This is a genomic window from Synechococcus sp. WH 8016, from assembly GCF_000230675.1.
Taxonomy (GTDB): Bacteria; Cyanobacteriota; Cyanobacteriia; order PCC-6307; family Cyanobiaceae; genus Synechococcus_C.
This window is the reverse complement of sequence record NZ_AGIK01000001.1, coordinates 1144879-1250523: the sequence shown is the minus strand read 5'-3', so window position 1 is coordinate 1250523 and position 105645 is coordinate 1144879. Positions and strand designations below refer to the sequence as shown.

The 105645-nt window shown below is 55.9% G+C and carries 125 protein-coding genes and 4 tRNA genes (2 of these 129 cut by a window edge); 71 read left to right on the top strand and 58 right to left on the bottom strand.

Translation table 11 applies throughout. The features are described 5' to 3' along the window. Positions 1 to 196, bottom strand: the beginning of a protein-coding gene (locus SYN8016DRAFT_RS06810; RefSeq protein ID WP_006853602.1) for a YebC/PmpR family DNA-binding transcriptional regulator. 545 nt of this gene lie to the left of the window's left edge; the window shows 196 of its 741 coding nt (coding positions 1-196); its start codon is at positions 194 to 196; its stop codon lies beyond the left edge, outside the window. 17 nt (positions 197 to 213) lie between these two features. Continuing rightward, the gene (gene truB, locus SYN8016DRAFT_RS06805; protein ID WP_038013509.1) at positions 214 to 1107 is read right to left on the bottom strand and encodes a tRNA pseudouridine(55) synthase TruB; all 894 of its coding nucleotides are present in this window, start codon (positions 1105 to 1107) and stop codon (positions 214 to 216) included. A 74-nt stretch (positions 1108 to 1181) separates the two neighbouring features. On the opposite strand from truB, the gene SYN8016DRAFT_RS06800 reads away from it, so the two are divergent. Further along, positions 1182 to 1946 carry a bifunctional 2-polyprenyl-6-hydroxyphenol methylase/3-demethylubiquinol 3-O-methyltransferase UbiG gene (locus SYN8016DRAFT_RS06800; RefSeq protein ID WP_006853600.1) on the top strand — a complete coding sequence of 255 codons (765 nt, stop codon included), beginning with the start codon at positions 1182 to 1184 and terminating at the stop codon, positions 1944 to 1946. 341 nt (positions 1947 to 2287) lie between these two features. On the opposite strand, the gene SYN8016DRAFT_RS14485 is transcribed toward SYN8016DRAFT_RS06800, so the two are convergent. Next, positions 2288 to 2611, bottom strand: a complete 324-nt coding sequence (locus tag SYN8016DRAFT_RS14485; protein WP_071778024.1) for a Nif11-like leader peptide family RiPP precursor — start codon at positions 2609 to 2611, stop codon at positions 2288 to 2290. 315 nt (positions 2612 to 2926) lie between these two features. Here SYN8016DRAFT_RS14485 and SYN8016DRAFT_RS15750 point away from each other — a divergent pair, with 315 nt between their 5' ends. The 4 genes from SYN8016DRAFT_RS15750 (at position 2927) to SYN8016DRAFT_RS14475 (ending at position 5315) form a co-directional block, all read left to right on the top strand. After that, positions 2927 to 3292, top strand: a complete 366-nt coding sequence (locus SYN8016DRAFT_RS15750; RefSeq protein WP_006853597.1) for a hypothetical protein — start codon at positions 2927 to 2929, stop codon at positions 3290 to 3292. Between the two features lie 33 nt (positions 3293 to 3325). Next, positions 3326 to 3961 carry a helix-turn-helix domain-containing protein gene (locus SYN8016DRAFT_RS15745; protein ID WP_253909796.1) on the top strand — a complete coding sequence of 212 codons (636 nt, stop codon included), beginning with the start codon at positions 3326 to 3328 and terminating at the stop codon, positions 3959 to 3961. Beyond that, positions 3958 to 4908 carry a helix-turn-helix domain-containing protein gene (locus SYN8016DRAFT_RS14480; RefSeq protein ID WP_006853595.1) on the top strand — a complete coding sequence of 317 codons (951 nt, stop codon included), beginning with the start codon at positions 3958 to 3960 and terminating at the stop codon, positions 4906 to 4908. The genes SYN8016DRAFT_RS15745 and SYN8016DRAFT_RS14480 overlap by 4 nt, the downstream gene beginning before the upstream one ends. A 203-nt stretch (positions 4909 to 5111) precedes the next feature. Beyond that, entirely contained in the window at positions 5112 to 5315 is a 204-nt protein-coding gene (locus SYN8016DRAFT_RS14475) for a hypothetical protein (RefSeq protein ID WP_006853594.1), read from the top strand. Between the two features lie 645 nt (positions 5316 to 5960). Here SYN8016DRAFT_RS14475 and rpmA read toward each other — a convergent pair. Next, a complete protein-coding gene (gene rpmA / locus SYN8016DRAFT_RS06785) occupies positions 5961 to 6230 on the bottom strand; it encodes a 50S ribosomal protein L27 (protein ID WP_006853593.1) in 270 nt (89 codons plus the stop codon). Positions 6231 to 6273: 43 nt separating this feature from the next. Next, a complete protein-coding gene (gene rplU / locus SYN8016DRAFT_RS06780; protein ID WP_006853592.1) occupies positions 6274 to 6651 on the bottom strand; it encodes a 50S ribosomal protein L21 in 378 nt (125 codons plus the stop codon). A gap of 135 nt (positions 6652 to 6786) precedes the next feature. Between rplU and SYN8016DRAFT_RS06775 the strand changes: the two genes are divergently transcribed. The 3 genes from SYN8016DRAFT_RS06775 (at position 6787) to kaiC (ending at position 9641) form a co-directional block, all read left to right on the top strand. After that, positions 6787 to 7683 carry a circadian clock protein KaiA gene (locus SYN8016DRAFT_RS06775; protein ID WP_006853591.1) on the top strand — a complete coding sequence of 299 codons (897 nt, stop codon included), beginning with the start codon at positions 6787 to 6789 and terminating at the stop codon, positions 7681 to 7683. After that, complete coding sequence (gene kaiB, locus SYN8016DRAFT_RS06770; protein WP_038013503.1) at positions 7680 to 8039, top strand: circadian clock protein KaiB; 360 nt, start codon at positions 7680 to 7682, stop codon at positions 8037 to 8039. The genes SYN8016DRAFT_RS06775 and kaiB overlap by 4 nt, the downstream gene beginning before the upstream one ends. 66 nt (positions 8040 to 8105) lie before the next feature. Beyond that, positions 8106 to 9641, top strand: coding sequence for a circadian clock protein KaiC (gene kaiC / locus SYN8016DRAFT_RS06765; RefSeq protein ID WP_038013502.1), 1536 nt, complete (start codon positions 8106 to 8108; stop codon positions 9639 to 9641). Positions 9642 to 9699: 58 nt separating this feature from the next. Here the strand turns inward: kaiC and SYN8016DRAFT_RS06760 are convergent, their stop codons facing one another. Together SYN8016DRAFT_RS06760 and purD are read right to left on the bottom strand one after the other, a co-directional pair. After that, on the bottom strand, positions 9700 to 11781 hold the full coding sequence (locus SYN8016DRAFT_RS06760; RefSeq protein ID WP_006853588.1) for an ATP-binding protein: 2082 nt from the start codon (positions 11779 to 11781) through the stop codon (positions 9700 to 9702). 13 nt (positions 11782 to 11794) lie between these two features. Beyond that, a complete protein-coding gene (gene purD, locus SYN8016DRAFT_RS06755) occupies positions 11795 to 13132 on the bottom strand; it encodes a phosphoribosylamine--glycine ligase (protein ID WP_006853587.1) in 1338 nt (445 codons plus the stop codon). A 102-nt stretch (positions 13133 to 13234) separates the two neighbouring features. On the opposite strand from purD, the gene SYN8016DRAFT_RS06750 reads away from it, so the two are divergent. From SYN8016DRAFT_RS06750 to msrA, 8 genes are read left to right on the top strand one after another with little or no spacing between them, the layout of a single operon-like run. After that, positions 13235 to 14221, top strand: a complete 987-nt coding sequence (locus SYN8016DRAFT_RS06750) for a hypothetical protein (protein ID WP_006853586.1) — start codon at positions 13235 to 13237, stop codon at positions 14219 to 14221. Next, positions 14218 to 14970, top strand: coding sequence for a phosphoribosylaminoimidazolesuccinocarboxamide synthase (gene purC, locus SYN8016DRAFT_RS06745; RefSeq protein WP_006853585.1), 753 nt, complete (start codon positions 14218 to 14220; stop codon positions 14968 to 14970). The genes SYN8016DRAFT_RS06750 and purC overlap by 4 nt, the downstream gene beginning before the upstream one ends. A 47-nt stretch (positions 14971 to 15017) precedes the next feature. Beyond that, positions 15018 to 17300 (top strand): BamA/TamA family outer membrane protein, encoded by a 2283-nt coding sequence (locus SYN8016DRAFT_RS06740; RefSeq protein ID WP_006853584.1) that lies wholly within the window; start codon positions 15018 to 15020, stop codon positions 17298 to 17300. Further along, entirely contained in the window at positions 17300 to 18154 is an 855-nt protein-coding gene (lpxC, locus tag SYN8016DRAFT_RS06735) for a UDP-3-O-acyl-N-acetylglucosamine deacetylase (RefSeq protein WP_038013499.1), read from the top strand. Before SYN8016DRAFT_RS06740 ends, lpxC begins: the two co-directional genes overlap by 1 nt. 5 nt (positions 18155 to 18159) lie before the next feature. Beyond that, positions 18160 to 18624 (top strand): 3-hydroxyacyl-ACP dehydratase FabZ, encoded by a 465-nt coding sequence (gene fabZ / locus SYN8016DRAFT_RS06730; protein WP_038013497.1) that lies wholly within the window; start codon positions 18160 to 18162, stop codon positions 18622 to 18624. Between the two features lie 5 nt (positions 18625 to 18629). After that, positions 18630 to 19481, top strand: a complete 852-nt coding sequence (lpxA, locus tag SYN8016DRAFT_RS06725; protein WP_006853581.1) for an acyl-ACP--UDP-N-acetylglucosamine O-acyltransferase — start codon at positions 18630 to 18632, stop codon at positions 19479 to 19481. Further along, on the top strand, positions 19481 to 20656 hold the full coding sequence (gene lpxB, locus SYN8016DRAFT_RS06720) for a lipid-A-disaccharide synthase (protein ID WP_006853580.1): 1176 nt from the start codon (positions 19481 to 19483) through the stop codon (positions 20654 to 20656). The genes lpxA and lpxB overlap by 1 nt, the downstream gene beginning before the upstream one ends. Before the next feature lie 13 nt (positions 20657 to 20669). Further along, positions 20670 to 21302, top strand: a complete 633-nt coding sequence (msrA, locus tag SYN8016DRAFT_RS06715) for a peptide-methionine (S)-S-oxide reductase MsrA (protein WP_006853579.1) — start codon at positions 20670 to 20672, stop codon at positions 21300 to 21302. A gap of 311 nt (positions 21303 to 21613) precedes the next feature. On the opposite strand, the gene SYN8016DRAFT_RS06710 is transcribed toward msrA, so the two are convergent. Genes SYN8016DRAFT_RS06710 through SYN8016DRAFT_RS06690 form a run of 5 tightly spaced genes read right to left on the bottom strand, consistent with a single transcriptional unit; the run spans position 21614 to position 25400 of the window. Then, entirely contained in the window at positions 21614 to 21850 is a 237-nt protein-coding gene (locus SYN8016DRAFT_RS06710) for a hypothetical protein (RefSeq protein WP_006853577.1), read from the bottom strand. Between the two features lie 32 nt (positions 21851 to 21882). Further along, positions 21883 to 23373 carry a leucyl aminopeptidase gene (locus SYN8016DRAFT_RS06705; protein WP_006853576.1) on the bottom strand — a complete coding sequence of 497 codons (1491 nt, stop codon included), beginning with the start codon at positions 23371 to 23373 and terminating at the stop codon, positions 21883 to 21885. A gap of 37 nt (positions 23374 to 23410) precedes the next feature. After that, positions 23411 to 24025: a hypothetical protein gene (locus SYN8016DRAFT_RS06700; RefSeq protein ID WP_006853575.1), complete on the bottom strand. Its 615-nt coding sequence runs from the start codon at positions 24023 to 24025 to the stop codon at positions 23411 to 23413. A gap of 4 nt (positions 24026 to 24029) precedes the next feature. Next, positions 24030 to 24617, bottom strand: a complete 588-nt coding sequence (locus SYN8016DRAFT_RS06695) for a hypothetical protein (protein WP_006853574.1) — start codon at positions 24615 to 24617, stop codon at positions 24030 to 24032. 54 nt (positions 24618 to 24671) lie between these two features. After that, positions 24672 to 25400: a response regulator transcription factor gene (locus tag SYN8016DRAFT_RS06690; protein ID WP_038013899.1), complete on the bottom strand. Its 729-nt coding sequence runs from the start codon at positions 25398 to 25400 to the stop codon at positions 24672 to 24674. Between the two features lie 106 nt (positions 25401 to 25506). Here SYN8016DRAFT_RS06690 and SYN8016DRAFT_RS06685 point away from each other — a divergent pair, with 106 nt between their 5' ends. Genes SYN8016DRAFT_RS06685 through pyrF form a run of 5 tightly spaced genes read left to right on the top strand, consistent with a single transcriptional unit; the run spans position 25507 to position 29221 of the window. Continuing rightward, positions 25507 to 25836, top strand: a complete 330-nt coding sequence (locus SYN8016DRAFT_RS06685; protein ID WP_006853572.1) for a DUF1825 family protein — start codon at positions 25507 to 25509, stop codon at positions 25834 to 25836. 36 nt (positions 25837 to 25872) lie between these two features. Then, positions 25873 to 27120, top strand: a complete 1248-nt coding sequence (tyrS, locus tag SYN8016DRAFT_RS06680) for a tyrosine--tRNA ligase (protein ID WP_006853571.1) — start codon at positions 25873 to 25875, stop codon at positions 27118 to 27120. Between the two features lie 49 nt (positions 27121 to 27169). Continuing rightward, positions 27170 to 27556, top strand: a complete 387-nt coding sequence (locus SYN8016DRAFT_RS06675; RefSeq protein ID WP_071778035.1) for a hypothetical protein — start codon at positions 27170 to 27172, stop codon at positions 27554 to 27556. Beyond that, positions 27556 to 28437, top strand: a complete 882-nt coding sequence (locus tag SYN8016DRAFT_RS06670) for an SMP-30/gluconolactonase/LRE family protein (protein ID WP_006853569.1) — start codon at positions 27556 to 27558, stop codon at positions 28435 to 28437. The genes SYN8016DRAFT_RS06675 and SYN8016DRAFT_RS06670 overlap by 1 nt, the downstream gene beginning before the upstream one ends. 28 nt (positions 28438 to 28465) lie before the next feature. Beyond that, complete coding sequence (gene pyrF, locus SYN8016DRAFT_RS06665) at positions 28466 to 29221, top strand: orotidine-5'-phosphate decarboxylase (protein WP_006853568.1); 756 nt, start codon at positions 28466 to 28468, stop codon at positions 29219 to 29221. A gap of 50 nt (positions 29222 to 29271) precedes the next feature. Here the strand turns inward: pyrF and plsY are convergent, their stop codons facing one another. The 5 genes from plsY to SYN8016DRAFT_RS06640 form a co-directional block, all read right to left on the bottom strand. Continuing rightward, positions 29272 to 29859 carry a glycerol-3-phosphate 1-O-acyltransferase PlsY gene (plsY, locus tag SYN8016DRAFT_RS06660; RefSeq protein WP_006853567.1) on the bottom strand — a complete coding sequence of 196 codons (588 nt, stop codon included), beginning with the start codon at positions 29857 to 29859 and terminating at the stop codon, positions 29272 to 29274. After that, entirely contained in the window at positions 29859 to 30893 is a 1035-nt protein-coding gene (locus SYN8016DRAFT_RS06655) for a DUF3086 domain-containing protein (protein ID WP_006853566.1), read from the bottom strand. Before SYN8016DRAFT_RS06655 ends, plsY begins: the two co-directional genes overlap by 1 nt. A gap of 126 nt (positions 30894 to 31019) precedes the next feature. Next, positions 31020 to 31418, bottom strand: a complete 399-nt coding sequence (locus SYN8016DRAFT_RS06650) for a DUF3119 family protein (RefSeq protein ID WP_006853565.1) — start codon at positions 31416 to 31418, stop codon at positions 31020 to 31022. A gap of 12 nt (positions 31419 to 31430) precedes the next feature. Next, positions 31431 to 32177 (bottom strand): ABC transporter permease, encoded by a 747-nt coding sequence (locus tag SYN8016DRAFT_RS06645; RefSeq protein WP_006853564.1) that lies wholly within the window; start codon positions 32175 to 32177, stop codon positions 31431 to 31433. Positions 32178 to 32200: 23 nt separating this feature from the next. Continuing rightward, positions 32201 to 33517, bottom strand: a complete 1317-nt coding sequence (locus tag SYN8016DRAFT_RS06640; protein WP_006853563.1) for an MFS transporter — start codon at positions 33515 to 33517, stop codon at positions 32201 to 32203. Positions 33518 to 33651: 134 nt separating this feature from the next. On the opposite strand from SYN8016DRAFT_RS06640, the gene SYN8016DRAFT_RS06635 reads away from it, so the two are divergent. Beyond that, a tRNA-Gly gene (locus SYN8016DRAFT_RS06635) sits at positions 33652 to 33722 on the top strand. A 4-nt stretch (positions 33723 to 33726) separates the two neighbouring features. On the opposite strand, the gene SYN8016DRAFT_RS06630 is transcribed toward SYN8016DRAFT_RS06635, so the two are convergent. Then, entirely contained in the window at positions 33727 to 35802 is a 2076-nt protein-coding gene (locus SYN8016DRAFT_RS06630; RefSeq protein WP_038013491.1) for a glycogen-debranching protein, read from the bottom strand. A gap of 66 nt (positions 35803 to 35868) precedes the next feature. On the opposite strand from SYN8016DRAFT_RS06630, the gene SYN8016DRAFT_RS06625 reads away from it, so the two are divergent. From SYN8016DRAFT_RS06625 to SYN8016DRAFT_RS15325, 6 genes are all read left to right on the top strand, one after another. Then, entirely contained in the window at positions 35869 to 36540 is a 672-nt protein-coding gene (locus SYN8016DRAFT_RS06625) for a hypothetical protein (RefSeq protein WP_038013488.1), read from the top strand. A 142-nt stretch (positions 36541 to 36682) separates the two neighbouring features. Next, the gene (locus SYN8016DRAFT_RS06620; protein WP_011620102.1) at positions 36683 to 36958 is read left to right on the top strand and encodes an HU family DNA-binding protein; all 276 of its coding nucleotides are present in this window, start codon (positions 36683 to 36685) and stop codon (positions 36956 to 36958) included. 80 nt (positions 36959 to 37038) lie between these two features. Beyond that, on the top strand, positions 37039 to 37959 hold the full coding sequence (gene gluQRS, locus SYN8016DRAFT_RS06615) for a tRNA glutamyl-Q(34) synthetase GluQRS (protein WP_050802717.1): 921 nt from the start codon (positions 37039 to 37041) through the stop codon (positions 37957 to 37959). Between the two features lie 179 nt (positions 37960 to 38138). After that, positions 38139 to 38639 carry a hypothetical protein gene (locus tag SYN8016DRAFT_RS15740; RefSeq protein WP_006853558.1) on the top strand — a complete coding sequence of 167 codons (501 nt, stop codon included), beginning with the start codon at positions 38139 to 38141 and terminating at the stop codon, positions 38637 to 38639. Positions 38640 to 38680: 41 nt separating this feature from the next. Then, positions 38681 to 38962, top strand: coding sequence for a hypothetical protein (locus SYN8016DRAFT_RS06605; protein WP_006853557.1), 282 nt, complete (start codon positions 38681 to 38683; stop codon positions 38960 to 38962). 427 nt (positions 38963 to 39389) lie between these two features. After that, entirely contained in the window at positions 39390 to 39560 is a 171-nt protein-coding gene (locus SYN8016DRAFT_RS15325) for a hypothetical protein (RefSeq protein WP_159098308.1), read from the top strand. A 30-nt stretch (positions 39561 to 39590) separates the two neighbouring features. Here the strand turns inward: SYN8016DRAFT_RS15325 and SYN8016DRAFT_RS06600 are convergent, their stop codons facing one another. Further along, complete coding sequence (locus SYN8016DRAFT_RS06600) at positions 39591 to 40040, bottom strand: GNAT family N-acetyltransferase (protein WP_006853556.1); 450 nt, start codon at positions 40038 to 40040, stop codon at positions 39591 to 39593. Positions 40041 to 40098: 58 nt separating this feature from the next. On the opposite strand from SYN8016DRAFT_RS06600, the gene SYN8016DRAFT_RS06595 reads away from it, so the two are divergent. Then, complete coding sequence (locus SYN8016DRAFT_RS06595; protein WP_038013485.1) at positions 40099 to 40299, top strand: chlorophyll a/b-binding protein; 201 nt, start codon at positions 40099 to 40101, stop codon at positions 40297 to 40299. Between the two features lie 358 nt (positions 40300 to 40657). Here the strand turns inward: SYN8016DRAFT_RS06595 and SYN8016DRAFT_RS06590 are convergent, their stop codons facing one another. Further along, positions 40658 to 40918, bottom strand: coding sequence for a hypothetical protein (locus tag SYN8016DRAFT_RS06590; protein WP_006853553.1), 261 nt, complete (start codon positions 40916 to 40918; stop codon positions 40658 to 40660). A gap of 403 nt (positions 40919 to 41321) precedes the next feature. Then, on the bottom strand, positions 41322 to 41483 hold the full coding sequence (locus tag SYN8016DRAFT_RS15535; RefSeq protein WP_006853551.1) for a hypothetical protein: 162 nt from the start codon (positions 41481 to 41483) through the stop codon (positions 41322 to 41324). A gap of 419 nt (positions 41484 to 41902) precedes the next feature. On the opposite strand from SYN8016DRAFT_RS15535, the gene SYN8016DRAFT_RS06585 reads away from it, so the two are divergent. Continuing rightward, the gene (locus tag SYN8016DRAFT_RS06585) at positions 41903 to 42220 is read left to right on the top strand and encodes a DUF3288 family protein (protein WP_006853549.1); all 318 of its coding nucleotides are present in this window, start codon (positions 41903 to 41905) and stop codon (positions 42218 to 42220) included. Positions 42221 to 42412: 192 nt separating this feature from the next. Beyond that, positions 42413 to 42868 (top strand): MAPEG family protein, encoded by a 456-nt coding sequence (locus SYN8016DRAFT_RS06580; RefSeq protein ID WP_006853548.1) that lies wholly within the window; start codon positions 42413 to 42415, stop codon positions 42866 to 42868. A 37-nt stretch (positions 42869 to 42905) separates the two neighbouring features. On the opposite strand, the gene SYN8016DRAFT_RS06575 is transcribed toward SYN8016DRAFT_RS06580, so the two are convergent. Both SYN8016DRAFT_RS06575 and SYN8016DRAFT_RS06570 read right to left on the bottom strand, forming a co-directional pair. Continuing rightward, positions 42906 to 43424 (bottom strand): hypothetical protein, encoded by a 519-nt coding sequence (locus SYN8016DRAFT_RS06575; protein ID WP_006853547.1) that lies wholly within the window; start codon positions 43422 to 43424, stop codon positions 42906 to 42908. Between the two features lie 73 nt (positions 43425 to 43497). Next, positions 43498 to 44580, bottom strand: a complete 1083-nt coding sequence (locus tag SYN8016DRAFT_RS06570; RefSeq protein ID WP_006853546.1) for a phosphotransacetylase family protein — start codon at positions 44578 to 44580, stop codon at positions 43498 to 43500. Between the two features lie 125 nt (positions 44581 to 44705). Here SYN8016DRAFT_RS06570 and SYN8016DRAFT_RS06565 point away from each other — a divergent pair, with 125 nt between their 5' ends. Next, complete coding sequence (locus tag SYN8016DRAFT_RS06565; protein ID WP_006853545.1) at positions 44706 to 45473, top strand: SDR family oxidoreductase; 768 nt, start codon at positions 44706 to 44708, stop codon at positions 45471 to 45473. Here the strand turns inward: SYN8016DRAFT_RS06565 and map are convergent. Beyond that, the gene (map, locus tag SYN8016DRAFT_RS06560) at positions 45454 to 46293 is read right to left on the bottom strand and encodes a type I methionyl aminopeptidase (protein WP_038013482.1); all 840 of its coding nucleotides are present in this window, start codon (positions 46291 to 46293) and stop codon (positions 45454 to 45456) included. The genes SYN8016DRAFT_RS06565 and map overlap by 20 nt on opposite strands. Before the next feature lie 91 nt (positions 46294 to 46384). Here map and SYN8016DRAFT_RS06555 point away from each other — a divergent pair, with 91 nt between their 5' ends. From SYN8016DRAFT_RS06555 to gltX, 6 genes are all read left to right on the top strand, one after another. Continuing rightward, positions 46385 to 46711 carry a hypothetical protein gene (locus tag SYN8016DRAFT_RS06555; RefSeq protein ID WP_038013893.1) on the top strand — a complete coding sequence of 109 codons (327 nt, stop codon included), beginning with the start codon at positions 46385 to 46387 and terminating at the stop codon, positions 46709 to 46711. A 32-nt stretch (positions 46712 to 46743) separates the two neighbouring features. After that, positions 46744 to 47202, top strand: coding sequence for a 50S ribosomal protein L19 (gene rplS, locus SYN8016DRAFT_RS06550; protein WP_006853542.1), 459 nt, complete (start codon positions 46744 to 46746; stop codon positions 47200 to 47202). A gap of 60 nt (positions 47203 to 47262) precedes the next feature. After that, positions 47263 to 47335 (top strand) — tRNA-Trp (locus SYN8016DRAFT_RS06545). Positions 47336 to 47374: 39 nt separating this feature from the next. Further along, the gene (locus tag SYN8016DRAFT_RS06540) at positions 47375 to 47563 is read left to right on the top strand and encodes a hyperconserved protein Hcp (protein ID WP_006043540.1); all 189 of its coding nucleotides are present in this window, start codon (positions 47375 to 47377) and stop codon (positions 47561 to 47563) included. A gap of 354 nt (positions 47564 to 47917) precedes the next feature. Beyond that, a tRNA-Asp gene (locus tag SYN8016DRAFT_RS06530) sits at positions 47918 to 47991 on the top strand. 19 nt (positions 47992 to 48010) lie between these two features. Further along, positions 48011 to 49441, top strand: a complete 1431-nt coding sequence (gene gltX / locus SYN8016DRAFT_RS06525) for a glutamate--tRNA ligase (protein ID WP_006853541.1) — start codon at positions 48011 to 48013, stop codon at positions 49439 to 49441. Here the strand turns inward: gltX and SYN8016DRAFT_RS06520 are convergent. The 5 genes from SYN8016DRAFT_RS06520 to SYN8016DRAFT_RS15735 all read right to left on the bottom strand — a co-directional run bounded on the left by SYN8016DRAFT_RS06520 (position 49391) and on the right by SYN8016DRAFT_RS15735 (position 52820). Continuing rightward, entirely contained in the window at positions 49391 to 50668 is a 1278-nt protein-coding gene (locus tag SYN8016DRAFT_RS06520) for a sodium:proton antiporter (RefSeq protein ID WP_006853540.1), read from the bottom strand. The genes gltX and SYN8016DRAFT_RS06520 overlap by 51 nt on opposite strands. Further along, on the bottom strand, positions 50658 to 50903 hold the full coding sequence (locus SYN8016DRAFT_RS06515) for a hypothetical protein (protein ID WP_038013478.1): 246 nt from the start codon (positions 50901 to 50903) through the stop codon (positions 50658 to 50660). Before SYN8016DRAFT_RS06515 ends, SYN8016DRAFT_RS06520 begins: the two co-directional genes overlap by 11 nt. Beyond that, entirely contained in the window at positions 50821 to 51450 is a 630-nt protein-coding gene (locus tag SYN8016DRAFT_RS06510) for a DUF1643 domain-containing protein (RefSeq protein ID WP_253909795.1), read from the bottom strand. Before SYN8016DRAFT_RS06510 ends, SYN8016DRAFT_RS06515 begins: the two co-directional genes overlap by 83 nt. Further along, positions 51431 to 52543 carry a non-hydrolyzing UDP-N-acetylglucosamine 2-epimerase gene (gene wecB, locus SYN8016DRAFT_RS06505; protein ID WP_038013475.1) on the bottom strand — a complete coding sequence of 371 codons (1113 nt, stop codon included), beginning with the start codon at positions 52541 to 52543 and terminating at the stop codon, positions 51431 to 51433. Before wecB ends, SYN8016DRAFT_RS06510 begins: the two co-directional genes overlap by 20 nt. A gap of 115 nt (positions 52544 to 52658) precedes the next feature. Further along, positions 52659 to 52820 (bottom strand): hypothetical protein, encoded by a 162-nt coding sequence (locus SYN8016DRAFT_RS15735; protein WP_253909794.1) that lies wholly within the window; start codon positions 52818 to 52820, stop codon positions 52659 to 52661. Here SYN8016DRAFT_RS15735 and SYN8016DRAFT_RS06500 point away from each other — a divergent pair. Further along, the gene (locus SYN8016DRAFT_RS06500; RefSeq protein WP_253909793.1) at positions 52801 to 53850 is read left to right on the top strand and encodes a type IV pilus twitching motility protein PilT; all 1050 of its coding nucleotides are present in this window, start codon (positions 52801 to 52803) and stop codon (positions 53848 to 53850) included. The genes SYN8016DRAFT_RS15735 and SYN8016DRAFT_RS06500 overlap by 20 nt on opposite strands. A gap of 6 nt (positions 53851 to 53856) precedes the next feature. Here SYN8016DRAFT_RS06500 and SYN8016DRAFT_RS06495 read toward each other — a convergent pair whose 3' ends face one another. Both SYN8016DRAFT_RS06495 and tsaD read right to left on the bottom strand, forming a co-directional pair. Further along, a complete protein-coding gene (locus tag SYN8016DRAFT_RS06495; RefSeq protein ID WP_006853535.1) occupies positions 53857 to 54042 on the bottom strand; it encodes a chlorophyll a/b-binding protein in 186 nt (61 codons plus the stop codon). 39 nt (positions 54043 to 54081) lie between these two features. Further along, complete coding sequence (tsaD, locus tag SYN8016DRAFT_RS06490) at positions 54082 to 55152, bottom strand: tRNA (adenosine(37)-N6)-threonylcarbamoyltransferase complex transferase subunit TsaD (protein WP_006853534.1); 1071 nt, start codon at positions 55150 to 55152, stop codon at positions 54082 to 54084. 77 nt (positions 55153 to 55229) lie between these two features. Between tsaD and SYN8016DRAFT_RS06485 the strand changes: the two genes are divergently transcribed. Both SYN8016DRAFT_RS06485 and psaJ read left to right on the top strand, forming a co-directional pair. Further along, positions 55230 to 55709, top strand: coding sequence for a photosystem I reaction center protein PsaF subunit III (locus SYN8016DRAFT_RS06485; RefSeq protein ID WP_006853533.1), 480 nt, complete (start codon positions 55230 to 55232; stop codon positions 55707 to 55709). A 32-nt stretch (positions 55710 to 55741) separates the two neighbouring features. Further along, a complete protein-coding gene (psaJ, locus tag SYN8016DRAFT_RS06480) occupies positions 55742 to 55861 on the top strand; it encodes a photosystem I reaction center subunit IX (RefSeq protein WP_011620067.1) in 120 nt (39 codons plus the stop codon). Positions 55862 to 55958: 97 nt separating this feature from the next. Here the strand turns inward: psaJ and gmk are convergent, their stop codons facing one another. Further along, on the bottom strand, positions 55959 to 56534 hold the full coding sequence (gmk, locus tag SYN8016DRAFT_RS06475; RefSeq protein WP_006853531.1) for a guanylate kinase: 576 nt from the start codon (positions 56532 to 56534) through the stop codon (positions 55959 to 55961). 65 nt (positions 56535 to 56599) lie between these two features. Between gmk and SYN8016DRAFT_RS06470 the strand changes: the two genes are divergently transcribed. Continuing rightward, positions 56600 to 58345, top strand: a complete 1746-nt coding sequence (locus SYN8016DRAFT_RS06470; protein ID WP_006853530.1) for an NFACT family protein — start codon at positions 56600 to 56602, stop codon at positions 58343 to 58345. A 120-nt stretch (positions 58346 to 58465) separates the two neighbouring features. After that, positions 58466 to 59200, top strand: a complete 735-nt coding sequence (gene tatC / locus SYN8016DRAFT_RS06465; RefSeq protein WP_038013892.1) for a twin-arginine translocase subunit TatC — start codon at positions 58466 to 58468, stop codon at positions 59198 to 59200. Here tatC and SYN8016DRAFT_RS06460 read toward each other — a convergent pair. Then, positions 59151 to 59519, bottom strand: coding sequence for a DUF3067 family protein (locus tag SYN8016DRAFT_RS06460; RefSeq protein WP_006853528.1), 369 nt, complete (start codon positions 59517 to 59519; stop codon positions 59151 to 59153). The genes tatC and SYN8016DRAFT_RS06460 overlap by 50 nt on opposite strands. Before the next feature lie 82 nt (positions 59520 to 59601). On the opposite strand from SYN8016DRAFT_RS06460, the gene petC reads away from it, so the two are divergent. The 6 genes from petC to SYN8016DRAFT_RS06430 all read left to right on the top strand — a co-directional run bounded on the left by petC (position 59602) and on the right by SYN8016DRAFT_RS06430 (position 63769). Beyond that, entirely contained in the window at positions 59602 to 60138 is a 537-nt protein-coding gene (petC, locus tag SYN8016DRAFT_RS06455) for a cytochrome b6-f complex iron-sulfur subunit (protein ID WP_006853527.1), read from the top strand. Between the two features lie 43 nt (positions 60139 to 60181). After that, a complete protein-coding gene (gene petA, locus SYN8016DRAFT_RS06450; protein WP_006853526.1) occupies positions 60182 to 61114 on the top strand; it encodes a cytochrome f in 933 nt (310 codons plus the stop codon). 5 nt (positions 61115 to 61119) lie between these two features. Further along, positions 61120 to 61986 (top strand): prolipoprotein diacylglyceryl transferase, encoded by an 867-nt coding sequence (gene lgt / locus SYN8016DRAFT_RS06445; RefSeq protein ID WP_006853525.1) that lies wholly within the window; start codon positions 61120 to 61122, stop codon positions 61984 to 61986. Next, positions 61983 to 62738 carry a precorrin-4 C(11)-methyltransferase gene (cobM, locus tag SYN8016DRAFT_RS06440; protein WP_006853524.1) on the top strand — a complete coding sequence of 252 codons (756 nt, stop codon included), beginning with the start codon at positions 61983 to 61985 and terminating at the stop codon, positions 62736 to 62738. Before lgt ends, cobM begins: the two co-directional genes overlap by 4 nt. Before the next feature lie 39 nt (positions 62739 to 62777). After that, positions 62778 to 62849, top strand: a tRNA-Val gene (locus SYN8016DRAFT_RS06435). Positions 62850 to 62959: 110 nt separating this feature from the next. Then, positions 62960 to 63769, top strand: a complete 810-nt coding sequence (locus SYN8016DRAFT_RS06430) for a helix-turn-helix domain-containing protein (RefSeq protein WP_006853523.1) — start codon at positions 62960 to 62962, stop codon at positions 63767 to 63769. Here the strand turns inward: SYN8016DRAFT_RS06430 and SYN8016DRAFT_RS06425 are convergent. Then, a complete protein-coding gene (locus SYN8016DRAFT_RS06425) occupies positions 63753 to 65363 on the bottom strand; it encodes a Ppx/GppA phosphatase family protein (RefSeq protein ID WP_006853522.1) in 1611 nt (536 codons plus the stop codon). The two genes, SYN8016DRAFT_RS06430 and SYN8016DRAFT_RS06425, sit on opposite strands and share 17 nt — an antisense overlap. A 101-nt stretch (positions 65364 to 65464) precedes the next feature. Between SYN8016DRAFT_RS06425 and SYN8016DRAFT_RS06420 the strand changes: the two genes are divergently transcribed. Then, complete coding sequence (locus tag SYN8016DRAFT_RS06420) at positions 65465 to 66352, top strand: 4-hydroxybenzoate polyprenyltransferase (protein ID WP_006853521.1); 888 nt, start codon at positions 65465 to 65467, stop codon at positions 66350 to 66352. Beyond that, positions 66352 to 67284 (top strand): LD-carboxypeptidase, encoded by a 933-nt coding sequence (locus tag SYN8016DRAFT_RS06415; RefSeq protein WP_006853520.1) that lies wholly within the window; start codon positions 66352 to 66354, stop codon positions 67282 to 67284. The genes SYN8016DRAFT_RS06420 and SYN8016DRAFT_RS06415 overlap by 1 nt, the downstream gene beginning before the upstream one ends. On the opposite strand, the gene ispD is transcribed toward SYN8016DRAFT_RS06415, so the two are convergent. Beyond that, positions 67244 to 67921: a 2-C-methyl-D-erythritol 4-phosphate cytidylyltransferase gene (ispD, locus tag SYN8016DRAFT_RS06410; RefSeq protein WP_038013884.1), complete on the bottom strand. Its 678-nt coding sequence runs from the start codon at positions 67919 to 67921 to the stop codon at positions 67244 to 67246. The two genes, SYN8016DRAFT_RS06415 and ispD, sit on opposite strands and share 41 nt — an antisense overlap. A 72-nt stretch (positions 67922 to 67993) precedes the next feature. Here ispD and SYN8016DRAFT_RS06405 point away from each other — a divergent pair, with 72 nt between their 5' ends. The 3 genes from SYN8016DRAFT_RS06405 (at position 67994) to fabG (ending at position 70746) form a co-directional block, all read left to right on the top strand. Then, positions 67994 to 68827, top strand: a complete 834-nt coding sequence (locus SYN8016DRAFT_RS06405; RefSeq protein WP_006853518.1) for an ADP-heptose--LPS heptosyltransferase — start codon at positions 67994 to 67996, stop codon at positions 68825 to 68827. Beyond that, positions 68824 to 69930, top strand: coding sequence for a TrkA family potassium uptake protein (locus SYN8016DRAFT_RS06400; protein WP_006853517.1), 1107 nt, complete (start codon positions 68824 to 68826; stop codon positions 69928 to 69930). The genes SYN8016DRAFT_RS06405 and SYN8016DRAFT_RS06400 overlap by 4 nt, the downstream gene beginning before the upstream one ends. A gap of 63 nt (positions 69931 to 69993) precedes the next feature. Beyond that, the gene (gene fabG / locus SYN8016DRAFT_RS06395) at positions 69994 to 70746 is read left to right on the top strand and encodes a 3-oxoacyl-[acyl-carrier-protein] reductase (protein ID WP_038013882.1); all 753 of its coding nucleotides are present in this window, start codon (positions 69994 to 69996) and stop codon (positions 70744 to 70746) included. Positions 70747 to 70749: 3 nt separating this feature from the next. On the opposite strand, the gene SYN8016DRAFT_RS15530 is transcribed toward fabG, so the two are convergent. Further along, the gene (locus SYN8016DRAFT_RS15530) at positions 70750 to 70926 is read right to left on the bottom strand and encodes a hypothetical protein (RefSeq protein ID WP_006853515.1); all 177 of its coding nucleotides are present in this window, start codon (positions 70924 to 70926) and stop codon (positions 70750 to 70752) included. A 118-nt stretch (positions 70927 to 71044) separates the two neighbouring features. On the opposite strand from SYN8016DRAFT_RS15530, the gene groL reads away from it, so the two are divergent. Then, complete coding sequence (gene groL, locus SYN8016DRAFT_RS06385; RefSeq protein WP_006853514.1) at positions 71045 to 72706, top strand: chaperonin GroEL; 1662 nt, start codon at positions 71045 to 71047, stop codon at positions 72704 to 72706. Between the two features lie 33 nt (positions 72707 to 72739). Here groL and SYN8016DRAFT_RS14465 read toward each other — a convergent pair whose 3' ends face one another. The 7 genes from SYN8016DRAFT_RS14465 to SYN8016DRAFT_RS06355 are packed head-to-tail and all read right to left on the bottom strand — an operon-like array spanning position 72740 to position 77989. Next, entirely contained in the window at positions 72740 to 72922 is a 183-nt protein-coding gene (locus SYN8016DRAFT_RS14465) for a hypothetical protein (RefSeq protein WP_006853513.1), read from the bottom strand. 18 nt (positions 72923 to 72940) lie between these two features. Beyond that, positions 72941 to 73642, bottom strand: coding sequence for an N-acetylmannosamine-6-phosphate 2-epimerase (locus tag SYN8016DRAFT_RS06380; protein ID WP_006853512.1), 702 nt, complete (start codon positions 73640 to 73642; stop codon positions 72941 to 72943). Between the two features lie 5 nt (positions 73643 to 73647). Continuing rightward, complete coding sequence (locus SYN8016DRAFT_RS06375) at positions 73648 to 74109, bottom strand: hypothetical protein (protein WP_006853511.1); 462 nt, start codon at positions 74107 to 74109, stop codon at positions 73648 to 73650. A gap of 4 nt (positions 74110 to 74113) precedes the next feature. Continuing rightward, the gene (locus tag SYN8016DRAFT_RS06370) at positions 74114 to 74971 is read right to left on the bottom strand and encodes an ABC transporter permease (protein ID WP_006853510.1); all 858 of its coding nucleotides are present in this window, start codon (positions 74969 to 74971) and stop codon (positions 74114 to 74116) included. A 39-nt stretch (positions 74972 to 75010) separates the two neighbouring features. After that, positions 75011 to 76024: a daunorubicin resistance protein DrrA family ABC transporter ATP-binding protein gene (locus SYN8016DRAFT_RS06365; protein ID WP_006853509.1), complete on the bottom strand. Its 1014-nt coding sequence runs from the start codon at positions 76022 to 76024 to the stop codon at positions 75011 to 75013. Between the two features lie 29 nt (positions 76025 to 76053). Beyond that, entirely contained in the window at positions 76054 to 77037 is a 984-nt protein-coding gene (locus tag SYN8016DRAFT_RS06360; protein ID WP_371212440.1) for a heme o synthase, read from the bottom strand. 19 nt (positions 77038 to 77056) lie between these two features. Beyond that, positions 77057 to 77989 (bottom strand): heme A synthase, encoded by a 933-nt coding sequence (locus tag SYN8016DRAFT_RS06355; protein WP_006853507.1) that lies wholly within the window; start codon positions 77987 to 77989, stop codon positions 77057 to 77059. A gap of 229 nt (positions 77990 to 78218) precedes the next feature. Here SYN8016DRAFT_RS06355 and SYN8016DRAFT_RS06350 point away from each other — a divergent pair, with 229 nt between their 5' ends. The 4 genes from SYN8016DRAFT_RS06350 to SYN8016DRAFT_RS06335 all read left to right on the top strand — a co-directional run bounded on the left by SYN8016DRAFT_RS06350 (position 78219) and on the right by SYN8016DRAFT_RS06335 (position 81807). Continuing rightward, positions 78219 to 79043 (top strand): cytochrome c oxidase subunit II, encoded by an 825-nt coding sequence (locus SYN8016DRAFT_RS06350; RefSeq protein ID WP_006853506.1) that lies wholly within the window; start codon positions 78219 to 78221, stop codon positions 79041 to 79043. Beyond that, entirely contained in the window at positions 79040 to 80704 is a 1665-nt protein-coding gene (ctaD, locus tag SYN8016DRAFT_RS06345) for a cytochrome c oxidase subunit I (protein ID WP_006853505.1), read from the top strand. Before SYN8016DRAFT_RS06350 ends, ctaD begins: the two co-directional genes overlap by 4 nt. After that, a complete protein-coding gene (locus SYN8016DRAFT_RS06340; protein ID WP_006853504.1) occupies positions 80701 to 81303 on the top strand; it encodes a cytochrome c oxidase subunit 3 in 603 nt (200 codons plus the stop codon). Before ctaD ends, SYN8016DRAFT_RS06340 begins: the two co-directional genes overlap by 4 nt. Positions 81304 to 81399: 96 nt before the next feature. Beyond that, positions 81400 to 81807: an AbrB family transcriptional regulator gene (locus tag SYN8016DRAFT_RS06335; RefSeq protein ID WP_006853503.1), complete on the top strand. Its 408-nt coding sequence runs from the start codon at positions 81400 to 81402 to the stop codon at positions 81805 to 81807. A 52-nt stretch (positions 81808 to 81859) separates the two neighbouring features. On the opposite strand, the gene SYN8016DRAFT_RS06330 is transcribed toward SYN8016DRAFT_RS06335, so the two are convergent. Together SYN8016DRAFT_RS06330 and SYN8016DRAFT_RS06325 are read right to left on the bottom strand one after the other, a co-directional pair. Continuing rightward, positions 81860 to 82450, bottom strand: a complete 591-nt coding sequence (locus SYN8016DRAFT_RS06330; RefSeq protein WP_006853502.1) for an HdeD family acid-resistance protein — start codon at positions 82448 to 82450, stop codon at positions 81860 to 81862. Between the two features lie 92 nt (positions 82451 to 82542). Beyond that, positions 82543 to 83205: a riboflavin synthase gene (locus tag SYN8016DRAFT_RS06325; RefSeq protein ID WP_006853501.1), complete on the bottom strand. Its 663-nt coding sequence runs from the start codon at positions 83203 to 83205 to the stop codon at positions 82543 to 82545. 58 nt (positions 83206 to 83263) lie between these two features. Between SYN8016DRAFT_RS06325 and SYN8016DRAFT_RS06320 the strand changes: the two genes are divergently transcribed. Beyond that, complete coding sequence (locus SYN8016DRAFT_RS06320; protein WP_006853500.1) at positions 83264 to 83872, top strand: bifunctional nuclease family protein; 609 nt, start codon at positions 83264 to 83266, stop codon at positions 83870 to 83872. Next, entirely contained in the window at positions 83869 to 85026 is a 1158-nt protein-coding gene (locus tag SYN8016DRAFT_RS06315; protein WP_006853499.1) for an aldo/keto reductase, read from the top strand. Before SYN8016DRAFT_RS06320 ends, SYN8016DRAFT_RS06315 begins: the two co-directional genes overlap by 4 nt. Here the strand turns inward: SYN8016DRAFT_RS06315 and SYN8016DRAFT_RS06310 are convergent. Genes SYN8016DRAFT_RS06310 through topA form a run of 5 tightly spaced genes read right to left on the bottom strand, consistent with a single transcriptional unit; the run spans position 85015 to position 91112 of the window. After that, complete coding sequence (locus tag SYN8016DRAFT_RS06310) at positions 85015 to 86025, bottom strand: ABC transporter substrate-binding protein (RefSeq protein WP_006853498.1); 1011 nt, start codon at positions 86023 to 86025, stop codon at positions 85015 to 85017. The two genes, SYN8016DRAFT_RS06315 and SYN8016DRAFT_RS06310, sit on opposite strands and share 12 nt — an antisense overlap. A 9-nt stretch (positions 86026 to 86034) precedes the next feature. After that, positions 86035 to 87252 (bottom strand): nicotinate-nucleotide--dimethylbenzimidazole phosphoribosyltransferase, encoded by a 1218-nt coding sequence (locus tag SYN8016DRAFT_RS06305; protein ID WP_006853497.1) that lies wholly within the window; start codon positions 87250 to 87252, stop codon positions 86035 to 86037. Further along, complete coding sequence (locus tag SYN8016DRAFT_RS06300) at positions 87224 to 87868, bottom strand: DUF2232 domain-containing protein (RefSeq protein ID WP_006853496.1); 645 nt, start codon at positions 87866 to 87868, stop codon at positions 87224 to 87226. Before SYN8016DRAFT_RS06300 ends, SYN8016DRAFT_RS06305 begins: the two co-directional genes overlap by 29 nt. A 5-nt stretch (positions 87869 to 87873) precedes the next feature. Then, positions 87874 to 88374 carry a hypothetical protein gene (locus SYN8016DRAFT_RS06295; RefSeq protein ID WP_141561387.1) on the bottom strand — a complete coding sequence of 167 codons (501 nt, stop codon included), beginning with the start codon at positions 88372 to 88374 and terminating at the stop codon, positions 87874 to 87876. Positions 88375 to 88394: 20 nt separating this feature from the next. Further along, on the bottom strand, positions 88395 to 91112 hold the full coding sequence (gene topA, locus SYN8016DRAFT_RS06290) for a type I DNA topoisomerase (RefSeq protein WP_038013874.1): 2718 nt from the start codon (positions 91110 to 91112) through the stop codon (positions 88395 to 88397). A gap of 126 nt (positions 91113 to 91238) precedes the next feature. Here topA and SYN8016DRAFT_RS06285 point away from each other — a divergent pair, with 126 nt between their 5' ends. Genes SYN8016DRAFT_RS06285 through SYN8016DRAFT_RS06275 form a run of 3 tightly spaced genes read left to right on the top strand, consistent with a single transcriptional unit; the run spans position 91239 to position 94316 of the window. Next, positions 91239 to 92810, top strand: coding sequence for an NAD(P)H-quinone oxidoreductase subunit N (locus SYN8016DRAFT_RS06285; protein ID WP_006853493.1), 1572 nt, complete (start codon positions 91239 to 91241; stop codon positions 92808 to 92810). Next, positions 92803 to 93546 carry an ABC transporter ATP-binding protein gene (locus SYN8016DRAFT_RS06280; protein WP_006853492.1) on the top strand — a complete coding sequence of 248 codons (744 nt, stop codon included), beginning with the start codon at positions 92803 to 92805 and terminating at the stop codon, positions 93544 to 93546. The genes SYN8016DRAFT_RS06285 and SYN8016DRAFT_RS06280 overlap by 8 nt, the downstream gene beginning before the upstream one ends. Before the next feature lie 17 nt (positions 93547 to 93563). Beyond that, positions 93564 to 94316 carry a response regulator transcription factor gene (locus SYN8016DRAFT_RS06275; protein ID WP_006853491.1) on the top strand — a complete coding sequence of 251 codons (753 nt, stop codon included), beginning with the start codon at positions 93564 to 93566 and terminating at the stop codon, positions 94314 to 94316. A gap of 6 nt (positions 94317 to 94322) precedes the next feature. On the opposite strand, the gene SYN8016DRAFT_RS06270 is transcribed toward SYN8016DRAFT_RS06275, so the two are convergent. Genes SYN8016DRAFT_RS06270 through SYN8016DRAFT_RS06250 form a run of 5 tightly spaced genes read right to left on the bottom strand, consistent with a single transcriptional unit; the run spans position 94323 to position 98399 of the window. Then, positions 94323 to 95270 carry a M23 family metallopeptidase gene (locus SYN8016DRAFT_RS06270; protein ID WP_006853490.1) on the bottom strand — a complete coding sequence of 316 codons (948 nt, stop codon included), beginning with the start codon at positions 95268 to 95270 and terminating at the stop codon, positions 94323 to 94325. A 15-nt stretch (positions 95271 to 95285) separates the two neighbouring features. After that, entirely contained in the window at positions 95286 to 96089 is an 804-nt protein-coding gene (locus SYN8016DRAFT_RS06265) for a biotin--[acetyl-CoA-carboxylase] ligase (RefSeq protein ID WP_038013468.1), read from the bottom strand. Beyond that, positions 96068 to 97261, bottom strand: a complete 1194-nt coding sequence (locus SYN8016DRAFT_RS06260; RefSeq protein ID WP_006853488.1) for an aminotransferase class I/II-fold pyridoxal phosphate-dependent enzyme — start codon at positions 97259 to 97261, stop codon at positions 96068 to 96070. The genes SYN8016DRAFT_RS06265 and SYN8016DRAFT_RS06260 overlap by 22 nt, the downstream gene beginning before the upstream one ends. Beyond that, positions 97248 to 97574, bottom strand: a complete 327-nt coding sequence (gene trxA, locus SYN8016DRAFT_RS06255; RefSeq protein ID WP_006853487.1) for a thioredoxin — start codon at positions 97572 to 97574, stop codon at positions 97248 to 97250. Before trxA ends, SYN8016DRAFT_RS06260 begins: the two co-directional genes overlap by 14 nt. A gap of 57 nt (positions 97575 to 97631) precedes the next feature. Next, entirely contained in the window at positions 97632 to 98399 is a 768-nt protein-coding gene (locus SYN8016DRAFT_RS06250) for a PspA/IM30 family protein (RefSeq protein ID WP_006853486.1), read from the bottom strand. Positions 98400 to 98478: 79 nt separating this feature from the next. Between SYN8016DRAFT_RS06250 and SYN8016DRAFT_RS06245 the strand changes: the two genes are divergently transcribed. Next, positions 98479 to 99015: a DUF721 domain-containing protein gene (locus tag SYN8016DRAFT_RS06245; RefSeq protein ID WP_006853485.1), complete on the top strand. Its 537-nt coding sequence runs from the start codon at positions 98479 to 98481 to the stop codon at positions 99013 to 99015. On the opposite strand, the gene SYN8016DRAFT_RS06240 is transcribed toward SYN8016DRAFT_RS06245, so the two are convergent. From SYN8016DRAFT_RS06240 to SYN8016DRAFT_RS06230, 3 genes are read right to left on the bottom strand one after another with little or no spacing between them, the layout of a single operon-like run. Next, positions 99009 to 100862, bottom strand: coding sequence for a glycosyltransferase family 39 protein (locus tag SYN8016DRAFT_RS06240; protein WP_006853484.1), 1854 nt, complete (start codon positions 100860 to 100862; stop codon positions 99009 to 99011). The genes SYN8016DRAFT_RS06245 and SYN8016DRAFT_RS06240 overlap by 7 nt on opposite strands. Then, complete coding sequence (locus SYN8016DRAFT_RS06235) at positions 100853 to 101965, bottom strand: glycosyltransferase (RefSeq protein ID WP_006853483.1); 1113 nt, start codon at positions 101963 to 101965, stop codon at positions 100853 to 100855. Before SYN8016DRAFT_RS06235 ends, SYN8016DRAFT_RS06240 begins: the two co-directional genes overlap by 10 nt. Then, positions 101962 to 102924, bottom strand: coding sequence for a DMT family transporter (locus SYN8016DRAFT_RS06230; protein ID WP_006853482.1), 963 nt, complete (start codon positions 102922 to 102924; stop codon positions 101962 to 101964). Before SYN8016DRAFT_RS06230 ends, SYN8016DRAFT_RS06235 begins: the two co-directional genes overlap by 4 nt. A 54-nt stretch (positions 102925 to 102978) precedes the next feature. Between SYN8016DRAFT_RS06230 and sppA the strand changes: the two genes are divergently transcribed. The 6 genes from sppA to SYN8016DRAFT_RS06200 form a co-directional block, all read left to right on the top strand. Then, a complete protein-coding gene (gene sppA / locus SYN8016DRAFT_RS06225) occupies positions 102979 to 103791 on the top strand; it encodes a signal peptide peptidase SppA (protein WP_006853481.1) in 813 nt (270 codons plus the stop codon). Continuing rightward, the gene (gene aroH / locus SYN8016DRAFT_RS06220; protein ID WP_006853480.1) at positions 103788 to 104174 is read left to right on the top strand and encodes a chorismate mutase; all 387 of its coding nucleotides are present in this window, start codon (positions 103788 to 103790) and stop codon (positions 104172 to 104174) included. The genes sppA and aroH overlap by 4 nt, the downstream gene beginning before the upstream one ends. Positions 104175 to 104273: 99 nt before the next feature. Continuing rightward, positions 104274 to 104864 (top strand): DUF2808 domain-containing protein, encoded by a 591-nt coding sequence (locus SYN8016DRAFT_RS06215; protein WP_006853479.1) that lies wholly within the window; start codon positions 104274 to 104276, stop codon positions 104862 to 104864. A 54-nt stretch (positions 104865 to 104918) separates the two neighbouring features. Then, positions 104919 to 105056 carry a 50S ribosomal protein L34 gene (gene rpmH / locus SYN8016DRAFT_RS06210; protein WP_011620012.1) on the top strand — a complete coding sequence of 46 codons (138 nt, stop codon included), beginning with the start codon at positions 104919 to 104921 and terminating at the stop codon, positions 105054 to 105056. 51 nt (positions 105057 to 105107) lie between these two features. After that, entirely contained in the window at positions 105108 to 105497 is a 390-nt protein-coding gene (rnpA, locus tag SYN8016DRAFT_RS06205) for a ribonuclease P protein component (RefSeq protein ID WP_006853478.1), read from the top strand. 2 nt (positions 105498 to 105499) lie between these two features. Next, positions 105500 to 105645, top strand: partial view of a PH domain-containing protein gene (locus SYN8016DRAFT_RS06200; protein WP_006853477.1) — the beginning only. It continues 271 nt past the right edge of the window; 146 of the gene's 417 nt are visible here — the first part of the coding sequence; it begins with the start codon at positions 105500 to 105502; its stop codon lies off the right edge, out of view.

The following is a 105645-nucleotide window of genomic DNA, read 5'->3' as shown; positions in this document are numbered from 1 at the left end:
CAATGTTGCCTGCTGGTAAACCCGCCGAGCGCGCTTTGGTGATCGCCGTGCGCAATTGAAAATTGCCGTTTGGATCGGCTCCGTTACGCGCCGCCACGGTGATCTCGCGTCCAAGCCTGGTGAATAGGGCACCTCGCTTCCCATCCACCACCGCCTTGGTGCGTTTGATCTGGGACCATTTGCTGTGGCCGGCCATACGGAGCAGGGGAGGAATCAGCCGCGCGCTTCAAACACGACCTTGGGTCTGAGCTGGTCTTCGCTGTTGGCGAGTCCGATTCCCAGCATGATGTCGTCTGAACTAAGAACAACGGTGGGCCCGGTTCCATTTTGATGGGGAATCGCGCGTCCGCAGCTCCAGTCGTCCCGCTCGCCTTCGGAGAGCGTTCGTGTGGGTAGGTGCGTTAAGGCGAGTTGGGGAGGAATGAGGGTGAGCGGCTCCATCCCTGAAGTGTTCTGTTCATTGGGATGCACTGGGAGTGCGATGGCATGGGCTTCTACGAATCCCAGGGCTTGGGTGCGCCTCAGCCAGTCGAGGCAGCCGCCACATCCGAGCGACTGGCCGAGATCTCTCGCCAATGAACGGATGTAGGTGCCAGCGGAGCAGTGCACCTCAATAGTGAGCTTTCCTTGCTCTGAATCCCAATTCTCAAGTGAGAGTGTGTGGATGGTCACAGGGCGGGCAGGTAGGTCCATCACCTCACCGCGGCGGGCTCTTGCATGGGCGCGTTCACCGTTCACGTGAACCGCTGAAACCTGGGGAGGGCACTGCTCGATGCTGCCGCGGAATGGATCGAGCGCCTGATCGATGTCCTCCAGGCTCAATTGCGGCCAGTCCTGAACCGCAACGACCTCTCCCTGAAGATCATCGGTGTTCGTGCTGGTCCCCAGCTGGATCACACCCCGATAAGTTTTCTCTCCTGGCAGGTAGGGAAGCAGTCGGGTGGCCTGGCCCACGGCAATCGGCAGCACGCCAGTCACGGCCGGGTCAAGCGTGCCTCCATGCCCCACTCTTTTGGTTTTGAGCACGCGACGCATCCGGCTCACGCAGGCATGGGAGGTGAGACCTGATGGCTTGTCGATCACCACGAAGCCAAGTGGTGCATCCAAGGGGTTTCAACAGCAGTTGTTCTGAATGTGGCATCCGGCCTGCACGTAAATTGACGCTGTCTGACCGGCAGAAGATGCAACGTCTCAGCAATTCTCCCCGCGTGGACATCGAGACCTTCTTGGAGAGTGGCTTTTCTGTTCGTGCCCATTTGGCTGAACACCTTCAGCTCACGCTGGAGCAGGTGGATCAGCGCTTACCCGATGGCAAGGATGATTTAGCCGCACTCCATCCGGGCGCTTTTCAAGCGGATCAAGCCACGGAGTTTTATGAAAGCACCGTAGGGACGGGCCATCTCTTTGAGTTGGCGGCTTGGCATCTCAGCAGTTCTGATTACATCGCGGACACGCTGCGTTTGCAGGAGGATTTTGCTCGAGGCACCGTTCTTGATTTTGGAGGAGGGATCGGCACCCACGCTCTGGCTGCAGCGGCATTGGACGCTGTTGATCGAGTTCATTTCGTTGATCTGAATCCACAGAACAGAGCGTTCGTTTGGTCCAGGGCTGTGGCTCTTGGACTGGAACACAAGATGTCGATGCATCGTGATCTATCAGATCTCACTAGCCAACGTTTTGATACGGTCGTTTGCCTTGATGTCTTGGAGCACCTCCCTGATCCGTCGGATCAGCTCATGCAATTTCATGCACTCATGAATGAGGATGGACGAGCTTTATTAAACTGGTACTTCTTTAAAGGTCATAGCGGCGAATATCCTTTTCACTTTGATGCCCCTGATCTTGTTGATTGCTTCTTTCGAACGTTGCAATCGCATTTCCTTGAGGTCTTTCACCCATTATTAATCACCACAAGGGTCTATCGACCACTAGGCATTACCCCTTAGTCGTGAGGACGTTGATCATTGCTTGAATGAAAGCTTTTGAAGATGTCTCTTGAGTGAAACTTAAGTGGAACGATCACATGCTTGATAATGGTTGCCTTGAGATGCGTGAATGGATTTTGATGTTAAGGGTTGAGTTCAGAGCGATGATCGTTTTTTCTTGCCTATTTGTTGGCAAAGATTCAATTGATGACCAAAAGCTTGATCATCAATTGGTAAGTCTATCTTCTTGCTGATTTAATCCTGTCGCGCCTCAGCGGGCTGTCTTAAATGCATTCTTTCCGAGATCAGGATGACGGAAAAATCATAAGTTGAAGCCTTGGAGTTGGCGCAAGTTTTTAAAATTAATAGATGCCACCTGATCTAAAATCATGTTCTTCCTCCTTGAGATTTGAAGCGCTGCATGTAGACTGAGAATAGTGAAGAAGGTTTTTATAGCCAGCTAGCACTAATCCTGGACATAGGATTCCAACTTCAATAGCTTGAGGGCAAAAATATACTCCTTTCCATCGATTAACAAATCTTCCTTTGATTTCATCTGAGAAATCAAAGCCACTCTCTGCGGCAAATTCTATAATCTGATTTGGATGCATTGATGAAAGGTGAGCGCGAAATTGCTCGTCATTATGTGCTCGATCAATGAATGCATGTAATTGAGAATGAGACATAGCATGATTATCGCTACTCGATATATGCACTGCATGAACCCTTTTTTGGGTGAAAATATACTTGCTGCGTTTAATATTGAGTGCAATGCGGAAATAGTGAATGTGACTTTTCGGTTTTATGCATCCTGGGAACGTGCATTGCTTCGAAAATGAGTAAATCTTTGCTAAGGAGGTCTATTCGCCTGAGCCCTGTGCTCCATAGGCCTCTCGGATTGTCTTTTAAATATTAAAAGAGTCTTGTAATGTCTGATCGGAAAGCGAATAGTTGTTATTCTGAATCAGATTTTACAGAGATTGCTCTAAGGCAGTATTTAGATGAAGGCAAGGAAGGCAAAAGAATATGTTTTCAGTAACTTGCTTGGAATGGAAACGTATTGCAAGAATCACTACAATGAATATTACTCCACTTCAAATTTTTCTTGCAATATCACCCAGCTAAGCAAGGGTGAACTGCAAACGAGTTCAATCTGCGCGCCGATTAATAATGTTCACCTTGAAATTTTTAAGTCAAATCAAACATTGCTTTACGAAGAAGAGGCAAATCAAAATTCAATTGCATTTTGTTGGGTAAACAATCAAGGGAAAAAGCCAGGGAGTAATACTATTATTGGTGGTCATAAAATGAAAGATTTAAGAATCGCTGGATTTAATCGCTTAAATAAAACTGGTGGCAATACATGAGATATTGTCGGGGCCAATACTCTCCTTTGCTGTATGAGCTTGAAGTGGAAATTAATGAAAGAAAAAATTGATGAGATGAATGCTTACAATGCCTATGCGAGGATAGAAGAATGTATTGGTATTGATTCAAATAGTGATGCCAGTTTTCAGCTCAAGAAATTGTTTCAATATCATTTTACCAAGGGTGTAGCCAAAGCAAATGGATTTTACGATTTAGCTATTGCGACTTTGGAGGATTCTTGTGAGCTTCCTAATTACATCACAGAGAGATCTGAATCGACCGAGTTAATAGAGGATCTTGTTAAGTTATTGCATGAAGATAGACCAGGCTTGCCACCCTTGACAATAGGAGAAATATCCAAATACTTGAACTCTGAGCAAGAATCTCTCGGCCAAGCTTGTAGATCGACCTTTAATATGAATACTCTCGATTTGATTAAGAGTATCCGTCTAGAACAAGTCAAAAAATCTTATTTAAATCCCCATGTTCCTCGAGGCCTGAAGCAATTTACTAAGCAGCATAACGCTTTGTATTATGGATTTAAAAATTGGAATTCTTTTCAACGTCTTTATTTTAAGACGTTTGAAGAGAGTCCTGAAGAGACAATTGATAAAGCAAGCAAAATGAGTGTTCTTGTCTCTGATTTGCATAGAGGAAGCATGTCATGAAAGTCAAGTTTTCCTATACAGATCCATTGCAATTGTCTGAGACTCTTCAGAAATATGATCAATTTACAAGAATTACTCAGCTTGAAACTGGTGAAGGTAGTTATTCAATGGCACATGAAAGATCTTCTGGCATGGCCATAGCCGAGATCAGTGCATCAAAACCTCTTTTATATGAGGGATGGGGTACAGGTTGGTCCGTCGATTTTAACTGGATAACACCAATACAGAAAGCAAGTTATCCGCATGGATATTGCGATGGTTTTGATATGAGCGATAATAGTCTTGGTGGTCTTACTACTTTTCGTTCAAATCCAGGGGACTCATGGGGGAAATATTCTGAATCATGCTCTGCAACTGCATGTATGTTAGACAGGAAAATATTACTCGATAAACTTGAAGAATGCCAGGCAAATCGTGCTCTTGAGATTTTACACCAATCTATTGGCTTAGTGATTGATCATGAAGCCTTTTCCCAATTACGCAGGCTTACTCGAAGGGATCTTGTTCAGGGAATTTCGAATCCCTCTAAATACTATGATTTAATGACTATATGCCTTGAAGAAGGAGGACACAGGTTATATAAAAAGAAACAAGCGAAGAATCAGGGATTGCTTGGTGAGATTGTTAATCTTTCTCATGATCCTGATAAAATGAGTTCACCGATGTCTTTATCAGATGTTTGTCGGCACTTAAATGTAGCCCAAGCTTCATTGTATAGAGTATGTCAAGACTATTTTGGCATGGGAATTATAGAGATGATGACACAGGTAAGACTTGAAGAGGCTAGAAGATCATTGCTTGATTGCTCTGCCGATTGCAATACGAAGACTATTCGTGAAATAGCTATTCGTTTTGGATTTAAGCATCAAGGCAGGTTTTCTAGGAGATATTTCACAAGTTTCGGAGAATTGCCTAGTCATACGGTTAAACATTCCGAGTCCCTTTGAACAGCTAGAGACATGATCAACCTCCAGGAGCAGCTCAACTCAAGCGAGGACTGGTTGGGGGATCGGCGCAAGGCTTGAAGCTAAGGAAAAAATTAAGATTTTTATAGGCCTATCCGTTTCTTATCAAAAATAGTACAATTCAGTTTTTTAGCTCTCATTCTTTTTCCATATTGCTGAACAATGCACATGCACTCTGCTGAAAAATGAAACGTATCACCTTTGAGCTGCATGATGATCTTCATAAAAAGCTCAAGCTTCTTTGCTATACAGAGTCTTTGTCGATTGGCCATATTTTGAGGCAATGTGTTTCTGATTTTTGTGATAAGCATGATGCTCATTTGATTGAATTGATGATAAGCGATCAAAGTAGCTGGTTGACTCTTGGTGTGGTGTTAATAGCCCGCTAAGGCTGATTAGGCTTGTTTCCCTGATGTCGGATTCTGTGAGTCGTTGGGGGCATATCAGCCTCAAAAGGAAAAATTGGAAAATGACTTGTGTGAAGCTATGCCCCTTTGTTGGCTGAGATGACCGCTCTCTAGGCCTATGACGATTCGATGGATGTAAAGACATTCGTCCAGGTCTCAGTATGTTTAATCAAGCCAATTTGGGTGGTTGTCTGATTGGTTATGGTTTGATAAAACTATGATTTAATCTCTCTTTGAGGTCTTCCTGTCAATCGGAAACTGTTCTTGCTTTCCTTTATTCCTTTAGCCAACGTTTTGGCTCGGATAGAGATCCTGCTTGATGTTGCCCTTGGGTCTTGGCCTCAAGGTTGGAGCTCTTTCTGCAGGTATCAGCAAGAGATGCGGGATGCGAACTGAATTTCCTTTGATGAGCTCAGCAGCAATCATTCAGAAGCTATTTGCGTCTTTGAATTTTACGCCATGGTTGATATGAATATCTTGGCGTTAATGATGAGTTTTGCCGCAGCTGTAGATCGGAAATTATTGTTTGGATGATTGCAATAAAAAAAGAGCAATGACCTCAGAAAAGATCACTGCTCTTCTATAAACCTGCTTCGATTGTTGAAGAGGCTGCTTGGTCCTTTTGTTCTACTGAGCTGCTGCGGCAACGGTGATGCGCTTGCGATTGCGGAGTCCGCGGCGGATCGACTCAAACTTGACAATCCCGTCGGTCAACGCAAACAAGGTGTCATCCTTGCCACGACCAACGTTGACGCCTGGCATGACAGAGGTGCCGCGTTGGCGGATCAGAATCGAGCCAGCCGTTACGCTCTCGCCGCCGTAGGCCTTCACGCCGAGGCGCTTGGAATTGGAGTCGCGTCCGTTACGGGTTGAGCCTGTGCCTTTCTTGTGGGCCATGGGAAATCAAAGAGATGGTGAGGGGGGAAGCTGGTTGAAGCAATCAGCTGATGGCTTTGCCGCCAACGGAAATGGATTCGACCATCACTCGTGTGAGCTCCTGTCTATGACCATTCTTACGGCGTGTCTTCTTTTTGGGGCGCATTTTATAAACGATCACTTTCTGACCGCGACGGTGGGCCATCACCTTGAGCTCCACGCTGGCGCCCTGGACGTACGGCTTGCCAACGGTGGCGACGTCACCGTTCTTGACGAGGAGCACCTTGTCGAGGGTGATCTTGGCGTCGACGTCTGCATGCAGACGATCGAGATCGTAATAACGGTTGGGTTGCACCCAAAATTGCTGCCCAGAGGCTTCGACAATGGCGTATGAGCCTGTCTCTGGAGTGGTTTGTGAGCTGGTGCTACTGGTTTCTGCCATGGGCTACAGGACGCGAACAGGCTCGGAGACTTGAAAGCCACCGATTTGGCCTGTGCCGCAATCGAAAGACAAACAAAGATCTTCGACCTTCGTGCTCTCTTTCGTCAAGATTCAATTGATCACTTTTCGTTTTGGATGAGCAGGCCGGCACTCACGATCGCGTTCTTGTTGAGGTCGCCTGAGCTTGAATCGGCTTGCTGTCAGTGGTTGCCTGGCAATCGCTACACCAGGGTTGACCTTGGCCTTGAGGATTCTGCCGTCGATGTCGTTTCCGCTTTGGAGCGACAACGGGAGGCTGTTGATGCCGTTGTGATTGAACAATCTCTTCTGGAAGAGCAGACACGAGAGGACTTATTGGCTCGTGGGCTGCTCTTTCCAGCCGTTGTGGTGGGCGAATTGATGGGGCGTGTCGATTACCACCCCGAAGAAGTCCACCTGCCAGGCGACCAGCTCGAGCAGCTGGGCTACAACGTGGACGCAGCAATTTCACGGTTTCTGCGTCACGGGCAGAAAGATATTCGCCCTGAAGATGGATCCGCTGAATCGGATCAGGTTGGCGGTCAGCCCGAGGGCAGTGCCTGGAAGTTGTCTAGTCGTTTGCAGGAAAGGCTGGGCTACCTCGGGGTCTTTTACAAGCGCGATCCCTCTCGATTCTTGGCCAATCTTCCGCCCCATGAACAGCGGGAGTTGCTGCAGTCGCTGCAGCGAACCTACCGAGATTTGCTGATTGGTTATTTCCGTGACCCCGCGGCGGCCAACCAGGCTTTAGAGAGTTTTGTGAATACCGCTTTTTTTGGCGACTTGCCCATTACCCAAACCGTTGAGATCCATATGAATCTGATTGACGACTTTTGGAAACAACTCAGACTTGAAGGACATAAAGACGACTTCCTTCAGGATTACCGCCTTGCACTGCTGGACGTCATGGCTCACCTTTGCGAAATGTACCGACGTTCGGTTCCTGGAGATATTCCCTTGGTTCCCTCTGGATCTCAGCGTCGCCAGCTTCAGGATTCGGAGGTGACCTTGTGAGCCCCCGGAAGACTTACATCCTCAAGCTCTATGTAGCTGGGAACACGCCGAATTCGATGCGTGCACTCAAAACGCTTCGAAATATCCTTGAAACTGAATTCAAAGGTGTTTACGCCTTGAAGGTCATTGATGTCTTGAAAAATCCTCAGCTTGCGGAAGAGGACAAAATTCTGGCTACACCCACGTTGTCTAAAATTCTTCCGCCCCCTGTGCGTCGGATTATTGGTGACCTTTCTGATCGCGAACGGGTGCTGATCGGACTCGATCTTCTTTACGACGAGCTTGTTGACAACAGCCATGGCTCTTCGCTGATGGACGCGTTGGAAGACCCGGACATCGCCGAAGCAGATTCTTAAGTCACAGGGTGATCTAGCGGATGCGAAGGATTTTCCTTATTAACGTTGGAGAGCAAGGTCGCGGTTATGCAGATTTCTAGCTCAAGTGGTTCTTCTCAGATGCAGGTCCAGAAGCTTCCGACTGGAATCGAGGGCTTTGATAATGTGTGTCATGGCGGCTTGCCAGTTGGACGCAGCACCCTGATTAGCGGAACGTCCGGAACGGGTAAAACTGTTTTTTCCTTGCATTTCCTCCATAACGGAATTGCTCATTACGATGAGCCGGGGATTTTTGTCACGTTTGAGGAGTCGCCGCTCGATATTTTGCGTAACGCAGCAAGTTTTGGCTGGAACTTGCAGGAGATGGTCGAGCAAGACAAGCTCTTTATTCTTGATGCTTCACCGGATCCAGATGGTCAGGATGTGGCGGGCAGTTTCGATCTGTCTGGCCTGATTGAAAGAATTAATTACGCCATCCGAAAGTACAAAGCCAAAAGGGTGGCAATCGATTCGATTACGGCGGTTTTTCAGCAGTACGACGCCGTGTTTGTTGTGCGCCGGGAGATCTTCCGTCTCATCGCTCGGCTGAAGGAGATCGGTGTCACCACCGTGATGACCACGGAGCGCATTGACGAATATGGGCCCATCGCGCGCTATGGCGTTGAAGAGTTTGTGTCTGACAATGTTGTGATCCTGCGCAATGTGTTGGAGGGCGAGCGCCGACGGCGCACCGTTGAGATCCTCAAGTTGCGAGGCACTACCCATATGAAGGGGGAGTTCCCGTTCACGATGGGTGCTCATGGGATCAGCATCTTCCCTCTTGGTGCGATGAGGCTGACGCAACGTTCATCCAATGTGCGTGTGAGTTCGGGCGTGCCGCGGCTTGATGAGATGTGTGGTGGCGGCTATTTCAAGGATTCGATCATTCTTGCGACCGGAGCAACTGGTACCGGTAAAACGCTATTGGTCTCCAAATTCATTGAAGATGCATGCAGTAACAAAGAGCGTGCGATTTTATTTGCCTACGAAGAATCGCGTGCTCAGTTGCTACGCAATGGCACGAGTTGGGGCATTGATTTTGAGCAGATGGAGCAAGATGGATTGCTGAAGATCATCTGCGCTTACCCAGAGTCGACTGGTCTGGAAGATCACCTCCAGATTATTAAAACTGAGATCAGTCAATTCAAGCCCACGCGCATGGCGATTGACTCCCTATCAGCGCTCGCACGTGGTGTTAGCCATAACGCATTTAGGCAGTTTGTGATCGGGGTGACTGGATATGCCAAACAGGAGGAAATCGCGGGATTCTTTACGAATACGTCGGAAGAATTTATGGGAAGTCATTCAATTACGGACTCGCATATTTCTACTATCACTGACACGATTCTGTTGCTGCAATATGTAGAAATTCGTGGTGAGATGGCTCGCGCTCTTAATGTCTTCAAAATGCGTGGATCCTGGCATGATCGCGGAATACGTGAATTCTTGATCACTGGTAATGGTCCTCAGATTAAGGATTCATTCTCAAACTTTGAACGAATTATTAGTGGCGTTCCGCATCGCGTGACGATGGATGAGCGAAGTGAATTGTCGCGTATCGCTCGTGGAGTGGCTCCAGAGTAAATTTCAATCATTCTGGATTAAATGAGCCTTGTTGATGCTGAGTTAATGCAGAAATGCATTAACTCAGTTCTGTTTCGTCTTGTTCGTAGCGACTTTGCCGCTCAGCTTGCAGTTTGATTTCGTCTTGGTCGGATTGGGCTAGCGGTAGGTCAAACCAAAATGTTGTGCCCACATCTGGTTCGCTTGCCATGCGAATCACGCTGCTGTGTTTCTCTAAAATTCCCCTCACGATAGAGAGGCCAAGCCCTGTCCCTACCTCCGTATGGACGGCATTTTCTACGCGGTAAAACCGTTCGAAAATTCGTTGTTGTTTGTCTTCGCTGATCCCATAACCCGTGTCACTCACTTCCACCCGCAATTTTGGAAGAGGTGAAACCATTTCACATTGCGGTGCTTCAAGCGAATCTTCAGGAAGCGGTCCCATCACGCAACTATCAGGCCAGGTGTAGGCCCTCAACACGATGCGGCTGCCGCTCCGGCTGAACTTGAGAGCATTGCCAACGAGATTATCCAGGACCTGAAGAAGTAAGTCCCAATTGCCAAGAATGTCTGGCAGATCGATCGATGCCTCGAGATCTAGCTCGACCTGTTTGTCGGATGCATTGAGTTGATAGCTGCGTAGGGTTTGCTCCAGACCAGGCCTGAGATCGAGTTCAGAAAACTGAACGCTGGGATGGGATTCGAGCCTTGAAAGATCGAGGACATCGTTGACGAGCCGCGTCAGTCGATCTGTTTCTGCATTGGCAACGCCGAGAAATTCTTGCTTGTCTGTTTCGCTGAGTTGATCCCCCATTTCGTAGAGGGTTTCGACGTAGCTCTTGATGTTGAACAGTGGCGTGCGCAGCTCATGGGAGACGTTGCTGATGAAGCGGCTTTGGGCTGCGTTGAGCTCCACTTCTCGGGTGAGGTCCTGCATGGTCACCGCGATCCCTTTCAGGTTTTCTCCACTGGGTTCGCGTACGGCTTGGAGGACGAAACGGAGGGTGCGCGGTGGTTCCCCGATGCTGCTTCTTAATTCATTGCTGTCACGGCCTTGATTCAGGACTCCATCGAGAGGCTCATGCAGCTCAATGGCCAACAGGTCAGGCATGGCATTGAGAAAGTCCTGGCCTTCAAGATTTCGCCCTTCCCAGCGAAATAAGCGTCGAGCCGTTGGATTGGCCAAAACAATTTGACCTTTTTCATCCAGCAAAACCGCGCCATCCGCCATCGTTGCGATCAGCGAGGCCTGCTTCACCTGGGCAGCCTGTAACTCCTCGATGTTGGCCGCGTCATAGTCCTGGAGCTGGGAGGCCATCGCATTAAATCCATCCAGCAACTCCCCAAGTTCGCCACCAACAGGGAGGCCGATCCGGGCTTGGAAATCTCCCGCTGCAATCGAGCGAACCCCGCGTAGGAGTTCTTTGACTGGTCGGGTGATGGTCAGCGCATTGAAGACAGCACCAAGAATCACAAGCACCCAGATCGAGATGAACACGGCCACGGTGACCTCTCGGGTGAGCGAGGCACTCGCCAGGGCCGAGTCATTGGGATTCACTCCAAGGGCGAGGACGCCGAGATAGCGACCCTCCTGAATCAAGGGCACAAAAACATCGGTGACCTGACCATCAGGGGTGAGATGTTGACGAACAAGCGGATTTTTAGGTCTCGATTTCAGTTCGCTGGGGAGTTCCAAGCGTCGATTGAGACGGAGGTCCCCTCTGGTGTCAGCGTCATTCCCACTGATGGGAATCCCTAGATAAACAACGCCTTCTGGATCTGCAAAAAAGATGTAGCGAAGGCTGCGGCTTGACCGCCAAAACTGTTCGGCCACATTGGCCAGTTCTCGGTCGTGTCCGTCGGCCACCAGCTCGGTGACGTTGCCCGCCAACAGCAGCCCCAAATCGCGGGCGTAGCGGGTGTCATTCATCACCGCATCACGCTGGATGCCGTTGAGCGCAAAAAAGGTGATGCTGGTCATCATCAGGCTCACCACCAGCGTGGCGATGGCCAGAAGTTTGGTCTGAAGGCTGAATTCGGCCCACCAGAGGCGGATGCCACTCCAAAGGCCATCCTGCTCTGGGGCCGTATCCGAAGAGACTGACCCTGCCCATGAGGACGCAGTGGAGTTCGCAGAAGCTGGTGCCGAACCGCTACTCATGGCGCATCAATGCTTAATAAAGCTTAGGTGCGCGCACTTGATGGCCAATATCTTTTCGGAATTGCATTCCGTCGTATCGAACCTGCGTTAATCCCTCGTAGGCCTTCGCGAAGGCCTGATCAAAATCTAGCGCTTGCGCCACCATCGCCAGAACGCGGCCGCCGGAGGTCTCCAGCACCCCCTCCGTGCTGTGATGCGTTCCCGCATGGAACAACTGAAGTTGGTCCGTGCTGCTTGATTCGGGATCGAGCGCAACGGTAATGGGATCGCCTTTGCGGGGGCTGTCGGGATAGCCAGCGGCTGCCGCCACCACGCAGGCACTGCATAGCTCTGTGAGCGTGAGTGTTGGAGCATCCGCTAAACGTCCGAGGGCACAGGCCTGCAGCACGCGAGCCAGTTCAGGCCCCATGAGAGGCATCAGGGTTTGGCATTCAGGATCGCCAAAGCGGCAATTGAATTCGATGACCTGGGGCCCATCGGGCGTCAGCATCAGACCCGCATAAATCACCCCTCGATAGAGGATTCCTCGCTTGCGCAAGGCCGCAAGGGTTGGTTCCAGGATCCGTTCGCGCACCTGCTCTAGTTGCGCTTGATCGAGCAGGGGGGCCGGTGCATAAGCCCCCATCCCCCCCGTGTTCGGTCCTTGATCCCCCTCCAGGAGTCGTTTGTGATCCTGTGCAGGCGGAAGCAAAACCATGTTCTCGCCATCGCAAAGGGCAAACACGGAGACTTCTGGCCCCGTTAGGCGTTCTTCCAAGACGAGCTGCTCACCGGCCTGTCCGAACCGTCCTTGAAAAGCCTCTTGAATGGCGGTGGCCGTCTCCTCCACGCTGTTCGCCACCGTTACCCCCTTCCCTGCCGCGAGCCCATCCGCCTTCACCACCAGGGGGCGCTGCAGTTGTTGGAGGAGGGCAAGACCCTCCTGTTCGTTGGACACGGTCCAGTACCCAGCCGTGGGGATGCCTGCTTCTTGCATTAGTTGCTTCGCCCAGGCTTTGCTCGCCTCGAGCTGAGCACCCTCCGCGCTCGGACCGAAGACAGCGATGCCTTGCCCGCAAAGCGTGTCTGCGAGCCCAGCGGCCAAGGGGGCTTCTGGACCGATCACCACCAGATCGATGCGGTGGTCTCTGCATGCCGCAACCATGCCGTCGTGATCGGCTTCTGCAATGGCCAGTGGAGTGCAGCCGTCTAAATCGCTGGTGCCAGCGTTGCCTGGGCTGATCCAAATGCCTTCAATCTCTGGGCAGCGCCTGAACGCCCAGGCCAACGCCTGCTCTCGTCCGCCACCTCCCACCACGAGCACATTGCGCAACGGTGGGAGCGAGAGGGGACGGGTGGTGGAGATGGACATGGGCGAGTGCGGAACGGGGGGTGACCCCTAGGTTTGGAGTTCAGGCGCAATGCTCGGCGCGTTGTCCTGACCTGTCCATCTTTGTTGAGCGACTGTCAGCCCATGGGGCTTTCCTCCCTGCCACTGTTGTTTTTGTTGGCGGCAGCACCGCCGTTGGCCCCGGCCCCTGTGGAGCCTGTCGTTCTGCCGATGTCCAAAGAGGCCTTTGAAACGGTCCTCGAAGACGGTGGCATTCCCCAGTTGTCTGCGGCTTGTGCCGATGCCGATCGCTTTGGCCTGCAGGAGCGCCTGCGTCTGCTGCGCGATCGTTTGATGTTGGTGGCGCCCGCTCCGCAACCGTTTGCTGTTGTGATGGCGAATGCTCGGGCGCTGATGGCCTGCAAGGCTCCAGACAGCACTCAGATTGTGCTGAGTCGATTTGGGCCTGGACCAGGATCACAGCGAAGGGAGTGGTTGCTTCTGTCATGGCAAGCCGCCAGTGCGGCCCTCGATCAAGACCGCGCAGTGCTTGCACTTCGGCGTTTGGCTGATGGAGACCTCACTCGTCTTGATCCAGAAATGTTGATCGTGGGCTATTCGGATGATGGCTTGCCGCTCACCCGTTCAGCCCTCGATCTGCTGGCCAACCATGAGTTAGCAGCCGGCCGGCCGGAGGAGGCCGTCACGGTTCTCCTGGCGGGTCGTACCCCAGGAGTTGTGGCATCGCGCAGGCTTGGTCAAGTCGCTGAGCTGCTGGCACCTCTTGATCCAGATCGCAGCGATCTGTTGTTGGAATCAGCCTTGGATCAAGCGGCCGCTGAGCAAGCTTGGGGTTTGGCAGAAGATTTGCTTCGCCTGCAGTTGCGTTTAGCCCTGCAGCAGGGTGGGGATGCTGATCGGCCTCGCGAACGGCTGCGACGGTTGGCCAGCCGGGTTGATGACCGATTAACGCTGCTCGAGCTGGAACAGATCTCTCCTGACCTGGATCCTCAGCGTTTGCAAGACCTTGAAGATCAGCTTCGCTCTCCTCGCGCGCCCGGTGGCCATGCCTCCCTGGGAGAATCGGATTCATCCGAAGCTCCTGCTTCCAATCCTTTGCCCACGCCATGACCAGCACCCATGGGCCTCTCCTTTATGAGGGCAAGGCCAAACGCATCTATGCCTCAAACAATGAGGCTGAGGTTTTGGTTGAGTTCAAGAACGATGCCACGGCTTTTAACGCTCAAAAGCGTGCACAACTTGATGACAAAGGGCGACTTAACTGTCAGATCTCAGCGTGCCTGTTTGAGTTGCTGGAACGGGAAGGAATACCAACCCATTACTGCGGATTGGAGTCCGATCATTGGATGGTGGTCCAACGGGTCCAGGTGATTCCGATTGAAGTCGTGCTGCGCAACGTGGCAACTGGATCACTCTGCCGTGAAACCCCAATTTCTCAAGGCACTCGTTTGGATCCAGCACTGCTGGATCTCTATTACAAGGATGATGATCTTGGTGATCCTCTTTTGACCGAGTCGCGCCTGTTCTTACTTGACTTAGTGAGTCAGGAAAGTCGTCAGGAAATCGAGACGTTGGCAAGACGGGTGAATGCTGTTTTGACCCCTTTCTTTTCGGGCCTCAATTTGCAATTGGTGGATTTCAAGCTCGAGCTGGGGCGCAACGCTGCGGGTGAATTACTTGTGGCTGACGAGATCAGCCCAGACACCTGCCGCCTTTGGGACATGAACAGCCAAGATGCAAAAGAGCGCATTTTGGACAAGGATCGCTTCCGTCAAGACCTCGGAGGAGTGATCGAGGCCTACGGGGAGGTCTGCAAACGGGTCCAAGGGGCAACCCCTAAACCCCGCAACTACAGGTAAGGTCACCGGACGTTTCCGGTCGTTTCGGCCGATATCCGCACCACCTCATGGTCAATTCCTCCTCATGCCGAACCAGGAACGCCGTTCGGCGAGGAGCTTTGGGGCTAGCTCTGGCCCTTCCGCTTCTGACCACCCTTCCGGCTCGAGCGCAAGCTGAGGCTGACTCCGATCAGAGTTCGGAGGAACAGATCCAGCTCGAGGATGCCCTCACTGGGGATTCTCCTGATTCGCAATCAGCACCTCAATCAGCACCTCAATCCGTTGAGGTGGAAGCTTTTGAAGATGGTCAGGAAGCACCTGTTGCTGCTGAAAACGAGGGCCCTGAGCAGCCAAGAATTCTGATTACAGAGGTGGTGATCGAAGGGATCGATGGTCACCCCGAGCAAGAGCGGGTGGAATTGGCTGCTTATGACGCCATGACCGTGCGTCCTGGTAGCCGCGTTACCAGGGATGAACTTAAAGTTGATTTGGAGGCGATTTACGCCACCGGTTGGTTCTCAGACGTTCGCATCGAACCGGTTAATGGTCCGCTTGGCGTGCAACTTGTTGTTCAGGTTGTTCCCAACCCTGTACTGACCAAGGTTGAGTTGCTGCCTGAAGACAATGAGATCCCTCCACAGGTTATTGAGGATGCCTTTAGTTCCGACTACGGACGCACGCTGAACCTCTCCGAACTTCAGCTTCGGATGAAAGAACTTCAAACCTGGTATGCCAGCGAGGGGTATGCCCTTGCCAGGGTCACAGGACCGACCCGAGTCAGTCCAGATGGGGTTGTGCAGCTCAAAGTTGTTGTCGGTACGGTTGCGGGCGTTGAGGTGCAGTTCCTGAACAAGGAAGGCGAAACCACCAACGAAAAAGGTGAACCGATTCGTGGAAAAACCAAACCTTGGGTGATTACAAGAGAAATATCGATCAAGCCAGGTGAGGCTTTTAATCGCAACCAACTTGAGGGTGATATCAAACGCCTTTACGGAACATCGTTGTTCAGTGATGTCAAAGTCACACTGAAGCCCGTTGCCGGAAATCCAGGCGAAGTTAATATTGTTTTGGGAATTGTTGAGCAGTCAACCGGTTCTCTATCAGGCGGCTTGGGCTATAGCCAAAGTCAGGGTGTGTTTGGACAGGTTCAGGTTCAAGACAGCAATTTGTTTGGCCGTGCCTGGAATCTGGCTCTTAATCTCACCTACGGGCAGTACGGCGGTCTCGCAGATTTCACGTTTACTGATCCATGGATCAAGGGGGATGCCCATCGCACCTCCTTCAGGGCCTCTTTGTTCTTGAGTCGTGAGGTTCCTCAGGTCTTTCAGAGCCAAAACAATGGCGACATTGTGACCGTCACGGATTACGAAGACAACAAATCGTCCCGTGCTTACGCGATTAATAGAAGTGATAATCCAGCCGGGCGCAAGTTTGATGATGTTGGAGATGCCTCTGATCTCTTCCCCGAGTACAGTTGGTTCGATTATCAGGGCGACTCTGTTGCCCTGCAAAGGATTGGCGGAAATATCATTTTTGCAAGGCCTCTTAATGGTGGTGACCCCTATAAGAAAGCGCCATGGCAGGTTCTTGCGGGTTTAAATGTTCAAAGTGTTCGACCCATCAATTTCGAGGGCACTTCTCGTGTGTATGGCACCCCTAGTGACCGTGATAAAAACAGTATTCCGAATGAAAATATTATTTGCATCTCTTACAATTGCGCTACTGAAAATAATTTAGCTGGCTTGCGATTTGCTGCCACCTACAACACTTTGAATGATCCCCGCAATCCAACCTCGGGTAATTTCTTTAGTTTCGGGACCGAGCAATTCCTGTCGGTTGGTGAGAACTCACCAACCTTCAACCGTGTGAAAGCAAGCTATACCCAATTCTTCCCCGTGAATTGGCTGAAAATTGCCAAGGGTTGTCGGCCTAAGCCCGGCGAAAAAGCAAATTGCCCACAAGCCATTGGTCTTCAACTCAAGGCTGGTTCCATTGTCGGAGACTTGCCCCCTTACGAGGCCTTTTGCCTCGGCGGTTCGAACTCAGTGCGTGGTTGGTACGACTGCGATCTAGCAGTTGGTCGTAGTTACGGCGAAGCAACCCTGGAATATCGCTTTCCGATTATCAGCATTTTCGCTGGGGAATTATTTGTTGATGCGGGCACCGATTTTGGTTCCCAGAGCAGTGTTCCGGGAAAACCCGGCAAATTGCTGAAAAAGCCAGGTTCAGGCTTCTCTATCGGTACGGGTGTGATCGTGACGACGCCTGTGGGTCCATTGCGTCTTGAGGTTGCCAGTCAGGATTTGACCGGTGAATGGAGATTCAACTTAGGTGTGGGCTGGAAGTTCTAATGATGTCTTGGCCTGCGGATTACAACGGGCCTTGGACGTTGGCATCAAGGGTGTCGCGCTCCGGGATTGGTTTGCACAGTGGCCAGCAATGTGAAGTCAGCCTGGTTCCTTCTGAGCAGGAAGGCTTCTATGTGCGCTGGCTTGATCAAACCTCAGAATCCGTTCGTTTAGATCCCTCACAGGTGCGCGACAGCCAGCTGTGCACCACCCTCGATTTTGGAGACAGACAGCTTTCCACCGTGGAACATCTGCTCGCAGCTCTGGCTGGCTGTGGCGTTTCCCATGTTGAGCTGCAGGTATCAGGAACGGAAATACCGCTTCTCGATGGTTCTGCTTTGGGCTGGGTGGAAGCGATCGCAGAAGCCGGATTAACTCCAGCGTCGACACCACGTCGTCCCCCGGTGGTGCTCTCTGCCCCGCTGGCCTTTTATCGCGGAAACAGCGCCATCGTTGCAACGCCTGCTGATCGCTTCACGCTGGTTGGCGTGATTGATTTCCCTCAACAAGCGATTGGTCGCCAGCAATTGGCCCTCGAGCTCACGCCTCAGACCTTTGTGGAAGAGATTGCGCCTGCTCGGACCTTTGGTTTTCGCGAGCAAGTGGAGCAACTTCGCGCCTCGGGTCTCATTCGTGGAGGCGCTTTAGATAACGCCCTCGTTTGTGATGGAGATTCCTGGGTGAATCCGCCGCTGCGTTTTCAAGATGAACCAGTGCGCCATAAGGTCTTGGATCTAATCGGAGATCTCGCTCTCGTGGGTTTCCCTCAAGCCCAGGTGCTTGCCTATCGCGGATCCCACGGCCTTCATACTGATCTGGCCGCGGCACTTGCCGATCAACTCGTTCCCCAACGCTGAGCCACTTGACCGTTCTTGCCTCTACCGACTCGCCTTCTGCCGTGCTCAATGCTGAGCAGATCATGGGTCTGCTGCCGCATCGTTATCCCTTCGCCTTGGTGGATCGGGTGCTTGAGCACGTTCCAGGTGAGCGCGCTGTCGCGATCAAGAACGTCACCATCAATGAGCCCCATTTCCAGGGGCATTTCCCTGGTCGTCCCTTGATGCCTGGGGTTTTGATTGTTGAAGCGATGGCTCAGGTGGGTGGATTGATCGTGACTCAGATGCCGGATCTCCCCCAGGGCTTGTTCGTATTCGCCGGAATTGACGGTGTTCGTTTTCGTCGGCCGGTGGTTCCTGGAGATCAATTGAGGATTACCTGCGAGTTGCTCAGCCTTAAACGAAAGCGTTTTGGCAAAGTAAAGGCGGAGGCCACGGTGGATGGACAGCTTGTCTGCTCCGGTGAGCTGATGTTTTCTCTGGTGGATTGATCGTGATGAGTGAGGAGCTCTCCACATCAGTGATCACGGACGATCGCCCCGCTCAGGTCCATCCGATGGCGGTGGTGGATTCCCGAGCGCAACTCGCCAATGGTGTGGTGATCGGTCCTGGAGCTGTGATTGGTCCTGAGGTGAGCATCGGAGCGAATACCTGGATCGGTCCCAACGTCGTGCTCGATGGTCTTCTGCGCATTGGCGCTCACAATCGCATTTACCCGGGTGCCTGTTTAGGTCAAGAACCTCAGGATTTGAAATACAAAGGCGCTCAGACGGAGGTTGTCATTGGTAATCACAACACCATTCGTGAATGCGTCACGATTAATCGTGCTACCGATGAAGGGGAGCAGACTCGAATTGGGGACAACAATTTGCTCATGGCTTACTGCCACCTTGGGCATAATTGTTTGCTTGGAAATAACATTGTGATGTCGAATGGCATCCAAGTTGCAGGCCACGTGCTGATTGAAGATCGGGCTGTAATCGGTGGTTGTTTAGGAATTCATCAATTTGTGCACATCGGCGGCATGGCCATGGTTGGTGGCATGACCCGTGTGGACCGTGATGTTCCTCCCTACTGTCTTGTGGAAGGGCATCCAGGCAGAGTTCGGGGTCTCAATCGTGTGGGCTTGCGCCGCCAGGGCTTGCACCGCCTCGAGGGGGGGCAGGAATTTAAACAGCTTCAGGAGATCTGGTCGTTGCTCTACCGCTCCGACCACGTTATTTCCGATGGCTTAAACCTTGCGAGGCAGCAGGCTTTGCTGCCTGCCGCAAATCATCTCTGTACGTTTTTGGAGGGTTCCTTGTCGACAGGTCGACGGGGCCCCATGCCTCCTCCATCGAGTCGCTGATGGTGCGTCTGCTCATCAGCACCGGCGAGGTGTCAGGAGATTTGCAGGGAAGCTTGCTGATTCAGGCCCTTTGGCGCGTCGCTGAACGTCGTGGACTCTATTTAGAAGTCCTCGCGCTGGGCGGTGAACGGATGCAGGCAGCTGGAGCTGAGTTGCTGGCCGATACCTCTCCGATGGGAGCGATCGGTTTATGGGAAGCCCTGCCTTTGGTCGTGCCAACGATTCGATTGCAAGCCAGGGTGGATCGGGTGTTGCAAGAACGTCCACCCGATGGGGTGGTGTTGATCGACTACATGGGCGCCAATGTGCGCTTAGGCCACAGCCTCAGAGACCGTCTGCCGGATGTACCAATCACCTATTACATCGCTCCCCAGGAATGGGCTTGGCGCATTGGGGAGGGAGGCACCAAAAGTTTGCTGCAGTTCACAGATCGCATCCTGGCGATTTTCCCTGAAGAAGCCGAGTTTTATGCCGGTCGAGGCGCTGAGGTGACCTGGGTCGGGCACCCCCTTCTCGACATGGTTCCGGTTTCGCCTGATCGCCAGGCTGCCCGTCGTGCGCTGGGTTTGCCCTCGGAAGGAGCCCTCTTGCTCTTGATGCCTGCATCACGGCCTCAGGAATTGCGTTACCTCATGCCTGAATTGGTGCAGGCTGCTGCCACCCTTCAGGCCCGTGACCCATCGTTGAATGTGATGGTCCCAGCGGGATTGGAGCGCTTTGAGGAGCCTTTGCAACAGGCCCTAGACCAAGCGGGAGTTCGCGGGACCGTCATTCCCGCCGATCAGGCGGATGCCATGAAGCCCCACCTGTTTGCCGCTGCGGACTTGGCACTGGGTAAATCGGGCACGGTGAATCTGGAATTAGCCCTTCAGGGTGTGCCGCAAGTGGTGGGCTATCGCGTCAGTCGTGTGACGGCCTGGGTGGCACGGAGAATTCTGCGTTTTCACGTGGATCACATTTCGCCAGTCAACCTTCTGCTTAAGGAGCGTTTGGTTCCGGAGCTGTTACAGGAGGATTTCAACGCCGATCAGCTTGTGGCCTTGGCGATTCCGCTGTTGGATCACCAGGAGGAGCGCCAAAAGATTTTGGATGGGTATCAGCGCTTGCGTGACACCCTTGGTGAACCGGGTGTGACCGACCGTGCTGCTGAAGCCATTCTTGACCAGATCCAATAGCCATCCTGACTGTATGCGTGCGTTGATCCCGCTGGTTTTGGCCAGCATCCTGTTTTTGAACCCAATGTCAGCCCTGGCAGCTGTCCAGGATGCGGTTCTAGCTGGCGGCTGTTTTTGGTGCCTTGAACATGATTTAGAGGATTTGGAAGGTGTGATTTCTGCCGAAAGTGGTTATAGCGGCGGCCATGTGGATAACCCCACGTATCAACAAGTGAGTGGTGAAAAAAGTGGACACCAAGAGGTTGTGCGGGTGCGATTTGATTCCGATAAAATCAGTTATGCCACTCTTTTGCAGCATTACTGGCGCAATGTTGACCCGCTTGATGGACAAGGCCAGTTTTGTGATCGAGGAGACTCTTATCGGCCAGTTATTTTCACCGCTGGAGAGAATCAGGCTGTGGTTGCGCAAGCGAGTGCTGCTTCTGCTGCCAGTGAATTAGGGGTGTCTAAATCTAAGATTAAAGTGCAGATTCGTGATGCAGTTCAGTTCTGGTCTGCTGAGGATTATCATCAAAATTATGCCAATAATAACGAGCTTCGTTATCGCTATTACCGTTTCAGTTGTGGGCGTGATCGCCGTCTTGATGCCGTATGGGGCGAACGTGCAAGGACGGGAGCAGCATGGGCGAGCCCCAGCTCCCAATAACCACTTTTTAAAAACCGAAGAAAATCTGTAATTCGGGCCTTGGTTCCATTCAGGCATTTCTCAGTGAAGATGCGGGTTATCCCCTCTCGACGCCTTAAGACTTTGTCCTTACCATTGGCCCAAGATTTGTGGAGGGGCTGTATGTATCTGCTGACGATCAAGGATGGTCTAGTGACGCGTCACGTTGGTCCTTATCCGTCGACGAAGCAGGCTTCGGATGATTTGGATCGTGTACTTGCGACGTGTTCTGAGCGGGCGCGTTGGCAAATTCATGCCCTTGAGTGCCCACGTGCGATGACTGCGGTTGCGTCCTAATCGGCTCGTCGGCCTGGATAACCGCTGAGAAGACCGCTTTCAATCATTAAGCCGATTCCTGCATTGATGCAGATCAGGCTCAGCGTTCCATACCAAAACCAAGGGCCACGGTCCTGTCCTAGTAGCTGAATAATCCTTCGACTGATCGCTTCCCCGAACAGGCAGAGACCTGCAGGTAAAAGCAGAACTCCAAGTTGAGCTCGCACGTACCAGCGCAAGGGTCTGGAAGCCATTTGTTTTTGTGGGTTCACAGTCTTGGGAAAATTTAAGCCTCGGCTTGCTGGGTTTGAGCACACACCCAATTCACCAAGGTGCGGACTCCATAGCCTGTGGCTCCAGCAGGATCCATTCCTCTTCCTTTATCGCTCCACACCGTGCCGGCGATGTCGATGTGGGCCCATGGGATGGAGCTTTGGACAAATTCCTTGAGGAACAAAGCGGCTGTGATTGAGCCTCCTGGGCGAGGACCTGTGTTTTTCAGGTCCGCAAGCAGTGATTTCAGTCCTTTTCGATAGTCCTGGTGCATCGGCATGCGCCAGATCCCTTCCCCTGCATCCTTTGCTGCTCCCTCTAAGGCGTGGGCAAGCGCATCGTCTCCAGTCCAAAGCCCGGCAATCTCGTCGCCAAGGGCAATCACGCAGGCTCCGGTCAATGTGGCCAGGTCAACGATGGCATCGGGTTCGAGCTCGGATGCATAAACCAAGGCATCCGCGAGGGTGAGCCGGCCTTCCGCATCCGTGTTGTTGATTTCAATCGTGGTGCCATTGGACGCGGTGACGATGTCACCGGGGTGCACGGCAGATCCGTTGATCATGTTTTCGCATGACGCCACCAGCATGTGCACTTCCACCCCCTCGGGGCGGAGCTCAGCGATCGAGCGCATCGCGCCAAGAACGGCTGCACTGCCTCCCATATCGAATTTCATCATGTCGATCTGAGCAGCACCCACTTTCAGGTTGTAACCGCCGGAATCAAACGTGAGTCCCTTGCCCACCAAGACCACCCGTCTTGTGGCCGGACCTGAGGGGCGGTAGGTGAGATGGATGAACTTGGGATCCATATCTGAGCCTTGACAGACGGAAAGGAATGACCCCATTCCCCTGGCTTCACAGTCGCTGCGCTCGAGCACCTTCAAGTCCAAGCCATGCTCATGCGCCAGCTGAGCGGCGCTGTCCGCAAGGGCGGATGGGGTGACGCTGTTCGGAGGCGCCGCAACCAGTTCTCGTGCGAGCTCGACCCCCGCGCAAATGGGATGCACCGCTTCGAGGGCACTGCTGAGCGTGTTGGGGAGAGGGCCAAGCAGTTCCAGACGCTCGGGGTGGATGCTGGGCTCGGGTTTGCTGCGGAAGCGTTGATCGCTGTAGAGAGCAAGCCTGACCGCTTGCGCTGCAACGCTGACTGCGTCTGCAGGATTCACGGCGTTCCATGGCAAGAGCAATCCGAGGCTGCCTGCTTGCTCCTTGCTCGCCCGTGCCGCAGCAGCTCCAGCCTTCCGAAAGCTATTGACATCAAGTGCTTCAAGAGGGCCCATGCCGATCAGCACGAGGGATGAGCAGTTGGGGTTGAGGAGTTGAAGGCTCGCCTGCTCTCCGCTTTTTCCTTGGAACTTGCGTTGTTCCAACCAGTCGCCCAGGGAGATGGAAAAGCGTTCCTCCATCGCTGGGATCCAGCCATTGGGATCCCCCTCTGCAATGCCTAGGGCCAAGACGGTTCCCGACCAGGCCTGTGGCTGGGCCGAAGAGAGGGAGATCTGCATGGAGATTGGGCGCGTGAGTCGATGCTACGGGGCACCCTTAATCGGCATGGAACGGTGTGGACCAACGCGCACGGGTTTCCTTGTTGAAGGGCGGTTGCCAGAGGCGAATCAAGGTTTGTTCCAGGCGTCGTCGTGAACGGGTGTCCTGGGGAACATCGGCCCAAAAACGAATGCTTGTGCTGCAGCACAAGCCCGTGCCCATGCAGGCCTCTTGGTAACTCGCCAAGTAGGCCTTGCAGTCGTGCTCGCCCTTCCAGCGACGATCAGCCGCCTTGGTTTCTCCGATGTAGAGAAGGATGGGATGGTCGAGTTCTTTCGGGCGATCCATCACGAGATAGATGGCCGCCCCTTGATGGCGACTGTTGGGCCAACGCCAGAAGCTCAACGCTAAGGGCCTGAGCTGAAGAGGCTGGAAATTGCTCAGCGGATTGGTGTTGTCGCTGGCAAACAGTTGTTGTTGTCCAGTTGGTTCATCTCGATGCCCGGCCTCAGACTCCAATGGTGGTGCGAACAGAGGTGCCTGGAACTGATGGATGCGCTCTTGCCAACCCCGCAACAGCTCCGCACTCAGGGGCAGGGACGGATCGATCAGTCCACTGGATTCTGCTAATGGCTGCTCGAAAAGGTTGCCCTGCCCAGGTGGAGTGCCCATGGGTTTAGCCCCTTGGAGGAAGGCTGGGGCCGGATGGCCGCGCCCCAAAACTCACGCGACCAATCAGCTGTTCCACAGCATCAGGGGGTAAACACACGCGTTCCTGGAGATCGGCGAGATGTTCAAACGGCTTAAGCCGCCTCTCCTGGATCAGACGTTGGAGTCGGGGTTTTGGCCAGTTGAGCGTCTGCTCCAACAAGGTGGGGGCAGCGGCATTGAGATCCAGGGGGGGCTGTTCAGGCAGCACGGGAGCATCCCCATGCCAGCGGAACACCAGGTGGGGTGTCCAGCGCTCCACCAGATCATGAGGAAGGTTCAGCAGAAGAACGAGATCATCCAGCTGGGTGAACTGCACCCCACCCCGTTGGAGTCGCATTAAGACGTCGACCATCGCCTCACTGCAACCGGGCAGTTTTTGCCATTGCTCAGGGGTTGCCCTGTTGACATCCAGGCTCCAGGTTTCTGCTGGGGTAGGAGGAGCGCTCAGCTTTTGTTTCGCTGGTTGTTTTGCTTGGACAGGATCTGGAGGTAGATCGCCGGTGGCCTGCAAGAGCTTGCGAGCCAGGGGGTCAAGCCAGTGCTGGCGCGCCATTGATTCGGGAACTTGCTTCTTGGCCAGGACGATACCGAGCCCAAGCCTCAGGTGTTAGGGGTTCCAGCGTGGAGGCTGGGTTGGGATTTCGATCAGTCCCTGTTGAAAAGCCACCACCACGGCATGGGTGCGATTGTTGGCCTGCAGTTTGCGCAGCAGGCTGCCGATGTGGGATTTCACGGTGTCGATGGAGACGACAAGGCTGTCTGCGATGTCCTGATTGCTCATTCCTTTGCAAAGTCCACGCAGCACGTCCTCTTCCTTCAGGCTCAGTTCGGGAGGAATGGCGCCGGAGGCGGTGCGTCCCAGTCGACCGTGCCGGAGAACGTCGGCGATCACGGCATCGTGATACGTGCCATCGGATTCCATGGCGGTCAGCGCAGCTGTGACGCCTCCCATCCCGACATTTTGATGGGAGCACAATCCATCGCAGGGTGCGTCGATCGCCTGGAGGATGGTGCGCAGAATTGGACGCTGAACAAGCAGCAACGCTTTCAAGCTGGGATTGTTCTGCTTGGCGCGCCGAACGAGGCTCGGGCCATTGCCACCCTCAAGCTGGTCCGTACAGATCAAGAGGTTGGCATCCGTTGTTTGCAACCTCTGAAGACATTCTTCTTCAGTCGTGGCGGCAGCAACGAGCTGCCCTAAGTCCTGAAACCAGCCCATCCAGCTGGCCATTAACACCTGATCAGCACTGGCAATCGCTGTGCGACTTCCGCGCAGAAGACTGTGACCCTGCTTGCTGCGTGTCTGAAGTCTGGGGATCTGGGAGGTGAGATCCAAGCCGTTTTGAAACTCTCCACATGTTGGCTTTGGTGAGGGGGCGTGGATCCGCACTGTGAGGGATTGCGTGAATTGTTCAAAATATGAACGACTCTTTCTCAGGACCATGGCCTTCTTCGATTCCGAAATCGTGCAGGAGGAGGCCAAGCATCTTTTTGGCGATTACCAACAGTTGATGCAGCTCGGGTCGGATTATGGAAAGTTCGACCGAGAAGGGAAGAAGAAGTTCATCGACACGATGGAAGACCTGATGGAGCGTTACCGCGTTTTTATGAAACGCTTTGAGCTCTCAGAAGACTTTCAAGCCAAGCTCACGGTCGAACAGTTGCGAACGCAGCTTGGGCAGTTTGGGATCACGCCTGAGCAAATGTTCGAACAGATGAATCAAACCTTGGAGCGGATGAAGAGTCAGCTCGAGCAATCGGAAGGTCAGTGAGCCGTACGATCCGTCGCACAGCCAAGTCCTCCTTCGATGACAGTCAACCGCAATTCACTTCCGAACTGGTTGGCGCGGGGGATGGCCGATTTATTTCCGGACGGGAATCCTGATGATGGGGATCAGGCGTTAGCTGCGCGCTTGGCCGCGGCTGCCAAGGATGGCCGTCCACTTCGGGTGAAGTTGGGCATTGACCCAACAGGAAGCGATATTCACCTCGGCCACAGCATTTTGTTTCGCAAGCTGCGTGCTTTTCAGGATGCGGGGCATACAGCCGTCTTGATTATTGGTGATTTCACCGCTCGGATCGGTGATCCAACGGGCAAGAGTGCTACACGCGTTCAGCTCACAACGGAGCAGGTCGAGGCCAATGCGACGACCTATCTGCGCCAGCTAGGGCAAGGACAACCCAAGGAACGGGCCCTGCTTGATTTTGAAACTCCAGGACGCCTGGAGGTGCGACGCAACAGCGAATGGCTTGAGGGCCTGGACTTGTCTCAGGTGATTGGCTTGCTGGGAACGGCCACCGTGGGTCAAATGTTGGCCAAGGATGATTTTGCCAAGCGTTATGGGAGCGGTACCCCAATCGCTCTGCATGAGTTCCTCTATCCCTTGCTTCAGGGGTATGACTCTGTGGCTGTGGATGCTGATGTGGAGCTGGGGGGGACGGATCAGAAATTCAATGTGGCGATGGGGCGTGACTTGCAGCGTCACTTCGGCCAACGAACGCAGTTCGGCTTGCTCTTACCCATCCTTGTTGGTCTTGATGGCGTTCAGAAGATGAGTAAGAGCCTTGGCAACACGGTGGGCTTGGAAGATGATCCGCTGTCGATGTACTCCAAGCTCGAGAAAGTTGGTGATGCGGCCATTCACGACTATCTGATGTTGCTCACCGATCTGGCCGATGAAGCCTTGCCGGAGAATCCCCGTGAAAAGCAAAAAGCCATGGCTTTGGCGGTGACGGCAAGCCGCTATGGCATGGAGGTGGCCCAAAAAGCTCAGGCGGATGCTGCCACGTTGGTGGCTGGATCGGGTGCAGCAGCGGCGGATGTGCCAGAGGCATCACTTTCTGCAGTGAATTTTCCGGCCAAGGCGTTCTATCTGCTCAGTGCGGTGGGGATCTGTGCCAGCAGTAGTGAGGCGCGCCGGCAAATCAAAGGGGGAGCCGCACGCCTTGAGGGAGAGAAAATCACCGACCCCAATCAAGAATTTGCTTCAGTATCCGAATTGGAAGGGAAGGTTCTTCAGCTAGGCAAAAAGACATTTAGGCGATTGGTCCCTTGATGTGCTGCTATGACTGCTCCAGCTCAAAACCAGGAGAAGCATGCTTGACATGAACTCTTCGCGTTCTGTCTTCGGAGTGGTCCTTGCCTGTTTGGCGGGTGTGGGAATGCCAGCACCGACCCATGCTGGCATTAAGGATGAATATGAGCGAGCTCAGGCGTGTGACTACAGCAAGGCTGACTATGGAAGCGATGTTGGTGTCTTTGATGAGGTAAACGTACGGTTTTGTATCAGTGAGGATCGTCGATTTGTTGTGTATGTGATGCGTAGCGGTAAATCATGGACCTTGCCCTTTGATCGTGACTATCGCCAGGCCGGAGCGATGAGTTTGAATACCGTTGAGGGCGATAAATTAGTTCACTATACCAAGAAAGAAGGTGTGGTCAAGCGCGTGATTCTGGGAAGGAAACGTGTAGATAGGCCTGTTTTGTATTGATGACCTGTCGTTGTGTGTTGCCGATCGCCGCAGGGTTGGCAGAAGGACCCTGCTGGTGGTCTGAGCGGAACATTCTGCTTTGGGTGGATATTGAGGCTTCCAGAATTGGCCTGTTTGATCCTGCAACAGGAAACAATGATTTTTTGTATCTTCCTGCCCACGTGGGTGCTGTTGTTCCCACATCCGTCGGCGATTTGCTCTTAGCAACAGCGGCGGGGTTGATGAGGATGGATCCGAGCAGCGGGGCTGTGACCCTGTTGTTGGATCCAGAGGTCGACCGGCCTGGCAATCGCTTCAACGACGGTAAATGTGATCCTTGGGGCCGCTTTTGGGCCGGCACGATGGCCTATGACTTTGAGCCGATGGCTGGTGCTCTATGGCGGCTGGATGGTGATGGAAGGATCACGCGCCAACGCCGCCAGCTCACCATTTCCAACGGACTGGCTTGGAGTCAAGACCGTGGGACGCTCTATTTCATTGACTCGCCAACGCTGAAGGTGATGGCCTTCCCGCTCACCAGCTCAGGTGAGATCGCCGCAGAACCCAGCATCTGTGTGCAGATTCCAGAGGATTGGGATGCCGTTCCGGATGGCATGTGCATCGATGCGGAGGGAATGCTTTGGATCGCCCTCTTTGGTGGTGGGGCGGTCACGCGCTGGGATCCCATCAGCGGTCAATTGCTCGACCGATTGGCGGTGCCTTGTCGTCAGGTCACCTCCTGTTGTTTTGGCGGTCCCCACTTGGATCAGTTGTTTATGACGACCGCAAGAAGGGAGATGGATGCTGCTGCCATTGCGGCTGAGCCCTTGGCTGGTGGCCTGTTTCAGGCGGATGTGGGTGTGAAAGGTTTGCCTGCCGATACTTTTCAAGTGGCGGCTTGACCTGAGGGGGTGCTCATGACCCATCACGATGAGGGTCGTGCGGAGACGGTGCGTGGCTTCCTCTTTCTCGGCTGAATCAGCGGAACGGATCATCGTGGCCCTCGATGGCATGGCGCCGGAGCAGGCCCTGGAGTTTGCGGCCGCGGTGGAAGGGCTGCGCTGGGTGAAGGTGGGCCTGGAGCTGTTCGTGCAAGCGGGGCCGCAGGTGGTGGCTCAGTTGCGGGACCAGGGCTTGCGGGTGTTTCTGGATCTCAAATTTCACGACATTCCGGCGACCATGGCAGGTGCTTGCCGGCGGGCGGCGGCACTCGGAGCGGAGCTGATCACCGTCCATGCCTGCGCTGGCAGCGAAGCGCTGCAGGCGGCTCAGGCCGCGGCGGTGGAGGGGGCGCAAAGCAGCGGGCAGCCGCTGCCAACTCTTTTGGCGGTGACGGTGCTCACCAGCTGGGAGCAGCAGCGGCTCCAACGGGAACTCGCCATCAGCCAAGACATCGCCGAGCGGGTATCGGCCTTGGCGCAGCTGTCGGCAACTGCCGGCATTGGTGGATGCGTGTGTTCGCCTTTGGAAGTCGCGGCGCTACGGGCTCAGCATCCTGAGCCGTTTGCGCTTGTCACCCCGGGGATTCGCCCCAAGGGAGCGGCCGTGGGCGATCAGGCCCGGGTGATGGGGCCGGCTGAGGCGATGGCTGCTGGCGCCAGCAAGCTGGTAATCGGCCGGCCGATCACCAAGGCTGAAAACCCCAGCGCTGCGTTTGCCGCCTGCTTCAGTGGGTTTAGCTGCTGATCCTTGCTTTAAAAGGTGAGGCTGAGTCCGCCCCAGGCCGGCCGCTGCACTCAAGACTTCTGGCCCATCTTCGGCTCGGTGCCATTGAGCAGTCTTTGGATGTTGCTGCGGTGACGCCAAAGCACCAGCAGCATCGCCACCAGGGCTACCACCAGATTGGCCGTGCTGCCAGAACCGGCCGCCATTAGCAGCGGCAGGCTGATCGCCGCTAACACGCTCGCCAGTGACACGAGCCGACTCAGGCTGAACACCGCCATGAAGACGCCAAAACTGGCCAGCCCCACGGGCCATGCCAAGCCGAGAAACATCCCTAATCCGGTCGCGACTGCTTTGCCGCCCTTAAAGCCCAGCCAAACAGGCCAAATATGACCAGCTAGGGCGGTCAGACCTGCTAAGACCTGAATCCAATCACCGAGGCCAAGCGCGCGGGCCAGCAAGACAGCGGCGGCTCCCTTCCCCACATCGATCAAAAAGACAACCAACGCGGGACCCTTGCCCACTTGCCGGAGCACATTGGTGGCTCCCGTGGAGCCCGAACCGAGGTCGCGCAGGTCAATGCCTTTGAGCCAGCGACCTGCAAGCCAGCCACTGGGGATGGATCCAAGTAGGTAGCCGAGGAGAAGAGAAAAAAAACCCATCAGAGCAGCTCGTTGTCGTCGTCGTAGATCTCACCGGGGCCAGCCGCAAAGGCCATCCACAGCGGAAACTGAAGCACGGGGATGTCGACGACGCGCTCAGCGGCATCGATCACAATCAAAGGAACTTCACCGCGTTCTTCCAGGCGGTCGGCGCGCTCAACTAAGGCATCACCCCTTTCAAACAGCACGATGCCGCTGTTTGGACCAAAGTCTTCCCGGCCTAGGCCAAGGGCATCTTGCAATCCGCGCCGCCATTCGCCGAGTCGCTCTGGTTGACCTGCCAAAACAAGGGTCTGGAATTGATCGCCATAAAGATCGCTAAGGATGGCGATCAGGGCACTCCCTACCAAAACGTTGCGCGGGCGATTCCCGCGACTGGACTGGGCTCCCCGTCCGCCCTGATTGAAGAACCAGTCCTCAAGGAGGGCGATATCGCTTTGGTCGAGGCTGCGGCGCAGCTTCCAAGGATCGGCATAAAAATCAGGTTGCTCGGCAAACCGCTCGAGGTTGGCGCGAATCAGGGCTTCATCGGGTCGGAAGGTGTCGGCGACCGCTGGGGTTGGCTCTGCAATGGGGGCCCCTTCCTGGGTGCTAACCGTCTGTTGATCCAGAGGAGAAGGCTTCACGACCACCGGCTGAGATACCAGTTCGAGCTGCTCAACCGATTGAGCCATGCCCTGAAGCGCGCCGCTTAGATACTCCTGGAATCCCTTTACGCGCCGCGCAATGGCATCGGACTGACCGACAAAGCTCCCGGCAATCTCCTGCTCAAGCTGCAGCTTGCGTTGGTTGAGGCTGTTGATGTCTTGCTGTAAGGCATCGCGGCGTTGCTGTAGCTCGGTCAGGGCGAGGCTGATAAAGGCTTCTCCAGTTGGGCCTGAAGTCGTTTCTGCAGAGGTGTTCTCAGCAGAGGTGTCGTCAGTAGAGGTCTCCTCAGCAGAGCCGTCGCTCTGTGGTGCTTCTGGTTCAGGTGACGATGTTTCGGCTGTCTCGTCGGAACGCTCCTGGGGCGTCAGATCGGTGTCGTCAGGCATGGTCTGCTCGTCCTTGAACTATTTCAGCTGATCGCGCGACGCAAGTCGAACCTTCTGTCCAAACGTGTGGAAAGCATTTCGTTTTCGTTACGCCAGCGCCTGAAGAAAGACTTCACTCACTCTGGCTCAGGGCTTGGCTTGTTGTAAGGGCCCCACCCGTTGTTCCAGTTGCTCTTGAAGTTCCGCTGGATTGAACAGGATGGGAAGGAAATGAATGCTTTTGGTTTCACGGAAGTAAAACAGTCCGGGTAGCCAAGGTGCGAAAAGGCGCCAAGACATCCACTCGCGAAAAGGGAAACGGCGTAACACCTCTTGCCCTCGCCACACGACCAGATCGTCCTCGCTGAATTCAAGCTTCAGGATGTAGGTCTGCACCAGAAGAAACACACCGAACAACCCCACCACGAGGGTTGGCCAGGGACTGAGGGGTAAGGGCCAAAGGGCTGCACTCAGCAGAAGAATCACCAATGCCAGCCTGGGGCTTGGGCTGATGATCACGTTGCTGGTCGTTGGAGAGGGTGTCATGGGGTTGCGTAATCAGCCGAATAAAATCGAGGTGAGCAGGACATCCATCAGGGCCACGGTGACAAGGATCATGACCACAGCTCCAGTGGTGCTGGTTCCAACCTCTTTGGCACCACCTTTGGTAGTCATGCCCCATCCACAGGCAATCACGCCAATTTGAAGCCCAAAGACCAGAGCTTTGATCAGCATGAAGGGCAGATCATCAGGATCTAACCATGTCCTCACAGCGGTCCAAAACACGGCCGGAGGAATGCTGTAAAGGCTGGTGCTGCTGATTTGAGCGCTCCAGATCGCAACCCCAAAAAACAACAGGCATTGCACGGGTGCCATCACCACCATGGCGATGAGGCGCGGCACTACCAAGTACTCCACGGGATCGGTGCGGAGCATCGTGATCGCATCGATCTGCTCGGTGACCTTCATCGTTCCCAATTGGGCGGCATAGGCAGTGGCCACCTTTCCAGTGAGCAGCGTGGCGGTGAGCAGGGGAGCAATCTCCCTGGCGAGGCCAATGGCGAGAACACCCCCCACGGTGGATCCGGCGCCCATGCTGTTGAGCTCCGCTGTGATTTGAATGTTGAACACGGTGCCGGCCGCTAAGGCCGTGATGATCACGATCAAAAAGCTTCCAGGCCCCGCTTCTTGGAGCTGATCAAACAGATCAATGGTGTTGATCCGGCCTTTCGTTGTGGCCGAGACAGCTTGTCCGCCGATCAGCAGGCTGCTGCCAAGTCGGTTCAGCCAGCGCGGGGACTTCATTGGGGGGAGATCAGAGAAAAGACTTAAGCGCTGTGGAGATGAGCGCCGCGATCAGGCCAGCGTCGCATCATTACAAGCCCCAGCACCACCAACACCGCTGGAATTAGGCCCATGCAAAGGCGAATGGCAATCAGGGCTGATTCGGGCTGTTGAACGAAACTTAAGGCGCCATCGCAGCTCTTTGTAGAGATGTATCCAGTGAGCGAAAGCAAAGCCCCAAAGACGCTCATGCTCAGTCCAATGATGAATTTTTGTCCAAATACCATCCATGCGGTGTAAAGGCCCGCTGGGTGGGTGGGATCCGCGTCGATCGCATCAGGGAGCAGAGACCAGGGGATGAGGTAAGCCGTTGAAGCCCCCAATCCCACCAGCATGATCAGGCCGATCACGGGGATCAAGGCAACCATTCCGCTGTTCTCAGGGATCGGGGTGAGAAGCATGGAGAGCAGGCAAGCAGCAATCCAGATGCTCGAACCCCAGCCGAGAGCCGTGATGCGTCCATGGCGGTTGGACAACATGCTCCACAGCTGGAGGCCGATCAACGCCGCAATATTGAAGGCAAGGAGCAGCAGGGTGGCCATTCCAGCGGGAACGTGGATGACTTGGACAAGCCAAATAAGGGCAACGACTTGCATCAGTTGAAGTCCGAACCACAGCAGCAAATAGAGCCCCAGAACGAGAAGGAAACGGGGGTTGGAGCGGATGCGTCTTAATTGCTGAAGCGTGGGCTCTTCGTTGCCGCTTGGACGTTGCGCTTTTTTGGCGTAAGGGGCGAGGCCCCAGCAGCAGAGCAGGGTTGCGACCGCTGCGATCGTTCCCGTGATTTGTCCCATCAACAAGTAGCCACCGCCGCCTTCTCTCAAGACGAGATAGGCAACGAGTAACCCCATGGTTCCCGCGGTGATCGATCCGGTGAAGCGGGCCGCATTCAGGCGGGTGCGAATCGCCGTATCCGGGGTGAGTTCCGTGGAGAGCGCGGCATAGGGCAGGTTCACGCTCGTATAAGCCGTCATCAGCAGGATGGCCATCAACACGTAATACGCCGTGCGCTGCAGGGTGCTCCCCTCTGGGACCCACCACATCGCTGCCAGGCTGATCCCTAAAGGCAACGCGGCTGCAAACATCCAAGGAAGTCTTGGGCCCCATCGACTCTGGGTGTGATCGCTCATCCAGCCGATCAGGGGATCATTGATCGCATCCCAGATTTTGATCACGGTGAGCAAGGAGCCGGCAATGAAAGCTGGCAACCCTGCGGCACAGGTAAAAAACGGGAACAGATAAAACCCCAGTGTTGTGGCGGCCAGTCCGGTACCTGCATCCCCAAGCCCGTAAGCGAGCATGAGACGGCGACGGGAGCCCTCGGGGCGAGCTGTTGAAGTCAATCCTGAACAGGGGGGGCACGCGGACCGTCATAATGCTTGGGCACGCGACCAAACAGCTACCTTCCTCTGGTAAGCAGTTCGGACGTACTAGTGCGGGCGTAGTTTAGTGGTAAAACCTCAGCCTTCCAAGCTGATGATGCGGGTTCGATTCCCGCCGCCCGCTTGATTCAAAGACTCAGGCGGTCTGCGTACTCCTGAGCCACCATCACCACCAGGCTGCGCGCCTCCAACGGAACCCCAGAGGGCGTCCAACGTTCGATTTGTGTTGGTAGATCCTCTCCAGCAGGCAATGCTGTGTCGATCAAACGACACCATGGCGAGGCCGCTTCCGGTAGGTCGAAGTGCATGGACTTGAAGTAGGCGTTGAAGCCCATCCACAACACGGCACCTTGGTGACCTTGCTGCAAGCTCAGCGCTAAACAGTGGGACCAATTCGCCCAGTCAGGTTTGCTGAGCTCGACTCCGTGCCACTGGCGCCACAACTTGTCTGAATCTCCTGATCGGAGTGGTTTCTTTTCGTTGTGAGGCTGGATCGGATTGAACAAGCTCGCAAGTTGTTGGCGCACATCGAGTAAGCGCCGCACGAAGGTCTGTAACTCGTGATCGCAGTGATCCTCTCCCCAGATCATCCAGCTGAGAGGGCTGTCCTGGCACCACGTGTTGTTATTCCCTCCCTGACTGCGCCCGACTTCATCGCCCATCAGCAGCATCGGGACACCACGACTCAGCAGCAAGGTGCTGAGCAGATTGCGTTGTTGGCGCTGACGGAGTGCCTGGATGGCGCGATTGCTGCTCGGCCCTTCGACGCCATGATTCCAGCTGTTGTTGTGGTTCTCACCGTCTCGGTTGTTTTCACCATTGGCCAGATTGTGTTTGTTGTTGAAGCTCACAAGGTCCAAGAGGCTGAAGCCGTCGTGCGCCGTAATCAGGTTCACTGAGCTGCCAAGACTGGCCGCTTTCCCGTTGTACAAATCGGGGCTGCCACGAAAGCGTTGTCCAAGAGCCCAGGTGCTGCCCTCATCTCCTTTCCAGAAACTGCGTAAAGCATCACGGAAGTGTCCGTTCCAGGTGCCAATCCTTTTGGCCGGAAAATCACTCAGCCGGTAAAGCCCACCACAATCCCAGGGTTCGCTCACCAACTTGAGTTCACTCAGCTGCGGATCAGCCTCCATCGCTTCAAACAGGGGTGGGTGTTCCAGAGGTTTCAGCTTCTCTCCGCGGCTGAGAGCAATCCCTAAATCGAAGCGGAAGCCGTCAATGCCCAGTTCAATGGCCCAGCAGCGGAGTGATTCGAGGATGAGTTGTCTGGAGAGTGGATCGTTGGCAGCAATGCTGTTGCCACAACCGCTCACATCCATGTACTCACCCGCATCGCTCTGGTGGTAGTAGTTGCGATCGGCAAACCCCCTCCAGCTCAGGGTGGGTCCGTTGCGGTTGCCCTCCGTGGTGTGGTTGTAAACCACATCCAAAAGCACCTCAATTCCTGCGTCATGGCAGGCCGCCACCAGTTCACGCACCTGGTCTCGAGCGGAGTGGGGGTCCGCGCCTACCGCGTATTCGTGATGGGGTGCGAACCAACTCAGAGGGCTGTAACCCCAAACGTTGTCACGACCAGCCGGGGCATCGTTGGGATCGAAGGCTTGGATCGGTAGCAGTTCGATCGTGGTGACCCCGATCTCCTTTAGGTAGGGGATCTTGTCGATCACTCCTAAATAGGTTCCGCGTCGATCGGGGCTGATACCGCTGTCAGGGCGTTTGGTGAACCCTCCGATGTGGAGCTCGTAGATCACGGTGTCTTGCCAGCTATGGCGAGGCCGGGGATGGGCTTGGAAATCGAACGCATCTCGCTCGGAAACCACCGATTTCAAGCACCTGTCGGAGTTGGGTGATGCGCCGGTCGCCGCTACACGCTGATAAACGTTCCAGCCATCAATGGCGCGGGCGCAGGGGTCAACAAGCACCTTGGCGGGCCTAAATCCATGGCCACCTGGCTCAATGGGGCCAAACACTCGATAGCAGTAGCAACACCCAGCACCAAGGCCTTCGACCTCGACATGCCAATAATTGGCGGAGCGATGCTGCTCCGACAGCTCGATCACCTGTTCGGGTGCCTTTGCCTCAGCATCGGAAAAAATCAGCAATTCGAGCCGATTGGCCGCTGGCGCCGCAACGGAAAAATTCACACCGCGGGGTGTGATCGTGCTGCCTAGGGGCCAGGGACTGCCGCGATGGATCGTGCTCAAAGATCCGCCCGCAGATCGCAGGACGTACTTCCCTCAAAGTAGAGGGTGTGATGGAACTCCACCGAAATGACGATGACCTCGGCTTTGGAGTCAGGCCGACCACCTCAGCAAATCTTGGACAATCTTTGGTTGTTTCCACCCAATCGAGACTGTCGTGGTGGGTCGTCGTGGTGGCTCGATTTGGACCCAGAACCTGTCCTGATTGATTGCCCACCGCTGACTGAGGCCAGCCTTCAAGCCCTGCATGACCTGGCATCTGATCGTTCAGCTCGGATTTTGCTGACGAGTCGAGAGGGGCATGGACGCCTTCGTCGCCTGCAAGAACGATTGGGATGGCCTGTGTTGGTTCAAGAGCAAGAGGCTTACCTCTTACCAGGGGTCCAACCCCTTGAGACTTTTGTTGATTCCCACATCACAGCCTCCGGTTTAAGGCTGCTTTGGACGCCCGGACCCACGCCAGGAAGCTGCGTTGTGCACGCTCCAGCCCCTATGGATGTGCTGTTTTGCGGACGATTATTAATTCCAGTTCAAGAAGGTCAAATGGCTCCTCTTCGTCATCGACGCACGTTTCATTGGCCGAGGCAGCAGCTCAGCCTTCAGCGTCTGCGCGATTGGATTCCTCCAGAGTCAAGTCCAGCACTGGCTTCTGGAGCAGGCCTTGGGGCGCTGCGAGGTGGGCGCTTAGCTCCTTTCGACAGTTGGAGTCCTGCCCAATCAGACCTGCTTCCTCAAGACTGATTGGGTGAATGCGTTGCGGCACAGGCTTTTTCGGTTGCCTCAAGGCGCTGACCTCCATACGATTGGCACGCTCAAGGAAGCCGTGCGGATGTTGACCTCCGCAACGTCAACCATCGCGCTCTCGCTCCATATCACTCCTTCCATGAACAAAGCTGATCTCGTCAACCTCGTTGCTGCTCGCACCGAACTCACCAAAACCGACGTCTCCCTCGTTGTGGACGCCGCTATCGACACCATCATTGATTCCGTTGTCGAAGGGAAAAAAGTTTCCATCCTTGGTTTTGGTTCGTTTGAACCACGCGAGCGTTCTGCTCGTCAGGGCCTGAACCCCAAAACCGGTGAAAAGATCAAAATTCCTGCCAAGCGTGTTCCCGCTTTTACCGCTGGCAAAATGTTCAAAGACCGCGTCCAGGGCTAATCAAAGACTCTCTGCTGATCAGGGGTGGTCTTCTGACCACCCTTTTTTGTTGAGATGAGCGATCAGCATTATCGATGGCTATCGAGCTTCCCGTTCACCTGAGTCGAGTCCTGCAGAACGGCCAGAGACTGCGCCAACAGGGCTACCGGGGGCGCTTTGCTCCCACGCCATCCGGTCCACTTCACCTCGGCAATGTGAGGACGGCTCTTCTGTCGTGGCTGCATGCCCGAGTCAATAAAGGGCAATGGTTGTTGCGGGTCGATGACCTTGATACGCCAAGGATTCGTTCTGGCGCCATTGAGTCGGTGCTGCAGGACCTCCGCTGGCTAGGCCTCCACTGGGATGGGCCCCTTGTGCTCCAGAGCAGACGCCGAGGCCTCTATGGCTCATTCCTTTCAAGCTTGCGGAAGCAGGGTTATCTCTATCCCTGTCGCTGTAGTCGCCGTCAGCTTGACGGTGCAAGCATCTATCCAGGAACGTGCAGGCGGCTCCCACAAGACTGGGGCTTGAGGAATGCGCGATTACCGGCCTGGAGATTGCGCGTTGCTGAGCCCTTCTCCGCTCAGGTAGGAGATGTCGTTCTTCGTCGCGCCGATGGAGTCATCGCTTATCACATGGCTACGTCCATCGATGAGTTGGCGATGGGCATCAGTGAGGTCGTGCGAGGGCAAGATCTGGTGTCGGTCTGTGCCGCTCAGATCGCTGTTATGTCCAGCCTGGGAATGGCCTCCCCGCGCTACGGGCATGTGCCGTTGCTCTGTGATCCGTCCGGCCAAAAACTGTCAAAACGCGAGCATGCGACAGGCGTGAGGTCGCTGCGTGATCGTGGAGATACGGCAGCGCAATTGATTGGCCAATTGGCTTCATCACTTGGGCTCGTGCCTCCCGAGCAGGCGATTTCGGCTGAAGAATTGCTGGAGGAGCTGAGAGAGCGTCAGGAGAAGCTCACCTCATTGATTGCTGGGGCTGATTCTTCAGGAAAAGTTCGGGATCGCAATTAAAAAAAGGCCTCAAACTAAACGTCTTGAAACGGCAACAGCAACCATGACCTGCAGAAGCTGCGGCGGCAGTGGCATTCAGCGAATCAATGACAAGCGTTTTCGTACTTGTCTGGATTGTTTGGGGCAAGGCGAGCCCACGAAGAGTCAAAATCAAGAGTTAGGCATGTCACTGCCAGCCCTTGGAATTCAGCACTCCACGGCCCTTCCTGAGCCGGTTAACGCAGTTGTTTCTTCCTCTGTTGCCAAATAAAGAAGGCGGCGGTCACCACGACAGCCAACAAAGGCACAGTGGTGAACAGCAGAAGGGCGACAGCAGTCCAGTCGGTGTACATCCGATCCGAGAAATAGCTGTCGCATCCTCTCAGGAGATCGCGATTTCTGGGGCAATTCTGTTGGTCCTTGGTGGTGCTGTTATCGGTTCCGCTTCTTCTGCTTCGCTTCGGAGCGTCAATCCTGTTGCGTTGGATTGTTTTCGATTCGAGCGAATCGACAGCTGTCAGGAAGCTTTGAACCGTGCTGAACAGCTGCAGCGCAGTGCATCAGCACGCGACCGTTATCCCTGTCAAACCATGCTTTTGGGTCTGCAGTCCGACCTCGTGATGGTGCAGCTCCGTGCTGGACGTGGAAAAGACGCTGTCAATTTTTTGACGGCTGTGAATGTTCAGTGTCAGGGCTTTTGAGGCTGGATGCGGTCAAACTGGTTTCAGTTGTTCAGCAGCTCATGCCGATCCAGCGACCTTTTGATGGGCGTTTAAGCGCAGTGGTTTCCCTTCTCATCGGCTGTGTTTCCCTGGTTGGCGTCTCCGTGAAAAGCCAGGTTCGTTTCAATGACTGCCAACCGGTGGCCGGTGGAGGCGTGACCTGCAACACGGTGCCTTACGGGAACACAAGAACTCAGATGATTGATGGTCAATATGGGCTTATGGATCAAGCCAGCCCTGGATGGGCCGAATATGACCCCTACGAAGGGTATGAAGACATGCTCGGTGGCAACCAGACTTGAGGCAATCTTCGTCAGTGACGCCGTGGATCGCCAGCTGAACGTTCTTGGATAGTTCCTGCAAGGTCGTTAGGCCTCCCAGGATGGATTAGGGGATGCAGGGTCGGGCAGGATCACCCTATGAACTGGGCGGTGAGGGGCGATTTTGATGATTTCCATGCTTTTCCACAACTTTTCCACAGCCGCTGAATCCGGATTGTTTGGAGTCAGAGCAGCGCTGTAGCCCGGGATCGAACGTTCTTCTTCTGTTTTCAGATTGCTTTATTTCGTTGTTCGATGCTGATGGACTCAATTTCATGTTGTTTGTACTGCTGTCATAGAAAGGGTTTGTTGCGTGTAAGCGAGCTCACATTGTTGTCATCTAAAAGTTGCTTCAATTCATGACTGAACCTGCTCGGTTGGCTTTGATGAGCCAGACCAACGCCATGACGTGAGCAAAAATCTGCTTTGGTTTGAAATTGGTGTGGAAAAACACATGCTGAGAGAGGAATTTGGCGAATCAGCAAGCATCAGTGTTTTTATTCTTCGCCCAGTCTTGAAAATCTCGATGATTTTTCCATCATTTCGCCATCTTTTCGCCATCGCTGTAGGCGATTTGTAAGGCTTTAGCGATTCGCCTGAGGGAGCGGACTCAGCCCAAGCGTTTGTCCATTTTGAAATGCAAGAATGGCACGCCGGCGATCGTGAATGGCTCAGGAGCGATCACCATCCAACCCCGTCGCTCCAGCATCGGCCGACTGAGGAGGCTGGCTTCTGTTTGCAACCGTTTGATTCCCATGCGTTGGGCATCGCATTCAATGGCCTTAAGCAGCGCTGAGCCATGTCCCTGTCGAGACGATCGACCTCGGCAATACAGCATTGACAGTCGGTTGGAGGGATGGCGAATCGCGAACCCATCATCGACTCCACTGATCCAGCCTTGGCCTTCTTCCAAGGTGCGATCCAATAGTCCTGGTAGCCAAGCGAGGCTTGCCCAAGCGTGTATTTGTTCTGGGCTGTAAATCTGAGCGGCTTGGCTATGAATGGCATCCACGAAAATTTCGCGTAGCAAAGGGATGTCAGTGGCTTGGATGGGTCGCATGGCGATGCTTCGCAAAACGTTGCAAAGCGGGTAAAGTTCGTGTACTTATTTGAAGATGATGAACTCCGTCTCCCAGTTCCAAGAAGATTGGTTCCAGAACGGCTCTTCAGAGCAAAGCAAGTCTGGGCGATTTGTTGCTGCAGAGCTCCTCAATGGACGCTTAGCCATGCTCGGCATTGTGATCGGCGTTCTCACGGAGGCCTTGACAGGTCATGGCATTCTGAGCCAAATCACGTTTGGCGTTTTAGGAATTAACTGATGACTGATTACTCTGTTTGGATTTATGCAATGTTGGCTGTGGGTGCACTCATTACAGCCGCTGTTGTCTTCACCCTTTCTCAGCCAAGTGATTTGCCTTACTTGAAAAAGAAATAGATCGACCAGTTTCGTCTACTTAGCCCCAGAGCATTGCTGCTGACATCTTTGGGGTTTCAAGCAATGTGTCGTGTTGAATCTGAAGATGGATGATCGCCACCTTCATCCTGGTGTCATCAATCGCCACGCATCGATTTCGCTTCTGTGAAGACTTCGGAAATCGATAGGGCCGTTACGCCATTCTGAAGCCAGTGGTTTCTAGGGCCGAAGCCACTGGCAGTGAGACCTCTGGTGAGACGTTTTTATGCTTTCTCAACCGCGCCGAGGTGGATGTTGCTCATGGTGTCAGTGAGATCACCAATGTCGAGCAGACCTTCAGCGCTAAACCAAGGAGCATTGGCCCAGCTGAATCCTTCCCCAAAGGTGTTGTCTGGAGCTACGACATACCAATGACAAGCCGTATCAGGGACGTCTACGGCACATTTCGACCAATCGTTGGACCACTGGGGGACCTGAACCCACATCACAGCCGCAAACAACAGCGAAGCAATCGATCTGAGCATCTCATTCCTAGACGGCTTGACATCGTAATGGGATTTTGTGGATTTAAAACATTCTTGGCATGCCCTATCAAATCCAAAAGCATTCAAAGCCAGTTGCCGCAGTCTTTTCGCTCTTCAGATTGCCTCTGGAAATAGCCGATGGGATGGAGAATCTGATCAGAGAGGTCGCGCTAGCGCCTGGGTGCAAAGCGATCAGTTGCAGGCTTGATGACGCATGCGAAACAATTAAATAACATCCTATGGAGTAAGAAAGTCCGTACGTAAATAGATAGCCAGTTGTTCGTCAGAAGATAGTGGAGATGGATTTACAGCAGGGCTCACTGATAAGCCCGCGAATATCTGCGCCTCTTCTGTTGTGATTGGAAAATATGACCGTTGGTGCTTTGTTCCTATTTTGGGCGTTTCAGCTTCCTTTCCTGGCATGCTTTTCGCGGGCCTGACGTCGCTTCATGGCGTGCAAAAAGCCTTTTTCTAGAGAGGTGAGTTTTGGATTGGATTCTCCAATTGCATCGTGGGCGCGTTGCTTCGCGTCATCGATGAATTTATCTCCTTTGTCGAAGCCCATGTCGATCTCGCGTTTCGTGCAACGTAGACACGTTGTTTCCGCTTGACATCTTTGTCAGCTAACCCTGTGAATTGCTTGCGACCATTGTCGGGCGTTGTCATCAAAGGGGTTGAGAACAAAATCGAATGGATCGTCAGCTCGTAATTCCAAAGAATGAAAACAGATTTCGTTTGCTTGGCGTATCTCTTTTGGTTTGGGGCAGCATCGCTGCCTTGATTGGCTGGGGTGTCATGAGTGCATATCCAGCCATTTGATGTTGCTTAACAGGTGCCACCTCAGGCGATGACCTGGTTCAGTCACCACTGGGGTTCCCTTGGTTGACCTTGGTTAACCGCTTCACGGTGTAGATCTCAATGCGCTTGAGTATCACCAAGGACGTCTGATCCTTTGTGCTTCGTCGCTTGTAGACCCAACCCTTTATGGCAGAAGACATTCAGCAAACTCATCCGCTTTATGCATCGGATCGGGATATTTTGGACTCTTTGCTTGGTTTTGAAGGAGTTCCTGGCCCCGACCAGCTGACGTCCGCAGCAAGACTTGCGACGCGTTATGGAGACTTCCCTGGGGCTGATGACATCAAGACAGACTTGCAGAAAGTTGTCGCTGCTTGGGGCTTCACTCGCGACACACTTAATCGTCAGTGCAGAGAGATCTGGGCCAGCGGTTGGCGTCCAGGTCAAAGTCTCAATGATGAGGTTGGTTCTGGTTCGGATGTCAGCGATTCGGATGCCCCGTAACGATGTACCCGCCACTTGATGGCGCATTTTTAAGCTTTTCTTGCTGAAAAGTTGAAAACAATGGATGGAAGAAGGGCTGGTGTGGCGGCATGCCCCTGTGTTGTCAGGGCAGGGATAAGACGTCTTGGGTCGTGGAACGACATCACAATCCAGAAGATTGCTGTTTAGAAAGGATTTGTATTTGGCTGGCCCATGGATCTCATTGCTTTGTTGACGGCTGTTCCAGCAGCTCCCTATGCCTGGTCTCTTGTGCTGGCTGGCGCGGTTGTGATTGTCAGCATTGTTCCTCTAGGTGCGGCGCGCTCCCAGGCTGACTTCACCATGGCTGACATGAATGCGCCAAGGGCGATGTTTGATCGCCTGCCCGCGTGGGGGAAGCGGGCCAGTTGGGCTCATCAGAACAGTTTTGAAGCGTTTGGTCTTCATGCTCCTGCTGCTTTGTTGGCTCTAATCGCCGCTCTTCAAACAGGACCTTTGCCAGGTATTGCGGCCGTTGTGGCCCTCATTCAGCCCATCCTTCGACTTGTCTATATCGGTGCTTACGTCAGCAACATTGCGCCTTTAAGAGGCTTGTGCTGGGCGTCGGCGCTCTTTTGCACAGGCATTTTGTACGTGGAAGGCCTGAAAGCTCTTCTTCAATCGGCATGACCGCCTCAGCGAGCAGCCCTGAACGGATCGAAACCGATTAATCGAAAAACAGAAGACTGACCACTTTCCCCATGTCTTCTGCACTTCTGCAGCTAGCAAGAAGTGTTTCGCTGTCATGAAACGCGAGACAGATCAATTGATCACAACGGTTGATGATCTCTTGATTGCAGAGACTGCTGGCGATGGGCAACGGCAGATCGTCATGCTCAGGTTTTTCGATCAGATGGAGAACCTGATCTAGCTGGTCGCGAATTTCCGGGACTTGTCGATCGAGACTCTGGGGGAGCAGCACGGTGAGTCGCTCGCGATCAACGGCTAAGACCCCCCGAATCACGGCTGCATTGACACCCTGAGACCCCGAGGTCAGCAACGTATGCCCCTCTTGTGCCAAGGACCGAGAGATCAGTTCTACGAGATGAATCGCGACGACCGGCACGTGGCGGCTGCCAAGAATGGCAATTCTCCGCTTCCCCTTGTCCTGTAGGAGGGCAAGTTCTTGGGCAAGTGTGTCGACCCTGTCGAGTGCAGGAAGATCAAGAGAGCGGCTCAATGACATCCCACTGGCAGTTTCAAACGCTAGCAGCGCCCCTCGAGAGAGGTGTGCCTAGGTGAGATCGCTCCGCAAACGCTCAGCTAACGGCACGAAACAATTCGCTCAGCTGGCAGTGCTCTTCAACGAGTCGGAAGGCATAGGTGGCCTTCACTGTTTCGTGGAGACGCACATGTCCGAAGGCCTGTTCAATCACTTCAACCGTGGCCAGCGTGTCGTGCTCAACCTTCAGAAGGGGCACCTCCAATTCATCGGCACGATTGACCAGTTGGGGGAGAGGCTCTCCAGCGCCGGTGAGGATCAGGCACTGCGTTGAGGCCTCGAGTGCTGCCAGCTGAATATCGGTGCGATCAGCGCCTGTCACAACAGCCATGTTGCGCCGACGCCTGAAGAATTCCATTGCTGAATTCACATTCATGGCTCCGATACTCAGTGTCTCAACCAGGAGTTCGAGGCGTTCTTTGCAACAAATCACTCGCGCATCAAGACGTCTCACCAGCTCTCCAACGGTGACGCTGCGTAGAAGGGGAGATCTGGGCATCACCCCGAAGACCTTTAATCCCAGTGCCTGAAGAGCCGGCACCACGTGTTGATTCAATTCCTCGACTTCATCAGGTGTCACCGCATTCAAAACAACACCGGCTAGTCGATCGCCGAGCTGATGCTGGGCTGCGAGGAGGGCATCCACGCTGCGGCTGTCTTGCCAAAGATGCACCAGAACCACTGGAGCAGATAGTCCTTCAGCGAGTTGAACGAGGCTGAGGCCATACATCAGACCCTCGTGCAGACTTCCTGCCGCTTCGAGCATGGTGAAGCTGTCTTGATCGTTTTGTAGATCTTTCAACAACATCTCGAGCCCGGTTCCTGCCTCCAAATTGCCCTGTCTCAGACGGGTGTCTGCGGTCTCTGGAGAGAGCAGATGGAGGGATGGAATCAAGCGGGTCTCGTCGAGCCCAAGGGTTGTGCCAACGAAACGCACATCGTCATCAATCAATGGATCGGGCAAAGGAGACCCTTTGGCCGTCCACTCAAGACTTGTGGCGAGTGGTTTGCCAAAGCGCACAGTCCGGCCTTCAGACAGGAGATGGCGGGCTAATCCGAGTACGAGAGCGGATTTGCCGCTGAACGGCTCACAGGATCCGATCAGCAGTGTGTTGCCCATGCAGGAGATCCCGGCGTGTTCAGCAATTTAGAGGTCAAGCCCCGTTGTGCTGTCATCGTTGGGCCGGTGAAGGTGTGAATGGTTTCGTCCAAGTTGCTTCCCCCCCCTGATCCAAATCCCCTTTCATGGCCAAACAGGCATCTCCCTCCTCCGCTGCTCCCCTGTCCGGGCGTTGGTCTGGACGAACAGTGGGAATCACTGGAGCGAGTGGTGCGCTGGGCCGTGCCTTAACCCAGGCTTTGATCGCAGAGGGCGCCTGGGTGATTGCTTTCAGTCATCGTCCGCGCCCCCAAGCCCAAGCGTCGCCTGATGAAGCTCAAGAGTGGGTTCGTTGGTCTTGCGGAGATGAGCGTCAGCTGGAGCCCATTCTCAAAGGTCTTGATGTGCTCGTTTTGAACCACGGCATCAACCCTGGTGGTGACCAGTGCCCAGACACTCTCTCCAAAGCCCTTGAGGTGAATGCATTCAGCCATTGGCGTTTGATGCAGCAGTTCGAGACCATCGCCGATCAAGATCTCAACCGCGAACAGCCGAGGGAGCTCTGGGTCAACACGTCAGAGGCCGAGATCCAACCGGCCTTGAGCCCTGGCTATGAGTTGAGCAAGCGGCTGATCGGTGAGCTGGTCAGCTCGCGTTGGAACAACCGTGACGCGGAGCAGCGTGAGGCATTGCGGCTTCGCAAACTGATCCTCGGACCGTTTCGCTCCAATCTCAACCCGATTGGGGTGATGACGTCAGGTTTTGTCGCTAAACAGGTGCTCTGGCAAGCAAGCCTTGGGGTGAACTTGATCATCGTCACCCCCAACCCTCTTACGTACCTTCTAATGCCCTCCATCGAACTGATTCGGAGGGTTTATTGCCGCGCTTTGAAGATCAATCCCCCCGATCGGTGAGGATCTCGCAACCATCAGAGGTCACCACGATGGTGTGCTCCCACTGAGCGGAAAGACTTCCATCCTTGGTAACGACGGTCCAGCGGTCTTTGAGGGTGCGGCAAGCATTGCTTCCTGCGTTGAGAATGGGCTCAACGGCTAGCGTCATTCCTGGGCGCAATTTCACATTGGGGAGAGCGTCTGTTCGGAAGTTGAACACCGATGGCTCCTCATGGAGATTCCGTCCAACTCCATGGCCGGTGTAATCCTCCACCACGCTGAAGTGATTGGCTTTGACGTGGTCTTCAACGGCTCCAGCGATGTCGAGAAGCGTATTCCCAGCACGGATCTGGGAGAGTCCAGCCATCAGTGATTCCTGAGCGACACGACTGAGCTTTCGTGCTTCTTCCGAGACGTCGCCGACGCAAACGGTGATGCAGCTATCCCCGTGGTAGCCGTCGAAATAGGCCCCCGTATCCACTTTGAGGAGATCGCCAGCATGGATGACCCGTTTGTTGCTGGGGATGCCATGCACCACCTCGTTGTTGATGCTGGCGCAGATGCTTGCAGGGAAGCCGTGGTAACCCATGAAACTGGGGGTTGCACCCATTTCCCTGATGCGGCGCTCGGCATGGGCGTCGAGATCGCCAGTGGTCTGGCCAGGTTCAACCAGCTCCATGATCTCGCGCAAAACGGTGGCGACGATCGAACTGGCTTTCGCCATGATTTTCAGCTCTCGAGCTGACTTGATTTCCACGCCGCGTCTCTGCTGGATGCGCGGCCCTGTGGCCGTAACGGTGGAAGCTTTTGTGGAGGCGAGGAGGTCAGCGAACAAATTCATCGAGTTACAGCGTTTCTTGTTTCAGGCCGTTAAAGCAGGCCGCAACAGCGGACGCTCCACAGACAGTCTTCCTGTCACGCTATCAATTGCAATGGAGGGATCGACGGTGGCCCGCTTGTTGGTTCGCGTACGCCAATTGCATCGCTGGGTGGCTCCTCTCGTTGTGCTCCCTTTGCTGGTCACCGTTAGTACCGGAGTGACCTATCGGTTGGCGAAGGACTGGGGAGGGTTGAGCCGTGACCAAGTCCATTGGTTGATGACGATCCATGAGGGCGAGTGGCTGGGGCCTGCCCTCGAACCAGTCGTCGTCCTGCTTAACGCGGTTGGCCTGTTGTGGATGCTGGCGACGGGGTCCTGGCTTCTTCTGCAAAACGTTCGAAGGCAGTGGATTGCGTCTCGGAAGGAGGCTGGGGGTTAAGGTGGTTGTTTGGCGTGTTACCAGGAGCTGGGATGGCAGTGGACCCGATAGAGACGTCTGTGGACGTCGCCACTGAGGCGACCAGCGGAGCAACTGCTGTTGCTGAAAAATCAACGGCGAAAGATTCGAAGAAGATGAGTGCTTCAGCACTGATTAAGGAATTCGAGGACGCTCAGTTGAAGAGCGATCTTCCTGAGATTTACGTCGGCGACACCGTGCGTGTTGGTGTTCGCATCAGCGAGGGCAATAAGGAGCGTGTCCAGCCCTATGAGGGCGTTGTGATCGCTAAGCGCCATGGAAGTCTTAATCAGACGATCACGGTGCGACGCATCTTCCAGGGCATCGGTGTTGAGCGTGTTTTTATGCTCCACAGCCCACAAGTGGCCTCAGTGAAGATTGAGCGTCGCGGTAAAGTAAGGCGTGCGAAGCTCTTTTATCTGCGGGACCGGGTGGGCAAGGCCACTCGCGTGAAGCAGCGCTTCGATCGCTGAGGCTTTCGCTTCAACGAATTAATGCCATCGTTTTTCGATGGCTGAGGGGTTCATCGCCTTGCGCCGTTAGTTCAGTTGGTAGAACGCAGGTCTCCAAAACCTGATGTCGGGGGTTCAAGTCCTCCACGGCGCGTCCGATGACCCCTTACTTGCAGTTTTCCTGATTTCGAGCATGGAGTTGGATCTTCAACCTGGTGATGTGGTCAAAGTGCTCGAATCAGCCGCTCTCGGCTGGGTTCGTGCACGAGTGATTCGCGTTAAGTCCGGTGGACGAGTCGTCGTTCAAAGCGACCAAGGCCGTGAATTCACGGCTCGAGGGAATCAAGTGCGTTTGATCGAACCAGCTGGATTCCGTCCCTGAGCCGCATTTTGGCTCCGGCTCATCCTTCATCCTCCCCGCAGAGGGAGGATTTTTTTTGTTTGCTTGTGCGCCTTTCTTGGGATGGGTTTGATCTCCCCTCCAGGGAGGAGTGTGTCCATCCATGGCTTGGCCTGTTCCGTGCCTCATTCTCGAAGCGTTTTGTGTTGGCTTTGGCCTTTGAAGAGGCTGTCTCTCCCAGACCCTCCAATGGCAGATCACAGGGGGAAGCTCAGAAAACGTTGGTGCCCCTACGAGTGTGTTGACGCAGGGCAGGGCGGCAGTTGATACTGGCCAAGTCGCGTGAGCGGCAAGTGCACTCTTTGTGGGTAAAGCTCCTTCCATTGAGTTCAACCTGGGACCGTAGTTCAATCGGTTAGAGCACCGCCCTGTCACGGCGGAAGTTGCGGGTTCGAATCCCGTCGGTCCCGTTTTCATTCTTCCGGCTTAGTGACGGTTCGCGTTCGTCTGGCCCCAAGCCCCACCGGCACGCTTCATATCGGAACAGCTCGCACAGCTGTTTTTAATTGGCTGTTTGCCCGACACCAAAACGGCCAATTTTTGCTGAGAATTGAGGACACCGATAAAGAGCGATCCAAGCCAGAGTTCACACAAAATATTCTTGATGGCTTGCACTGGCTTGGCCTGGACTGGGATGAGGAACCGGTCATCCAAAGCGAGCGGATTGAATCCCATCGACAGGCGATCAGTCAATTGCTCGATCAAGGTCTTGCCTATCGCTGTTATGCCAGCGAGCAAGAATTGGATGCCATGCGTGAAGCGCAGAGGGCTTCAGGGAAGCCACCTCGGTACGACAACCGTCATCGCCATCTCAGTGCTGAACAGGAGGAGGCCTATCGGGCTGAAGGGCGAGAGGCGGTGATCCGTTTTCGCATTGATGACGAAGCCACCATTGCTTGGACCGATATGGTGCGCGGTCCGATGCAATGGCGAGGAGCGGATCTTGGTGGCGACATGGTGATCGCCAGACGTGCTCCTGCCAACACGGTTGGTGACCCCCTCTACAACCTCGTGGTCGTGGTTGATGATGCCGCTATGGCCATCAGCCACGTGATTCGAGGTGAGGATCACATTGCCAATACGGCCAAGCAACTTTTGCTGTATCAAGCGCTTGGGTTGACCTGCCCAACGTTTGCCCATACGCCCTTGATCCTCAATCCAGAGGGGAGAAAGCTGTCGAAGCGTGATGGGGTGACCTCCATTGGCGATTTTCAGGCCATGGGTTACACCGCAGAGGCCTTAGCCAATTACATGACCCTGCTCGGTTGGTCTGTACCGGAAGGAATGGAGGAACGGTTCACGCTTCGAGAAGCAGCCGACGTTTTCAGTTTTGATCGGGTGAACAAAGCAGGAGCCAAATTCGATTGGGACAAGCTCAACTGGCTCAATGCCCAGATTTTGCATGGTTGCTCGCCTGACGAGCTTCTCGAAGTCCTTGAACCCCGCTGGCGGCAACAAGGCTGGGTTGCTAGCGATCCTGTTTGGGCCAACGACCTAGTTGTTTTGCTTGGACCGTCGCTCACCTTGATTGAAGACGGAGTGACCCAAGCCCAGCCCTTTTTTGAAGAGCCCCCCCTAGAAGAGGATGGACTGAAGCAACTGGAGCAAGCAGGAGCGCGTCCTGCCCTTCAGGCACTTCTCTCCGCTCTTGAGCTGAATCCATGGGATGGTCTCGATGTTGAGCGCGCCCAAACCTTGCTCAAAGAGGCGGCTGCCACCGCTGATGTCAAGAAGGGCGTCTTGATGAAGAGTCTTAGGGCCGCGTTGCTCGGTCGCCTGCAGGGGCCAGACCTCATCACCACATGGGCATTACTGGCCAGACTCGGGAACGATCGGCAGCGCTTGCGTCGCTGCCTCTGACGAGGCAGACGCCGTGGGGTCAGAGTCTTCTGGCCCCTCAGCAATCAAGCCAAGAACGCGCGCCAGCGGTTGTGCTGTTAAGCCTTGGATGCCAACGGTCATCAAAATTGTGAGGAATACCAACCCTTGCAGCCGACCTGCACCCAAAATCCCAGCCTGCTCAAGGCGGATCGCAAACAATGAGGCCACCGCTGCTGTGACGATTCCTCTTGGAGCCAGCCAGGCCATAAACAATTTTTGTCGCCACACCAAGGGCAAACCGACTGTGGCCACACTCACGGCGACTGGTCGCACCACAAACATGAGCAGCAAGACACAGCTCACACCGCCCCATCCAAGCGGACTGAGCTCAGCCCAAGACACGTCTGCTGCCAATAACGGAAACAGCATGGTGATGGCGAGTGCAGCCAATTCTCGGATCAGCTCATCGAGCTGACCGGCTTCTTCGGTTGATCGACGACCGACCACGACGCCTGCGGCCACGGATGCCGGTAGCCCTGATTCAGGCAGGAGCCATTCGGCAATCCCAAACATCAGGAACAACGCCCCCAGCGTGAGCTGTAGGCGCAATCCGACGGGTTGCGAAGAATTCAGGCGTCGTAGCCCCTCAGATAAAAGCCAACCAACCGTGACCCCAATGAGCACTCCCCCTCCGAGGCGTGCCAGCAAGCCCTGGGCCAATTCACGCCAGCCGTGCAAGTCGCCTAGAGCGAGTTCCAGGAGCAGCAGGGCCAACACCGCTCCAATGGGCTCGAGCACCAGTCCTTCCGCTTCCAGCACATCTCCCAGGGGATGGGCTAAGCGGATTTGTTTCACGATCGGGGTGACCACGGTGGGCCCGGTGGCCAGCACGATGGCGCTAAAGACTGCAGCCAAGGACCATCCAAGGCCGGCGAGCCAGTGCGCAGCAAGCATTCCCGCACCAAGAGAAATGAAGATTCTCAGGACTGAGATGCGAAGCACGGTGGCTTTAATCGTGTCCCCGGGTAGACGAAGGTTGAGACCTCCGTCAAACAACACCAAGCTCACCAACAGTCCAACGATGGTTTGTAGCCCTTGCCCGAGATCGAGAGGCTCAACGAGCCCTAGGCCAGAGCGCCCGATCAGCAGCCCTGAAAGCAACAGCAAAACCACGCCATTGATATTGGATAAAGCCGCTAGCAGCCTCGCCCCTGCACCCGCAAAGACCGTGATGCCCCAAAGCAGCCCTAAACGCTCAGGCGTCATCGATCAAGGCGTATTGCGGTTCAACCCGCATTCCGATGACGGCATCTGGACGCACGACCAGAAACTCACCGTCTAGTTCACTGAGGGGAACATTCACAAAAGCCCCTTCAGCACTGGCGTTAACCAAGCCTTGATACCAATCCTGGAATTGATCAAGTGACGTGAAATGCACCACTTCGGTCTGTCCGCCAGACAGGTGAAGGGAGATCCGATACCGGCGCGGAGTGCGGTTCATCTAGGAACCGTACTGCCCAGGCAACTCTCTGTACATCACGGGGAAGGTAGAGGGGGTGGCGGGGATAGCCCGCTTTGGTCAAGCCAGCCACAAAAGGGGGTGGAAGCTCTCCTCGTTGATCGCTGACGTCGCTCAACATTTTCAAGATCGCCTTATCCCGTTGCTGCAGTCCTCCGCCGACCCCCCATCCCAGCCAAAGATCCCATGCGGGCTGTTGGGCCCACCGCTGGAACCAGCTGCGCAAAATCAGATCATTTTCAGCGCCGATTGGCTCGCTGCAACGGCAGAGCTGTGAGGGGGAGGGGGAGATGCGGGCAAACAAATTGAGGACCACAAGATGGTGATACCCCCAGTGCTGGGAAAAGCCTTGAAGCCGTCGCAGGGTTGGGTCGTCTCGCTGTCCATCGGCTCGCGACGGATTCAGTCCAACGAACAGCAGCACCCGTCTCTGTTCCGAGCTGTGATGCCTGGATTGAATGGGCCGATGCAGCAACCAGCGGTAAGCACCGCAAGAACTAAGGGCTGCGTCAGCTTGCCAAGAGTTCAAGGGCCGCCCCAAGAATCCTTTCACTCGCGTGGCCATCGCCAAAGGGATTCACGGCTTTCGCCATGGCGTTGTAGGCCTCGCTGTTCTCCAACAACAGGGAGGCTTCCCGGTGAATCGTGGTTGGATCCGTTCCCACCAATCGGGCTGTTCCGGCCTCAACGGCTTCGGGTCGTTCGGTGGTTTCACGCAGCACCAGAACCGGTTTCCCGAGAGCGGGTGCTTCTTCCTGCAACCCACCGGAGTCTGTGAGTAGGAGCGTGCAGCCCTTCATGGCTGCCACCAAGCGGTCGTAATCCAGGGGCTCTGTCAGCACCACGCGGGGATGCTCCCCTAGCAGGGCCTGTAGAGGTTCACGCACGGTTGGGTTGCGATGCAAAGGCAACAGCAACACGGTGTCGGGATGACTGTCGAGCACACGCAGCATTCCATCCGCGATGTTCTTGAGGCGGTCACCCCAATTTTCGCGACGGTGCACGGTTGCCAAAATCACCCTTTGCGCGTCCCAATCGATGGCGAAGTCGCTCAACGCAGGGGCGCGCTCTGACATTCGCAGCAGGGCATCAATCACCGTGTTGCCTGTAAGCAACACGCGACCAACAACCCCAGACGCTTGGAGGTTGGCTTCTGATTGCTGTGTGGGAGCAAAGTGAAGATGCGAAATTTGAGAAATCAAACGACGGTTGGCTTCTTCTGGAAAAGGATCGAGAAGATTGTCCGTACGCAGTCCGGCTTCGACGTGACCAACGGGAATTTGCTCGTAGAAAGCGGAGAGGGCTGCCGCGAAGGCCGTGGTGGTGTCTCCTTGAACCAGAACAAGCTGTGGAGGAAATGCTTGGAATTCATCTCGCAAGCCCTGCAGCGCTGCACAAGTCACGTGCGTAAGCGTTTGTCGTGGTGCCATCAGATTGAGATCCAGATCGGCACTCAGGCCAAACAAATCCATCACTTGAGACACCATCTCCCGGTGCTGACCTGTCAGCACAACTCGGGTTTCCAAGGCCTTACAGGCCCGGAATTCTTGGATCACAGGCGCCAATTTGATGGCTTCAGGCCTCGTGCCCAAGACGATTGTCACGCGTGGCAGGCGAGCCATAACCATCCAGATTGTGGATTAATCCTACGGGCGATCTGCCCGGGAAGTCTTGGCATCAACTTGCCAGATGACGAACCATCGCGAAGCTGCATACAGCGCACACCATCAGCATGAGTCAGCCCGTTTTTCCTCCTGGCATCCCAGCGCGGCCCACATCCACCACATCCACCACATCCTCCACATCTCCACCCCCTCTTCCACCTCCTGCACCAGCTCCGCCGTCATCCGCGTCGTCATCCGCGTCGCCATCCCCGTCCTTGGAGCAGATCGTTCGCATCGCTCATGAACAAGGGCATTCCGATGTTCACCTTGGGATTGGGGAGAGTCCACGATTTCGAGCCCGCGGCGAGATCATTCGCTCTGATTGGCCTCCCACCCAACCCAGTGAGTTTCAGGACTGGCTCAGAGAATTGCTCACTCCACAGCAGATCGACCACTTCAGACAGGGCAAAGAGTTCGACGGGGCGCATGCTTTTTCTTTTGTGAGGGTGCGCATCAATTTGTTTGATGCACTGCGGGGCGCGGCGATGGTGTTGCGCCTCATCCCTCAGACAATCCTTTCTCTGGACGACCTCAAGCTGCCGTCCGTTCTGCAAGAGCTTTGCGCTCGTCCGAAAGGATTGTTGCTTGTGACTGGCCCTACCGGCTCAGGTAAAAGCACCACTCTGGCAGCCATGATTGATTGGATTAATCGCAATCAAAGCAGGCATATCCTCACGATTGAAGATCCCATTGAATTTGTGCATGAAAGCCAGAAGTCGTTAATCCGACAGCGAGAAGTAGGGCGTCATACGCTCCAGTTTCACCATGCGTTGAGAGCGGCGCTACGAGAAGATCCAGATGTGATTTTGATTGGGGAAATTCGTGACAAAGAAACGCTCAGTACGGCGATGGAAGCAGCTCAGACTGGGCATCTTGTGTTTGGGACCTTGCACACGAACTCGGCGGTTAAAACCGTTGAACGTGTCCTTGGCATGTACCAACCTGAAGAACAAGAAAGTGTCAGGCAGTCTTTTGCAGAATCACTCTTGGGAATTATTTCTCAGGGATTAATTAAGAGTGCTGGTGGTAAGCGTGCCGCCTATCACGATCTAATGATTAATACGGATGCCTGTAAGGATTATATTAAAAAAGGTGCCCTCGATGATGTTGAAGACATCATGCGCAGAAGTGATTTCGATGGAATGATGACAGCGAATCAGTCTTTGCAGAGACTTGTGGAGTCTGGCCAAGTGGAAGCTGAGCAGGCGGTTGCTGTCAGCCCTCGTCCGAATGAACTCACGCAGGCGTTAAGAGGTCGGAGTTGAGGTTGTTCAGGCTGCGTTGTTAAACATCCGAACGATCAACAGTGTTGCCATGCCGATCGAAAGCCCGAGCATGGCAAGACGTCCATTCCAGATTTCAGCCTGAGGGGTAAATCCTCGCTTCCAAGCGTTCAATTCGACCGGATCGATTGGCTCTGCCACAACTTTCTGTTGGAGATCAGTGTTAGGAGCCATCAGGAGGATCTCGTGGGACGCCACCTTAAGAGAATAATTTTAAAAAGGGGGTGATGAGCCATACAGGCTTAATGCTTTCTCTAATGGCCATCGCGCTGAGACACCGAGCTCCAGAGAGCTGGGTTCCACGCCTTTTGAGAGTCGACGCAATGCCGCGACGGCAACCATCGCTGCGTTGTCCGTGCAATAGGCCAAAGGCGCGATGTGCACGGACACCCCCTTGCTCTGCCCGGCGCTTTGCATTTGAGAACGCAGCCGCTGGTTGGCGGCAACGCCGCCAACCATGACCAAATGATCAATCCCCTGCTCGAGGCAGCAGCGCAGGCTTCTCTCCACCAACACATCGGCCACGATCTGTTCAAAGCTGGCGGCCAGATCAGCAAGAGGAAGATCCTCAGACTCTCGCTTCAACGCTTCCACATGCCGAAGCACGGCAGTTTTCAAACCGCTGAATGAAAAGTCGTAGGGGTAGAAGCCTCCTCCTGGCTTGGAGACGCGCCCTTTTGGTAGCCGAAATCGTTTGGGATCTCCCTCCAGGGCGATGGCCTGAATCGCGGGACCGCCGGGGTAGCCCAGTCCCATCAGTCGAGCCACTTTGTCGAAGGCTTCGCCGGCCGCATCGTCATGGCTGCGTCCCAGGCGTTTCATGTCTCCATCGAGATCCACGCGAATCAGTTCCGTGTGCCCGCCACTTACGAGAAGCACCAGATAAGGAGCCTGTGGTGGGTGTTCTGCCAAGAACACCGAAGCCAGGTGTGCTTCGAGATGGTGAATGGCCAGGAACGGCTTCTGATGCAGGGCCGCCAGTGTCCTCCCGGTGATCGAGCCCACCATCAGGGCTCCTACAAGGCCAGGTGCGACGGTCGCCGCGATGGCATCGAGGTCGGCAGCAACCAGATCCGCGTCTTTTAAGGCCTGTTCCACGAGGACAGGGAGCGCTTCCACATGCCGGCGCGAGGCAATCTCAGGAACAACCCCACCCCATTGCGCGTGCTCCTCCACCTGGGAGGCGATGCCCTGGGACAACACCGTGAGCTGGTCGCCCTCCTGACGAAGCACCGCCGCGGCTGACTCGTCACAACTTGTTTCGAGGGCAAGCACTATGGGCATGAAGTTGGAGGGGGCTCCCCTACTGTCCGTTTGTGACATCCTGCCGCTTTGGGGCAGGCTCAACAGGAACCGTTCCGATGCGTCGTCTCTTCGCCTTTGCGCTCTCGGCCCTGCTGGTGTTCGGCTTTGCCCCCGTCGCCAAGGCTGATGTAGCGGGTCTGACCCCTTGCGCCGAAAGTGCCCGTTTTCAGCAGCGTGCAAGCGCTGCCGCCACGCCTCAAGCTAAGGCTCGCTTCGAGATGTATAGCGAGGCTGTTTGTGGTGAAGATGGGCTGCCTCACTTGATCGTGGATGGCCGTTGGAGCCATGCCGGTGACTTCGTCTTCCCAGGCCTGATGTTCCTCTACATCACTGGTTGTATTGGCTGGGCGGGTCGTGAGTACCTCAAAGGCACTCGCGGCACCAAGGAGCAGTACATGAAAGAGATTCAGATTGATGTCTCTCTTGCCATCAAGTCCTTGCTGGCCTCAGCTAAATGGCCGATCGCTGCTTTCGGTGAATTCACAAGTGGCAAATTGCTTGAAAGCGACGACAAGGTGACCATCTCTCCTCGCTGAACTCGCACCCCGAAGTCCTTCTCTTTCTCACGATGAAGAAATTTCTTACTACTGCACCAGTCGTTGCCGCGATTTGGTTCACGCTCACTGCCGGAATTCTGATCGAGTGGAATCGCTTTTTCCCTGATCTCCTCTTCCACCCCATGGGCTGATCGTTCCGATCTTTTCGGCCGATTCTTTTGGCCGATTCTTTTGGCCGATTCTTTCGTCCACAAGATCATCAAAAAAGGGGCCCTTGGGGCCCCTTTTTTATTGGGAGACGGTCAAGTTCATCTGTTTCTCTAACGCGGCTAAAGCTGTTTCAAGATCGTCGTTGACGATCACTGCATCGAATTCTGTTTGAGCTGCTAACTCTTCTTTCGCTCTCTTGAGACGTCGCTGGATCGCCTCTTCTGCTTCCGTTCCGCGACCGCGAATCCGATTCTCAAGCTCTTCAATACTTGGGGGTGCGAGGAAGATTTGCATGGCTTCCGGCAAGCTATTTCGAACCTGCCTGGCCCCCTCCAATTCAATTTCAAGAAGCACGGGAATTCCCTTCGCGACGCGCTCGCTGACGGGTTGCCGAGGTGTGCCGTAGCAGTTTCCAGCGAATTCAGCCCACTCCAGCAATCCACCGCTTTGAACGAGTTCGTTGAACCGTTCTTTGGAGTGGAAAAAATAGTGAATTCCCTCGCGTTCCCCCGTGCGAGGAGCGCGCGTGGTGGCGGACACTGAGAGCCATAGTTCTGGATGACGTTCTCTCAGGCGGGCGACCAAGGTGCCCTTCCCTACGCCGCTGGGGCCGGTGAGCACCGTGGGCCTGGCGATTGATCCAGCAGGAGCCATACGTTGCTTGAGACTGCATCGCAGGGTAGGAAGGCTTCCTGTTCAGCCTGTTTTTCAGGCAATCCATGGCCAGCCAAAGTCCGCAAGTGATGGATCTCACCAGCCTGAGGGCTGTGCTGGCGGATTTACGTGCCCGGTTGCTACCGAGCCGATTTGAGAAGGCGCAACAGCCTGATCCTCAGACGCTCCAGCTCGGATTTCGCACCCTGCGAGGAATGATTTGGTTGGAACTGAGCTGGAAAGCAGAGGTTCCCCGGTTGGTTGAAATCGAGCCGCCCCCGAAGCAGGGTGCAGGAAGCACGCTGGCGCAACAGATCCAACATGGGCTCCGCCAACTGGCCCTTACGGAGCTCTGTCAGGAAGGGTTTGAACGGGTCGTGCAATTTCAGTTGGCGCCTCGACCTGGACAGCCTCCCCAGCGCACCTTGGTGCTCGAACTGATGGGGCGCCATAGCAATTTGTTGTTGCTCGATGAGCGGCAACGCATCACGGCGATTGCGCGTCAGGTCCGCTCGCATCAGTCGAGAATTAGGCCGATTGGTACGGGGGATGTCTATAGCCCTCCTCCGGCTCTTCAAGGCATGGCTCCCCGGCTGGATGAGCCTCAGCAGCGCTGGAGAGAGCGCTTAGAGCTGTTGCCGCTAAGCCTGGAAAAGGCGATGCGCAGTGCTTACCAGGGCATTAGTCCGGTGCTGGCGAAGCAGCTGGCTGACCAGCACGACGATGCAGCCAAAGCGCGATTGGCGACAAGCGTTCATGCGCTGAGCGAGCAGGAGTGGCAGCTGTTGCACCAGCGTTGGCAGTGCTGGTTGAAGGCGCTGGAGACCGGCGCGTTTGAGCTGCAGTTTGATGGGCCCAATTCCTATCGCGTTTGGAATCCTGGCTCTGCATCGTTATCTGAAGGGACATCGTTAGAGGAGTGTTCAACGGGTGGGGAGCCCCTCAGCCTTCGTTTGGGTCAGTACTACTCCACCGTTCTCCAGCGTCAGGACTTGAATCGCGCCACGCAGGATTTGCAAAAGCAGCTCAAGCAGTTAAGGACCCGTGAGGAGGCTCTTTTGGCCGACCAGAGGGCTGGTTTAGAGGAGACGGGCGGTGCCGATGACTTGCAACAGCAGGGAGATGCGTTGTTGTGCCAGGTGAGTCCGAATCGGGAGACCATCGATCGCGCGCAGAAGTTGTATGGAAGAGCGCGAAAACTGAGACGGGCGGTGCCAGCGCTGGAAGAACGGCTGCAGCATCACCAAAGCCGCTTGGTCTTGCTCGAGGGCAGTGAAAGCTTTCTCGAAGAGCTCATTGGTGCGGATTGGGATGGGTTAGAGGCGCGCACGAAAAGCCTTCTTGATCTGCGGGAAGAGTTGGATGATCTGTTGGCTCCAAAACGGCTTCGCCGCCGGCGCCGTCAGGGATCGCGTCGCGTGGACCCCCAGCCCCTCGAGATCCGTAGCCCCACGGGCTTGCTGATTCAAGTGGGCCGAAACCATCGTCAAAACGACTGGATCAGCCTCCGGCGGGCACGACCTGGTGACCTTTGGTTTCATGCCCAGGAATGTCCGGGTAGTCACGTTGTGTTGAAGGCTTCGGCTGGTTTTGCGGACGACGACGACGTCACCCTTGCGGCTGACCTGGCGGCATGGTTTAGCCGCGCGCGGGGAAATCGCCGGGTGGCTGTGGTGAAAGCCCCTGTCGAGCATCTCCAACGGATTGCTGGTGCAGCACTTGGAACGGTGCAACACAAAGATGGTGAGGTTGTCTGGGCTGAGCCAGATCGAGCCAGACAGCAACTGATCGCCGGCAAGCTCTTAGCCTGAGCTCACCCACGTGCAGTCGGACTGATCCCTCCCGAGCCGAACGAAAAAACAGTGCTTCCCGCTCCCGAGCCGATCCGGGTGACCCCTCGGCCTGACCAGCTTCCACCCAACGATGTGGAGATGTCCCTGGTCGATCACCTGGAGGAGCTCCGTCAGCGCGTTTTTCGCAGCCTGATTGCGATTGTGACGGGTGCTTTGGCTTGCCTTGTTGCGGTGAAACCGTTGGTAAGGATCTTGGAGGAACCCGCGGGATCGATCCGATTTCTTCAGTTGGCGCCTGGAGAATTCCTGTTCGTTTCGTTCAAGGTTGCCGGTTACGCAGGACTCACCTTGGCGATTCCTTACGTCTTGTATCAAGGCTTGGCTTTCGTTTTGCCCGGTCTCACCCGCAATGAGCGTCGACTCATCGCTCCCGCTGTAGCGGGCTCAGCGGTGCTGTTTTTTGCAGGAATTGCTTTTTCCTGGTGGGCGCTGATCCCAGCGGCCCTTGGCTTTTTGGTGAGCTACGGGGCTGATGTGGTGGAGCCGATTTGGTCGATCGAGCGCTACCTCGATTTTGTGCTTCTGCTGATGCTTTCCACTGGATTGGCTTTTCAGTTGCCCGTTCTGCAGCTACTGCTTGGCTTATTTGGGTTGGTCCGTTGGAAGCGGATGCTCTCGGCCTGGCGTTGGGTCGTGTTGCTGGCAGCGCTGGCCGGCGCCGTTTTGACGCCATCCACCGATCCGATCACGATGTCGTTGCTAGCCGGTGCGATCTCAGGCCTGTTTTTCATTGGCGTCGCTCTCGTGGCGGCCGTGGAACGGTTCAAACCAGAAACTCCTCCAGACGCCCCTCCCCCTGCAGCTGCAGGCTGAGGGCTTTGCCCAGTCGGGGACGGTCCCGTGTGTCGTTTAACCACGAACGCACGTCGCCTGCCTGGCCTAAGCGATTCACCACGTCCAGCACTTGGGCTAGATGGGTGCGGTACTCCTCCTCGTCTAAGGGGAAGGATTGCTGCTCCAGATAGGCCCACATCACTTGGAGGTACATCCGCTTTCGCCTTACAACGACTTGCATGTCGTAGCTGGCTTGCCAGCGCTTCCGCAGCAGGTCAACCACCTCGTCGACCGTTAATGGAGGGATGGATTGTTCCAAGGGTGGGTCTACAAGCACGGAAACGGCTGAGTGGATCATCTAAAAGCCCAGTCGTTGCAAAGCGTGACGGGACCTTTACCCTCCATAATGGACCTCATTCAGTGTTGCTTGAGCGTCAGCCATGACTCAGATGCCAGCTAGTGATGTGCCCGGTATGGGCCGTCGGCAGTTCATGAATCTGCTGACCTTCGGATCCGTCACAGGCGTGGCCCTGGGGGCGCTTTATCCGGTGGCGAACTACTTCATCCCGCCCAGGGCTGCCGGGGGCGGTGGTGGAACCAGCGCCAAAGACGAGCTCGGAAACGCAGTCACCGCGAGCGGCTGGTTGAGTGGCCACGCAGAGGGTGATCGCAGCCTTGTCCAAGGCTTGAAAGGTGATCCCACCTACTTGATCGTGGAAGGCCCTGATGCGATCGGGAGCTACGGCATCAACGCCATTTGCACTCACCTGGGTTGTGTTGTCCCCTGGAACAGCGGCGCCAACAAATTCATGTGCCCTTGCCACGGCAGTCAGTACGACGCCACAGGCAAGGTGGTTCGCGGCCCAGCGCCTCTGTCCTTGGCCTTGGCCAATGTCAGCGTCGACAACGACAACGTGTTTGTCAGTCAGTGGACTGAAACCGATTTCCGGACGGGCGAAAAGCCCTGGTGGTCCTGATCAGCCCCTCCTCTTTGCTGTCTCTTTCCTCCCTCGCTTTCCCATGCGTCGCCTGCTCTCCTCCACATTTGCCGCACTGATCGTCGGTCTTGCTGTCTTCAGCGCACCCGCTGCAAGTTGGGCCTATCCCTTCTGGGCACAACAAAATTACGATTCTCCCCGGGAGGCTACCGGCAAGATCGTTTGTGCGAATTGCCACTTGGCCCAAAAGCTCACTCAGGCAGAAGTGCCTCAGTCCGTTCTGCCTGACAGCGTCTTCAAGGCCGTTGTCAAGATCCCTTACGACACCGGCGTTCAAGAGCTTGGTGCTGATGGCAGTCAGGTCCCCCTTCAGGTGGGAGCTGTTGTGATGCTTCCTGATGGCTTCACGCTCGCTCCTCAGGATCGCTGGACCGATGAGATCAAGGAGGAAACAGAGGGTGTTTATTTCACCGAGTACAGCGATGACCAACCCAATGTGATTTTGGTGGGTCCCATTCCTGGTGATGAGCACCAGGAGATTGTCTTCCCTGTGCTGGCTCCTGACCCCGCGACGGACAGCAGCATCAGTTTTGGTAAGTACTCCATTCACGTTGGTGGAAACCGTGGCCGCGGCCAGGTGTACCCAACAGGTGAGAAGAGCAACAACACCGTCTATACGGCTCCGGCTTCTGGCTCTGTTACTTCCATTGAGCCAGGCGACAATGGGGCCAGCGTGGTCACTGTGAAGTCCGCTGATGGCGCTGAAATTACCGAGACCATTCCAGTGGGTCCCACCCTGCAGGTCTCTGTGGGAGATGTGGTTGAAGCTGGAGCCCCGATCACGAACGATCCCAATGTTGGTGGATTCGGTCAGCTCGATACCGAAGTCGTTCTTCAGAATCCTGTTCGTATCTACGGGATGCTTGCCTTCTTCGCAGCGGTTGCTTTGGCTCAGATCATGCTGGTTCTTAAAAAGAGGCAGATTGAGAAAGTTCAAGCTGCTGAAGGCGTCTGATCAAGGTGATCATTCCCGCTGTCTTCACATCACCTGGGCCCGTGCTTTTTCAGCTCGGGCCTCTTACTTTGCGCTGGTACGGCCTGCTTATTGCCCTGGCGGTACTGATTGGCCTCAATTTATCGAGCTGGTTGGCTAAGCAGAGAAATCTCGAATCGGGATTGATTAGCGACCTTTTGCCGATCCTTGTGTTGGCGGCCATCATCGGCGCGCGTTTTTACTATGTCGCCTTTGAATGGCGCTCCTATCAAAATTCTTGGTGGGACATGTTTGCGATTTGGCAAGGGGGTATTGCAATTCATGGAGCATTGATTGGAGGCACGATCTCCGTGATTTTGTTCTGTCGTTGGCGGAAAGTTTCCTTTTGGGACCTGCTCGATGTTTTGGTTCCATCGGTCATTCTTGGCCAAACAATCGGTCGCTGGGGAAATTTTTTCAATTCAGAAGCCTTTGGGGTTCCAACCCAATTGCCTTGGAAATTGTTCATTCCTTATTCAAGCCGTCCGCCAATCTTTGCCGATTCAGAATTTTTTCATCCCACATTCCTTTACGAATCGATTTGGAATTTGGCGATTTTTATTTTGCTGATGACGCTATTTCAATGGGGGAAGAGCGGTCGGATTCCACTCCCATCAGGCGCTTTGAGTTGCATATATCTGCTCTGCTACAGCCTTGGCCGTGTGTGGATCGAGGGCCTGCGCATTGATCCGCTTTGCTTGGGAGGCGTTCCACCATTTTGCGATGGAGGCTTGAGGATTGCTCAGTTGATGAGCCTCTCATTGCTGCTGCTTGCGGGCTTTGGTTTGTTTTGGCTATACGGGAAACGAAAGTCATTGCCTGATCCAGGCTTGCGCACACCAGGTACTTCATGACCACAGTGTCGATTGTCGGTGCAGGGCCCGGAGCTCCTGATCTCCTTACGCGCCGTGCGGAGAATCGCTTGCAATCTGCTCAGGTTTTGATCTGGACAGATTCGTTGGTGTCGCCTCAGATCGCGGCCTTAGCCCCTGATCATTGCGAAAAGATCCGAAGTAGCACCCTCACGCTTGAAGACGTGCTTCCACTGATGATTGATCGAGCGAAGAAGGGCCTCCAGGTTGTGCGTCTTCATGATGGTGATCCCTGCCTGTATGGAGCTCTTTCAGAGCAAATTTGTGGTTTAAACGACGCTGGTATTGCTGTCGATGTGGTTCCAGGCATCAGCGCTTATCAGGCGACCGCTTCGGCCTTAGGGGCTGAACTCACGATCCCTGGCCTTGTCCAGACCATTGTTCTTGGGAGGGCCGGTGGACGCACGGGGGTTCCAGAAACGGAGAGTTTGGAGAATCTCGCCCGCCTCAAAGCATCGCTCTGTCTCTATCTGAGTGCTCGCCATGTTGAAGAGGTGCAAGCAACATTGTTGAAGCATTATTCGCCTGATACACCGGTTGCTATTGGTCACCGTGTGAGTTGGTCTGATGAATGGTTGCAAGTCGTCCCATTGGATCGCATGGCAGCGATCTCTCGCGAGCAAAATCTGATCCGCACCACTCTTTATGTCGTGAGTCCAGCACTAAAGGCAGGACGGCAGCGCTCCAAGCTTTACTCGCCAGATCATGATCACCTGTTTCGCCCTACTCATTAAGTATCAGGCTTCCCCGTTGTGGTTTAAGATTTGCATTCGGGGCGATTAGCACAGTGGTAGCGCACTTCCTTCACACGGAAGGGGTCACTGGTTCGAATCCAGTATCGCCCATTTCAACCCTTTAATTTCAAAATTACCTCACTCATTGATTGGGTGAACAATTGATCTGGCTGACATTTTGGCGAAACGCAACTAAAATTTTTAAACGGTGAATCCATGGAATGGCTGAGGTTAGGGAAGATATCGATCATTCAGATTTCCGTCAGGACGAACTTGTCTCACTGGGCCGTGTCTTAAAGGAAGAGCGGGAAAGTCAAGGGATAACGTGCCAAGCCTTTGCCGATTCGCTGCGCATGGGCAAAGAGCAGCTTGAAGCTTTAGAGAATGGGGATCGGGACAATCTTCCAGAACCCGTCTTCATTTGCGGAATGCTGCGGCGAGTCGCGCAGAAATTGGGATTGGATCCCGGTCCTCTGGTTCAACAATTCCAAGCTCAGCTCCGTGAGACGAAGGGGGCGCCAGCAAAGCGTGGCAGTTACGAACGCTCCGGATCTGCCGATGCACCCCAGGGCCAGCAGGACGATGCACAGATGGGTCGCTGGATCAGGAATGCAGCCATTCCTTTGCTTCTCGTTGGGGTGACAGCGATCAGCGCTATTGCTTTTCGCGGCAACCGTCAGCAACCAGCAGCAGTGAGCAGCGAGGCAGCAACGGAGCAACCTGTGCCTCAGCCGATGGCAGCCAGTGACAACGGTTCAGCTGTGGACGTGGCGGTTGGCGTCGATAACAACACTCCAGGATCCGTCGCCCTTGATAGTTCACAACCGAGCTGGGTCTCTGTCCGCAATGGGAGTGGAGAGGTGCTCTTTGAGGGCACTCTGAGCGAACTCAAACGGTTTGAGGGCGATCAGGGGCTTGAAGTCTTCGCGGGACGACCCGATTTGGTTCGGTTGCGCTACGGGGATGGCTCACCGAGGGCCTTGGGCAACATCGATCAGTTGCGTTGGTATCCCCTCACCCCTGAACCTTGAGCTTGAGGTTCAATCCGGTGACCTCCTTCAAAATGGGGGCACAGCTTTCCAAGCTCCACTGCTCCACACTCAGATTCTGATCAGCCTGTTCTCCGACGAGCTCCAGGACTAGATCTTCGTTTTGGACGTGGACCCCCAAGGTTTTGACCACCGGCTCTGGACGTCGATCGAGGGCAACCGCCAGCCTGAGCAGTAAGGCCATCTCTGAGACGGTGCGTCGATTTTCACGGCTTTGCAGCGCTTGCCAGGATTCATGCCTCTTTTTGGGAAGGCTGCGGCGGTGATAGCGCGCGATGGCAGCCACCATTAAGTGCTCCGCTTCTGAATAGCCAAGCAGTTCTCCATGGCGAATCAGATACCAGGAGTGCTTGTGATAAGCGCTGAGATTGATGTGTTGCCCGCAGGCGTGAAGCATCGCGGCGGCCCAAAGCAAGTCTCGGCCTGAGCCATCATCACGGTGGAGATGGTCTTTGGTGTTGTCATAAAGAGTGAGGGCATGGGAGGCCACACGCTCGGCTCGCGCTTGATTCACGGCAAAACGCTGCACCTGGTGGATCACGGTGCGCTGTCGGATGCTGCTTTGAAAGCTGAAACGGTCTTCCAGAAGGCCGTGACGCAACATCCAATCAACGATCAGGCCTTCGCGAAGCGCTCGCTCACTCAGAACCAGCTCTTTCGCTCCCAACATCTGCATGCTGGTTTGAAGAATCAAGGCCCCTGGAACGATAATTTCTGCGCGTCGATCATTGATGGGTGACAACCCTTTGCGTTGCTCCGGTGTCATCACCACCAAGCGATCAACCACCCGGTCGAGCCGTTGTTTGCTGACGCGATAACCGTGAAGCTTCAGCGGTGGACGATCCTCCTCACTGGCGGCTAGGGCTCCGATGGCCATTGCGGTGCCACTGGTGGCCACCATCACGGGTGTTTCTTCAGGGGTGATCCTGCGCAGCACTTTGTTGACGGCAGGTTCTAGAGACCCTTGGATGAAGGCTTCCAGGAAGGTCCGACGCTGCCGGGGCATCGGGTCATCTTGGATGAAATCACGTTGGAGTCGTACCGCGCCAACCCTTGTACTGGTGAGTGCTCGAGCATCACGACCATCCGCAAGAATCAACTCTGTGGAGCCGCCTCCGATGTCCAGCACAAGATGCGGACAGTCTCCAAAAGGCATGCCTGAGAGCACCCCTAGGTAGATCAAGCGGGCTTCTTCTGGGCCACTCACGAGATCAACTTCGAGCTCGAGCTGCTCTTGAATCGCCTGCAAAAAGTCCCGACCATTCGGGGCCTCTCGCACCGCGCTGGTGGCTGCGGTCACGATCTGTTCAACCTGATGACTCAGGGCGAGCTCGCGAAAGCGACGAAGCGCTTCGAGCCCGCGTTCGATGGCGGCCTCGGAGAGATTGCCGGTTTCGGGGTCTCGTTCCCCCAACCGTGTGGTGGATTTCTCCGCTAACTCGATGCTGAAGGTTCGCAGCTCCGGATCGACAGAGGCCACCAAGAGGTGGGTGGAATTGGTGCCGATATCGATTGCGGCAATCTTCCGCAAGGCTCGACCGTTTTGAAAGCTCGGCCCTGCTGTCACTTCACGCACCGCGCTGAAAGCCCTTCCACTCTGCCTCAAGCAGACAGCGAGAAGCTCTGTTTAAGGTTTCCAAGCCGGAGTTCTTTTTGTCAGTCAGCTCCGCTAAGCGCATGTTGTTTCGTCAAACCCTGGCTCCATGGGTGGCCCTGTTGCGTTGGAACAAACCCAGCGGAAGACTGATTTTGCTGATCCCAGCCGGCTGGAGTCTCTGGCTCACGCCGAATGCCCCGCCCTCTCCAGCCCTTGTGCTCTTGATCGTGCTCGGCGGCCTGGCGGTGAGTGGAGCGGGTTGCATCGCCAATGATTTATGGGATCGACGCATCGACCGCTTTGTGGAACGCACGAAGCAGCGTCCGCTTGCGCAAGGAAGTTTGAGCGTTGTCCAGGCCGTTGTTGTGTTGATCGTGCTGTTGATCATCAGTTTGAGCGTGGTGCTGAGCTTGCCGGCTTCCGTGCGCAACCTCTGCCTTGTGTTGGCGTGTTTCGCCCTGCCGCCGATCTTGATCTACCCCTCTGCCAAGCGTTGGTTCGCCTACCCCCAGGCAGTCCTGGCCTTGTGCTGGGGCTTCGCGGTGTTGATCCCTTGGGCCGCTCAAACCGGCGATCTCAATGGCGGTTGGCCCTTGGCAGGTTGTTGGCTTGCCACCTTGCTGTGGACGTTCTCCTTTGACACGGTGTATGCGATGGCGGATCGTCCGGATGACGCCCGGATGGCGTTAAACAGCAGCGCACTGAGCCTCGGTCCGTCCGTCTTGCGCGTCGTGGCTGTCACCTATGCGCTCTCGATGCTGGCCCTGGCTGTTGCCGCCGCCTTTGCCGGAATCGGAGTTATTTTCTGGCCGTTCTGGCTGGTGGTGGCCTTTGGGATGCAACGTGCAACGCGAGCCCTCAAAAGTGTCCAGCAACAATCCATGTCTATGTATGGCCTTCATTTCAGTCAGCAGGTGCGCTTGGGCGCGTTGCTGTTGTTGGGTCTCGTTCTCGGGCGGCTGGGCTGATGCACAGCACAGACGGCTCTGACGTGTTGCTTTTCCCTCTTCAATCGGGAGATGAGGTGGCCGTGGTGGCCGCCAGCTCTGCGCTTGACAACACAGACAACCTTCGGCGGGGGATCTCGATTCTGGACAGCTGGGGATTGCGAATCCGTCCGGATGTCATCAGCCAACGGCGCTGGGGCTATCTGGCGGGACGGGATGAGGAACGTCTTCGTGATTTTCAAGCGGTTCCCAATGCCGCCCTCTTGGCCTGTGCACGCGGCGGCTGGGGAGCAGCCAGACTTTTGGAGCAGCCTTTCGCTTGGCAGCCTGGATGGTTGCTGGGCTTCTCGGATGTGACCGCACTGCTCTGCGCTCGTATGGCGGCTGGTGTGTGCGGGGGCGTCCATGGGCCCTTAATCACAACCCTCGCCGATGAACCCGAGTGGAGTCAGCAGCGTTTGCATGATCTGCTCTTTGGCCACGCCCTGCCGGATCTTCAAGGGGTTCCCTGGCGGGGAGGCGTGGCTGTTGGCCCGTTATTGACCCTGAATTTAACGGTGGCGTCCCATTTGATCGGGAGCCCTTTCCTTCCGGATCTGCGTGGCGTTGTGTTGGTGATTGAAGACATCGGCGAAGCTCCCTATCGCCTTGATCGCATGCTCACGCAGTGGCGATTAGCAGGTCTGCTCCAATCGCTCGCCGGTCTTGGCTTCGGTCGATTTCTGGATTGCGATGACGCCTCCGGCTCTGCTGGCTTCAGCTTGGAAGAGGTGTTGCGAGAGCGGAGCGATGATTTAGGGATTCCTGTGGTGGGGAACCTGCTGGTGGGGCATGGTCCGGGGGGAAATGCAGCCTTGCCGGTGGGCGCGATCGCGACCCTCGATGGAGATCAGGGGGTCTTGCGCGTGGGCGCTAACCCTGGCGTTCGGCCAGCACGGCTGCAGCCACAGTGAGATCAAAAGGGGTGGTCACTTTGATGTTGGAGGGACCAGCATCAAGCACGTTGACTGGCCATCCCAAACGCTCATAAAGGGAGGCGTCATCGGTAACAGTCCAGCCATTCGCTCGGGCTTCGCGATGACCCTGGCGGAGTTCATCCACTGAAAAAGCTTGCGGAGTCTGGGCCGCCCACAGCTCTGCTCGATTTGGGGTTGCTGTGATCAAGCCTGATTCGTCGACCTTTTTGATCGTGTCGGTGACAGGGGTCGCCGCAATCACAGCCTGGCCGCCGCGAACGGCTTCTGCACAGCGGTTAAACAGGTCTGGTGTGGCCAGACAGCGGGCCCCGTCATGGATGAGCACATGCTTGGCTGCGGTTGGCAGGCCGGCCAGCCCTCGTTCCACTGACTCTTGACGACTGTCTCCGCCGGCAATCCAAACGACGGGTTTGGGAGCGCCTCCCACGAGATCGAGAATCTCGGACCGGTCAATCTCCTGACCAATGATTCCGATCCAATGGATCGTCTCAGCTGCGAGGGCTGCCTGCAGCGTCCATGCCAGCACGGGTTGTCCAGACAGCGGCAGCAGCAGCTTGTTGCGGGTCGCTCCCATCCGCCGCCCACTACCAGCGGCTGCGATCAACAGATGCATAAGCGACTCCTGTTCCCAGCAACCTGAAACGGCCTCCATACAATCAGCTCGCACCCTTTGTGCTGTTGTTTCATGCGCGTTCTCGTTTTAAGCCCAGGAACAGCTCAACAGCAGCTTGAGCGTATGCCTGCCATAGCAGCCTGTGCCAACGCGCTTGGAGCTTCGATTCAGGTGGCCTGTTCCCCTGCTTACCGAGCGCTGTGGACGTTGCTGCCGTCGGTTGAAAAAATCATTCCCTTTGATTTTTCTGCAGCTCAGACCATGGCCGATTGGGCCAATCTCCTTGGCTCCGTCCGAGAACCTGATTTCCAGGTATGCCTCAATTTTGCGGACGGACGTCAGGTCAACCTGATGCTGTCCATGAGCCATATCCCGACGCGGGTTGCAGAGGCTGGATTTGCCTCTACTGCTACAGCGAGCCAGGCTGAGGGCTGGAGTGCGCAGCGCCTCTCTGGATTTCTGGCTCCGCTTGGTCTCAGCTTGGATGCCGCAGCCTTTCGGATCAGTTTGCCTGCCGCGCTGATGAGCCAGGCTCGCGAACGGCAGCCGCAGGGAGATGGTCCTCTCTTAATGCTTCAACCAACGGCCATGGCGGGAGACTGGCCCTCAGAACGCTGGAAACAATTACCGCTCACGATCAAAGCCAAGCTTCCTGGGTTGCGAACCATCCATCTCGGAGATGAGAGCTCGCTTTCCGAGAGAGCCGCGCAGATTGCCTGTGCCGACGTGGTGTTGACCAGTTGTCCTGTGACCAGTCTGTTGGCAACATTTTGCGGGGTTCCTTTAGTGGCCCTCGGACTGGCTGACGATCAACTGCCAGAGCGGGATGTGATTCGGCATCTCGGCAATGACGATCTCCGCTCACTCTCAGAAGCGGATGTGTTGGAGGCGATGGGCTTCGGATGAAGAAGCCACGACGGAGGTCGCAACAACGCCGTCGGCTTCAGCCCTATTCCGTTCAGTTTTATCGGCCTCAGCTACGCCAGCTGGCAAGGCCATGGCTTTTACCCGTCCTAGCCCTCGCCATCGTGATCATGGGCGGTGCGATTGGTTATCGGATCACGGAGGGGTGGGACTGGGGTGATTGCTTGTGGATGGTTCTGATCACGATCAGCACCATCGGTTATGGAGAAGTGGAGCCCCTCTCCCAGGCCGGACGGCTGGTGACCGTTTTGATCGTGGCTGGGGGCATCGTGGTGGTGCAGCTCTCGATTCAAAAGATTCTCGGCCTGACAGAATCCGGATACTTCCGTCAGTTGCGGGAGTTGAGGTTTCGCCGAAACCTACGGCGTATGCATAACCATGTGATTCTTTGCGGGTATGGCCGCATTGGCCGGGAGATTGCTGAACAGCTGCTCTTGGAAACCGTTCCCGTGCTTGTTGTGGAGTTGGATTCTGCTCGCCGTCTGGCGGCAGAGGAGCGTGGTTTGCCTGTGCTCCAGGCCGATGCCACCCTCGATGAAACGCTCCTAGAGGCTGGACTTCATCGTTGTCGAAGCCTGGTGGCGGCCTTGCCTAGCGATGCTGCCAATCTGTACGTCACGCTCAGCGCTCGAGGCTTGGAGCCTGGATGCCGGCTTATTGCTCGGGCCGATAGCGAAGAAGCGGCAGCCAAGCTTGAACTGGCGGGAGCCACGGTTGTGGTGAGTCCCTATGTCGCTGGGGGCAGGGTGATGGCAGCAACAGCGCTGAGGCCTTTGGCTGTGGACTTTATGGATCTGTTGTCTGGGTCGGAATTTGAAATTGAAGAATTTCGGTTAAGTCGTGATCCCTTGCTTGTGGGTCACTTAGCCAGCAAGAGCTTGTCGGAGCTCCAGCTCGGTCGGCGCAGTGGGGCCATGGTGCTGGCCATCCGTGACGGGAGCGCATTAAAGGGAAATCCCAGCGGGGAAGAACGGCTTGGCCCTGGTCAACTTCTTGTGGTGATGGGCAGCCAGAAGCAATTGGAGTTATTCCGCAATCTGCTGGGTGATGCCATCGACACGATTGAGACCATGCGGGGCGTCTAGCTGGCTTTGATGACTGAAAGGGCTAATGATCCCTACGATCACACGATCGTAAAAAAAGCGTTCATGGATTCATCCGCTTCTCTTGACGGTCAAACCGCCCTTGTTACCGGTGCAAGTCGTGGCATCGGTCGCGCAGTGGCCTTGGCTTTGGCCGCTGAGGGCGCAGAAGTGGTGGTGAATTACGCCAGTTCACCCGATGCGGCGGAGGCGGTGGTTGCTGAAATTCAGGCCAAGGGCGGCTCCGCCTATGCCCTCCAGGCCGACGTGGCCGACGAGGCTTCGGTGGATGACTTGATGAAAACGGTGTTGAAGCGCAGTGAACGCATCGACGTCCTGGTGAATAACGCGGGGATTACGCGCGACGGCCTGTTGATGAGGATGAAAACCGAGGATTGGCAGGCGGTGATCAATCTCAATCTCACCGGAGTCTTTCTGTGCACGCGGGCTGTGACACGCCCCATGTTGAAGCAGCGCAGTGGTCGCATCATCAACATCACCTCGGTGGTTGGGCTGATGGGCAATGCCGGTCAAGCGAATTACGCAGCAGCCAAAGCCGGTGTGGTGGGACTGACGCGAAGTAGCGCCAAGGAGATGGCAAGCCGTGGAATCACGGTGAATGCGGTGGCACCTGGCTTCATTGCCACCGATATGACGAAAGATCTTGAGGCCGAGGCCATCCTTGCTGCCATTCCTTTGGGCCGGTTTGGGACCCCTGATCAGGTGGCTGGAGCCGTGAGGTTCTTAGCTGCCGATCCTGCGGCCGCTTACATCACCGGGCAGGTGCTGCAGGTGGATGGCGGGATGGTTATGAGTTGAGGATCAGCTTTGGAGGGGCTGCCCAAGCTCCTCTCTCAAGCGACGAATGCGCTGAAGCAACTTCAATCTGCGACTGCGGTCCGTTGCCGTGAGATAAATCCGAAGCGGCACGTAGACCAACGTCATGGTTGCCGCCATGGCAGCCATGAAAACGAAGAACAGCGCTCCGGAATCCTTCATGTCCAAACCTTAACCAGACCTTTTGCGCCGTTGGTCCATGGATTCGGCTTTCCCCACTTCCGAGAGGAGCGGTTGGTCGTAGACGCTGGAAGGGATTGACCCTCGGGTTCCTGACACTATGGCCAAACTTCTCAGCTTCTCGAACGAATCACGTGAGTCCCTCGAGAGAGGCATGAATGCCCTTGCCGATGCCGTTCGGGTCACCATCGGACCTCGTGGCCGCAACGTGGTGCTCGAGAAGTCCTACGGCGCACCTGACATCGTCAATGACGGTGACACGATTGCCAAAGAAATCGAACTTGCTGATCCGTTCGAAAACATCGGAGCCAAGCTGATCCAGCAGGTGGCGTCCAAGACCAAGGACAAAGCTGGCGATGGCACCACCACTGCCACCGTGCTCGCCCAGGCGATGGTTGAGGAGGGGCTTCGCAACACCGCCGCAGGTGCCAGCCCGATCGAACTTCGCCGAGGCATGGAAAAAGCTGTGGCGGCGGTGGTCGCCAGCCTGAATCAGCGCAGTCAGTCCGTGAGCGGCGATGCGATTCGCCAGGTTGCCACGGTTAGCTCAGGCGGTGATGAGGAGGTGGGGCGCATGGTTGCCGAGGCCATGGACAGGGTGAGCTTTGACGGTGTGATCACCGTGGAGGAATCCAAGTCTTTGGCCACTGAGCTCGAAGTCACAGAGGGCATGGCCTTCGATCGTGGCTACAGCTCTCCCTATTTCGTCACCGATGGTGACCGCCAGATCTGTGAATTTGAGAATGCGCTACTGCTCCTCACCGATCGCAAGATCAGCTCGGTGACCGATTTAGTTCCCGTGTTGGAAACGGTTCAGAAATCGGGCTCACCGCTGGTGATCTTGGCCGAAGAAGTGGATGGGGAAGCTCTTGCCACCTTGGTAGTGAACAAGAACAGAGGGGTGCTGCAGGTGGCGGCAGTGCGTGCTCCATCCTTTGGCGAGCGCCGGAAGGCTGCGCTTGCTGACATTGCTGTGCTGACCGGCGGTCAAGTGATCAGCGAAGACAGGGCGATGACCCTCGACAAGGTGACGATGGACGACCTGGGCCGCGCACGCCGGATCACGATCAGCAAGGACAGCACCACGATCGTGGCGAGCGATGACAGCAAAGATGCCGTCAGCGCCCGTGTTGCCTCCATCAAGCGTGAGCTCGACAACACGGATTCGGAATACGACCAGGAGAAACTCAACGAGCGCATCGCCAAGCTCGCTGGAGGAGTCGCCGTCATTAAGGTCGGTGCCCCGACAGAAACGGAGCTCAAGAACCGCAAGCTACGCATTGAGGATGCTTTGAATGCCACCCGTGCAGCGGTCGAGGAAGGCATTGTTGCTGGAGGTGGATCAACCCTTCTGCATATCTCTGCAGAACTCGATGCTCTGACCTCAGGATTGGAGGGTGATCAAAAGACCGGGGTCGAAATCGTTCAGCGTGCCCTGAGCGCTCCCCTGCGTCAGATCGCTGAAAATGCAGGTTCTAACGGTGACGTTGTGGTGGATCGTGTCCGCAACAGCGGACAGGGATTCAATGCTCTCACCGGAAACTTTGAAGACCTGATGAGTGCCGGGATTCTGGATGCATCCAAAGTGGTTCGTCTTGCGCTGCAGGACGCGGTCTCGATTGCATCACTGGTGGTGACCACTGAAGTCGTGGTGGCAGACAAGCCTGAGCCTCCTGCACCTGCAGGTGGCGGTGGCGACCCCATGGGCGGCATGGGTGGCATGGATCCCATGGGCGGCATGGGCGGCATGGGAATGATGTAATTCCCACCGTGGAATCCCTTTAGTGGGATCCCCTTAGAGGGATCCCACTAACCTTGCGTGGATGCGACACACGGATAAGGCTTCCCGGGGTGGATGGCTGCACAGTCTCCCCAGCTCTCGATTGAGAGCTTGTAGTTCTGTCATCGGCAACCCTGCGATGGGCAGACCGAAGAAGGCTCCGCTGAGGACGACAGGAAAAGCAACTTTCAGCAACATGCCTGAGTCTTGTGAGACTCACTCATTCTGCCTTTTCAGGGTCCTGTAGTAATCGGCCACTTGAAGGTCGACGCCCGTAATCGCCGTGCCAACGACCACAAGATCGGCTCCATGTTCAAGCGATTTGAGCGCTGAATCAGGCGACTTAATGCCCCCCTCGCAAATCAACGTCACCTGCTCGGGAAGCTGATCCCTTAGAGGAGAGATCAAGCCGAAACCCGGAGGAGTTTGTTGTGCTGTTTGCTCCGTGTATCCATACAGAGTGGTGCCCACCCATTTGCATCCCAGGGATGCTGCGATCAATCCGTTTTCGATGGAGTCCACATCGGCCATGAGAGGAGCTCCTAATTCATTCTTCGATCGTTGAATGAGCTCGGCGAGGTCCTCCTGCTCTGGCCTTTGGCGCGCTGTGGCATCAAGGGCGATGACGTCGGCACCGGCTGCCCAGACCGCTTGAATGTCCTGCCAACGAGGCGTGATGTAGACGGAGCTCTGCGGGAGCGTTCGCTTCCATAAGCCAATGATCAAAGCGTTAGGACAGCGGTTGCGTACAGCTCCGATGTGCTCTGGGCTCTCCAGGCGAACCCCAGTGGCTCCGTTGCGAAGACTGGCTTCAGCCATGGCCGCAATCACATCGGGATGCCGCATGGGTGATCCTTCCGGAGCCTGAACGGACACGATCAGGCCACCCTTCAGTTGGGCGCGGGATGGGATGGACATCGTCCTCAGGATGCCTGCAGATCTTGGACTGCTGAGGATGCCACCATCCAGCGACGAAAGCGCTGCGCACCGCGGGCAAACGGAGGAGGCGCAATGGCAAGGGGCGGATTGGAAGAACGATCAGCCAGGTCTTCCATCCCCTCAGCCTCGTCAGCTTGCGAGGGACTCGGAAGGGGTGCGACGTGCAGAGCTGGTGTTTCTGTTTCGACCGTTTGATCGCTCACGAGAGAGAGGCCTTGGATCTTTGGCTCCTCCTCTACTTCCACCTCTGGACTCTGAGCTGAGGGGAGAGCCTCCAGGGAGGCTTCATCCGACCGTTTGGGAAGAGAGGTCACCCCATAGCGGTGCACCCACTGCAGTTCCAATTGCGCGATAAGGGAGGCTTCTCTTAATTCATTGGCGACCAGCAAGCGACGTTGCAGGTCTAGTTGGCGGGGGTTCAGGGGCTGAAACGAAGAAACAGACACGGAATCAAGAGAGTTTGCGATTGAGCAGTGGGCGGATGAGAAGAAACAGCCCCACGGTGAGCACGGTCAGGACCAACAGGCAGGTCTGTCCAGTGACGGGTCCATAGGGTGCGTCCAAAAGAACCACCGAAAGATCGAGAGGGCCTGCATAGGCGGCTCGAATGGGTTCTATCGCGAAGGTAAGGGGATTTAGGGCCGCTAGCCAGCCCATCCACACAGGCATAAAGCTCAGAGGTGCCAATGCGGTGCTTGCAAATAGCAGCGGCAGATTGGCGACAAAAATCACCGCAATCAACTCAATGTGACCAGGCAAGGCAAAAGCCAAACCGAGACTTAAGGCCGTTACGGCAAAAACCAACAGCAGCAGGGTGAACAGAACAAGCAGGAGCCCACCAGCTCCAGGCCATCCATAGCCGAGTAAGGCCGCTGTGAGCATGATCGCCAAACTCTGCACGAGGCTCAATGTGGTGATGTAAATCACCGAAGCGAAAACAATGGAGCTTCGACTTCTTAATGGCGCCACAAGAAGTCGGTTGAGAAATCCAAATTCGCGGTCAAACATGACCGGAAGTCCGGCATTGAGTGCACCGCTAAACGCTGTGAAAACAATCACTCCAGCCCCGAGAAAACGCCCGTAGCTCATGCCGCCGGGTAGCAGCCCCTCGGGGGCCTTAGAGAACAAAGCCCCAAATAAAATCAACCAGATCAGTGGCTGCAGAACACCGGCAATCAGCGTGGAGGGACGCCGTTTGAGCTGCACGAACAGGCGACGCGTCAAAGCCGACGTTTCCTGGATCAGCTCTGTCAAAGCTCCTCGGGAGGACGCTTGATTGGCATCAATCTGCAGATGGGGAGTGGTCATGGGGAGCACTGATGGAAATCTGGAGGTGGAAGCAGGCGGTTAGCGCATGGCTTGCTTGCGTTCTTGCTTGGGATCACGCTGCCCAGCAATGGCCAGCTCGGCGTCCATCAGGGTGCGTCCTGTGGCCTGAAGGTAAACGTCGTCAAGACTGGGTCTGCTTTGGGCAAGGGCAAAGACGGGAAGCCCTGCTTCTTCCAAACAAAGGCGAAGGCGAGGAAGAACCTGTTCCCCATCCACCACAAGGTTGAGGGAGTGGCCCTGCGAGCGATTAATCACAATGTTCTGAATGCCATCAAGGGGTTCGAGGAGGTCACGAATCGTCTCTGCTTCCTGCTCGTTGCTGAACTCACGCACCCGCAAGGTGACGCGATCTCCTCCCAGACGTTTCTTGAGATCGTTTGGTGTGCCTTCAGCGATCACCGTTCCGGCATCAATGATGGCCATTCGATCGGCGAGTGCTTCCACTTCTTCGAGGTAATGGGTGCTCAGCAAGACCGTTGTTCCCTGATCTCTTAGGTCCCGGAGCACGTTCCAGATCACGGCTCGACTTTCGATGTCAAGTCCGACCGTGGGTTCATCGAGAATGAGCAGTTGGGGGCGATGCAAGAGACCTGCCGCAAGATCAAGGCGACGACGCATGCCCCCTGAATAGGTGCCGCATCGCCGGTCGATCCAGGGATCCATACCCAACATCTCGATCAGTTCGTCGATTCGTTGGTTCCTCTGTTTGGGTCGTAAGTGGTAGAGGTCGCCTTGAAGGGCAAGCAGCTCCCGCCCCGTGAGGATTTTGTCAATCGCCACCTCTTGAGCGACATATCCAATCAGCCGTCGAATCTCGCGTTGGTCTTTCAAGCCATCGAGGCCAGCAATGCGGACATCGCCAAGATCTGGAGCCAGAAGAGTGGCAAGAATTCTCAGGGTTGTGGTTTTGCCAGCACCATTGGGTCCGAGCAGCCCATACAGACATCCTTCAGGGACTTGCAAGCTCAAGTCCCTGAGCGCTGGAATCGTCCCGTAAGACTTTTCCAGGTGATCGAGCACGATCAGGGACATGGAACCGTCCAAAAGCGAGAGTTAAGAATCTAGGAAGCGACAGGAAGAAATCCGCCCGCGAGGATGTCAACGACGGTCCTGACTTGCAGATCAAACTGAGCGGAACCAGACATTCGGCTCATGACAAGCAACAAACAGATTCCGAACAGATAAAGGATTGACCAACGAAACAATCCCTTGGCGCGATCTCTGTTGTTGGGTTCCGCAGCCAGGCGCTCCACCATCTGCAGAAGGCGACCGTTGAAGGGAAGGATCAAGAGCCCATACAAGGCACCACCTTCCGGTAGGGCCCAAATGCCCAAAAAGCTGAGCAAGATGGTGGCCCATCCATAGCGTCGAATCGCCCTCGTGGTGACCAATGGCCCCTTGACGACAGGGAGCATGGGAATGCCGACGGCTCGATAGTCGTCATGCAAAAGCAGGGCAAGTGCCCAGAAATGGGCTGGAGTCCACACCATCACAAGCGCGAATAGCCACCATCCGCTCAGGCCTATGTGGCCTGTTGCTGCAGCCGCTCCGACCAGGGGTGGGATGGCACCAGCAACACCGCCAACCACAATGTTTTGTGTGGTGCGGGGCTTCAGAAGCGCGGTGTAAAGCAAGACATAGCTGCAGAGTCCTAGGAGAGACAGTCCAGCTGCAAGACAGTTCACGCCACTGACGAGAAGCGCCGCTGCAGCAAGCGTGCAGGACACCGCACCAACAAACGCCGCGGATGGAGACAACCGCCCAGAGGGAAGGGCTCGGCCGCTCGTGCGCAGCATGCGTCCATCCAGCTCCTGCTCCCACAAACAGTTGAGAACGCCAGCGGCGGCAGCGGCCAATGCACCACCACCAAGGGTGCAGGCCAGCCGTGGTGATGAGAGGGGCCAGCCTTCGGTGAGAGCCATTCCTCCCAAGGTGGTGGCGAGCAGGAGTGGGATCAGCCTCGGTTTGGCAACCTCAAGCCAGGGGGGAAGTTTGATTCTCTTGCGAGATGGCACCACCTCATCCCTGGTGAGGGATGGGGGCATTGGAGCAACGGAAGCTGAACTAGCCATGACAGGGCTCCAGGGTTGAAGAATCGCGAGCGATCGTGAGAGGGGAGTCGGGTGCTGACGGGCGTCTCCATGTGAGAGCTGCGAGGACGGCCACGAGCAGACAGGCAACGAGTTGATGACCCACCGTCACCGCTGGTTGGCTCAGACCAAGCCGCAAGGTGAGAACTCCCAAACCGATTTGGGTTGAGACCAGCAGAGTGGCTGTGATCAGGAGGGGCCATTGCTGACGAGCCCAGCCGCCGGCGATCAGAGCTGTTGCAACGAACAGCAGGACGCAAATCGCTGCTGGGGTTGCGGCACTGCGATGCCAATGAAGCCATTGGCAGGACTGACCTTCCTGCAAGCAACGTTGGGCCGCCCATGAGCTGGCCATCCGCCCTCCGAGCAGGCATTGGCCTGAAACGGCTGCCAGGCTGATTCCGCCAAGAAAGGGCCACCAACGAGGGGCGGCAGCATCTTTGGATCCGGTGTGCAGCAGCCTTTGGGTGAGTCCGCTCATCACTATGACCAGGGTCAACGCCAGAACGAGATGGGCTGTCACCACCGCTGAGGGAAGCAGTTGAAGCACGGTTAGGGCCCCGAGGCCTCCCTGAAGAACCACTAACAGGACCAAAAGGAAGGACAGAGGCAGGAACCAACGCGGCAATTCCTTCCTCCAGAACCAGGCGGCACCGAGCTGGACGAGCAGGGCGACGCCTACAACAAAGGCATCTAGGCGGTGGAACCACTCCAAGAACACCTTGAGGTTCATCTGGCGTCCAGGCAGAAGGCTCCCGTAACAGAGAGGCCAATCAGGACAGGCCAGCCCGGCCTCCATGACACGGGTTGCTCCTCCAATCACCACCAGGGCAATCAGAGCTACGACCAGGTGAGCAGCGAGTTGCGCCAGGCGCAAACGAATCGGAACTGTTGCCGATGAAGTCAACGACTGTCCCTCCTAATCACGCGGTTTATTTTTGGAAACTAGCGATCTGATCTGAAGCGGCACGCTATTTACAGGTCTCCGACATTTTTATGGGCGCCAACATCTCCCTTTGCTGACAACAACGCCCTGAAACAGCTCTGTTAGCAGGAACTACAGGCTGCTTTAACAATCACGGCATGAAGAAGGCTCGGGATCTCCATAGTCTTAAGAGACATGTACCAGGAGTTTCGTGCCTATCCCCTCGGCGATTCTCACTCTTGTGCTGGGAATGATCCTTGTGCTGGGTGGATTGTGGATTGGCCAAAACATCAACCTTCTTCCTGTTGATGCCAGCGTCAATGCACCCATTTACGACGAACTGTTTCGTGTTCTGTTCAGCATCGGTACGATTTTGTTTGTAGGAATCGTTGGGCTGGTGGTATTCAGCCTTGTTCGTTTCCGCCGCAAAGCTGGACAGATTGGTGACGGGATTGCACTGGAAGGCAATTTGCCGCTGGAGATTTTTTGGACGGCTGTCCCAGCCATCGTTGTCCTGTTCGTGGGTTTATTCAGCTACGACATCTACGAACGAATGGGGGGAATGGTTCCCCTTGGTCATGGGGGCCACGGTGACTCTCAAGTCGCAGAAGAAAGGGTTTGGGGAGGAATTGGCACAGCAGGGGCGATGCAAGCGGGTTCTGAAATGGCAGGAGCCCCTCTTCCTGTTGAGGTCACGGCGATGCAATTTGCCTTCCTCTTCCACTATCCCGAAGGCGACATTATTTCTGGAGAATTGCATGTTCCATCAGGACGACCTATTTCATTGAAAATGGAGGCTAAAGATGTGATCCATGCATTCTGGGTTCCAGAATTCAGGCTCAAGCAGGACATCATTCCAGGCCAGCCAACCTTGCTCAATTTCACTCCCACCCGTCCAGGGCGTTACCCAGTGGTTTGCGCAGAACTTTGCGGCCCTTATCACGGTGGAATGCGCTCCACAGTGGTGGTTGAGTCGGCCGACGACTACGACGCCTGGTTCCAAGCCAATCGCAAGCTCCCTGTATCTGAGGCATGACACTTACTCTTCCCCAGCAAAGCAAACCCCCCTCCTTGCAACCAACTGGGTGGCTTCGCTACCTCAGTTTTAGCGTCGATCACAAAGTGATCGGGCTTCAATATTTGGTGTGTGGCTTTGCTTTTTACCTGATTGGTGGTGCCCTGGCTGGCGCTATTCGCACAGAGCTGACAAGCCCGGTAGCCGATTTTATGCCCCGGGATGTTTACAACCAGGTCCTTACCCTGCACGGCACTGTGATGATCTTTCTCTGGATCGTCCCGGTGGTGAATGGTGCGTTTGGCAATTATCTGATTCCGTTCTATGTGGGGGCCAGGGACATGGCTTTCCCAAGGCTGAATGCTGTTGCTTTTTGGTTGATTCCCCCTGCTGGTCTACTTCTGATCACCAGTTATTTTATTACCGGTGCAGCACAGTCAGGCTGGACAGCCTATCCACCCCTTAGTCTGACGACTCCTGCGAGTGGCCAGATTATTTGGATCCTGAGCGTTCTATTGCTTGGGGGAAGTTCCATCTTTGGCGGAATTAATTTCATTGCCACCATTCTGAAATTGCGTCGGCCTGGATTAAAGCTGATGCAATTGCCGATGTACTGCTGGGCCATGCTTGGAACGAGCATTCTCGTTGTTTTATCCACGCCCGTTCTCGCAGGTACCTTGATTCTTCTGAGCTTCGATATCGTTGCTCATACGGGATTCTTTAATCCAGGCATGGGTGGAAACGTGGTTGTTTATCAACACCTCTTCTGGTTTTACTCGCATCCAGCCGTCTACATCATGGTGTTGCCTGCCTTTGGTTTGGTGAGTGAAATCCTTCCGATTCATTGCCGGAAGCCTCTTTTTGGGTACACAACGATGGTGTATTCGATTATGGCAATCGTGGTTCTTGGGCTTGTTGTTTGGGCCCATCACATGTTTACCAGCGGCACGCCTCCATGGATGCGCCTGTTTTTCACCATTGCCACGGCCTTTATTGCCGTTCCCACTGGAATTAAATTCTTTAACTGGTTAGCCACTTTGTGGGGAGGAAAAATCAGTCTTAATAGCGCTGTTCTTTTCTCTTGCGGTTTTATTATCAACTTTGTGTTAGGCGGGATTACTGGTGTAGCGCTTGCGCAAGTGCCTTTTGACGTTCATGTTCATGACACCTATTTCGTGGTCGCTCACTTCCACTACATCGTGTATGGGGGTTCGGTTTTTGTGATCTTCGCGTCTGTGTATCACTGGTTTCCAAAAGTCACGGGGAGGATGCTGGATGAAAACCTCGGACGTTTTCATTTCTTGTTGACGTTTATTGGATTCAATCTTTGCTTTGCTCCCCAGCATTGGCTGGGCCTCAACGGCATGCCCAGGCGTGTTGCTGAATACGACCCCCAATTTGCGTTTGTGAATCAGATCAGCAGTGTTGGCGCCCTGCTGATGGCCCTCAGCACCTTGCCCTTCCTCTGGAACGTGTTCGTGAGTGCACGATCAGGTCAAATTGCTGGAGACAACCCTTGGCGGGCCTTGACCCCTGAATGGTTGACCAGCTCTCCGCCTCCTATAGAGAACTGGAAAGGTGAGCCTCCTTTGGTCACTCACCCCTATGGATATGGAATCCCAGCGGACAAGATCGACTTGAAAGACGCCAGTGGCAGTGATTTATGGAGCAGCGGCCGATGACTTCCCTTTCCCCCCAAGACCAAGTTGTTGAGATTCAGGAGCATCACGAAGAAAGCCATCCCGACCACCGCATGTTTGGCCTAGCCACCTTCTTGGTGGCTGACGCGATGACATTTGCAGGCTTTTTCGCTGCCTATCTCACGTTTAAGGCTGTTAATCCTCTCCTGCCTGGTGCTGTCTATGAGTTGGAACTTCCGCTTCCAACCCTGAACACCATTCTCCTGCTTGTCAGTAGCGCCACCTTCCATCGAGCTGGTGTCAATCTGCGCCGAAGTGAGATGCAACGTTGCAGAAGCTGGTTACTGCTGACGGCAGCTCTGGGCTTGGCCTTTTTGGTGAGTCAGATGGTGGAGTATTTCACCTTGCCATTTGGCTTGACTGACAACCTGTATGCCAGCACTTTCTACGCTCTCACTGGCTTCCATGGGTTGCATGTGACCCTGGGCGCACTGATGATTTTGATCGTGTGGTGGCAATGTCGGACTCCTGAGGGACGCGTCAGCGCTGATAATCACTTCCCCTTGGAAGCCGCAGAGCTCTATTGGCACTTCGTTGACGGCATCTGGGTGGTCTTATTTGTGATTCTCTATCTCATCTGAGCCAGCTTGGTCGCTCTTGCCTCTCATGTTATTTCGATACTTTTGTTGCTTGGTATGAGCGTTATGGTCAGAATTAAATCAAATTTCTTGAGTTAGATGCTCACTGGCCAGGAATTGCTGAACAGGGCCCGGTCACTCAGCAATCGCTCTGAAGACGAAATTGCCCGTGGATGCGGGTATGTCGGCCCCAGTGGTCGCGTTCTACGCAAGGGCTTTTACAAAGCCCTAGTGGAAGCGAAGGGCTACAAGCTTCCCTCCTCCAGTTCTGGTGGTGGGGGTGGAACGAGAGGTCGCCAAGCCGAATTCAAGACCCGGGTTCACGGCAATGGAAATCTGCTGATCGGTCATGCCTACACCCGTCGCCTTGGCCTAGAACCCGGCCAAGAGTTTCGGATTGAATTGCGTCAAGACTCCCGTTCCATCTGGCTTCTGCCAATGAACAACGAGGAGCTCAAGGTTGCAGAGGTTAGTGCTGATCAAGCTGCAAAAAAAGACCCAGGTTGATCAAACCCGGGCCCTTTCGCTCACTGGTCTAAAGAGCCTGGCTGCGTGGTGATCACGCAGCAGCTGGTGGATCTTGATCGTTGTGAATGGTGGAGCTCAAGGCAATCAGATCGATGCCGCTGAACAGGAAGCTGATGCCCACAAGGACGCCCAGCACCCAAAGCAAGCCCCAGAACTTCAGGGTCACGATCAGCAAGCCAAGGATGAAGGTGATCACGCCGTTGGCAACGGCCCAGCCCGCTCCAGGACGGTTGCTGTGAGAAAGGCCGTTAAAAAAGGCCACAACGCCCTCGACAAGAAAGACGATGCCGATGGCGAGAGACAGCGTTGCGACCTGTTCCGCCGCGTCTGCCGGACTTCGGAAATTGCTGATCATCGATGCACCCGCAACGATGAACAGGGTGGAGACAACTAAACGCCAGAAGCAAATCCAGCGGCCCATGCGTTTGGAACGGGCCAGATTGCTGATCCACCCCACGACGCCTCCAACGAGAAAGACAACGGCGATCACTCCGGTGACCCATACGGATGCAAGCACTGGAAAGACCAGGGCGAGGACACCCAAGATGATCAGCAGAATGCCTTCAGCGATGGCGAAAGCTTTAAAAGTCCCAAGGGAATCGGGACGATCGTCAGCGGTCATGAACGTTGAAAAAGAGACACCCACGAAAGGTATTGATTCCCCGAGGATCTGACCGGTTTTTGTGATGTTCCCTCAGCTTCAAGCCTTAGCCCTCAGCTCCAACCGTGGGAGGCGAGCCACTCAGCGCTCATAGAACTGTGATTGCCCCCGGCGGATGGAGCTCCTTCTCGCGAGTGGTCGAGCAGACGTTCCGTGTAGCGAGCAAGCAGATCGATTTCTAAATTCACCTCATCCCCGGGTGCGAGATCGCGCAAGGCTGTTGCCATCCAGGTGTGAGGAATCACGGCGATCCAAAATCGTGCGCCAGCATCCGAACATCCTGCAACCGTGAGGCTGATGCCATTCACGGCCACACTGGCTTTTTCACAGATGTAGCGGCCATAGGCGGCATCTCTCCAGCGCAATTCGAGATTCCAGGATTGGCTGAGGGCTTCGATGGCCAGCACCTCACCGATGCTGTCGACATGACCACTCACCAGATGCCCGCCAAGGCGATCGGACAGGCGTAGGGCTGGTTCCAGATTGACCGACCCGCCTGTTGAGGCCTTGCGTCCGAGTGTGCTTCGTTGCAGCGTTTCCTCGCTGACATTGGCAATGAACCCATCGCCCACCAGTGCCGCCACCGTGAGACAGACGCCATCAACGGCCACGCTGTCCCCAAGCTGAAGGGGCGCGAATGGAGTGCAGCCACTCACGACGAGGCCACTGCCGCGGCGCTCAATTCGACCAACAGCTTGCACCAGACCCGTGAACATGCTGCGCCTTCAGCGTGTGTTCACTGGTCATAATCGAGGAAGGGGGGGAGAGCCGTCGATGGTGGAAATGAGCGTGATCGGCATTGCGCTAGATGCCGCCAGTCGAAGTCCGATCGTTCTGCTTCGCGATCCATCTCGACTGCGCCAAGTGCCGATCTGGATCGATCAGGCCCAGGCCCACAACATCATGGCTGGATTGAATGGAGAGCCCTCACCTCGCCCCTTAAGCCATGACTTGATGGTGAGCTTGTTGGCTGCGGGTGAGCTGCACCTCGAACGGGTCATCATCCATGCGATTGAAGACAGCACCTTTCGCGCTGTGTTGAAACTCAGCCACGACGCACCATTCGATGAGATAGAAGACTCCAGCGAAGATTCCGCAGACTGTGAGCCGATCGAGGAGCAGCAGACAGGGGACGATCTCCTGAGTATCGATGCCAGGCCCAGTGATGCCATTGCGCTTGCCATCCGCACTGGCAGCAGCATTTGGATGTTGGAGGAAGTCGTTGCTGAAGCCTCGATCGCTGTGGATGCGGAAGCGGATGCAGAGGATCGAAACGAGTTTCGTCGATTTATAGATCAGGTCAGCCCTGCCGCCATGGTCCGCCACCTTCAGTCCAGACAACCCAAGGACGAGGAAACGACCGACGACACTCCTCTGGAATGACCACAGAGCCTTTGGATGGTGCTGGGGTTCGTCGTGCGTTTGGTACGGGTCCAGCGGTGAGCTTGTTCACCCTGGGGACGATGCGTGCTTTGCAAGATCGTGCCCAAATGGTTGCCGTCTTGCGGGCAGCCCATGCCGCTGGGATCAATCACTTGGAGACGGCACCCGCCTATGGCCCTGCTGAAACCTTTTTGGGGCAGGCTTTGGATCAGCTGGCTCAGGAAGGGATCGTTCCTGAAGGGGGGTGGTTAATCACCAGCAAACTCCTTCCAGGCCTGTCTTTGGAACAAGGAAAACGCGCCTTATCTGCGTGCCTTGAACGGTTGGGACGCCCCTTTCTGCATGGCTTGGCAGTTCATGGCCTGAATCGAGAGGAACACCTGCATTGGGCGGTGGAAGGAGAGGGAGCAAGGCTCTTGGACTGGGCGTTGAGATCAGGGCTTGTGGGTCAAGTTGGCTTCAGCAGCCATGGCTCCAATGCACTGATCGCTCGTGCGATCTCAACGGGGAGGTTTCGGTTTTGCAGCCTGCATCTCCATCTTTTGGATCCAGCCCGGCTTCCCTTGGCGTTGGAAGCGCTGGATGCAGGGATGGGAGTGATGGCGATCTCCCCCGCCGATAAGGGGGGCCGTTTGCAGGCACCAAGCTCACGGCTGAAGGCCGATTGCCAGCCTTGGGACCCCCTTGCTCTTGCTTACCGCTACCTCTTAGCGGCTGGAATTAGCACCCTGACGGTTGGGGCCAGCCGCCCGAGCGATCTCAACCTGGCCGCCTCCATGGCCAGCAGTGATGGGGCGCTCACCCCTGCAGAGCAGACGGCTGTGATTCGTCTCGAACAGTTGCGGCAGCAGCGGCTTGGAGACACGCTTTGCCATCAATGCCGTGCCTGTCTCCCCTGTCCGAAGGAGGTGCCCATTCCCGAGTTGTTGCGACTGCGCAACCTCCGACTTGCTCACGACCTGCAGGAGTTCACAGAAGAGCGTTACAACTTGATTGGGCGCGCTGGCCACTGGTGGGAGGAAGTCAACGCCGAAGGCTGTGAGACCTGCGGGGATTGCCTGCCCCGTTGTCCCCATCAACTGGCGATTCCTGATCTCTTGGCGGAGACCCATCAGCTCTTGGCCGCGGCCCCTCGACGACGTCTATGGGGGTAAGGCCTGCCACTTGGCTTTCAACGCCTCCTGCTCTGACGGATCCAGAGGGGCAAGATTCCAGCAGCGTTGCCAGATCTCCTCGGAGGGAAGAACCAGGGAGCGAAGCCGTTTTGGCACCCGTGACATGGCAGTGCTGAGTTGGGAACGAGCCAGGGGAGGAACCCAGCCTGCCGAGAGCATCCGACTCAGCAGTGGCTCTTCCCAGGCCTTCTTGACCCAGTCCTGAGGGAGGGGCTCTTTGCTTGAACGAGGGCGCAGCATCACGGTCCAGTTCAGGGGCGCACCCTGCGCAGGCAGCACTGCATGCAGCCTTTGATCCCGAAGCAGTGCTGCCATGCAGCGTTGGAGAGGCAGCACGGCCACTTGTGCATCGCCTTGCAGCAACCAGTTGAGGGCATGGCGATCATCAAAACTGATCGCTGCCTGTTTGAGGCTTCGCAGCGCATCAGGGCCCTGCATGTGCTCTGCCAGCGACATCACCAGCCGCGGGCTCGACGGCAACAGAACGTTGCCTTTCAGTTCAGGCTGGAGCAGAACATCCCAGCTGTTGGCTGCTTGGCCTTTGAGGGCTGGCTCTCCTCGAAACAGCATCACCCAGGGGCTGACGCCCACGGGAAAAATTTTGCCTTTCCAGTCGCTCGGTAATTCAGACAGAAACCGCTCTGATGCCGGACCTAATTGCGCTTGAAGAGGGGCGGCATCAATGGCTTGAAACGATCCAGGATCTAGACGCGATAACCAACCATCCCCAATGGTGAGCAGATCGGTGGACGACAGCCACGGGGGGTCGGAGCTGTTGATCGCTTCCAGCTCTGCAATGCGCCAGGGCGCCTTGAGTTGCTTTTGCCACAGGGCAGGCAGGCTCTTCTTCGGGGCCCGCAAGAGGGGCGAATCATTCGACCGCGCACAGCCTGTGAGCCAGGAGAGTCCGGCAATCAAGCCGGTCTGAAGCAGCTGTCGCCGGCGAAAGGAAACGGGCTGAGCAGATGGGCCGATCATTCTCAAACCTTACGGGGCGGGATCCCTTGGCGATTCCTGCTGTTTGCGCTTGGATTCGAGCAATTGATCCATGGCGTTGTCGCACGCCTGGCTGATGCGCTCCAAGGACAGTCCACGCAGCTGCGCAAGCAAGGCGAGACCTCCGGCACCCACGCCCTCTTTCACGTGTCCGAGCTCGTAATCACGCAGCGCGAGGTGTCGACTCCCCTGAAAGCGCAGGCCACTCGCCAACGCACAGATGGAAACATCGAAATGATTTTCCAGTAATGCCAGCAGCTCGACCAGGGATGCGCGTTTGCTCCCGCTGGGCGTGAGCACTTCCCCAGCCAACCAGGCCGTTGTGCCAATCAGCACTTGCTTGGAAAGCAAGCGGCGCTGTTTGGTCGACACCATGTTGAGGGCGAGTGCCATCACGGCCGCCATCTGACTGCCCCCAGCCAAGAGGAGGGGTTGACGGCTCTTGAGCGATCCGATCAGTAACCCGGTCGCAAAGGCCTGAAAAGGATCTCCTACGGCAGCTAAGAGCTCCTGAGCGGAAGGCGTGGCGCTGAACTGTGCCGATTGCAGCCCCTGACGCACCAGGTCTCGTTTTAAGGCCATTGGTGGATGGATGGCACTCCCGCTTATCAGGTCATGGGCGGGAACGCCAAGACCGCAAAGCACAGCTAACGCTGTGGTGGTCCCTCCGGGGACACATTCAGCAAGCACGAGCGGGTGGCGCAAACGTTCACCGAACCGTTGGCCTTGGTTGATCAGCTGCAGAACTCTCTGAGGTGTCATGGCGTGCCCGCTGCTGATGCATTCGGCTGGACCAAGCTCAGGACTCTCAAAGCGCAGATGCGCGAAGGGAGGCATCTTGGACAGTCCGATCGAACCCACCCAGGGCTGAATCTTGACCGCCTCCGCAGCCACCCAACTGATCAACGCTGGTGAGACGCCGGCGGGAAGGGGAGGCAATGGCCAGCGAGGCCGATGTGAGGGCCCATAAAGCAGCAACTCAGCGTCAGCAATCGCGGTGTAGCGGCGTGATTCCGAGGTGGCACCCGCGGCAGAGATGCCCTCCACCTCTGCGGTCAACGTGGAGGACAGCAGGAGTAAAAGATCGGGACCGGATTCAGGATCAGACCAAAAGCGGTGGATAGCACCCGACCAAAACTCGGATGCTGGACCGGAAAGGCGGGTGCATCCCGCCGGGTGCTCAAAGAGGGTCGAGGGCGACCAGGCCATGGAGCAGGGGAGGAGGTTCAGGAATCGGAGCTTGGAGACGGGGAAAGATCCAGTAGGCCAAAGCGTGGAGAGCCAGCACATAAACCAGTTGCTGCACCACAACGAGCGTGATGGCCATGGCTTGCACCAACAGCAGATCAGGGGCGAGGGGCAGCTGCAGCAACTCGAGGACACGATCGAGCAGTCCGGCTCCGGCTCTGGTGATCACCACCCAAAGGTTCTCGCCCACCATCAGGGACAGCGCGACCACCCTCACGAGAAATCCAGCAGCTCCAATGACGACACCAAGCCCCCAGCTGATCCACCAGCTCACCTTTCTCTGCCAGCACCACCCGAGCCAGAGCGACAGCATTCCGTAGGGAAACAGCATCAGGGGCCCACGCAGAGGACCCATCAGCACCACCAAGAGCAGAATCGCGACAACGACGCCCTCAAGCCCAGCTCGACTGCCCCGACGCACGAGCAGCAGCGCCAGGGGCAGAGGGAGGGCAAGACGGAACAGGGCTCCACCGATCGGCAGGTAATACAGAGCCAGCCAAATCAAGGCTGCCGCCGCCGCGAGGTAAGAGGCCTCCATCATGCGTAGAGCCTGTCGACGGCTGAGTTGCGGTTCCATCACGTTTAAGGCTGTCCTGGGCTGTCGCTAGCGGCTTTTTTTGAGGTTTGAAGCGAAGGGATTTTCTCAATCGTTTCGACTTCGAAGCCAATTCCGGCGCGGCGTAAGGCATCCGTGACACTTTCCGCTGGTGCTGCAGGATCAGCGGCAGCCAATCGAATCGTGATGCGATAGGGCCGAGGCTCGGCGGGTATCGGGTTGGGTTGGACGTTGGTCTTTTCCTGCGGAGTCTTCGCTTCCGAAGGATCTGTCTCCTCGTCTTCCTGCTCAGTTGTTTTCGCTTCGGATGTTTGCGCTTTAGATGTTTTCGCAGCGGTCGCCTTGTTTTTGACGGGCTGGTCTTCAGCTCTCTCCGGTTCCTTTACTGCAGAGTTTGCTTCCTGCTCCACCTTGGAACTTGCTGTCTCCTCGGCCGCGGCGGGTGCGCCTGGTGAATCGAAGCTATCGGCAAGCCTCTCCCCAAAGGTGGTACCTGAGCAGGCCTGCAAGGCAAGCAGCAGCGGCATCAGCAACCACCGCGCGTGCATTAAGCGTCACCAGGACGGATGACGCGCACGGCACTGGCGCGAAGACGCCCGGTTTTGGTCGTCGCCGGCGCTTTACGGGCAGCAGGTTTGGCGGTCTTGGCCTTGGCGGTGCTTTTGGCCTTGGTGGTGGTTTTGGCCGTTGACGTTTTGCGTCGTGACGTTTTTTTGGTAGCGGCTTTGGCGTCGAGGAGTTCGATGGCCTCTTTCAAGGTGATGTCGTCGGCGCCTTTGCCTTCCGGCAATGACGCATTCACTTTTCCCTGCTTCACGTAAAGGCCGTAGGGGCCATCAAAGACCTGCACGGTCTCTTCGCTTCCCTCCGGTTTTCCAAGATCCTTGAGCGCCGTCCTTCCCCCGCGTCCACGTTTTGGCATGGCGAGCAGTTCCAGGGCTCGGCTCAGCCCAACGGCGAGCACGTCGTCTTCGCCCTTGAGGGAGCGATAGTCCTTTTCGCCTTTCCCCTTGTCCCAAACCACGTAGGGGCCAAAGCGACCCAAGCCAGCCTGAACCTTCCCGCTCTCTGGATGTTCGCCCAGGAGACGGGGCAAGCGCAGGAGTCCGAGCGCATCATCCAGCTTCAGATCTTCGGGCTTCACCCCTTTCGGCAAGGAGGCCCGTTTCGGCTTGGGATTCTCATCGCTGACCTGACCTTTCTGCACGTAAGGCCCGTATTGGCCGAAGAGCAGGTAAACCAGATCGCCCGTTTCTGGATCCTCGCCAAGTGCTTCTGGACCATCGGCTTTGTGCTTCAGGATCAGCTCTGCTTGTTCGTGATCGAGTTCTCCTGGGGTCACGTCCTGAGGCAGGTTCGCCTTGATCAGCTCCTCTTCTCCGTCGTCACCAACGCGTTTGGATTCGAGATAAGCGCCGTATCGCCCGATCCTGACCACGCAAGGCAAGCCTTCGAGGTCGATCGTGCGTGATGCTCCCGGGTCGATGTCTCCCTCGCGTTTTTGGACCAAGGACTCCAGTCCTTCGTCGCCTTTGAAAAAACCATCCAAGTAGGGCAGCCATTGCACTTTCCCGGTAGAGATTTCATCCAGCGTGGTTTCCATGCGGGCCGTAAACCCGGTATCCACCAGATCAGGAAAATGCTCTTCCAGCAGAGCGGTTACGGCAAAGGCTGTGAAACTTGGGGTGAGCGAATTGTTGTTGAGCGAGGAATAGCCTCGATCCACGATCGTGCCGATGATGCTGGCGTAGGTGGAGGGACGACCGATCCCCTCTTTCTCCAGCATTTTCACCAGGGAGGCCTCGCTGAAACGAGCAGGCGGCTGGGTTTGGTGTCCGAGCGCTTCGACGTCATGAACCTTGGGTGAGTCCCCAACGTTCAGGGCCGGCAACAACACTTCCTGGCCTTCCAACGCCGCATCAGGATCGTCGCTGCCCTCGACGTAGGCGCGGAAAAAGCCAGGGAAATCAATGCGTTTTCCACTGGAGCGGAACACGGCTTCTCCCACGGTGAGGTCCACCGCGAGCATGGTGAGCCGGGCTTCGGCCATTTGGCTAGCGACTGTGCGCTTCCAAATCAGCTCATACAACGACAGATCACGCCCTTCGAGGCCTGTTTCGGACGGAGCGCGGAAGCTCTCACCAGAAGGTCGGATCGCCTCATGGGCTTCCTGGGCATTGCGTGACTTGGTGCTGAACTGCCTGGGCCCCTTGCTCAGATACTCCTTGCCGTAGCGCGATTCCACACAGCTGCGCGCCGCCGTAATGGCTTGATCGGAGAGATGCACCGAATCGGTGCGCATGTAGGTGATGAAACCGCGTTCGTAGAGGCCCTGAGCGCAGCGCATCGTCTCTCGCGCGGAGAGACGCAATTTGCGATTCGATTCCTGCTGCAGGGTGCTGGTTGTGAACGGCGGAACGGGCCTGCGCACCGTGGGCTTTTCCTCGACCGAGGAGACGGTCCAGTCCGACGATTTCAGGGCAAGCGACAGGGAGCGAGCGTCGTCTTCGCTCAGGAGGCGCACCTTGCTGCCCTGTTTGAGGCCGCCGGTGCTTTCATCAAAGTCAGTGCCGGTGGCGACTTTCGTCCCGCCGAGGTGGGTGAGCTTGGCATCAAAGCGGAGGCTCTGCTGCTCGAGCGCAGCTTTCAGATCCCAGTAGCTGCCACTGCGAAAGGCGCGTCTTGCTCGCTCTCGCTGCACGAGCAGTCGGACAGCGACGGATTGAACACGTCCGGCCGAAAGCCCCCAAGCAACTTTCTTCCACAACAGGGGCGAGAGGGTGTACCCCACCAATCGGTCGAGAATTCTTCTGGTTTCTTGGGCATGCACCAGCTCCATATCGAGCTCACGGGTGTCATCGAGTGCCCTGGAAATCGCTTCTTTCGTGATCTCGTGAAACACCATTCGTTTCACGGGGACCTTGGGTGACAACAGCTGGAGCAGGTGCCAACTGATGCTTTCACCTTCGCGATCTTCGTCCGTTGCCAGCAGCAGTTCATCAACGCCCTTCAGGGCGTCTTTGAGCTCGCGCACAATTTTTTTCTTGTCCTTCGGGACCACATAAAGAGGTTCAAAGTTCGCCTCTGTGTTGACTCCGAGGTTGGCCCACTTCTGACCTTTTTGAGCTGCGGGGATCTCACTTGCGTTGTTCGGCAGATCCCGCACATGGCCCATCGAAGCTTCCACCCGATAGCCCTTGGGGAGGAATCCACGGATGGTGCGCGCCTTTGTGGGGCTTTCAACGATGACCAGGGTGTTCGCCACGGGGGGTCGGTAACCGTCCCCTTCTTTATCGCACCGCCGAGCTTTCTGCAGCGAAATCAGCGAATTCACTCAGGGAAGAGCAGGAGCGCAGCTACAGTCCCTCCAATTGGTTTTACCAGACTCGCCATGCCCGAGTTGGGTGCTCTGCTTCTCTCCACCCAGGCCGTGGCAGCTCCTGGAGAGCTGCTCAATCTCGCTTTGCATGCCGGCACGGTGGGGCCTGAGGCCGCTGTTTTGGTGGCCATGATCGCCACGTTGTTGGTGGATCTAGCGGGGGAAAAAGTTTCAGTTCGCTGGGTTCCACCCATTTGCTACGCGGGGTTGGGGACGGCTTTGGTTCTGCTGGCCCTGCAGTGGAATCAACCCCTTGAACCTTCGTTTTTAGGGGCGTTTCTTTCCGACCACCTCGCGATTGCGTTCCGGGCTGTTGTTGCCCTCTCCACCCTGCTGTCGCTTCTGATCAGCTGGCGATACGCCGAGCAAAGTGGCACGCCCGTTGGGGAATATGCCGCCATCCTGCTGGCCGCCACCTTGGGCGGAATGTTCCTTTGCGGTGCCACAGATCTGGTGAGCGTTTTCGTGTCTCTCGAGACGCTGTCCGTGGCCAGTTACCTGTTGTCCGGGTACATGAAGCGTGATGCGCGAAGTTCTGAAGCGGCGCTCAAATATCTCCTGGTGGGTTCAGCGGCGGCGGCTGTGTTCCTTTACGGAGCATCGCTGCTGTACGGCCTGAGTGGCTCAACCAGCTTGGAAGTGATCGGTACGGCTCTGGTGACCAGTCCCACCCCATTGGCCGCTCTTGCGCTGGTGTTTGTTCTCGCCACGGTGGCTTTCAAGATTGCAGCTGTTCCTTTCCACCAGTGGACGCCTGATGTTTACGAGGGATCACCCACCCCGGTTGTGGCCTTCTTGTCCGTGGGGTCGAAGGCTGCAGGTTTTGCGCTAGCCCTGCGACTTCTCGTTGGCTGTTTTGGAAGTTTCGACACGCAATGGAAACTCCTCTTCACGGTTTTGGCGATCCTCAGCATGACGCTGGGCAACGTGGTGGCCCTAGCCCAGACCTCCATGAAGAGGATGCTGGCGTACAGCTCGATTGGGCAAGCCGGATTCGTGATGATCGGTCTGGTGTGCGGCACGGAAGACGGCTTCGCCGCCATGGTGCTTTACATGGCCACCTATCTGTTCATGAACCTTGGAGCATTCGCTTGCATCATCCTGTTCTCGATCAGAACGGGAAGCGACCGAATTTCTGACTATGCCGGTCTGTACCAGAAAGATCCCTTAATCACGCTTGGCCTGAGTCTCTGCCTCCTTTCCCTTGGTGGCATTCCACCAATGCTTGGTTTCTTCGGGAAGATTTATTTGTTTTTTGCGGGCTGGGCGGACCACCAGTACGTCTTGGTTGTGGTCGGCCTCGTGACTTCGGTGATTTCGATCTACTACTACATCGGCGTCATCAAGATGATGGTGGTGAAGGAGCCTCAAGAGGCTTCAGACGTTGTGAAGGCCTATCCACCGATTAACTGGAGCACGATCGGACTTCCACCGTTGAGGGTGGCGCTCGTGCTCTGTGTCGTGGTGACAGCAGTGGGCGGAATCTTGTCCAATCCTCTGTTCGAATGGGCTAGCAGCACGGTGGCTGGCACCCCTTTGTTGCAGCAGGCGATTGCTAACTCCTCGGGAGCGTCCCTTGGCTGATCTCTTGGATGAAGCCCGTCCATCGGTGGCTCAGCTTCGAGATGTCAGCAAGGTCTATGGATCTGGAGAAACGGAGGTCAAAGCCCTCAATGGGCTTGATCTGGATGTGCTGCGGGGTGATTACTTGGCCGTGATGGGTGCGAGTGGATCGGGCAAGAGCACGGCGATGAATGTTCTGGGCTGCCTTGACCGACCCACCAGTGGCTCCTATTGCCTCAATGGCAGTGCTGTGGAGCGGCTTGATGACGATGCGTTGGCCGATCTGCGCAATAAGGAACTGGGTTTTGTCTTTCAGCAGTTCCATCTCCTCCCCCATGCGACAGCACTGGAGAATGTGATGCTGCCAATGATCTATGCCGGCCTCCCTTCATTGGAGCGGGAGAAAAGGGCTAGGGCAGCCCTGCAACAGGTTGGCCTTGGGCAAAGGATGGAGAATCGCCCCAACCAACTGTCGGGTGGTCAGCAGCAGCGGGTGGCTATCGCCAGAGCAATCATCAACAAGCCAGCGCTCCTCCTCGCTGATGAACCCACCGGGGCCTTGGATTCACGCACGACGAACGACGTTTTGAACTTGTTTGATGAGTTGCACGCTCAAGGCATCACGATCGTTCTCGTCACCCATGAAGACGATGTGGCAGCGCGTGCTCAGACCGTGATTCACTTTCGCGACGGTAAGGTCGAGCGCGTGGCAGAAAACCGCGTTAACCCAGGCCTTCAAACGCCTTCCCCTCAGTAAATTGATAAAGCTTGATAATGGCCCAGTTGCCAGAACCCTCTGATCAAACGATTCGAATTCTGCTTGTGGATGACGAAGTCCGCTTGACGGAGTTGTTGCGATTGGAGTTGGACGTTGAAGGGTATGAGGTTGAGGTCGCAGCTGATGGTGCGACCGGATTGATCAAAGCCAGAAGTCAACCCGAGCCTGATCTCATTGTTCTGGATTGGAATCTTCCAGATTTTTCAGGCGTAGATATTTGCCAGCGAATTCGCAGCAGTGGAGTAACGACTCCAATCTTGATGTTGACGGGGCACGATGATATTTCTGATCGCGTTAAAGCCCTGGATGCTGGCGTTGATGACTATTTGGTAAAACCTTTTTCAATAGAAGAATTGATGGCTCGCTTGAGAGCGATGACGCGCAGAGCGCAAGGCTTTTCAGGATCCGGACAAGGCAGAGATGCCGAGTCCACATTCTTGTCTGTTGGAGGTTTGACGCTGAATACCCAGACAAGGGATGTGCATCGTTCTGGGCAAAGGATTCAGCTTTCGGTGAAAGAATATGAGTTGCTTTGTTTTCTGATGCGTGGTAGTGGAAAGGTGTTGGAAAGATCTGAAATTATGAAGGGTGTTTGGGGAGATGATTTTTATGGAGATGACAACTTACTAGACGTTTATATACGTTACTTAAGGCAAAAAGTAGAAAGCAAGGACCTTCCGGTTTTGATTCACACGGTCCGCGGTGTTGGATTCATTTTAAGAGACGAAAGCCATTCTTCAGACGCCTAAGAAACCTCAGGCTTTATTCCTTTCGAGACTGTTCATCAGTTGCCCCACGAGCAAGGAAACAGCATCAGTGCCAGACGCTGCGATTGGGTTGAGATCGAGTTCGCCGGGATCTTTGGCTACCCAGCCATTCCCTTGTTTCATTCTCAGTTCGAAATGAAGATGAGGTCCTGTGCTGAGGCCGGTGCTTCCGACCCTTCCAATCACCTCACCTTGTTGGACCTTTTGCCCGGATTTCACATATATCTCTGAAAGATGCCCGTAGAGCGTGCGTCGTGTGGGGGACGTGTGCTCCAGTTCCACAGCAATGCCATACCCCCCGGCGAGTCCGCTACTCATCACCGTGCCTGAGAGGGCCGCAATCACAGGAGTGCCTTCTGGGGCGGCCAGGTCTTTTCCTGCATGCATCAACCATTGGCCGATCACGGGATGCTGGCGCATTCCGAATTCACTTGTGGTGATGGCAGAGCCGATGATGGGAAAGAGCAGGCGCTGATCACCATTGCCAGCGATTGCAAGAGGTCTGGGCGAAACGGAGAAGACGGATTCCAAGCGAAAGCCATGTCCGGCTCCTGCAAGAAGCGCAGAAACCGGCACGGCGATGGGCGCGAGGCGCCGTTTCGTTTGGCTGAAGGTTGCGCGATTGGAACGCCCGCGAAAGGCGACGCCAGTGGCGCATTCACGCTTGGACAGAGCGCCACTACGACAGGCTTGCTGAAAGCGCGGCACATCGATGGGCTTGGCGACGGCCCCTCTCTCCAGGGTTCGCCGCTCCTGGGGCGTAATGATTTGGTTGCGTTCGAGGGACTCCAGCGAGCGATCAAAGCGTTGGGGTGGCTTGACGCGAAGTTCAGCGGGAGGAAGGAGGGGCGCTTGTGGTACTGGAAGGGCTTGAGGGGTCTGAGGAGCAGAGGGCAGGGTTAGCAGCAAGGGAGCAGTAAGCCAGCGCAGAACCACTTCGTTTCAAACGTCTTATCTTGCGAGATTGTAGAGATTGTCAAGGGTGCCATCAGGCCAGCGGGTCCAGCTGGCGGTGCGGGTTCCTTGGCAAAGTTGCAGTGCTCCATTCGAGGCCAATCCTTGAATGTCCCAGGTCTCCCCGCTCTGAGGATCCTGAACCTGATGGGCCCAAAGGCGGTTTTCGATGCCAAGGCGCACAACCTCTGGACGGTTTGCCAGGGTCTGGACGCGGCCCAACGCTCTTAATACCTCCACCGTCCAAAAATCGCGTCGTGCGCGACCATGCGGCAGGAGCTCGCGCAGGGCAACCGCCCCCATGGGACTGGGATTGGCCACATTCAAGCCGATGCCGATGCGCACCATGCGCAAGCGGCCTCCACGAAACACCAGTCGAGGAAGCAATCCAGCCAGTTTGCGCGAATCGATGAGGAGATCGTTGGGCCACTTGATTCGCACCGGGAGCCCCTCTTGCTCCAGGCGTTCAGCTAAGGCCAGCGCCACGATCAGCCCGAGCATGTCGGCATGGCCGCCGCTTGCATCCCAGGGAAGGGCGGCACTGATCCAGACCCCTCCACGGGCTGCCTCCCAGCGCCGGCCGCGCTGCCCCTGCCCTCTGGTTTGATGATCGGCCAGAACAGCTCGAGGCCATTCTCCGCGCCAGGGCACCGCTTGAAGCCAGTGGTTCAACTCCAATTCGGTGCTGGCACAAACTGGTTTGCATTGGAGCCTCCAAGCCGCAGCTTGATGTCTGCGAAGGCGATGGAGTAATCCTCCTCCGGCACGCAGCTGATGGTTCAGCACTGCTGCTGCCACCAAGGAGCGAGTCGTGCTACGGCCGCTTCAAGTTCGTCAGCTGGACGGACCAAGGCAAGGCGTAGCCAATCACGCCCGGCTTCTCCAAACCCGGAGCCAGGTGTGACCACAACCCCGCAATGTTCCAGAAGTTGAGTGGCCATCTGCTCGTCTCCCCATCCTTTTGAGCGGGCCCAGGCCGGGAGGGGCATCCAGAGATAAAGGGCCATGGATGGCAATGGGATCGACCATCCAAGAGCGGCCAGTGCAGCGCGCGTGCGATCGCGCCGTTCTCGATAGATGGGAAGGAGATTGGCTGGCCAATCAGCGTGCTCTGAGAGGGCCACAACAGCTCCTTGCTGCAGCGCCTGACATTGATTGAAATCGATCACGCTTTTGGCCTGCCTCAAGGCCGTAATCAGGGGTTCGGCTCCGATGGCGAATGCCAGACGAAACCCCCCCAAGCACCATCCCTTGGACAGCGAAAAGAATTCGATCCCGCGTTCGCGCCAGTGGGGACAACGCAAAAGGGACGGTGCTTCTCCCTCAAGCGTTAGGTCTAGATAGGGATTGTCGTGGGCGATGACTAGATCATGGTGTTGGCCCTGATGCATCGCTTCATCAAGCCAGGATTGTTCGCCAACGCAGGCTGTGGGGTTATGGGGAAAACCCAGAATCAATAAACGCAGTTGATCCCACTGACTCTCTGTAATCGCTTTGAAGTCCGGTGCCCAACCTCGCTCCGGCGTGAGGGGCAGGGTCTGGATCGAGGCATCGGCTAATTCAAGGCCTCCGCGATGGGAGGGGTAAGACGGATCAAGAATCAGGGCTTGATCCCCTGGATCCAACACCGTCAGGGGTAAATGGGCGGTTCCCTCTTGAGATCCAACCAGGAGAAGAACCTCTCGCTCAGGATCCACCGCCACACCCAGACGCTGCTCACACCAGGCCGCTGCGGCCTCTCGAAACGAGGCCGTTGCCGCGTGCAAACAGTACGCCGCGCTTCTGGGCTCCTGGAGAAGGTCCCCCATGGCCTGGACGGCGGCCGGAGGGGGAAGCAGATCGGTGCATCCCAGGGAAAGGTCGATCAGCGGTTGCTGTTGTTGGGCGTCCCCGAGCTGGTACAAGCGCTTGCGCTGATCGTTGCGATCAAACACGCCGCTGCCGAGCCGGGCCAGACGCTTAGAGGTGAGCATCCAGGAAGGCTTGCAGCTGAGGACGGGCAATGGCCCCTTCGTGTCGCGCGATCTCCTGGCCGTTGCGGAACAGGATCAGGGTTGGAATGCCTTGAACCTTGAAGCCATCGCGGGTGATCGGATTGCCATCCACTTCTAGTTTTCCAACCAAAAGGCGTTCGGCGTAGGTCTCAGCAGCCCAGTCCATCAACGGTGCCATCAACCGGCAGGGGCCACACCATGGGGCCCAGAAGTCAACCAAAACGGTCGTGGATGCAGCCAACACCTCCTGCTCGAACGCTGCATCTGTGAAGTCGGAAACAGCTGAAGACACGGGCGATTTTGGAACTGAATGAATCCTATGGACTCCGCCGCTGAAGGCGTTGATTCATCACAGTTTGTCGATAGATCGCCGCAGCTCCTCCAGATCGGCATCCACCTCTTCCACCTTCACGGGTTTCACCTCTGAGTCGGCTGCGGGCAGAGCGGCAGCCTCTGCGCCTCCCTCCACCTGCTTTCTCAGAGCGGCAAGTTCGTCGTCCACATCGTCGCCACCTTCAAGCGCCGCGAACTGGCTATCAAGGTCCGCGCCGGCGAGTTCAGCGGCCGCTTGGCTGCTGGCTTCCAGAGATTGAACCTTGTCTTCCATGCGCTCGAAGGCCGCCATGGCTGAATTCGTTCCCATGCTGCCAACAGCGCTCTGGAGCTGCTGTTGGGCCTGGGCGGCTTGAGCCCGGGCTTTGAGCATGTCTTTCTTGGTTCGAGCCTCGGCAATCTTTCCCTCTAGAGCGACCAAGCTTTTTTTGAGGGTTTCCACTTGAGCCCCTTGGGCCTGCACTTGGCTGCCAAGAGATGTGGCCGTTTCTTGGAAGGTTTTGCGACGTGTCAGGGCTTCGCGCGCCAGGTCATCCTCGTTTTTCTTGAGGGCAAGTTCGGCGCGCTCATACCAGGTACGGGCTTGAGACTCGGCCTGCTCTGCTTGGTTTTTGAGCCGCTTTTGACTGGCGATCGCCATGGCAACAGCCTGTCGGAGCTTGACCAGGTCGTCTTGCATGTCGGAGACGGCTTGATCGAGGATCTTGACGGGATCCTCCGCTTTGCTAACGAGATCATTGAGGTTGGCGCGCAGCAGACGGCTAAGCCGGTCGAAGAAACCCATGAATCGGTGCGAGCAGTGCCAGAGATTAGCGAGCTGAAGCACCTTCCCCCACTAAGGTCCAATTTCTTGGGATGACGTGATGGGACGAGCACCTCGATCCCAACGGCGCCGATTTGGTCGGGGAGAGGTGTTGGTGCCGCCGCCACCGCCGCCGGTTCAGCCCCTTGTGGAGTGCCTCGACTCTCTACGCAGCACCTGGAGACGGGAGGGGTCGCTGGCCGCGCTTTGGCAGGACTGGCCCCAATTGGCGGGGCGTCCCCTGGCCGATCACTGCAGGCCTTTGAATTTGAGCCATGGGGTTCTCACGGTGGGAGCTCGCCACCCGCAATGGCGGCAGGCTCTGCAGTACAGCAAGCCTCAACTTTTGGCGGCCGTGCGCAGTGCTGGCCATGCCGTGCGTGATCTGAGGATCCAGCAACACCATCCCTCTCCTGCGGCAGATTTAGAGAGCGAGGAGAGTGTTTGGGCTCGCCATCCAAGTCGGATTGATGTGCATGGAATGGATTCATGCCCTTGCTGCCAAAGCCCAGCCCCTGCAGGAGAGATGGCGCTCTGGGGTCACTGCGGATTTTGTCGACGATTGAAGTTGTCAGAGTCGCTCGTCAGCGGTCAGTAACGTTCAGGACGAGGCTGTTCCCATGTTGGATGAGTCCCTTTGGCATGGAGCTTTAAAGCTCTTTTATCCAATGTCCTCCTGTCGAATCGAAGAACTTGATAAATTCCAAATTGTCCGAGGGGCTCTGGATTGAGGCCCCTCCAATGTTTCTTTTTCATTGTTTGTGAATCGATAACAATTAGTGCCGACGGCGAACTTCCTTTCTTGCTGATTGGGACCCCTTGCCATCCCTGTCTTTTCTCCTTGCTGAAGCGATCTGCAAGGTTGATGAAGGCGTTTGTAGATGTTCCTTCGTAAACCACAACCTGATCTGTGTAGAAGTGCAAAGACGGTTTCATCACCCCAACCATCGCGATGGGTTCATCAGGTCGTTGATGGTGCAACACAGTTGCGGCTACATCACGGATTGGAAGCTGACGCACGCGATCGCCTAAGCCAATCATGGGGATGAGGGCAATGAGCTGGAACACCACCAGCGGTCCCTGAACGGCAAGGAGGCGACCGGAGGCCTTCCGCCTGATCATCCAGAGCCCCAAAACGAAAGCGACCGAGAAGCACACCGCTGTCCTGAGCACCAAGCGGCTTGCGAGCAGTTCGGCAGGCAGCGTGGGCATCTCGGGATCATCGATGAGGGGAACCCAGATCGAGGAACTCCAGAACCCCACCGCCAAAACAAACGTGAGCAAGATGGTGGCGCCCCAGGCCCAATCCAAAGGGCGGCGGATTTGTTGTCCCGAGGACCTTGCTGCGAGGGCGATGAGAATGGCAGCAGCCGGTGTGGCCGGTAACCAGTAGCTCGGCAGCTTCGTTGCCGCTGTGGTGAACAGCAGAAGGATGGAGAGAAGCCAGCAGCTGGCAAAACTCTGCAGAGACAGTGTTGCGGTGGGTTGGCTGGATGAAAACGCCCGCTTGAGATTGGAAGGATGCAGGGTTTGCGCCAGCCCAAGCAGCAACAGGGGGGTGAAGGGCAGGGATGCCACAACCAAAATCACCCCAAAGAACCACCAGGGTTGAAGGTGGCTATTCACGACTGACGTGAAGCGTTGAAGGTTGTGATAGCCAAAAAAACTGTCCCAAAAAGGTTGGCCTTCGACCAGCAGTTCTGCGACGTACCAAGGGAGGCTGATCAACGCGGTGATCGCGAGGCCGCGGATCGGTTTGATGCAGCGCCATAGGCCCTTGAGGTCTCGGCGCATCAGCGCAAAAAGTGCCAGGGTCATGCCACTGAGGACGACGGCGACAGGCCCTTTTGTGAGAACGGCTGTGGCGAGCAGAACCCAGGCAATCCACCATCGCCGCGAGTGGCCACTGGCGTAACAACGCCACTGGCAAAGCAGGCTGAGGGCGAGGGTGCCGCTGAGTAGGGCATCACTGACGGCGGTACGACTCCATAGCTGCACCAAGGGAGAGAGCGCAAAGGCCAGTGCTGCTGCAACCGCAGTGCGGCGTGGATGGCTGTCCTCTGCACTTGGGTGCACCATCAAGGTGTCCCCAAGCATCAGCATGGTGGCCACACTCGCGAGGGCAGAGGGAAGCCTGCCGGCCCAGGTGCCGAGTGGATCCCAGAGCTCATTGGCGGGGAGCGAGTACCCCAGACCCATGAGCCAATACACCAGGGGCGGTTTGTCGAATCGGGGTAATCCATTGACCCGAGGCGTTAACCAGTCCCCCGTGCGTGCCATGGCACGACCCGCGGCTGCAAACAGCGGCGGGGTCTCATCGACAAGACCGGTGGCCCCCAGTTGCCAACAGCCCAAGGCAAGGCCAAGCGCCAAGATCAGCAGCAGCCCTCGGCTGCGCTGTCGTGGCGAGATCCGTGCGTCGGTAGTGGCGTTGATTATCGACATGGGGCGAGCGTGCCATTTCCTGCAGAGAGGCCCTGCCTGATCCAAGCCTCTACGCGTTGCGCAAACACTGTGTGGCTGGCGTTTTGCTCCACCCAACGGCGACAGGCTTGTCGATCGATTTGATCGACCTTGCGGCTGGCCATTGTGAGGGCCTCGAGATCATCCGGTGGCACCAACCATCCCGTGACGCCGTCTTGAATCAGCTCGCCAGGACCGCCGCGGTCATAGGCCACAACAGGGACTCCGCAGGCCATGGCCTCAACCACCACGTTGCCGTAGGCCTCATTCCACTTGGGCGTATTCAGGAGAGCGCGGCAGCATCCAAGCTCCTGCTGAAGGCGGTGTGTTGGCTGAAAACCACGCCAATCAAGGGTTCCGGGAGGCACGGCTGCTTCGACCGATTGCGCATAGCCAGCATCTTCGACCAAGCCCCACACCAGAAGCGTTTCTCCAAGAGCTGCGGCAACAGCTGCGGCATCTTCGAGACCTTTTTCAGGTGCGATGCGACCGGCCCAACCCAGTGGGCCATGGAGGTTCAACTGCAACTGGTAACGGGTGAGGTCAAAGCCATTGCCCACGATGGAGGGTGGACTGGTCAGGGAAAAATCACTCGCCTGCCGCTGGGTATGGAAGGACATTCGCCTCTGGTCCCAGCGGGCGAGTTGCGAGATGACCTCATCCATCGCCCGCGAGACAGAACCCATGCTCACGAGATGAAATAACGAGGACTTCGCATGGGGAGTGAGCCAGAGCGGTAACCAGTCGTAGCTGAAGTTGATGACCGCATCGGCGTCTTCGCCTAAGGACAACGCCAGGTCCCATAGATGGGGAAGCACGCCATCGCATGGAATTTGAACGGAAGCAGCTCTTTGGGCATGTTGCCAGCTGGGTTGGTCGTTGCCCCCTGCGGTGTGCAGGAGGAGTCCAGGGCAGTCGTCAGGTGCAACCGACCCCTCCGGGGCGACCAGGGTGATCCGATGCCCCCTTGCGGCAAGACCGCGCAGCAACGAGGTGAGCGTCAGTTCCACACCGCCGCCGCGTCCACTGCCCAAGTGACCGATGGGTGTGCTGACAAGAACTAAATCAAGGGGAGGGGTGCTCATGCGCCGAGATCGCTTTGCTGGGGGTTATTCACGAGAGCAACCGGCTCCCAGAGTCGTTTGCGTTGGCTCACCAGCACGACTGAAATCAGGACCAAAACCACCGCTAACCATTGCAGGGTGTTGAGTCGTTCTTGCAACAGCAGGCCCCCAGACGCCAGCGCAAACACGGGTGTAAGAAATCCCAATGTGGTGAACCCTGTGAGGTCCTCACGATTGGCGAACCAGAAAAATAGTGCGTAGGCCACGGCACTCCCCATCAGCGATGCATAGGCCATCTGCGTCCAAGCCAACGCGGACCAAGGAGGAATTAAGGGGAACGCTCCGTCGAGGCCATGCCAAACCAGCAAGGGGAGTCCCCCCAGCAGCATGTGCCATCCCGTAACGGCTACAGGATCACTGTTTCGGCAGGCGAATCGACTCAGAACGGTGCCGACAGCCATCGCAATGGCAGCCGCCAACATCCAACCAGTTCCAGCCTGCCAACCGGATTGAAAGGACACCCCCTCACCCAAGAGCCACCAGTGCTGCAGTAGCGGTTGGGGGACCCCTAGACAGACAATTCCCATCAGGCCGAGAACCAAGCCCATCCAACCGATGGGATTGATCGTTTCGGCAAAAAGCCAGCGGGCAAGCAGGGCAACCATCAAGGGCTGAGAATCAATCAGCACGGAACCGAGGCCAGCGCCCGTGCCTTCGAGTCCGCGGGCAAGACAGATCTGAAAGAGCAGGGCATCAACCAGGGTGAACAGGAGAAACCAACCCCGATCCCCAGGATCAATCGCTAGGGAACGCCCGAGGAGCGGAAGAAAGGCGATCACAACGATTCCAGCCGGCAGCAGCCTCAAGCAGGAGACCAGAATCGGCCCTCCCGTGCTGACCAGAGGAGCCATGGCTGTCATGGCCGTTCCCCAGAGGGCGAACGGAAGGACCATCAGCAGCCCTCGGCGGAGAGATCCCATGGGGTGCTGCGAACAGGCTCCTTTTTAAGATCTAAATGTGTTTGATTGATCGTCATGATCTGGCCCTGGCGCCGCAAGTCCCGGCGAACGATGGCGAGGATCGCCATTGAGGGGGCGATCACTGGCTCCACACGCCGTCGCGTTCTTAAAGCCCTGAAGGAGGTTCAGGAGCGGGAATTCCCTGCACTCTTGCTGCGAATTGATAGTCCTGGAGGGACTGTTGGCGACAGTCAGGAGATTCATGCTGCCTTGCTCAGGCTGCGGGAAAAAGGCTGTCACGTTGTTGCCAGCTTCGGGAATATCTCTGCTTCTGGTGGGGTTTATGTGGGTGTTGCTGCAGAAACGATCGTCTCCAATCCAGGCACGATCACCGGTTCCATCGGTGTGATTCTTCGCGGCAACAACCTGTCCAAATTGCTGGATCGTGTTGGTGTCAAATTTGAAACGGTGAAGAGCGGTGCTTTCAAAGACATCCTTTCTCCGGATCGTGCCCTTGGCGCAGAAGAACGTGAGCTCCTGCAAGCCTTGATTGACAGCAGCTACGAGCAATTTGTGGCGGCCGTCGCCGAAGGACGAAAGCTGGATCCAAGCCGTGTCCGCGAGTTTGCTGACGGTCGGGTGTTCAGCGGTGCGCAGGCCAAAGATCTTGGGCTTGTGGATGAATTGGGGGACGAGGAGCGCGCAAGGGTGCTTGCGGCACAGTTGGCTGATCTGGATGAGGAGCGCTGCCGCGTGGTGACCCTTGGAAAACCCCGCAAGCCCTTGCTGCAAGGGTTGTCAGGGTCCCATTTGCTTGCACGCATACAGGAGCTCGTTACGGTTGAAATGGAGCTCAGCGGTCAACCTTTGTGGTTGTTTCGGCCATGACCTTGGGGAGCGGCTTGGCATTGCGCGGTCTGCGAGGTGCGACCACCTGCAGTGCCAACACAGTTGTTGCGATCGAGCAGGCGGTCTCTGAGCTGATGGATGCCCTGGTCGAACACAACGCTCTGAAGCCGGAATGCATCGTTTCGATCACCTTTTCGGTGACAACCGATCTGGATGCCTGTTTCCCAGCGGCCATCGCACGCCGCCGTGAAGGTTGGGATGGGGTGGCACTGATTGACTGTCAACAGATGGCTGTTGAGGGGGACCTGGCCAGGTGCATTCGTCTTTTGGCCCACACCTGGATGCCAGAAGATCAGGAGCTTCGCCACGCCTACCTAGGGGAAGCCAGCCGCCTCAGGCCAGATAGATCCAGTCACAACTGACAGATGCCGCGCCGGCCCTTCGAACCCCTTGCCGCTGCCTGTCCTTAGGACAATCATGGGATCTAACCATTGCGGTGGTTGTTTTCACCAGGTGAACGAATGGACTTTCTGCCCACGACCCAGACCCGCCGCCTCGCTGTGATTGCGGGGGTGATCGGTTGCGGAGTTGTTGCTTCCGCTTCTGTGGTCGAGATGCTCCAACCCGTTGCTGTTCAAGCTCAGAACACTCCTTCTTTGATGGAGTTTCGCTGGGAAAGCGATAACAACTATCGCAAGTTGTACTACGTCCAAACCAGCACCCGCACGCGCGAGCGCTCGGATTACTACCTGATGCTTCGGCCGAAAGATCGCAAAACCGCGATCCTGAAGCTCACCATCACGATTCCTGATTACTTCAACGCAAAGATCCGCCCCAACAAGTTGAAGCTCTGCAAGATGAAGAAGGGCGGCATGCTCAGCAGAAGCCGTTGCGAAGAGACCATTCCAGCCGTTTTCGAGGTCAGTGAGAACCAAACTGCCATTGAGGTTTTCCCCGAAACTCCCATCCCAACCGAAGACACCTACGCCGTGTCCATGACGATCTTTAATCCCAATAAAGCTGGAATGTTTCAGCTCAATGCTCTGGCCCAGGCGCCTGGGGATGTCCCCGTGGCCGGCTATTTGGGGAGCTGGAACTTCAGTATCGACTAAGCATTGGCTGATAAGCTCTTCTACTGATGAAGGGCTGGGCGCCAGAGTGAATCCATGACCAAACGAACTTTTGGTGGCACCAGCCGTAAGCGGAAACGCGTTTCCGGTTTCCGTGTTCGCATGCGCTCTCACACTGGCCGTCGCGTGATTCGGACCCGTCGCAAGCGTGGACGTTCACGCTTGGCTGCTTGAGCTTGATCAGCAACGCTTAACCCCTTGAGGGGTGACGTTTGAACGAATTCGATGGTGCTTCCGACGTCCATGCGATTGCGCGGTCACCGCTGTTTCGATCATCTGCATCGCAGGGGTCAGCGCTTCCACGGCACGTTGATGACCCTGCGTAAAGCCTCAGCGATGCCGAGACTTCTACGTAGGAATTGTCGCCCTGTCGAGGAGAAGGGAGCAACGGCGGTGTGTCGATGCGCTGTGGTCGTCAGTAGCAAGGTCAGCAAACGGGCCGTCGTCCGCAATCGGCTCAGACGCCTGCTGCATGACCACTTGCGTGAACATTTTGAGCAGTCGTTTAAGCACGCCAACACCTGGGTTTTGATCAGTCTTAAACCCGGCGCAGAGGCCAAAGATGCCCCTGTCCTGGAAGAATGCGACAGATTGCTCCAACAAGCGGGGTATTAGCCATGCCAACGTCCATCCAAGAAGAGACCTTCTACGAAGGGGGTCCAGCTCGCGGCGACTTGATTTTTAATCTGTTGCTTGGGCTGACACTGATCGGTCTGCCCTTTGCGGTTGGAGCGATTGTTCGCGCGGTTTGGTTGCGTTTCAA

What these genes read in the sequence shown, in the direction of transcription:
- SYN8016DRAFT_RS06650 (WP_006853565.1), bottom strand. Translation starts at nt 31,418, where the DNA reads ATGACACCCTCTCCAACGACCAGCAACGTGATCATCAGCCCAAGCCCC.
- SYN8016DRAFT_RS06595 (WP_038013485.1), top strand. Translation starts at nt 40,099, where the DNA reads ATGAACTCCGTCTCCCAGTTCCAAGAAGATTGGTTCCAGAACGGCTCT.
- SYN8016DRAFT_RS14475 (WP_006853594.1), top strand. Translation starts at nt 5,112, where the DNA reads ATGAAACGTATCACCTTTGAGCTGCATGATGATCTTCATAAAAAGCTC.
- SYN8016DRAFT_RS06775 (WP_006853591.1), top strand. Translation starts at nt 6,787, where the DNA reads ATGAGCAGGCCGGCACTCACGATCGCGTTCTTGTTGAGGTCGCCTGAG.
- msrA (WP_006853579.1), top strand. Translation starts at nt 20,670, where the DNA reads ATGCGTGCGTTGATCCCGCTGGTTTTGGCCAGCATCCTGTTTTTGAAC.
- SYN8016DRAFT_RS06485 (WP_006853533.1), top strand. Translation starts at nt 55,230, where the DNA reads ATGCGTCGTCTCTTCGCCTTTGCGCTCTCGGCCCTGCTGGTGTTCGGC.
- SYN8016DRAFT_RS06605 (WP_006853557.1), top strand. Translation starts at nt 38,681, where the DNA reads ATGCCGATCCAGCGACCTTTTGATGGGCGTTTAAGCGCAGTGGTTTCC.
- SYN8016DRAFT_RS15530 (WP_006853515.1), bottom strand. Translation starts at nt 70,926, where the DNA reads ATGAAGGATTCCGGAGCGCTGTTCTTCGTTTTCATGGCTGCCATGGCG.
- SYN8016DRAFT_RS06760 (WP_006853588.1), bottom strand. Translation starts at nt 11,781, where the DNA reads ATGAGTAGCGGTTCGGCACCAGCTTCTGCGAACTCCACTGCGTCCTCA.
- pyrF (WP_006853568.1), top strand. Translation starts at nt 28,466, where the DNA reads ATGAGGGTCGTGCGGAGACGGTGCGTGGCTTCCTCTTTCTCGGCTGAA.
- cobM (WP_006853524.1), top strand. Translation starts at nt 61,983, where the DNA reads ATGACCACAGTGTCGATTGTCGGTGCAGGGCCCGGAGCTCCTGATCTC.
- fabG (WP_038013882.1), top strand. Translation starts at nt 69,994, where the DNA reads ATGGATTCATCCGCTTCTCTTGACGGTCAAACCGCCCTTGTTACCGGT.
- SYN8016DRAFT_RS06335 (WP_006853503.1), top strand. Translation starts at nt 81,400, where the DNA reads ATGCTCACTGGCCAGGAATTGCTGAACAGGGCCCGGTCACTCAGCAAT.
- SYN8016DRAFT_RS06590 (WP_006853553.1), bottom strand. Translation starts at nt 40,918, where the DNA reads ATGCTCAGATCGATTGCTTCGCTGTTGTTTGCGGCTGTGATGTGGGTT.
- SYN8016DRAFT_RS06705 (WP_006853576.1), bottom strand. Translation starts at nt 23,373, where the DNA reads ATGCAGATCTCCCTCTCTTCGGCCCAGCCACAGGCCTGGTCGGGAACC.
- SYN8016DRAFT_RS15535 (WP_006853551.1), bottom strand. Translation starts at nt 41,483, where the DNA reads ATGGGCTTCGACAAAGGAGATAAATTCATCGATGACGCGAAGCAACGC.
- aroH (WP_006853480.1), top strand. Translation starts at nt 103,788, where the DNA reads ATGACCTTGGGGAGCGGCTTGGCATTGCGCGGTCTGCGAGGTGCGACC.
- SYN8016DRAFT_RS14485 (WP_071778024.1), bottom strand. Translation starts at nt 2,611, where the DNA reads ATGTCTCATTCTCAATTACATGCATTCATTGATCGAGCACATAATGAC.
- SYN8016DRAFT_RS06565 (WP_006853545.1), top strand. Translation starts at nt 44,706, where the DNA reads ATGGCCAAACAGGCATCTCCCTCCTCCGCTGCTCCCCTGTCCGGGCGT.
- psaJ (WP_011620067.1), top strand. Translation starts at nt 55,742, where the DNA reads ATGAAGAAATTTCTTACTACTGCACCAGTCGTTGCCGCGATTTGGTTC.
- groL (WP_006853514.1), top strand. Translation starts at nt 71,045, where the DNA reads ATGGCCAAACTTCTCAGCTTCTCGAACGAATCACGTGAGTCCCTCGAG.
- SYN8016DRAFT_RS06685 (WP_006853572.1), top strand. Translation starts at nt 25,507, where the DNA reads ATGGCCTTCTTCGATTCCGAAATCGTGCAGGAGGAGGCCAAGCATCTT.
- SYN8016DRAFT_RS06800 (WP_006853600.1), top strand. Translation starts at nt 1,182, where the DNA reads ATGCAACGTCTCAGCAATTCTCCCCGCGTGGACATCGAGACCTTCTTG.
- SYN8016DRAFT_RS06405 (WP_006853518.1), top strand. Translation starts at nt 67,994, where the DNA reads ATGCGCGTTCTCGTTTTAAGCCCAGGAACAGCTCAACAGCAGCTTGAG.
- SYN8016DRAFT_RS06230 (WP_006853482.1), bottom strand. Translation starts at nt 102,924, where the DNA reads ATGGGATCTCTCCGCCGAGGGCTGCTGATGGTCCTTCCGTTCGCCCTC.
- SYN8016DRAFT_RS06515 (WP_038013478.1), bottom strand. Translation starts at nt 50,903, where the DNA reads ATGAACCGCACTCCGCGCCGGTATCGGATCTCCCTTCACCTGTCTGGC.
- petC (WP_006853527.1), top strand. Translation starts at nt 59,602, where the DNA reads ATGACTCAGATGCCAGCTAGTGATGTGCCCGGTATGGGCCGTCGGCAG.
- SYN8016DRAFT_RS06415 (WP_006853520.1), top strand. Translation starts at nt 66,352, where the DNA reads ATGCACAGCACAGACGGCTCTGACGTGTTGCTTTTCCCTCTTCAATCG.
- petA (WP_006853526.1), top strand. Translation starts at nt 60,182, where the DNA reads ATGCGTCGCCTGCTCTCCTCCACATTTGCCGCACTGATCGTCGGTCTT.
- SYN8016DRAFT_RS06580 (WP_006853548.1), top strand. Translation starts at nt 42,413, where the DNA reads ATGGATCTCATTGCTTTGTTGACGGCTGTTCCAGCAGCTCCCTATGCC.
- SYN8016DRAFT_RS06740 (WP_006853584.1), top strand. Translation starts at nt 15,018, where the DNA reads ATGGTCAATTCCTCCTCATGCCGAACCAGGAACGCCGTTCGGCGAGGA.
- SYN8016DRAFT_RS06380 (WP_006853512.1), bottom strand. Translation starts at nt 73,642, where the DNA reads ATGTCCATCCCATCCCGCGCCCAACTGAAGGGTGGCCTGATCGTGTCC.
- lpxC (WP_038013499.1), top strand. Translation starts at nt 17,300, where the DNA reads ATGATGTCTTGGCCTGCGGATTACAACGGGCCTTGGACGTTGGCATCA.
- ispD (WP_038013884.1), bottom strand. Translation starts at nt 67,921, where the DNA reads ATGCATCTGTTGATCGCAGCCGCTGGTAGTGGGCGGCGGATGGGAGCG.
- rpmA (WP_006853593.1), bottom strand. Translation starts at nt 6,230, where the DNA reads ATGGCCCACAAGAAAGGCACAGGCTCAACCCGTAACGGACGCGACTCC.
- SYN8016DRAFT_RS06495 (WP_006853535.1), bottom strand. Translation starts at nt 54,042, where the DNA reads ATGGCTCCTAACACTGATCTCCAACAGAAAGTTGTGGCAGAGCCAATC.
- lpxB (WP_006853580.1), top strand. Translation starts at nt 19,481, where the DNA reads ATGGTGCGTCTGCTCATCAGCACCGGCGAGGTGTCAGGAGATTTGCAG.
- SYN8016DRAFT_RS06340 (WP_006853504.1), top strand. Translation starts at nt 80,701, where the DNA reads ATGACTTCCCTTTCCCCCCAAGACCAAGTTGTTGAGATTCAGGAGCAT.
- SYN8016DRAFT_RS06235 (WP_006853483.1), bottom strand. Translation starts at nt 101,965, where the DNA reads ATGAGCACCCCTCCCCTTGATTTAGTTCTTGTCAGCACACCCATCGGT.
- ctaD (WP_006853505.1), top strand. Translation starts at nt 79,040, where the DNA reads ATGACACTTACTCTTCCCCAGCAAAGCAAACCCCCCTCCTTGCAACCA.
- SYN8016DRAFT_RS06600 (WP_006853556.1), bottom strand. Translation starts at nt 40,040, where the DNA reads ATGCGACCCATCCAAGCCACTGACATCCCTTTGCTACGCGAAATTTTC.
- SYN8016DRAFT_RS06370 (WP_006853510.1), bottom strand. Translation starts at nt 74,971, where the DNA reads ATGACCACTCCCCATCTGCAGATTGATGCCAATCAAGCGTCCTCCCGA.
- SYN8016DRAFT_RS06365 (WP_006853509.1), bottom strand. Translation starts at nt 76,024, where the DNA reads ATGTCCCTGATCGTGCTCGATCACCTGGAAAAGTCTTACGGGACGATT.
- SYN8016DRAFT_RS06315 (WP_006853499.1), top strand. Translation starts at nt 83,869, where the DNA reads ATGACCACAGAGCCTTTGGATGGTGCTGGGGTTCGTCGTGCGTTTGGT.
- SYN8016DRAFT_RS14465 (WP_006853513.1), bottom strand. Translation starts at nt 72,922, where the DNA reads ATGTTGCTGAAAGTTGCTTTTCCTGTCGTCCTCAGCGGAGCCTTCTTC.
- SYN8016DRAFT_RS06470 (WP_006853530.1), top strand. Translation starts at nt 56,600, where the DNA reads ATGGCCAGCCAAAGTCCGCAAGTGATGGATCTCACCAGCCTGAGGGCT.
- SYN8016DRAFT_RS15735 (WP_253909794.1), bottom strand. Translation starts at nt 52,820, where the DNA reads ATGCGAACGATCTGCTCCAAGGACGGGGATGGCGACGCGGATGACGAC.
- SYN8016DRAFT_RS06330 (WP_006853502.1), bottom strand. Translation starts at nt 82,450, where the DNA reads ATGACCGCTGACGATCGTCCCGATTCCCTTGGGACTTTTAAAGCTTTC.
- SYN8016DRAFT_RS06520 (WP_006853540.1), bottom strand. Translation starts at nt 50,668, where the DNA reads ATGACGCCTGAGCGTTTAGGGCTGCTTTGGGGCATCACGGTCTTTGCG.
- SYN8016DRAFT_RS06250 (WP_006853486.1), bottom strand. Translation starts at nt 98,399, where the DNA reads ATGGGTTTCTTCGACCGGCTTAGCCGTCTGCTGCGCGCCAACCTCAAT.
- wecB (WP_038013475.1), bottom strand. Translation starts at nt 52,543, where the DNA reads ATGGCTCGCCTGCCACGCGTGACAATCGTCTTGGGCACGAGGCCTGAA.
- plsY (WP_006853567.1), bottom strand. Translation starts at nt 29,859, where the DNA reads ATGGGTTTTTTTTCTCTTCTCCTCGGCTACCTACTTGGATCCATCCCC.
- SYN8016DRAFT_RS06260 (WP_006853488.1), bottom strand. Translation starts at nt 97,261, where the DNA reads ATGCTCACCTCTAAGCGTCTGGCCCGGCTCGGCAGCGGCGTGTTTGAT.
- SYN8016DRAFT_RS06275 (WP_006853491.1), top strand. Translation starts at nt 93,564, where the DNA reads ATGGCCCAGTTGCCAGAACCCTCTGATCAAACGATTCGAATTCTGCTT.
- SYN8016DRAFT_RS14480 (WP_006853595.1), top strand. Translation starts at nt 3,958, where the DNA reads ATGAAAGTCAAGTTTTCCTATACAGATCCATTGCAATTGTCTGAGACT.
- rnpA (WP_006853478.1), top strand. Translation starts at nt 105,108, where the DNA reads ATGGTGCTTCCGACGTCCATGCGATTGCGCGGTCACCGCTGTTTCGAT.
- sppA (WP_006853481.1), top strand. Translation starts at nt 102,979, where the DNA reads ATGATCTGGCCCTGGCGCCGCAAGTCCCGGCGAACGATGGCGAGGATC.
- SYN8016DRAFT_RS06320 (WP_006853500.1), top strand. Translation starts at nt 83,264, where the DNA reads ATGGTGGAAATGAGCGTGATCGGCATTGCGCTAGATGCCGCCAGTCGA.
- SYN8016DRAFT_RS06695 (WP_006853574.1), bottom strand. Translation starts at nt 24,617, where the DNA reads ATGGCGCGCCAGCACTGGCTTGACCCCCTGGCTCGCAAGCTCTTGCAG.
- SYN8016DRAFT_RS06325 (WP_006853501.1), bottom strand. Translation starts at nt 83,205, where the DNA reads ATGTTCACGGGTCTGGTGCAAGCTGTTGGTCGAATTGAGCGCCGCGGC.
- tyrS (WP_006853571.1), top strand. Translation starts at nt 25,873, where the DNA reads ATGACAGTCAACCGCAATTCACTTCCGAACTGGTTGGCGCGGGGGATG.
- purD (WP_006853587.1), bottom strand. Translation starts at nt 13,132, where the DNA reads ATGTCCATCTCCACCACCCGTCCCCTCTCGCTCCCACCGTTGCGCAAT.
- SYN8016DRAFT_RS06585 (WP_006853549.1), top strand. Translation starts at nt 41,903, where the DNA reads ATGGCAGAAGACATTCAGCAAACTCATCCGCTTTATGCATCGGATCGG.
- SYN8016DRAFT_RS06640 (WP_006853563.1), bottom strand. Translation starts at nt 33,517, where the DNA reads ATGCTCGCTTACGGGCTTGGGGATGCAGGTACCGGACTGGCCGCCACA.
- SYN8016DRAFT_RS06460 (WP_006853528.1), bottom strand. Translation starts at nt 59,519, where the DNA reads ATGATCCACTCAGCCGTTTCCGTGCTTGTAGACCCACCCTTGGAACAA.
- lpxA (WP_006853581.1), top strand. Translation starts at nt 18,630, where the DNA reads ATGAGTGAGGAGCTCTCCACATCAGTGATCACGGACGATCGCCCCGCT.
- tsaD (WP_006853534.1), bottom strand. Translation starts at nt 55,152, where the DNA reads ATGCCCATAGTGCTTGCCCTCGAAACAAGTTGTGACGAGTCAGCCGCG.
- SYN8016DRAFT_RS06360 (WP_371212440.1), bottom strand. Translation starts at nt 77,037, where the DNA reads ATGCCCCCATCCCTCACCAGGGATGAGGTGGTGCCATCTCGCAAGAGA.
- SYN8016DRAFT_RS06310 (WP_006853498.1), bottom strand. Translation starts at nt 86,025, where the DNA reads ATGATCGGCCCATCTGCTCAGCCCGTTTCCTTTCGCCGGCGACAGCTG.
- rplS (WP_006853542.1), top strand. Translation starts at nt 46,744, where the DNA reads ATGGCAGTGGACCCGATAGAGACGTCTGTGGACGTCGCCACTGAGGCG.
- SYN8016DRAFT_RS06400 (WP_006853517.1), top strand. Translation starts at nt 68,824, where the DNA reads ATGAAGAAGCCACGACGGAGGTCGCAACAACGCCGTCGGCTTCAGCCC.
- SYN8016DRAFT_RS06645 (WP_006853564.1), bottom strand. Translation starts at nt 32,177, where the DNA reads ATGAAGTCCCCGCGCTGGCTGAACCGACTTGGCAGCAGCCTGCTGATC.
- SYN8016DRAFT_RS06575 (WP_006853547.1), bottom strand. Translation starts at nt 43,424, where the DNA reads ATGTCATTGAGCCGCTCTCTTGATCTTCCTGCACTCGACAGGGTCGAC.
- SYN8016DRAFT_RS06305 (WP_006853497.1), bottom strand. Translation starts at nt 87,252, where the DNA reads ATGGCCTGGTCGCCCTCGACCCTCTTTGAGCACCCGGCGGGATGCACC.
- SYN8016DRAFT_RS06285 (WP_006853493.1), top strand. Translation starts at nt 91,239, where the DNA reads ATGCCCGAGTTGGGTGCTCTGCTTCTCTCCACCCAGGCCGTGGCAGCT.
- rplU (WP_006853592.1), bottom strand. Translation starts at nt 6,651, where the DNA reads ATGGCAGAAACCAGTAGCACCAGCTCACAAACCACTCCAGAGACAGGC.
- SYN8016DRAFT_RS06670 (WP_006853569.1), top strand. Translation starts at nt 27,556, where the DNA reads ATGACCTGTCGTTGTGTGTTGCCGATCGCCGCAGGGTTGGCAGAAGGA.
- kaiC (WP_038013502.1), top strand. Translation starts at nt 8,106, where the DNA reads ATGCAGATTTCTAGCTCAAGTGGTTCTTCTCAGATGCAGGTCCAGAAG.
- SYN8016DRAFT_RS06245 (WP_006853485.1), top strand. Translation starts at nt 98,479, where the DNA reads ATGGGACGAGCACCTCGATCCCAACGGCGCCGATTTGGTCGGGGAGAG.
- SYN8016DRAFT_RS06540 (WP_006043540.1), top strand. Translation starts at nt 47,375, where the DNA reads ATGGAGTTGGATCTTCAACCTGGTGATGTGGTCAAAGTGCTCGAATCA.
- SYN8016DRAFT_RS06750 (WP_006853586.1), top strand. Translation starts at nt 13,235, where the DNA reads ATGGGGCTTTCCTCCCTGCCACTGTTGTTTTTGTTGGCGGCAGCACCG.
- SYN8016DRAFT_RS06430 (WP_006853523.1), top strand. Translation starts at nt 62,960, where the DNA reads ATGGCTGAGGTTAGGGAAGATATCGATCATTCAGATTTCCGTCAGGAC.
- SYN8016DRAFT_RS06710 (WP_006853577.1), bottom strand. Translation starts at nt 21,850, where the DNA reads ATGGCTTCCAGACCCTTGCGCTGGTACGTGCGAGCTCAACTTGGAGTT.
- SYN8016DRAFT_RS15750 (WP_006853597.1), top strand. Translation starts at nt 2,927, where the DNA reads ATGAAGGCAAGGAAGGCAAAAGAATATGTTTTCAGTAACTTGCTTGGA.
- SYN8016DRAFT_RS06620 (WP_011620102.1), top strand. Translation starts at nt 36,683, where the DNA reads ATGAACAAAGCTGATCTCGTCAACCTCGTTGCTGCTCGCACCGAACTC.
- rpmH (WP_011620012.1), top strand. Translation starts at nt 104,919, where the DNA reads ATGACCAAACGAACTTTTGGTGGCACCAGCCGTAAGCGGAAACGCGTT.
- purC (WP_006853585.1), top strand. Translation starts at nt 14,218, where the DNA reads ATGACCAGCACCCATGGGCCTCTCCTTTATGAGGGCAAGGCCAAACGC.
- SYN8016DRAFT_RS06300 (WP_006853496.1), bottom strand. Translation starts at nt 87,868, where the DNA reads ATGGAACCGCAACTCAGCCGTCGACAGGCTCTACGCATGATGGAGGCC.
- SYN8016DRAFT_RS06295 (WP_141561387.1), bottom strand. Translation starts at nt 88,374, where the DNA reads ATGCCGCTGCTGCTTGCCTTGCAGGCCTGCTCAGGTACCACCTTTGGG.
- SYN8016DRAFT_RS06675 (WP_071778035.1), top strand. Translation starts at nt 27,170, where the DNA reads ATGAACTCTTCGCGTTCTGTCTTCGGAGTGGTCCTTGCCTGTTTGGCG.
- SYN8016DRAFT_RS06215 (WP_006853479.1), top strand. Translation starts at nt 104,274, where the DNA reads ATGGACTTTCTGCCCACGACCCAGACCCGCCGCCTCGCTGTGATTGCG.
- SYN8016DRAFT_RS06655 (WP_006853566.1), bottom strand. Translation starts at nt 30,893, where the DNA reads ATGCCTGACGACACCGATCTGACGCCCCAGGAGCGTTCCGACGAGACA.
- SYN8016DRAFT_RS06700 (WP_006853575.1), bottom strand. Translation starts at nt 24,025, where the DNA reads ATGGGCACTCCACCTGGGCAGGGCAACCTTTTCGAGCAGCCATTAGCA.
- SYN8016DRAFT_RS06625 (WP_038013488.1), top strand. Translation starts at nt 35,869, where the DNA reads ATGACGATGACCTCGGCTTTGGAGTCAGGCCGACCACCTCAGCAAATC.
- SYN8016DRAFT_RS06420 (WP_006853521.1), top strand. Translation starts at nt 65,465, where the DNA reads ATGTTGTTTCGTCAAACCCTGGCTCCATGGGTGGCCCTGTTGCGTTGG.
- SYN8016DRAFT_RS06240 (WP_006853484.1), bottom strand. Translation starts at nt 100,862, where the DNA reads ATGTCGATAATCAACGCCACTACCGACGCACGGATCTCGCCACGACAG.
- SYN8016DRAFT_RS06555 (WP_038013893.1), top strand. Translation starts at nt 46,385, where the DNA reads ATGGAGGGATCGACGGTGGCCCGCTTGTTGGTTCGCGTACGCCAATTG.
- SYN8016DRAFT_RS06570 (WP_006853546.1), bottom strand. Translation starts at nt 44,580, where the DNA reads ATGGGCAACACACTGCTGATCGGATCCTGTGAGCCGTTCAGCGGCAAA.
- map (WP_038013482.1), bottom strand. Translation starts at nt 46,293, where the DNA reads ATGAATTTGTTCGCTGACCTCCTCGCCTCCACAAAAGCTTCCACCGTT.
- gmk (WP_006853531.1), bottom strand. Translation starts at nt 56,534, where the DNA reads ATGGCTCCTGCTGGATCAATCGCCAGGCCCACGGTGCTCACCGGCCCC.
- tatC (WP_038013892.1), top strand. Translation starts at nt 58,466, where the DNA reads ATGTCCCTGGTCGATCACCTGGAGGAGCTCCGTCAGCGCGTTTTTCGC.
- SYN8016DRAFT_RS15745 (WP_253909796.1), top strand. Translation starts at nt 3,326, where the DNA reads ATGAGCTTGAAGTGGAAATTAATGAAAGAAAAAATTGATGAGATGAAT.